Origin of the sequence: Halalkalibacter sp. AB-rgal2 (assembly GCF_041821005.1) — a bacterium.
Taxonomy (GTDB): Bacteria; Bacillota; Bacilli; order Bacillales; family Bacillaceae_D; genus Halalkalibacter.
The window spans coordinates 57,672-173,014 of the sequence record NZ_JBGUAV010000006.1 but is presented as its reverse complement, the minus strand read 5'-3'; the positions used below and the strand labels follow the sequence as shown (position 1 = coordinate 173,014).

Genomic DNA, 115,343 nt, shown 5'->3' with positions numbered 1-115,343 from the left:
TTATGAAAGATCCATTTAAAAGAAAAGAAAAATGGGAAAAAGCATTACTATATAGAGGCTGGTTAACGTTACAGGATGCTTTTGCCAACAGACATCTGGCAACGAAAGTGATTCTATTACTCGCTATTACATTCGGGTTTGGATTAGCGTTCTCACTTGTATTTATGGAGTCCTTCCTTATCATTCCATATGGGATCGGTTTTGTCATCATTGGACTCCCAGTGCTATTTCTTCTATTTAAACAAATTGGTTTCTTCAATCGAATTGTGAAGCATACTGAGGCGCTAGCAAATGGACGGCTTGAATCCAACCTTCCTGAAAAGGGAAAATCGATGCTTGCTAAGCATGCGCGGCACATTAATACTCTTAAGTCTGGTGTGAAAACTTCTCAACGAGAGCAAGCAAAAAGTGAACGTTTAAAAACAGAGCTTATCTCTAATGTCAGTCATGATTTGCGTACACCCTTAACTTCCATTATCACGTACGTTGAATTACTAAAATCAGCTGATCTTAATAAGGATGATCGTGAGGCATACACTGAAATTATTGATCGCAAATCGAAACGATTAAAGGTGTTAATCGACGATTTATTTGAAGCATCCAAAATGGCCAGTGGAAATATCGAATTAGAAAAGAAACAGGTAGACCTTGTTCAACTACTTCAACAGGCTCTTGCGGAATATAATGAGGCTATGAATGAATCTAGCCTACAGTTCCGTATTTCTACACCTGATACACCGATTTATGCAAATGTGGACGGCCAGAAAATATGGAGAATGTTCGATAATGTAATCGGGAATATTTTTAACTATTCACTCGAGCATACTAGAGTATATATTTCAATTGAACAAAAGAAGGAAACGGCTGTGATCATTTTTAAAAATGTCACAAAATACGAACTAGGCGGAAGTGTCGATGAATTGTTCGAACGCTTTAAACGAGGGGATACGTCCCGCCATACAGAAGGGTCTGGTCTTGGGCTAGCTATCGCTAAGTCTATTGTTGATTTGCACGGAGGTCAATTAGATATTGAGGTTGATGGAGATCTCTTTAAAGTTATTGTTGTCCTATAAGAAAAACGCGTTAGCGTCTTTTCTAATATGCGGAGCCGTTTCACGGGTTCAAGTGTTTATGAGCTGCCGAGCGCGCCCAACGAATCCTGCGAATATCTTCACAAAGAACAAAGGGAATCCTCATTCCGCTAAATCGGAGAAATCCCGCTTCCTGAGAAGAAAAAGGAATCCTCATTCCGCTATTTGAGCTAAATGAGGCCAAAATAAGCAATAGAAGCCGAAATAGAGGAATGAGGAACCACATACAGCACTTAACCTTTGCACCCGTCTCCACCCATCCCTCTGCCGTTTATCGGGAGCGACTAAAATGGAGAATTACTTATAGATTCTAATTCTATAAAAAACGGCTCAACAATCTTTCCTTAATCAGACACCCTTTTCCATCTAGTCACTTGGAATTTCCCAGTTAATCTCCTCTTCTCCACGTGCCAATAAAAATTGATTGACCTTTGAGAAAGGCTTACTTCCAAAGAAGCCTCTTCTAGCAGACAATGGACTAGGATGAGGAGCTATTAACACATCGTGATGTGGGGCAATAATCGCTTGCTTCGTCGCAGCTGATTTCCCCCATAGTACATAAATGACAGGCACTTCCCTATTATTAAAGGATTGAATCATCGCATCGGTAAACCTTTCCCATCCTTTCCCTTGATGAGATTGAGGCTCTCCCTCTCTAACGGTTAAGACGGTATTCAATAGTAGGACACCCTGCTGCGCCCAATGAGTCAGATCTCCTTTATTAGGCGCTGAACATCCAACATCCGCTTCTAATTCTTTGAAAATATTTCGCAGTGACGGAGGTAGCTTAACACCCTTTCGTACAGAAAAGCTCAAGCCATGTGCTTGACCTGGTTGATGATAGGGGTCCTGTCCTAAAATGACTACCTTCGTTTCATGATAAGCGGTTTGCTTCAACGCTTGAAATAAATCATTAGAGTTCGGATAGACGGTATGGTTTTCGTATTCTTGCTCTAGAAACATTTGCAATTCTTTCATATAAGGCTTTCTTAGCTCTTCAGCCAACACGTCACGCCAATCATTATGAACATCCATCCATTTATTCATATAACGTCCATCCCTTTTGATTTAAATGCTTTTCTAACGCCGAAACCGTCATGGCCTCCGTTGAACGAAAATGAGCATCTGCTTCCTTTAAATAATCATAATCACCGACTCCAACCGCATACATATCTGTTTGGAGGATCGCCTTTAACCCTGGTGCTCCGTCTTCAATTGCGACACATTCACCTGACTTCACCCCTGCTAAATCAGCCGCCTTCAAAAAAATTTCAGGATCAGGCTTCCCGCGCTTTAACGTTGTCACATCAACAATGTCCTTGAAATAGCCTTTTAGCTTCAGCTGCGTTAATACAAAAGGGGCATTCCGACTTGCTGAAGCAACAACCAGTGGAAGACCAAGCTCACTTAACTGCTCGATAAAGGGACGAATTCCAGGCTGGGCGTCACTCTCTGTTATCCCTCCCAATAAATTTCTGTAGTGTTTATTTTTTTGATCACATAGCTCTTCAAACTCTTCCTGCGTGACGTTCTTTCCTGATGCAGCGACGATTTCCTTCACCGTATCCGTACGACTTAAGCCTTGCATACTCATATTCCATTCGTGGCTATACTCTATCCCTAGCTGATCCGCTACACGTTTATTCACGATATAGTGAAGCGGAATCGTATTTGAAATCACTCCATCCATATCAAATATAACAGCCTTTATTTTCTTCATGTTCTACTCCTTTTTTCCAAGTCGTTATTATCGTTATTTTCTTATTATTTGTGTACAATAGTTTCAGCAATAGCGCCTCAATTAGAACGAGCACACCCTTTTACTATTGCGAAAAATAAAAAACCCACACTTTGACGGGGCGTTCACGAGAGGACGAATACATCATGACTCAATCTGATTACAAAACAGGGATACTCGCAGCAATCTTCGCCTATATTTTATGGGGGGTTCTCCCACTTTACTGGAAGCTACTTGAACCCGTTTCAGCAGCAGAAGTACTAGCACACCGAATCATTTGGTCCCTTCTCTTCATGCTCCTTATCTTAACATGGAAACGACAATTACGAGTAGGTTTAGCCGAATTAAAGCGTATATTCTCAAACTGGAAACCAGCAATCGGGATGATACTCGCTTCATGCTTCATTTCATTGAACTGGTTTGTGTTTATCTGGGCTGTTAGCCATGACCGTGTCATCGAAGCAAGTCTCGGTTATTATATTAATCCTTTATTAAATGTTATTCTTTCCTTTCTATTTCTGAAGGAGCGTTTTACACGTTATCAAATGTACGCCGTCGGGTTTGCTTTTATTGGCGTTACAATTATGACAAGCTATTATGGTGTCGTTCCATGGGTGGCCTTCGTGCTTGCTTTATCGTTTGGAATTTACGGTCTAATGAAGAAGCTCGTTCAAGTTGGAGCAATGGTCGGACTGACTATCGAGACGCTCTTAATGACGCCCTTTGCCCTAATATTCATCATCTGGCTTTATCGTCAACCGACATATAGCCAAGCTTTCACAATAGAAGATTTAACAATGAGTGGACTGTTAATCGGGGCAGGAGCCGTTACGGCCATACCGTTATTACTTTTCGCAATTAGCGCAAGGAGAATTTCATTATCTCTCATTGGTTTCTTACAATATATTGGACCAACGATAATGCTCTTACTCGGTATCTTTGTTTACAACGAACCGTTTAGCCTTGTTCAATTTATTTCTTTTATCTTCATATGGATTGGTTTGTTGATTTTCACAACATCAAAAACAGCTCTGTTTACACGTCTATTTCATAAACCAAAAATAAACTCACACAAGAAAAAAGCACAACACCTTTCTTAAATAGCCCTGTGCAATGACGTCTAACCGGAAAGCAAAAAAGAGAGTGACACAATGGCCACTCTCTTTCATTATCATTAAAACTTAGCTTGATAAGTTGCTACTTCCCAATCTGTTACGGCAAGACGATAGTCATCACACTCAGCACGCTTAAGTGCAACATACTCGCCAAACGCATGCTCACCTAATGTCTTAGGTCCGATTTCTCCGTTAGCAAAGCGCTCCACTGCAGCCTCTAAGCTTGTAGGAAGGTTCTCAATGCCACGAGCGTCGACTTCCTCTTGACTCATGCTGAAAATATCAGCATCTGTTGAAGAGGATACGTCTAACTTGCGCTCCACTCCATCTAACCCAGCAGAAGCGACAACTGCAAATGCGAAATACGGGTTCGCAGCTGGATCTGGACAACGGATCTCAACACGAGTTCCTGCTCCACGAGTAGCCGGGATACGAATTAACGCTGAACGGTTTGATGCAGACCAAGCAATATAGCAAGGTGCTTCATAACCAGGCACTAGACGCTTGTAAGAGTTAACTAGTGGATTTGTAACTGCAACAAAATCTTTAACATGCGTCATTAAACCAGCGATAAATTGGTAAGCTGTTTCAGATAATCCTAGCTTATCAGACTCATCATAAAAGGCATTCTCTTGCTTCTCGATATTAAATAGAGAAACGTTTGTGTGCATTCCACTTCCGTTTTCACCAGAAAGTGGCTTAGGCATGAACGTTGCATGGTAACCGAATTGTTGCGCAACTGTCTTAACAACCCATTTGTAAGTTGTTGCTGCATCAGCAGAACCTAGTGCATCCGAATACTTGAAGTTAATTTCATGCTGACCAATTGCAACTTCGTGGTGAGATGCTTCAATCGTGAAGCCCATCATTTTCAAAGCTTTATAGATTTCAAGACGAACCTTTTCACCGTAATCCTTCGGTGATGTTTCAAAGTAACCACCAACGTCTTGTGTACGCATAGTTGGTTGACCATACTCATCTGTTTCGAATAAGAAGAACTCAAGCTCAGGACCTACGCTAATGGAATAACCGTGATCTTTAGCACGCTCTACTGTTTTTTTTAGTACGTTACGCGGGTCCCCTTCAAAGTCAGAACCATCAGGCTTCTTTACACTACATAAGAAACGAGCTTCAGAATAACCATCTTGCTCTGTCCAAGGTAGTACTGCAAATGATGTTAAATCTGGATCTAAATATAAGTCTGATTGGTTAATAGGTGTGAAACCAGTTATAGAAGAACCATCAAACATTGTTTTCCCTTCAACTACTTGGTCAATCTGTTCAGAAGTAACCGTAACATTCTTTAACGTTCCTTCGATATCCACGAATTGTACGTGTAAAAGCTCAACATGCTTCTCTTTAATTGTCTCCTTAATAGACTCAATTAAACTCTCTCTTGTCGGTGTAGATACTGCCATCCTCTAACACTTCCTTTTCATGTAATGTTTTGTGACATCGTTTTGTTACGTCTACTTTATGATTTTCTCGACTTCCGCGCAACGGGTATGTCAGATAATCTGACAAACAAATATTATTCAACTGTCTATACAATGAAAATATTCTGAATTCATTAAATGAGGGTTTTTTTGAAAACAGCAAGGATGTAAGAGCTTACAAAGGAAGGAAATTAATTGTGAACGAAATGTGAACGGAGAGGGAGGCTTTTTATAAGAAAACAGCGCAATATCAACACTTACATGTTAAATGATGGCTAAATCTGACATCATTTCTCAGCATAAAATAAAGCATCGTTTCGTTTCTGTTAAAAAAAAGAGCTATTCGACCCGCCTTTAAACGGATCGGATAGCTAACTCACAATAGAATGAACTACTGTGTGGTCTGCTGGTTATTGCAGCATTCCAATAAAAGGGTAAGGGGATAACACTTGCACTTATAATGTAGCAAGATCCCTCATTGCTGACAAGCCAATCAACCATTTCTTTATAATCATTAAACAATTCCTTAACAATTGTCATGTATGTTCATACATTGTTATGCATTTTTAGAATAGGTACGCTTTTTATTTGGTCGGCTTCCACTTTGTCTTCTATTCCCGCGATCATCCTTGCGTGAATTAGAACGACGACGATCATCTCGACGACCACGATACGGTTTACCACCGCCACCACCACCGTCACGACGCTTCTTCACTCGTAATGGCGCTTCAGCTGTTAAATTCACCGGAGTGGCATCCGGCTCTTTCGTTAATAGCTTTAGTGCAGCAGCTAGAGCGGTTGTTGCGTCGGTTTCTTGCAATAAGCTTTTTGCGACTGCACGATACGCATCACTGTCAACATCATTAATCGCTTTTCGTATTTCTGCTATCGCGATTTCCTGCTGACCCGCAACGGCTTCATCATGTGTCGGCTTATGAAGCTTTGTCATCTTCTTCTTCGACATCTTCTCTATCACTTTTACATGATCCATCTCACGTGGAGTAGCAAATGTAATAGCTACACCCGATTTCCCTGCACGTCCCGTTCTTCCGATACGATGAACATAGCTTTCAGGATCTTGTGGTAAATCAAAGTTATACACATGTGTGACACCGCTAATATCTAAGCCACGAGCAGCAACATCTGTAGCAACTAGTACATCAATGTATCCAAGCTTAAACTTGCGCAAAACACTATCACGCTTAGCTTGATTTAAATCACCATGAATGCCTTCTGCACGATAACCACGTTTCCCTAACGCTTCCGCTAATTCGTCGACACGTCTTTTCGTCCGACCAAACACAATTGCTAGTTCAGGATTATTGATATCAAGCATACGAGTAAACACATCGAACTTCTCTTTTTCATGAACTTCAACATAGCCTTGTTCAATGTTTTCCATCGTCACTTCTTTTGCCTTCACTGCAATGGTCTCAGGATTGCTCATAAATTGCTGTGCAAGCTTCTCAATTCGCTTTGGCATCGTAGCAGAGAAAAGCAACGTCTGTCTCTCTGTCGGGACTTCCTTCAAAATCGTTTCAATATCTTCAATGAAGCCCATATTTAACATTTCATCTGCTTCATCAAGAATAACCGTATCCACCTGCTGTAAACGGACCGTCTTTCTTCTCATATGGTCCATTAAACGACCTGGTGTTGCCACGACAATATGCGGCTTTCGCTTCAAATCGCGAATTTGCTTACGCATGTCCTGGCCACCATACACGACAACCGTACGAACGCCTTTATGCTTACCAAATGAAACGAGGGACTCTGCGACCTGATTCGCAAGCTCTCGTGTAGGGGCAAGGATAAGTGCTTGAACATGCTCTTCACCAACATCAATACGATGGATTAAAGGAATACCGAAGGCTCCTGTTTTACCTGTTCCTGTTTGGGCTTGCCCAATAATGTCTTTTCCCTCAAGTGCTTTAGGGATGGTTGCTGTTTGAATAGGAGTCGCTTCACTAAAACCCATATCTGTTAATGCACGAACGACTCTATGGTCTAACTCAAAATCATAAAAAGTTGCCAAATAAATAATCTCCTTTAAATTTGTATTAATAATAGCTATACACTACTATTTAGAAAACATCTCTAATCATACCACTTCCTAGAACAAGATACAATTTATTTTTTCTTCTTATTTATATTACCTCCCTCCCTTTACCCTTACATCATTATTTATTGTTCGACTAACACGTTTTTATACATGGAAATGTTGTAAGAGGGAACAGTAAAGATAGGAAAAAGAATTAGTTGGAGGTCACTATAATGAAGATATCTCATTCACTTGAACAACTTTCACCAGATCCTTATTGGCACGCATCAACTTCTATACCTTCCTTTCCATCCTTAAACGAAGACCTCGATGTCGACGTAGCCATTGTAGGCGGAGGAATGACAGGTTTGACGAGTGCTTACCTTTTAGCGAAAGAAGGAAAGAAAGTCGCTCTACTTGAAGCAAGTGAACTAGCTAATGGAACAACAGGTCATACAACAGCAAAGATTACCGCTCAGCACGGCCTTATCTATGATGAGTTACGCTCACATTTTGACGTTGATACCGCTCGTTTGTATTATGAAGCTGAAAGCGAAGCTCTACATTTTATCGAAGAGCTCATTACTAATGAAGCGATTAGCTGCCATTTCACAAAGGAAGATGCCATACTCTACACGACGATGAATCGTGGCGTCAGTAAGCTCGAAAGGGAATTTGAAGCCTATAAACAAATGGGCGTAAACAGCGAATGGCTCGATACATTACCATTAAACAACATACCCGTTAAAGCGGCACTTAAGATGGAACAGCAAGCGCAGTTTCATCCAATTGAATATATTAATCAACTCGTTGAAAAGTGCCAATCATTAGGTGTCCATATGTATGAACAGACCGTCGTGAACGATGTTAAAAAAGGAAAGAAGCAAACCGTTCACACGACTACAGATCATTTAGTCTCTGCTGACAATGTCATTATTGCTTCTCATTTCCCGTGTATCGATGGAAATGGATTATACTTTTCACGAATGTATGCTGATCGTTCATATGTCATCGCAGGATATGTTCCTGATGACGAATGTCCAAATGGAATGTATTACAGCATTGATTCTCCAACTCGTTCAATACGCTACACGATGGTCGACAACCGAAAGCTAGCGATCATTAGTGGAGAATCACACAAAACCGGGCAAGAAGTTGATACGGCTTTCCATTATGAAGCATTAGAGCAATTTGCGAATGAATTGTTTTCAGAGTTTGAGCTTTCGTACAAATGGTCAGCGCAAGATTTAACAACACTTGATAAGATTCCTTACATAGGGCGAATCTCTCGTGGATATCCGAACGTCTTTGTTGCAACAGGCTATCGAAAGTGGGGCATGACAAACGGTACTGCCGCCGCCCTGCTATTAACAGATTTGGTTATGAAGCGCGAAAATCGTTATGAAGCTCTATTCCGACCATCACGCTTCGCGTCACACCCTAGCTTGCGGCAATTTATAACACAAAATGCCGATGTAGCCAAACAGCTTTTAAAAGGCAAGCTCGATCAAGAGAATCGACAGCCTGAGGATGTGCATGTAGGAGAAGGAGCTGTCGTTTCTGTAGAGGGAAAACGAGCTGGTGCTTACCGAGATGAGCAAGGACAGCTCCATGTCATCGATACAACGTGCACACATATGGGCTGTGAGCTTCATTGGAATGACGGCGAGCATAGCTGGGACTGCCCATGTCACGGCTCAAGATTTTCCTACACTGGCGATGTGCTAGAAGGACCTGCAAAAAAGCCTTTAAAGAAATTGGAGTAAGTAAAGCTGAGTATTTACCTACTTTAATCGCGCACTCAAGTCAAAGAAAACGTCAAGAAACACAGAGTTGATAAGTCTCTGTGTTTCTTGTTTACCCTTCTACGGAAACGAATTCATTCTGTGCAGTTTAATAATTTTTATTCAGCTCTATGCCACTAGCAACCTCTATGCCATGATCATTCAATTCTCCAAAATAACAGATTTAAAAAAGGCGTTCCCTCTGTTCAACAGAGAGAACACCTCAACCTATTACTCATTCACTGATGCTTTTCGTCTGATCATAAATACAAGCATCCCCATGATTAGAAGCAACGCCCCGATTAGAAGCGCATTGAAAGCATTTGTAGCTGTTTCTGGTAATCGTTCACCATCACTACCATCTTTCCCTAACTGCTCTTCTTTTTCATCATCATTCGTTACCTTCTCATCGTTATCATCATCAGAAACACCGTCACCATTTCCAATCTTGTCCCCATTAGGATCCTTTCCATTATCCTCAGGTTTCGGTTCCTCCCCTTCTGGATCGCCACCATCTCCTTCAGGTTCTGTCCCCTCGCCATTAGGATCTTCTTCTATTGGTTCTTCGGGCTCTTCATCGCTTGGACGCAAGCTTCCTGGATTTTCAAAAAGCTCTTCAACCACTTCCGCCGTTAATGCAGAACCGTCGAAAATGATCAATTCATCCATTAATCCTTGGTAAGGAATATCCCAATAGTTCACACCGAGAGCAAATTCCGCATCTGTCGTAGTAAAGACATTCGGGAAGTCATCTCCAGTAAAGACCGGCTCTCCATTCAAGTATATCGTAATCGTACCATCCTCAACGGTGAACGTAACATGCGTCCATTCTCCAGTTTCAATCGTCGTTCCTGATGGAGCGTCATAGAAGGTGGAGCCGCCAGACCAAATCATCGTTTCACCACCAACTGGACCACGCGGAACAAGGCTCACCCAATTATTCTCTGTACGTGCTCCAAAGAAGGTTGTCGTAAAATCAGTTAACTCCTCAGGATTTAGCCAAAAGGAAACAGAATAAGCACTACTCGAAATTAACCCATTTGGCAATCGAATACCCGATTCTCCATCAAAGTAAGCGGCGTCTCCTACAACCCCTTCCTCATACGTAATCTGACCACCCTCATTATTCAATCGATTTCCCGTTACCGTACCGTCTTCAAAGTTGCCAGTCAAGTCACTTAATTGACCATCGAAATCATAGTAGGCCGCTAATCGTCCTTCTGTTTCAGCCAAAACCGTCACCGTCGAGCTCCATTCGGCTACCTCATCATTTAATGAAATCGTCGCAGTTAATTCAACTGACTCATCACCTATTTCTGGTCGATTCACATGACCCTCAGTTGAAATAACCTCTTCATTTGATGAAGCCCATTCGATTTGTGCACCACGAACCGCTTCAGTCGGCAACGTTAAATGACTGATTACCGTTTCCGGAATGAGTACGTTGAGTTCCTCTTTAATAGAAGATAGTACATCCTCATCAGAGCCACTCTCTGCTTTACTACCCCAAACAGTCACTCCGTCTGAAGATAACGCACTAAACGTCATAACCCAGCTTTCTGAAACTTCATCCCATTGTTCAAGGAAGACACCGTCGAAGCTAGAAGCTTCTCCTTCGATCGTTAACGAGACACGGTAGTCGTCATAAAGCTCCCATGTTCCTTCAACAGCACCCGTAATCGTACCATTCTCTTCAAGATTCACCCAAGTCGATTCAACTAACTCAGCAGAAATATCCTTTCCATGATTAATATATTTGTACGCTCCTGACACCTCATCAGATGTCACCGCATCAACCGATTCACCTGCATAGCGATGTGGCGTAATTACTGGCCATTGCTCACTATTTTTAACCATTTGATGAACGCGAATTTGATGCATTTCACCTGATTCAGGGAAGCGCGCATGAAACACATTGAACTCTTTCCCCGTCTCATCATCAATATAATAAGAGTTATGCCCAGGGGACATGTAGCCAACACCAATCCCTGTTCCTGGCTCACCTAAATCTCGTTTAAATATAAAGTTACCTGTTAGTTTATTTCCGTGACCTGCATGCTCAAATGATTCCCCTCTGTTAGCTGGTAATCCATCATCTAATTCATCTGGTAATACCGCCTCCACTCCAGCAGCGTCTACATACGGACCTTCGGGACTTTCTGCTCTGAACTGGCGCATATGATATCCACCATCCGCTCCGAGCCAGCCATATGTTACATATAGAAAGTAGTAACCTGTCTCTTCATCATACACAGCATAAGGCCCTTCTCCTGAACGGCCATACCCGCCAGAAATTTTCGTTCCAAAGTAACGATCAATCATCCGGCCATCTTCCGTCACACCATCTTCGCCGGGGTAAATTGGCTGCCCCGTCTGCTTGTCCACCTCTAAAATGAAGATACCTCCAGCCCAAGAGCCATATGTCATCCAAAGCTTACCGTCTTCATCAAAAAAGAGATTCGCATCAATGGCGTTTGTATACAAGTTATAATTATAACGTCCATCCTCGGTAAACCAGTCCTCATTTTTCTCATCGAATACACCTTGCTCAATCAATTCAGGTATATTCGTATTAGTCCATTCTTTATTTACTGAGCTATTATTATCATAAGCTTCATGATCAAAGAACCCTGAATACATGATCGTATCAACATACTCATAAGGTCCTTCAATATCCTTCGCTACTGCATAGCCAATCGCTGAGCGAATATAAGTAGAAGACGCACTATAATACATCATATAAGCGCCTGTTGAACCGTCTTCATGAACATAATGCTCATTCCAGATTACCTCTGGCGCCCATACCGCAAAGCCACCGGCACTATCCGCATCATCTTCTCCAGCCCATTCAAATGAACCGGCTAAGTTCTCTGACAAATCGCCAAATAACGTATTATTCGGTGTTGTATACCCATTTGTGAAGTTTTCCCACCTCATTAAATCAGGTGATTTAGCAGCATCAATATGAGTTCCAAACGCATAATACGTATCGCCTACCTTAATAATCGACGGGTCATGTGCAGATGCCTCATTAAATTGCGGGATCTCCCGCTCCCCACTTGAATCATTCGCAAATGAATAACTAGGTATGATTAATAAAAACATTAACAACAAAAGAACACTTTTTTTGACTATTTTTCGTTTCAATTTTTTAAACCCCTCTCCATAATATATTGATTCATCGGAGCTTCATCATGTTGTTTCTTACTTATTTGCTTTTAACTACAAAAGCAAACGCTTACAATTCCTCAGTTAATTCGCACCTCCATTAATAAGATGTACATTTATTAATATTAATAAATAAATGAAATATTCGCTTCAAAATTAACATTACTATAAAACTTTTAGAATCTCAAGAGTCTGTTCTCCGTTCTTAATCATACTTTTGTCCTAATTTTCATTCTTGCCCTTCACTCTTATGCTAAAATAGAGCAAATACTTTTTCTTTAAAAGAAGGCGAGCTTATGCACCCTACCATTTGGATTGAATTCATTATTGTCGGACTTATCATTGGAATCATCATAATTGCCTCCCTTTTTTTGAAGAAAAAAGGGCTAAAGATGGGCTTGCTCTTAATCACCATCATCCTTTGCCTGTATACACTCTTTTTTTTCGCACGCCCATATTGGATTGATTCACAAGTAAACAAACAAATAGTATTTCTAGAAAATTATTTGATCGAGCAACATCCACAACAAAAGTGGACAATCACAACTGTGCCACATCGAGAGGAAGGTTATAAACATTTAAACCCATACTACATCAGAGTGACGTTTGAAGACGAACCTGAAGTAACCTATTATTATTTGGTGAAAAACGAGGATACAGTTAAACAAGTGGGGTGGTTCTCAACGAAAGAATGATAAAAAAGAAGCGCTCGGATGCCATTGTGTGGTCATCAAGCGCTAACAATTATAACGATTTACGAAGCTCCTCTTGTGGTACATGTAGTTCAATCAAGTAACCATCTGGATCTTGACAGAAAATTTGTGCGAAGCCACTTTTACTATGAGGCTTCTCTATCATCTCAATTTCATTCTCTTTCAGCCACTTTACCGTTTCATTGTAATCCTCTACACGAATAGCAAAGTGGGGATTTCGTGAATGCGGTTCTAACGGATTGTTCGGAATACGTGCCTCATCAACAATGAGATGAAGCTGCCCTGCCCCTAGTGCAAACCAAGCCCCCTCAAAGTCAAAATCAGGACGTTCTATTTGTTCCAAACCAATCATATCACGGTAGAATACGACTGATCGCTGTAAATCGCGACATACAAGGCTAACGTGATGAAGCTGTTTAATTCGGATCAACTTCTTCATCCTTTCTATTTGATTTTCATATCTTTAATTATACATTTAATTTCGAGCACAAAAAAAGGCCAAAAATCGATTAGCAATCCTTAGCCCTAGCAACTTCTATTCCTCAAGTAACCATAAAATACTCGTTACCCCACGTGGATAATAACGACTTGCCGCTATCTCCCCCGCAATAATTTGATCACTCCAGCTCCAGTAAGATAATTCAGGATGCTTCAGCCACTTCACATGTGCTCGATCCGCTGTACGACCTGCTTCATCCCACTCTTGACCGAGAATGTGACGATAGATAAATTGGCATAGATAAATTTTACTTAACCATGAATTGTCACTTGTCGATGATAGCTTCCAACCCCCATCCTCGAACAAACAAACTCCCGGCTTTAGCACCGTATGAATATGTTTGATAAGTGCTTTGATGTAATAAGCGTATGGCCCTTCTTGACTAAGAGCCTGTTCACAACCTGTAAAATATGGGAAAATCAATCCTTCAATGGCAGGAATAATCCTCGATTCATTTCCTTCTAAAATAACCCCAGGAATATAGCCTTCATTAGTCATTTGATTGGTTAGCATGGTTGCACACTTTTTCGCTTGAATTTGCGCTTGTTCAGATAAGTCACCTTCACCGAGTTGCTTAAATAACTTCTCAAGCGTAACATACATCCCCCAGCATTTAGAGGCGATATAGCTGTTATTTCGAGCTTGCCCTAGCGAAACATCTAGACTATCATATGTCGTAATTTCCGCACCCTCTGCTGTTCTTAAGCTATCCAAACCCATAATTCCATTTCGCTTATGCGGATCCGGATGATCACGGTGAAGCATGCTCGTAAAAGCTTCCTTCATTAAGCCCTTATGCTTCTCAAGAAATGTCTCATCCCCTGTCTGCTCTACATACACCGTCACACAGCAGAGAAAATTAATCAATTGTTCATGCGTCATATATGAAAAGCAACCATCAATGCCCGCTACCTCATAAGATGAATGTCCCGGCCTTGAAAACGAGTTGGCCACCCCCATATCATGGGTGAAGCTAACTCCACCAGAATAACGTTCTCCCCCATTTGGAAATTTTACTTCATCATAATAACTATAACGATCGATAAACAGCTCTAGCTCATTTCTCACGGTCCACGGGTTCATTTTCAATTCAAAGAACAATTGATCGACGGTTAAATCAAATGTATTCATCATACGATACTCGCCTTCATTCACAACCCAAATTGGATTCCCTTGACGATCATCTAAAAGCTGGGTGTTCCCATAATAGCTTTTTATCGCATGAGCAAGCATAAATTGTTGTTCTTCAGAAAGATGTTCCTTTTCAATCAATTGATTCCTTTTTTCACATATTAATGTGAGTCTATCAAAATGTGAAAGGGCATATGCTGACACATCTTCAATTGAGGAGAAAAAGCGAGTATACGTATAGCGTGTGTCAATTCCTGTTGTCACCCAACCTCCTTTATAAAAGCACACGGCAAACGTGTATTCCTTCTTCGTTCGTGGAGGTACTTTCATTAACAATCCACCAACACGCCCTAAACCAAAGCCATAATTCACATCGTGGTCAACCGTTAAAAGCTTTTCAATCGAAAAGGCTTGTCCAGCCCCTACGCCTTCCTCTTTCGACACGATCGCCGTCTGTCTCCCTTGACCAACACCAACAAATTCACCTTCATTCGTATCCTCTAATCGGCGCATTGCCGTATATGGATCATTACCTTGATAACCAAAGAAAGCTCTTCTTTCCTTATCACTACTCGTATTATCAATCGTCATCTTGACGAAAACCGCTGGCAAAATGGCGTCTTTCAACTCACCTGCTGATGCTTCTGCTGGATCAGGCACCGATCGAACTGGATTATAGATTGTAAACTCTAAATCTCCAGCTTTCCACGTATCCGTACCCAGCTTGAGCTCTCTATTAATCTCATCATCAACAAAGTGACGAATCAATTGTTCTCCTCCGCTTGCTTCACCGTTCCCCACCGCAAATCTTGCTAAGTCCTCTGCATTATCCCCAAAGAACGGCAACGCTTCATAATAACCCGTTTCTCTACTTTCTAATCCAATGTACACATTTTCATTTGCCGGCTTATCAAGCTCCAGCCCTAATCCACCTTTCGCCCCTTTAAAACCAAGAGTAAAACTAGCAAATGCTCCAATTGGTGAGTGGTGCGCATTGTAAAATAGATTTTCTCTCATTCGTATTCACTCCATCCGCTCCAAAATTACCAAGGATATGGCGTACCCTCGTAATCGATAAAGGTTGACTTATCGACATTTTCTTTATTTTTCTTAATCGTTTCATAGATTGCCTGTGCTGATTCCCTCGGACTTAAAGGAGCCCTCTCTCCTCCCATATCCGTTTTCATCCATCCTGGATGAATTGCCAAAACCTTCACTTGATCTTCCTTCCACTCATTTTGTAAAAGAGCACTTTGCATATTAAGAGCAGCCTTTGACATGCAATAATCAAACTCACTGTTTCGTTGACAATTCGCTATACTCCCCGCTTCTGAAGAGATATTAACCCAAACTTTCATTTCGCCCTTTTTGATTAAATCAGCCAAATTCTTAGCCACTCTTAAAGGACCTAGTGTATTGATATTAAAAGCTTTCAACGACGTATCAATATCAATGGCATCTAAAGATAAAAGCGTTTCTTTAAAGCGAGCAGCCGCATTATTAATTACAACGTCTAATTGATCGGCATGCTTTTTGATCTTAACTGTAGCTTCAGTAACGGATTGATCATCGGAAACATCGACTTGAATTACTATATATTGTTTAGGATAAAGATTTTCTAATTGATCGGTCACTCGATTAGACTGACGAATTCCAGCAAAGACACGAAATCCTTCCCCTAAATACTTCTTTGATAGCTCCAACCCCAGCCCTCTCGCTCCACCTGTGATAAAAATCGACTGATTGTAGCTTGTCATCTACACATTCTCCTCATTCGGATAAATCATAATTTTAATACTTGTATCCTTCGCTGTTCTAGCCATTTCAACCGCTTTCTTAATATCTTTAAGCGCATATTTATGAGTAATGATTTTTTCAATGGATAGGTCAGAGTTTGATAACGACTGAATCGCAGCAGGGTACGTATTCACATAGCGAAATACTCCATGAACATTTAATTCAGCATCAATTAGCTGATTGACATTCAATGGGATCTCATCTTGAACCGGCATACCGACTAACACAATCCGCCCACCTCGTTTCACGACATGAACCGTGTCACCGACTGCACTAGCATTACCTGATGTTTCAATCACGACATCAATCCCATTTTCGCTTGTCAAGTCGTCTGTAAGCTGCTGATTCACATCTCCTTCTAACGGATTTAGAACGGCTGTTACGCCAAGCTCTTCAGCCAACTGCCTCCGAAATGGGACAACGTCGCTTGCATATATTTCAGTCACCCCAAATAATTTTGCTGCTTGTACAGCTAGTAAGCCTATTGGTCCTAAGCCGCTTATGAACAGGCGATCAGATGGCTTAACCTCACCTCGAATCATTGAATGAAAACCAACTGATAACGGTTCTAATAACGCTCCCTCTTCAAAGCTCATTGAATCAGGTAATTTGAAGGCGAAATCTGCACGAATTTTGACATAATCAGCCCAAGCCCCATCTACAGGAGGTGTTGCCATGAAGACGACATCAGGACATAGATTATAGCGACCAGATTTGCAATATTGACACGTTCCACACGTCACACCAGGTTCAATTGCGACACGGTCACCTACCTTAAGATGAGAGACCGACGCTCCAATTATTACAACATCACCTGCCAACTCGTGCCCTAAAATAATCGGCTCCTTTACAACGTAACGTCCAATTTTCCCGTGCTCATAATAATGAACATCAGAGCCACAAACACCAATACAATGGACCTTTACTAACACTTCATTTTCATTGATCGTTGGAACGTCTCTCTCTTTCACTTCAATATCTAGTGGCTTATTTAAAACAGCTGCTTTCATTTTTCCACTCATATGCTAAACTCCCCTCTAACGCTCACGGTATTGAAAATAATTAAAATCAGCATGCTTCTTGCGCCCACTTAAATCTTGAGCACACAGTCCTACGAATGCTCCCGTAAATCCTTGATCAAGAGCAACTCCATCCTTCACAAGTTCAGCATTTTCATCGGAAATAATACTCGCATCTAGCGTTGGAGCTACTTCATCCCATTGCTGACCATCTGTTGAAATAGAAAATCGCATCTCTTCATGATGAATATCCGCTTTTAAATAGATGCTCTTATGTTCTTCTAGCGATACCCAATCTTGTATAGGTTCTTCATAGACTCCACGATTACTCGACATAATCCCTAAATACTTGCCAAACTCTTCATCATAACTAACGAATAAATAATGATAGTTTTTCGTGTTGTAATAATAAATTAATCCCGCCATTTGTTGAAAACATTCCGGTTCATATTCCATGACTGTCTCCACCTCTACCGAAAATGCTTGTTGTCTTCTCGCAATTAAGCTTTGGCGCTGTGTTGAATATAATGACTCTCTCCCTTTCAAACGGAGAAATCCCGGTCTGTCTTTTAATGATAGCCAACCTTCATACTGTGGCTCTCGCAACGATTGAAATTCAATAGGTAGTTGATCAACAGAAAAGTCCACACGCCCCGCTGTTGAATGAATTCGATATTCAGGTGATGGAGGAGCAGCAATTGTAACTTGAGGATCATTGCCACCTTTAGCTAGTCGAAGCCAACCTTCTTCTGTCCACTCGCACAATTGAATTGCCGTTTCCCGACCGAGAATACAGTTCCCTGATGGCTTTACAGGTCGTCCGCATAAGTGAACAAGATAGAGCTCATTATTAGGAGTTGTTATGAGGCTACCGTGTCCAGCCTTTTGCAGCTCTAGCTCAGGCTTATAAGCAGATGTTAGCATTGGACTTTGAGGATCTACTTCATAAGGGCCAGTTAATTGAGTCGAACGAGCAACGGTTATCGCATGATCCCATCTAGTTCCCCCTTCTGCAGTCATTAAATAATAATAGCCATTATGCTTATAAATGTGTGGACCTTCCGTCAAACCAAGCTCGGTACCTTTAAAGATGTTATAGATCGGACCTACTAAGCTCTTTTCTCTTTCTGAGTATTCTTGCATAACAATCCCTGCAAACGAATTCTTATTTTTACGATGATCCCATATCATGTTTAAAATCCATTTCTTTCCGTCATCATCATGGAACAACGAAGGATCAAATCCGCTGCTATTTAAATAAACTGGATCTGACCATGGCCCCATAATATCGGTTGCTGAAATTAAATAATTATGAGTATCTTTGTAAGGCCCCATATGACTAATGACATCTGTATACACTAAATAATAGACACCATTATCATAGCTCAAGCACGGTGCCCACACCCCACCAGAATCTGGATCCCCTATCATATCTATCTGCTTCTCACCAACAGGGTGAGTGATTACGTTCCAATTTATTAAATCTTGTGAATGGTGGATCTGCACACCAGGAAACCATTCAAAGGTTGACGTCGCAATATAATAGTCCTCTTCCACTCTAATAATAGACGGATCAGGATTAAATCCTGTTAAAATTGGATTTATAATTTTTTTCATTTTTTCACCTTCTTTTATAGAGAATAAACCAAAATATACATATAATGTTAATAAATTGTATAACTAAAGGGTAAAAAGAAGACCTGACCAAATGAAATCACTGACCAGATCTTTGATTGTTCAACAGACGGTTTATTGACGCTCTGCGTATAACTCTTCTAATTCAGCACGAATCGTATCTCCACCACGACTTCTCCATGTATCTACTTCAGCCCACCAGCCATCTTCATCAATCGAACCTGTTACGAAGCGGTACTTCGCATCATTAATTAATTGATCTAAATCAGCACCTAACTCATTTCTCGTATCAGAAATTAAGTTAATGGCTGGATCCATAACAGCAAATTCATCATTCTCTACTTCAATTTCTCGAACACGCTCTTCAAGCTCTGACAATTGACCTTGCGTCATAACATCATCAATTGGAGCAGTTACTAACGGGAAGCGGTAAGGGAAGCCTACATCATTCATATAAACGTCATAATCAATATATTGCGGCTGACCATCAACCATCTCATAATGAGTACCTTCAATACCCCAACCAAGTAAATCGACCATTTCTTGATCATTTAATGTCTCAAAGAAACCTAGCAATTGCAGTAAGTGCTCTTCGGTTTCAACAGAGCTTTTCGGGAACATAAGAATCCCGTTTGAACCCATTGCACCCTCTAGCCTTCTCTCACCATCAACCCCTTCAAGTGCACTGTAAACACCAAGCTCCGCATCAGGAAAATTGTTTAACAGGCGACTTTCAATCGACACAACATTGTTAGTAGCTGCACCGTAGAAGCCTGTTATTCCATTTTCAAAATCTGCCTCTCTCGTCGAACGATCTGGAGCCACAATATCACTATTTACAACTCCGTCTTCATACATTTGACGTGAAAACTTTAACCCTTCTAAATACTCTTCGGTTTCATGTTCAGCAATAAAATTGCCCGCTTCATCAACATCCCAATTATTAGGCGCACCAAATGCTAAACCAAAATCTAAACCAAAGTCACCTGGCAAAGCAACACTCGTGTACCCTCTCGTATCATCTGATCCTGAGTTATTCGGATCATTATTCGAAACAGCTTCAAGCGCCGCATAAAATTCATCCATATTTGTCGGTTCATCAATTCCTAGGTTATCTAACCAGTCCTTACGGTAAACCGTTACAAATCGAGATAATGGACGATATCTTGGAATCCCATATAATTCCCCATTTACTTCTACATTGTTATATACAATATCAGTCATCGACGCTAAATTCGGAAACTGATCAAGGTATTGTCCAATCTCCCAAAACACCCCGTCTTGCATCGCACTAAGCAGATATGGCTGATTCGGTGGTCCACAACTCGGAATGACATCTGGCAAATCACCAGAGGCAATTAATACAGGTAATCGTTCACAGAAATTTGCACTAACCATATGCGTAATATCCAATTGTGTATTTGTATATTCTTCAATTAAACGTTCTACTTCATTTCCACTCTCTGGAGCCTCTGTTCCATCAAAGTTCAAGCCCATCGAAATTTCTAAAGGCTCACCTGATTCAGCTGCTCCTTCATCTGATGGTTCCCTCGGTTCATCTGATCCATTCTCATCCTCGCCATTACTACAAGCGACAAAGACTAGCACAGTGAACATAAGCAACAACAATAGAAACGGTTTAAAAAAGACCTTACTTTTCATGACTACCCCTCCATGTATGTTTGTATTTATAAAATGATAAGCCATTCAAGAAATGGATTATCCTTTTATCGAGCCTAGGAGCATTCCTTTCGCGAAATGCTTTTGAATGAATGGATACACTAACAAGATTGGTACAATCGAAACGACAACTACAGCCATTTTCAATGATTGACCAATAAAGGAAGAATCGGCATCCATTGCACTTTCAGTTCCAATATTTCCGCTTGCGAGTATGACGACTTGCCTTAAGACGACTTGAACCGGCCATTTCTCTGGTGAGTTCATATACATAACCGCCCCGAAATATTGATTCCAAATACCAACTGCATAGAATAATGAAATGGCTGCAATAACTGGCATCGAAAGTGGCAACACAATTCTAATTAAAATGGACAAGTCGTTGGCTCCATCAATTTTAGCTGACTCAATAATTTCGCCAGGGATATTTTGAAAGAAGCCTCTCATAATAATTAAATAGAATGCCATAATCAAATTCGGAAGCATTAATGCCCAATACGTATCAATTAATCCAAGACTTCTCACAACGATATATGTTGGGATCATTCCCCCATTAAATAGCATCGTAAAAATGACTGCGAGCATAATCCATTTTCGTCCTGGCAATCCTCTAAATGAGAGGGCATAAGCCATCAACGTTGTCACCAAAATACTTAAGAATGTTCCGAGCAACGTAATGTACGCCGATACTCCTAAACTTCTAACAAACGTGGCTGTTGAAAAGATATACTTATATGCATCAAGTGTAAAACCAGATGGAATGACACTGTTGCTCGAGGAAAAGGAAGCGATCACAACATATATAAATGGCCCAATACAAACCATTGAAAATACAGCAAGAAACACATAATTTAGACCATCAAATATTCGCACTGACACTTTTGGTTTTTGCTCCATGAGCGACACCTCCTAATAAATACCTTCTTCACCAAATTTCTTCGCAATCCAGTTCGCCCCCATGACTAAAACAAGACCTACAGCCGCTTTAAACAATCCAACCGCAGCACTGTAACTAAATTGCCCTTGCACGAGTCCGACTCGATAGACATACGTATCAAAGACTTCCCCTACTTCCCGGTTTAACGAGTTAACCATTAAGAAAATTTGCTCAAAGCCTAGATCAAGGAAATTCCCTAATCGTAAAATTAATAGAATGATAATAATATTTCGAATCGATGGTAACGTAATATGCCAAATCAATCGAAGTCGATTCGCTCCATCTAACCTAGCTGCCTCGTACAGTGCTGGATTCACACCTGTAAGCGCTGCCAAAAAGATGATCGTCCCCCACCCTGCATCCTTCCAAATCATTTGCATCACAATAAGTGGCCGGAACCAATCGGTACTCGTTAAGAAATCTATACTAACTCCAAACGAGCTGAATAAGAAATGTTGAATAATACCGCCTTCTGTTGAAAGTAAAATGTGCGTAATCCCAACGATAACGACCCATGAGAGGAAATACGGAATATAGACAATCGTTTGTACACTCTTTTTAAACCACTCCCTCGTTATTTCATTTAGCATAAGCGCTAAAATGATCGTCAGAGGAAAGAAAATAATTAAATCGTACAACGCAAGCAATAATGTGTTTCGAAATAACATCCAAAAGTCAGGTAATGTAAAAAATCGCTCAAAGTGCTTTAACCAAACCCACTCACTTCCAAATATACCTAAGTGAGGGCGATAATCTTGAAAGGCCATTACAAGTCCCCACATCGGGGCATATCTGAACGTTAGAAAAAACAAAACCCCCGGTAGCATAAAAGCATAAAGCCAGCGATACTTCCAAATATTTTTAAATCGGCCGTTTGTTAATTTAACGTTAATTTTGTCGTATTTTGTTTTGATAGCGTTTACATTCATATCAATTAACACCCCCAAATTCTATAACTTACTAACTACTGAGGTTTTTATTTCTTAGTAGTAAGGACTATTCAACTTGTTGATTTCATTGTAACAAGACGGTGAACCAATCGTCTATGTACCTTTCTGCAAAACGATTTACCCAAATCAACACAAAAGCATGACAGCATTTATATGCGCTAACCGAATGGGAAAGAGGGCTGTAGTCTGTCCGAGTGGCTACGAGGAGCTTACGTCCGCCTTTGAACGTTGCGCTCTTAACTAAGACCTGCTTAATAACTAAAACAATACGTTAAACAGAGACCGGAACCCATCGTCCTACCCGTAAAGAATATAACTGTTCTTAAACAAAGGGAGCTGCCTCAAGTCAATTAAGACTTATAGGACAGCCCCCTTATTTTACCCATTACTGAACTTGTTCTTGAGAAACAATTAAATTCTTTCTAAATTGACTCGGTGTTAAACCTGTCCACCTTTTGAATTGGCGACTAAAATGAGCCACATCATAATAACCCATCTTTTCTGCTACTGCCTCAATTGAATCCTCCCTTTTGAGAAGGCTCTTTTTTGATTCATTTAGTTTTTTAAACGATAAATATTGTCGTGGTGACATATTATAAACCGATTTAAATATTCGATGACAATAGGAACAACTGATATTAAGCTCTGAGGCAATTTGATCAATTCCCATTCTAGCATGATCCTCATCGGAAAAAGGCTGTTCAACTAATTTTTCAATTTCATGTGCAATTCGATAGGCTAATTGCGCCGCTCGTTCTGATACTTTTTCTTTTTTGACCTGTTTATGTTGCAATCCACCGACAAGCGCAGCTAAAAGCTCAAACATTACCGAGTGCATATGCATCGTTTCTGCCAAACCAAAGTCAGCTTTATTTGATAAGTTGATTAACCGTTCTAGAAAAGGGTAAATTCTACGAGCCAATAATGAATTAGCAGGATAAAATAGTTCACAGGAATCTTTTAAATACGGAAGAAAGAGCTTATCATCAATTGTAAAGTGCAAACAGAAATACGTAAATGTTTCACTGCTTCCACCTTTACTAGAATGAGGCTCACCCGGACGACAAAGAACAATATCTCCAGCGTATTGATCATGCGTTTTACCATTTACAATAAACGTTTGGTGCCCTTCTGTTACTAAATTAATTTCATACATGGCATGCTCGTGCGTAGGGTAGCTCCAAGATTGATTCACTTCTCTTACATGCATTCCGTAGAGCTCAAATCCTGTTTTAATATCAGGATAAATATACTCTTTAATCGAGTATGGCTCTGTAATCTTATGGTTTTCTGAAATGCCTTTATCTTCAAATGTAAAATTCATAGCTTACCCCCTTCTAATCAATTCCAACAACAATTTCTTATCAAGACGGCAACACAACATTTGAACTGTTTAACCTTGCTCGTTTCAGTTGGATGATCATTAACGGTATGCAATTTCATTTTATACATTCATTATAGCATGTTCGTCAATTAACCCTTTTGCATGAAACGATTAATAAATCGTCCGTTTCTTCTCATCTTGAATGCCTGACTTCCGATAGAAATACGTATTAACCATATCACGCCATTCCTTGGCATTTGAAAGCTGCATATCAAGTCTTTCACGAACGTTATGATAGCGCTCTTCATCTATCCTTCCTTTCACCTTTTCCCAAGTCGAGATCAACTCCTCCACTTGCTCGACTCCTTTAAAATGAGTGTTATAAATGTGCTGTATGACCGTCTCACCAGATTTCAGCCGATGTGTGTATGGGACATGGTGGAAAAAGAGAATCAATTCATCTGGACAAGACTCAATCGACTCATACATTTTGGCGTTTGGTGAAAAATATTGTCCAGCGTAGCCTGTTCCACTCTTCACTGTGCGGTCGACACCGATACCTTGCCAATCAGCAAAATGGTACGTTCCCCAAACGGAATATTCATAGCCATCAATGTTTGGTCCGTAATGATGATTGGGATTTACCATCCAACCAATTCCGAGCGGTGCTGTATAATTTTCATAGATCGGCCACGAGTTTAACAGCATTGGGTACACTGAATCACTCACTTGACGATCTTCTCCAAACGTGAGCCTGATCCATTCGTCGGCAATTTGTTCTGAAGAGAGCTCTGGATCCCAAATTAACCGGCCATATCCATAGAAATTCGCTTGTGCTAACGTATGCCCCGTCCAATTTTCATCATCACCGATGTTGGAAACAGCGGCAATTCCGCTATACTTACTGTCATACAGCGAGCCGTCCACTATCGATTTAATTGGCGCATCTTCCCCTTTAGCAAATGTGTTAAAGTCGAGAACTTCTTTCCATAACGGTACAAGATAACATAAATCCTTTTGCTGTCCTGTATACTCTTGTGTCACTTGAAACTCCAACACTTGATTTGTTTCCTGCATTGCACCGAATAAAGGAGATACAGGCTCTCTCACTTGGAAATCCATCGGACCATTTTTAATTTGCAAGACGACATTCTCATGGAACTGTCCATCTAGCTTCTTGAAGTGATCATACGCTGCTCGTGCTCGATCTGTCTTTCGATCTCTCCAATCTTGCAAGCAATTGTAAACGAAGCAGCGCCAAATAACGACCCCATTAAATGGCTCTAACGCCTCCGCTAACATATTGGAGCCATCTGCATGATCACGTCCATAGGAGAACGGCCCTGGACGATGCTCTGAATCAGCTTTTACGACAAATCCACCGAAGTCCGGAATGAAATCATAAATTTCCTGCGCTTTAGCCTTCCACCAAGCTTTCACTTCTTCATCTAACGGATCCGCGGTTGAGAGATTGCCAATTTGAATCGGACTCGCATAATTGATACTTAAAAATGTCTTTATACCATATGCACGAAACACATCGGCTACCTCGGCAACATCTGGCAGGAATCGCTTCGTAATTAAATGAGTTTCCACTTCAAACACATTCACATTATTGATGGAAATCGCATTAATCCCTACAGAAGCAAGTAATCTTGCATAGTCTTTCACTCGCTCTAAATCTTTTCGAAATTCGTTATCTTTATAGAAAATCGACTGCCCTGCGTAGCCTCGTTCAATACTACCGTCCATATTATCCCATTGATTGATCATCCGAATTTGATTTCGTGGACGGTCGATGATATTGAAAGAATCGATTGCCTGATCACGTTGAATATCTCTTAAAAAACGAAATGCAGCATAGAGCACACCAGTTGGACTGTTCCCAACTAAATAAACAGATTTTGTTTGTTCATCACTTTCAATCATAAAACCTTCATCATTAACATCCTCTAACGGTTGCGCTTTAATGTGATCGGCCTCCTTTGGAAGCGTCTCACGGGTTGCTAACACGATAGCCTGATTCACGGAATTAGATATTTGCGGTTTAACACCGACCATTGATGCTAAGCCTCGTACTAGCTCTTCTTTCGCTGTCTGCACTTGTATCGACTGATCATATATAGCAATATTCTGACACCATTCAGCCAACTGATCACGCTTTTGTACGTCTTTGATTGCATCATATTGTAACCAGCTTTTATAACTTTCTGCGTTCATCTTTGAACACTCCTTTATTTTAAAGTGACTTATTGAACTTGAACCATCCAAAGTCAAAATTACACCCTGGTAAGAAAACAAAAGTAACTTTCTGAATGCCCGTAACCTTTTCTAAGTCAAACGTTTTTTCTTCATAGTCTGCTGACTGATCGAACTCAATCATTTGACTTGATTCACCTTCATCATTTTCAAAACGGATTTGGATCGTATTTTTATCAACAGGAGCACGACCATAAACCGTAATGGTTGACGTTCCTTCTGTCGTAAAGTCGATTGATTCATACGTTAACGAAACATTATTCCCGATTCTTTCTACCGTTTGGTCCTTCAATTCAAAGGAATCTCCATAAATATGATCAGCATCTAATGCCAAATTCGTTTCAAATGCACGATTTTGCTTTTCAAAGGAAAAGCCTTTAATGTGCACCTTCTGATTTAACACAAAACAAAGCGACGTAATTCCTTTCAACTTCTTGTTCAGCTTATACGTTGCTTCTTGATATACATTCCACTTCGATGGCTTCTGATAGACGACATCAGCTACTAATGAACTTCCTTCTTCTTCAGGCATTCCTTCCCAAATTTGAATCGGATATTCCTCACTCGACAAGGCGAATATCGGAATCGTTATCGTATTAGAGCCACTTTCACCAAAGTCGATCTCCCGAAAACCGACTTGCGTTTGACCATCCCGACTTGTTGCAACACCACGTTCGTTGCCATTCGTCACTTCACCTTTGCTGTAATCATAAAGCCCTGCCGAAATAAATCCGTACGCATCCTTATAGGCTGTCCCTAGCCCTACTGCTTTCATCTCTAATTGCGAGATAAGCTTCGTTTTTCCTGTTCCATTTTTGCTCGTACAGCGCAAGCGAAACTCTCCATCTCCTAACGCAGTAACGTTCGCACGATGGCCATCAGACTCTACCTTAGCTATGTTCGATTCACTACCGTTGTCTGCTACCGCACTCCATTCCACCTCTTGATACGACGTATGTTCTGGATGCAGTATAGCCGTTACAGTCAGCTCTTTTTTATTCGGATCTAACTGTTGACCCGCATCACTGACGATCTCTATTTTACGTAGTGGAACTTCGTCAGCATCACCCATCACAACAGGTATACGTTCATTTTCCATAAATGCTGAAACACCTACCAGATCTTCGTCTGTCGCGATCGACTTTATCGTTATCTGTTCGCTTTTGAATTCTTTTGAAGATACTTTTATATGAACATCCCCCGGCTCTAGCTTTGCAGCAATGATTGCCATCAGCTTGCCACTAAATAACCGGCGACTTGTTCCTTTATATTGATCATAATCCGTGCTATCACCATTATCGAGTCCGACTAACCGTCCAGCACCAGATACCCTCACATCCACACGATTATTGGCATTTTCGACTCGATTGCCATCTTTATCAACCATTGATATTTCCATAAAGACCAAATCTGTCCCATTCGCTCTAAGCTGCTTCTTATCTAGCTCTAACCGAATTTCCTTCGCTTCTCCAAATGACCTTCTTATATCTGTTGCAATCACCTGATCGTGCTCATCATAGGCAATTGCTTTTAACTCACCTTCTTCAAACGGAATCTTCCACCAACCGACAAGGTCCGTTCCATTTTCATGATCAATATGATGCGTTCCAACCGTTTCGCCATTGAATTGCAGCTCAATTTTTGGAGCATTCGAGCAAACACGAATATCGATGATTTGACCTTTATTAAAATCCCAGTATGGGAAAATATGCACCATCGGACTCGTCTTATAATCCGTCCACTCAGCTTGATACACATAGTACGCATCCTTCTTAAACGTAGCCGTATCTATTTGCCCAAAGTACGAATTCTTCGTATGATATGGCGTTGGCTCACCAATATAATCAAAACCCGTCCATAAAAATTGGCCTAATGAAAAAGGCGTGTCTCTTTCTGCAATGATGCACGCTTCAGCTGATTTCGCCCCCCAGCTCGTCGAACTATTCCCAAGAGAAGAGCATTGTTCATTGTCATCAGCTAAAATCGATTGCTCAAACGGAAAATGATAAATCCCCCGACTTTGCACAAGCGAAGACGTTTCACTTCCATAAATAATCCAATCAGGATGCTCCTCATGGTGCTTCTCATAATACTTCTCAGCATAATTATAGCCAGCAACTTTGACGATATCAGCACATTTCTGGGCATTTTCCCACGGCATATAGTTTGAGCCAATTGTCACATAACCATTTTGCTTCGGATCAAATTGTTCTACATATTCCATGAGCTTCCTTGTAATTTCCTGACCTCTTTCATCTGCATGAGTGTCATAAATTTCATTCCCAATGCTCCACATGATTAAGCTTGGATGATTGCGATCTCGTCTTACCCAGCTTCGTACATCCTTGTATGCCCAGTCTTTAAAGAAACGCGCGTAATCGTATTTCGTCTTCGGCCTTTCCCACATATCAAATGCTTCAGAAACGACTAAAAACCCCATTTCGTCCGCTAAGTCCATTAATTCTACAGCTGGCATATTATGAGCCGTACGTATCCCATTTACACCCATTTCCTTCAATATGACGAGTCTTCTTTTTAATGCCGTCTTATTAAAAGCCGCACCTAATGCCCCTAAATCATGGTGCTCACACACACCATTTATTTTCACCTTTTCCCCGTTAACAAAAAGCCCCTTTTGTGAATCTAATTGAACAGTTCTAAATCCGACCGATAGAGAAACCGCTTCCAATAAATTCGAATGCTGCTCCACCTCAGCTAAAGAGAGAGTTGTTTCTAGTTCGTACAAATTCGGTTCATTCACACTCCAAAGCTTTGGACTTGCCACAAATAAGCTCTGTTTATTTATTTCGGTAGCTGACAACACTTGTTCGCAGGTCGTTGTGATCACCTTCCCCTTATACAACAATTGATGGGAAACAATGGCGTCATTTGCCACATTAAGCTCTGTTTCAACCTCAACTTTCCAACCGTCTTCCATTTCAGTAGTAGAAACATAGATTCCATCTGACTCAATGTAATGATCACTTCTTGATTTCAACCAGACATTACGATAAATCCCAGCACCTGAATACCATCTACTATTAGGCGCTTGAAAGACTACTTTGACAACGATTTCATTTTCACCATCTACAAGCGCATCTGTTATTTCATATTCGAAAGAGGAGTAACCATTTTTCCACTCTCCGACAAATTGACCATTTACATAGATAGAGGAATCCATATAAACTCCTTCAAAATATAAGAACATTCGTCGATTCTTCGGACAATGGAATGTTTTCCGATACCAACCTATACTCGTTTCATATAAGTTTGACGTATCGTAAATTAACCAATCATGAGGGAGGTCAACAGGCTCATATGAAAGGTTTTCATCATCCGTCACATCTAAACGACTCTTGGCAAACTCCCAACCATCGTTAAATAGAATTTGATTATTCAACATAACAATCAGCTCACTTTCTACAGCTTCAGTTACTGTACCTTTTCGCTTCGATTATTGTCCTTGTCTCTTTACCATTTAAACCTTTCCCTTATGAACCCTCCTATCACCATACTAGTATGGTAGTTAAGATCGTCTTTTCATTATAAGGAACTTAATCTCTTATTTCAATAAAATATTCATAAAATACAGTTATTATGTACTATAAAGATTAAGAGAAGTCCACGATAGCGGACTTCTCTTAGATGTGTCATCGATAAAAAAATGGCTCTTATTTATCTAGCTTCAGCTTCGACAGAGCATCTGCTAAAGCTGAATTCGTAAATTCACTATCCTTTTGCTTCTTCATATATTGATTCACTTCTCGCTTAGACACTTTTTTATGTTGATTTTTCTTTCTTTTTTCTTGGAATGTCGACATCTTTTCCCGATGTCCACAAACACAAGCAAACATTTGGCCGTCTCCCTCACCCCATAGCTCCATCTTCTTTTTACAGTTAGGACAACGGGCATTGGTCGTTTTGGAAATGTTTTTCTTATATCCACAGGCTGGATCCTGACATACACGTCGTTTCCCATGCTTGTTTTCTAACTCAAGTAATAGTTTTCCACATTGTGGACAAGGGGTTCCGGTGACGTTATCATGCTTAAAGGTTTGTGTACTCTGTTTAATTTCTGACACAATCGTTGTCGCATATTGCTTCATTTCAGCAATAAAAGCTGCTTTATTTAGCTTCCCTTTTGCAATTTGGTCAAGTTTTTGCTCCCACTCTGCCGTCAATGCCGGTGATTGTAGCTCACTTGGAACAAGCTCAAGTAGCTGCTTCCCTTTCTTCGTTATAACTAAATCCTTACCACGCTTTTCCATTAATTGCGTATTTAACAGCTTTTCAATAATATCTGCGCGCGTTGCTACTGTCCCAATTCCACCTGTTTCGCCTAAAGTCTTAACAAGCTCTGCACTTTCTTCCTCTAAAAAGGCTGCAGGCTTTTCCATCGCACTTAATAACGTTGCTTCCGTAAGCCGTGCAGGTGGTTTGGTTTGCCCTTTTTCTAGAGAAGCCCTTTTAATAGCTAACGTTTCACCTTTAGTCACCTGCGGCAGTGTTGCCTTTTGCTCTTGATCGTCCTGTTCATTGACAACCTTCCAGCCTGCTGCTAATGGGCGTTGGCCTTTAGCAGTAAAACGTTCTTTAGCCGCTTCAGCTAAGATGGTCGTTTGTTCATATTCATAGGCAGGTAGTAAATTTGCTAAAAAACGCCTGACAATTAAGCGATACAGCTTCGCTTCTTTATCTGGTAACGAAGCTGAGACAGCTTGCTCTGTTGGGATAATCGCATGGTGGTCGCTTACCTTCTTATCATTGAAGCACGCTAGGCGTGATGAAAGCTTCTGCTGTTTCACTTGTAATACCGCTTTTCGAAATGGCTGAATATCACACGCTTTAATACGTTCTACGAGTGTATCGACAAGATCTGACGACAAAAAGCGTGAATCCGTTCGTGGATACGTAATGACCTTATGCTGCTCATATAAACGCTGTAGACTCGAAAGCGTTTCTTTCGCAGAGTAGCCATAACGTTGATTAGCCTCTCTCTGTAGCTCAGTTAAATCATACAGTGCAGGAGCATAGGTCTTCTTCTTTTTCACATCAACATTCGTGATCACTAACGAGCTCTTCTCAACCTTCTGCTTAATAAGCTGAGACTTCTCTCTGTCAAACATTCGTTTTTCATTTGATGATGCATGCTGCCATTGTAATGAAAAACCGTTACGGACCTCAACAAATAACTCGTCATACGTCGTCGGTTTAAAGCTTTGAATGTCACGCTCTCGTTTTGCGACCATCGCTAATGTTGGCGTTTGAACACGACCACATGATAATTGTGCATGATATTTCGTTGTTAACGCCCGTGTCCCGTTTATTCCAACATACCAATCGGCTTCAGATCTAGCGACAGCAGAGTCATATAAACCTTGATATTCTCGACCATCCTTTAATCGTTGGAACCCTTCTTTAATCGCTCGATCGGTCACAGATGAAATCCATAAACGCTTAATCGGCTTTTTCACATGTGCTTTCTCTAAAATCCAGCGAGCGACAAGCTCACCTTCACGCCCAGCATCAGTCGCAATAATAATCTGTTTGACATCCTGTCGATTCAGCTGGGCTTGCACAGCACGAAATTGCTTGCTCGTTTGCTTAATGACTTCAAGCTTCAGCTTTGGCAGCATTGGCAATGTCTCAAGCTTCCATGTCTTATATTGCTCTCCATATTTCTCTGGCTCGGCTAATGTTACTAAATGGCCAAGCGCCCACGTCACAATATAGCGATCTCCTTCGATGTAGCCATTTCCTTTCTTATGACACTTCAGCACACTTGCTATATCTCGTGCCACAGAAGGTTTTTCCGCTAAAACGACCATTTTACTCATGTAAACAACTCCAACTATTATTTATGTGATTATATAATAACCTTATTATACTAACCGATTCCGCTATCCACCTCAAAATATTCTCCATAATGCAACGAACATCGTTCATTGAATTCATGTTTACAATAAGGACATTGGAAACTTGATTCCAAATACTCGTTTATCGACAATTCTGTTTGACACGCCCCGCATCGTACAGCCTTCTCATCGAATTGTTCTTTTTTCCAGACAGCTGGTTTGTGATTCGCTAATTCAAGATGACATTTGATACATGCATAATACGTATGACAGCAGCGATGTTTGATTGCGATGACATCTTTTTCGGTATGATAATGCGCACACCTCGTCTTTTGATCAACCATTACACCTAGCACATCTATTGAATCGCCCAACACAATTCCCTTCTTTCTTCATTGTACGACTAATCCAGATTCCTATGTCTTCTTAAAATACTCATTTCTCTACTTAATTCATCTTCTATTCTCACTCGTATTTCTTCCATAATTTCTTCAGAATCAATATCCCATGCTACGCCTTGTCCTAAATAATCATGCCATATTCGCTCTGCTTGTTCGTCAATAGGTGTTAAACGTGGCATCTCAATGTTTTCCATAATATCTTGGTAGAGGCGCTGAATCTGTTGCCCACCAAGAATCTCACTTTGCTGCTCTAACGTTTCAGGAATCGCTTGAGCTGGCATATAACTTGGAACGACACCGTATGTCCCATGCATCGAATGCTCGAAGGCTACATATTCCATAAAGGCCCACGCCGCTTGCTTATGCTCACTTGCTGACGGAATCGCTAAAATCGTACTACTATCTAATGCGTATAAATCAAGGGGAAGCCTAGTTGCCTTCCATTTCCCTTTCTGCTCAGGAGCAATATCTCCTATTTGGTATTCGCCCCAGCTTCCTTGATAGAACATTGCAAATCGATCGTCTCGAAATGCATCCTGTCCATTTGATTCATACAAATTATATCCCGGACTTAATCCTTCTTGATTAATCACTTTCGCTAATTCAATCATCTCTTGCATGTCTTGATCCATTCTAAGAAAATTCATCTCTTGATCAAACAGACCGACATCTTTCGCTGCCAAATTGACGATTTCTGTTACCCACTGCATCATCCATCTTCCGTCCTGTTTGAGCGTCCTCGCCATTTCCAACCATTGTTCTGGACTAGACATATACTCTGCTAAGTCCTCCGGTTCAGTTGGATAGCCATATTCCTCTAATAAATCCGGCCTATAAAAGGTAACAATTGGAGATGCCGAGATCGGTAAGCCGTACATCTTCTGCTGATTAAAGGATTGTCCTATTGACCAAAAGGACTCATCTATATCTTGCTCATATTCCGTTAATGTATAGGGAGGCTCTGCTAGGTTTTCTAATCCCTCTAGATCGATAAACTTGGCAAAATGAGTACTATCAAAAACCATAATATCAGGAACACTTCTAGACAATAAGGCATGTAAGTAGGTGTCCGTATAACTATCATATGGGAAGGCCTCCACTTCAATTGAAACATTCGTGTACACTTCAGTAAAGTCCGAAATCGAATACTCCCAACCACTATCATAAAATGACCATAATGTTAATTGAACATCCTCCTCTCTCCACGACTGAGAACTCTCATGTTCTAATTCTTGCCCTATTTCATCATCAACTTGACTTCCACCTACACAGCCGATACACAGGAATAACGCTATTAGCGCAACCATACATTTCCTCATCATAATCCCTCTCATTTATTACAAAGTTCAATGAAGAAAAAAACACGATAGCGCCTTTTCTTCATTGTATCGTGCGCATCCACGAATCCGCCTACATCCACCTTAATTAAGTGTCTAGAATTTTATAGGTGCTTATCTTTTAAGAAATCAATGATTTCTTGCTCAGGCAATGGTCTACAGAAATAGTAGCCTTGGAGTTCATGACAGCCTAATTCGTTTAGAACCTGGCTTTCCTCTTTTGTTTCAATTCCTTCTGCTACAACATTTAATTGTAGTGTCTTAGCCAAATCCACGATCATTTTGACGACGGAAGCCTTTTTGCTATCATGATGAATGTTTGTTATAAACTGTCGATCTAGCTTCACTTCATTAATTGGTAAATGTAACAGTTGATTCAAGGAGGAATATCCAATTCCAAAATCATCAATCGAAACACTCACACCTAATTGTTGAATTTGGTCCATGACTGAAATAACTCCTTTAAGATCTTTATTAAACACACTCTCTGTTATTTCAATTTTTAAACGTGAAGGATCAAGCTTTGATTCTGCTAATGCTTGTTTTAAAATTACTAGAATATGTTCTTGATGAAAATGTTTAGCTGAAATATTAACAGAAACAGAGATAGGTTCATTTAATTCTCGTTCCATCTCCTTCGCTCTCTGGCATGCTTTAAATAATCCCCAACGGTCAATATCATAAATAATACCTACTTCTTCCGCCACTCTAATAAACTTATTTGGAGGAACTACCCCTAATACAGGGTGCTTCCACCTCATCAATACTTCTAAACTCGTTATGCAACCCGTGTCAGCTGCTACTTTCGGTTGATAATACAATTCTAACTGATCATGACGCAACGCATCTCTTAACCCATTTTCAATCAGCATCTTCTCTTCAAATTGTGACTGCATACTCTCATCAAAGAAGCGCATTGTCGTGCCTCCTTGGTCCTTAGAGCTGTACATAGCCATATCTGCAAACTTAACAAGCGTATCAACATTCTTTCCGTTATCAGGGTACATACTCACCCCCATACTCGCACTAACATAAAGGGTCATATCCATCACATCAATTGGATCGATAAAGAGATCCTCCAGATTTCTTGCTAATTTGCTTAAATCTTCATCTAAGACGGGATGAACAACAGCTGTAAATTCATCACCGCCTAACCGAAACACTTTCACATTATCAGATATCGTTTTCTCAAGACGGTAAGCCACCTTTTTCAATAGCTCGTCCCCAGCTACATGACCTAACGTATCATTAATTTGTTTGAATTGATTTAAATCGATAAATATAACCGCAAACCGATCTTCACCATATGTTTCTATCAATTCCTGTAAATACTGTTGAAAGTTCAAGCGATTAGGTAGACTTGTTAGCATATCAAAATAGGCAAATTGATGTAATGACTTCTCCGATTCTCTCAGCTGTGCTGCCTGTTCCATTAATCGCTCATTCATTTCCTCCTTCTCATTAAACATTGATACAAGCTTCGTTGACATATGCTTGAAATTCCGAACTAGCGAGTGAAGTTCATACACCCTAGTATCCGGCCAATGTATCACGCTCTTCTGCTGTAATTTCCGTGGAAGCCCCGTCGTCGTTGCTGCTAAATTGTTAAAACCGAGAATTAACAGGCGGTTTAACAAATAAACAATCCCCATAGCAAGAACGACAAACAGAATGAACGTTTGAAATTGATCGATATATGCATCGAACATCCTTTGCTGAAAATAAGACAAGGGGAATACGACAACAGCCGATAAATTGCCCACGTTTAAATCACGCCAATAAAAATAATAGCCTTCCCCCCATCTCATTAATTCATTTTCTGATTCATACGGAATATAACGATAAAAGTACGGTGAAATTTCCTTTTCTTCATACATCTCTTCATATTCTTTTGAGGAACGTATATCTCCATTTGATAGACCGCTCGCAATAATCACTTCATTATCATTATCAAGAACGACAACGTTATACCATTCATCCCCTGCATACTTTTGAATGATATCTTCTATGTAGCCTCTTTGTACGGTCCCAAGTAATTGCAATCGCCTTAAATCATCTTGACGCCAATTTAATAGCTCCAGTTCAAAGCTATTAATCGTATTTACTGCAAGTTGTCTCGCTTGCCCCTTCTCCAATTGATGAGAATGTAAGTTCGTAATACCAACAATAAGTAAAAAGGGAACAATAATCATCGCGATAGAAAAGTGAAAGAGAATCTGATGAATATACATTTCCCCACTTCGCTGATCACGACGATTTGTCATCCATTTATGAAAAGGAATATAGGCTAATAAAATATCTGCTAGCAATGCATTTAATAACCCGTTCGTAACATTAATCATCGCCTGAAAATAAAAAACATTTTCAATATGTTGAACATACATCAAATGATAGATTAGAATTGAAAGTGGTCCGCCGACAAAAATCCAAAATATTAAATCCCAAAAAACGAGATTCCCACGTTTCATAAATGTTGCTAAAGCACTTACACAAATAATCTCCAAAATAAAAACGATATCGAATACTGGCGTTTGAAAGAGTAAAACGAATAGTAAATGGATTATTACCGCGGAAATAATCGCTTTTTGTACACCATATAATCTTAAAATCAAAAACAACCCTACACTCGCTAAACTAATCGAAACACCTAACATAAAGGGAAGGTTGTACAATTTCAATATGAAAGTAATAATAAACAACAGCACAAAATTCACGTAATGCCCTACCGAATGGGGAAGGAATTGCTTTATATTCATAGTTGTACCTCCATTCCCTATATCCATCTAGATTAATAGTACCTAATAACTAGTTAATATTCAATCTAACTAGTTAATATTGTTATATAGGTTTAGAAAAATTAATAAAGACCTATCAACAAAGCACCCTTTGATCACACAGGTCTTCATTAACAGGTCAGACACGTCACTTATCTATTTAATTCTCCATCAGAGCTTGTTAGTACTTTATACAACTCTGGCCGCCTATCACGAAACAGTCCCCATTCTGCCCGTAATAGGTCAAGCTGATCCAAATCAAACTCTTCTACTAATATAGACTCATCCGTTCGATTCGCCTCTTTTAACTTTTCCCCTTGCGGACCAGCGATAAAGGATGACCCGTAAAAGGTAATGGAGGAATCCTCCTCTTGCTCCACTCCGATACGATTGGATGCAATAATAGGGACAAGATTACATGCAGCATGTCCACGCATACACATTTGCCAATGCTCTTTTGAGTCAATGGACGAATCATACGGTTCTGATCCGATAGCCGTTGGATAAAATAGTAATTCTGCCCCCATTAGCACCATACTTCTAGCTGCCTCTGGGAACCATTGATCCCAGCAAATTCCTACACCTATTTTCCCATAAGCCGTTTCCCACACTTTAAACCCTGTATCACCTGGGTTAAAATAAAATTTCTCTTCATAACCGGGACCATCAGGGATATGACTTTTCCGATAAATACCTAATAAACTCCCATCAGCATCAATAACGGCTAATGAATTGTAGCGAGCGTTGTTCTTTCGTTCGAAGAAGCTTATAGGCAAAACAACCTTTAGTTCCTTCGCCACCTTTTGAAAATGGCGAATCGCCAAATTTTGTTCAACCGTCGTAGCTAGCTGGTAATAGTTGACCTTTTCCTTTTGACAGAAATACAGTGTTTCAAATAATTCTTGAAGAAGAATGATTTGTGCACCTTGGCTAGCTGCTTCCCTGACTAGACGTTCCGCTTTCTTAATGTTTTCTTGAATATGCTGTGTGCAACTCATCTGTGTCGCTGCTACAATCACTTTTCTCACCTTAACTTCATCCCTTTATCATTTGTTGGGTTGTACAATGTACATTTCCACCTTCCTTTATAATGGAACGTCCATCCACGAGTCGCACACTTCTAGTCGGAAATGTCTTTTGCACGATCGCTTGCGCTTGACGATCGGCATCTGCCGCTTCTCCCCCAAACACGGGTAAAATGATTCCATTGTTAACAAAGTAAAAATTAATATAGCTTAATGTTAACCGTTGATCATTAACATAAGCTGCAGGTGGTTGTTCTATTTCAATAATCTCAAGCTTTCGACCCTGCGCATCATGTTCGTCATGTAAAATTGCCCTATTCTCCTGTGTAATAGCGTAATTCTCATCTTGTGGGTCGTTACAAGCTTGCATCATCACCTTCCCAGGTGCAGCAAAGCAAGCTATGTTATCAACATGACCATCTGTTTCATCACCACTTAGGCCACGCTTTAACCAAATAATCTTTTCAACTCCTAATACTCGCTTTAACGTGCCTTCAATTTCCGATTTCGTAAGATGTGGATTACGATTTTGGTTTAACAGGCACTCCTCTGTTGTAATCAATGTTCCTTCACCGTCAACGTGGATCGATCCACCCTCCATGACAAGAGGAACATCAAGCTGATCTACACCAAAGTGAGTCAAAATTTTCCCAGCAACCTCATTATCTAAATCATACGGGGTATATTTCTCCCCCCAAGCATTAAATCTCCAATTGATCCCAAATGCATGACCGTGTTCATCCCTTACAAGCGTCGGCCCATTGTCTCGAAGCCATGCATCATCATGCTCCAACGCAATGATATCAATTTGATCATTGCAGAAATGTTCACGGACTTTCTCAAGCTCCATAGGGTGAGCTAATACAGTAACCGGCTCAAATTCCGCAATTGCTTCAATGATTTCAATATAGCCATCCATAACCTTCTCATAATCACTCGGATACACCATTGATTCTCGAACTGGCCATGAAATGAGTGTACGCGCATGCGTCTCCCACTCTGGTGGCATGAAATATTGTTTACTCATCTTATCCACTCTTTCTTAGCCAAAATACTTGCAAGCAACATCTTACCTCATAATATTAAACGACACAATAAGGAATACATGCCAATCTTGCTCTCTTCGGACCCTTCTTTAAAACTCATCTTCTAACTTTACCGCTGTACCACTATTTGCTGAACGCAAAGCGGCTTCTGTCACTTTAAACGTCTTATAAGCATCCTCATAGCTTGATAGAATACGTGATCGATCTCCTGTCTGAACCGCATGAATAAACGCTTCACTTTCCCTTTTATAAGGATTGCACTTATTATCATGCTCGCTAACCTGATCACCTATACACTCCTTTAAACGTTCAGGTGTCCACTCTAAAACCCCTTCACTCGTATATATCGAAAGACCGACCTCAGACAAGTTCCCTGGAACGATACACGTATTTGTGATCGTGGCGACACTGCCATTTTCAAGTGTTAATATGACAGCACCTACATCGGCAACAGAGACACCGTCATATTTTTTGTCCATCGCTCGTGTTGCATAGGAAGCATAGACCTCCTTCACTTCCCCAACAACGTACCTTAAAAGATCTACAATATGAGTCGTTTGTTCAATAAATTGTCCTCCAGAACGCTTTTGGTCTCGCCACCAAGCAACCTCTGGCATACTTCCGATCCATCTTCCTGTCGCCATTCCTACGGTATTCGCTTGCAAGTATTTCTTCATCTGTATAACGGTCTCCTGGTAACGAAAGTGATAGCCCACTGATGTAATCAGATTGTACCGTTTGACTTGCTCTTCAATTTGCCGAGGCTCTTCATCTTTTACTCCTAACGGCTTTTCAACAAAAAAGGGGATCTTGCGGTCAATCGCCTTCTGCTCAATATCGCCATGGGCAAATGGTGGCACACATATATAAAGAGCGTCAATCTCCTCTTCAACGAGCATCTTATCTATGTGTTCATAAGGCTTGGCATTAAATTCCTGAGCAATAGCAGCTGCTTTTTCCATACTAGTCCCACAAAACGCCTTAACACAAACGTCCTTCATTTCTGCCAATACTTCCGCATGCATTCGACTAAATCCACCTGTGCCTACAATTGCTACATTTACATTCATGATCATTTCCACCCTTCATCGTATCATTTAACTATAAAGATTATCTTAACAGATCTTAACAGTAAATAGATTGATATCGTTTACAAACATCGCTCATATGTATGGTCACTCATCGATCATTCCTATATTAGGATTGCTACGTATAGGAATGATAACGAGCAAACCTTTCCATGCCGTATCGACCCGTTATAATTCAACCTCCATAATCGTTGAAATTTCTTCAAAGCCTAAACGTTTGTATAGTTCCTTAGCTCGATTGTTGGCAAACACGTTAAGATGCGCTGTTTGGTACCCTCTTTGTCGAAATTCTCCCAGTGCCGCTCTCATTAACATCGCTCCATAGCCCTTCTTTCGATACCGTGGTAAGACGTATAACTCAAAGACCATAGCACTTACAACATTTTTAAATGGTGCCATCGTCTCCCCAATGACGATCCAGCCACAAACCCCGTCATGATCGAGTACCCAATATTCACAAGGTCCATATTCATTCATCGGTGTACTCGTTTGCAAATAGCCTAAGGTCGCCTCCTTTTGAACGGTCTCACCAAATTCTTTAATACGCATTCGCTCGTAATCTGTTGCCCTACGTATAACCATGACAAATCCCCCTCTCCTCTTGTTGATTTACCTTATTCAATCAAGATCAGAGATGTTAGCGTCTTTTTTTAATCTTGCTCAAGAACATGTTATGATAGTATTAAAGATTTCAATAGGGTGGGGTTCTATGAATTGGGTATCTGCTTCAGAGAAAAGAAGTTTCCTAAGATGGTTTCTAGATCAGCACCAGTTAAAGCATAAGGACGCACGAATGCTACTGGATCACATCATAAAAAAGCATCATATTCTTGAAAATGTCACATTTACAGAAAACATTCAACAGCGAGAGCGTACGATTGTTATTTCGAGTACTAGCTCAGATGAGGTCGGCTTTGTGTATTATTACCACAACCAAAAAACAGAGGATGTCTCAAAAGCACTCGGAGACTTATTAGCCAATCCCGCCGACAAAGTGTATTTAATTCTTCATTTTTACGGAAAACAGTCGAATCAGCGTTATGTACAGCTAGTCGAAACACCGAGGAAAGACTCCTTTAAGCGATACAAGCAATTTAAACAAGATAGCAATGAAATTGACGCACTCATTGAACTAACCATGTTAAAGAACCAAATTAATGAAGCACTCGACAACCGAGATGAAGCTCGTTTTCGTGCACTCGTAAAAAAGCTAGAAACGTTGCAAAAGCAAACGGAATTCCAACGTTAAGATCTAAGGCACTGAAGCATTTGATTTGTTCACAAATTTCAATACCCTTAAGCCAGCTTTAAAGCCGCCTTCTCGTATCAGGCGCGAAACATGTGCAGCCAGCTTATTTACATGTTAACTCATCCATATAGGCTGCTATTGCGTCCATTGCACCTACTTCATCTGGGTTCAAGATAAAGGCCAATCGTAGTCTTGAGGCTCGCTCACCAAATAACACGCCAGGGATGGCTGTTACATGTCCACGCTCCAATAAATCATAGCAAAGCTCATTATTTAACTTAATCTGATGCTTACGCTGTAAAAGATCGCGAACCGACTCAAAATCTACATAAATCGCTGTTCCTGCTTGAAATACAATGTAATCAAGCTCATATACAGAAGCAATCCGCCGCTCAAACTCTCCAACAGCTTGCTCATATCGACGACTTAACTGATCAATGAATTGTTTCCCCTTCTGAGAAAGCTCTTTCCTTTTATACAGAGCTTCCGAGCTAAAGCGGTTATGATGTACAGCTATGGCCTCATACAAATGCTGGAGTTTTTCCGGGAAGGTCGCTTTCACTGATCTTTGTCCAGTGAATTCGTCTACATGTAAAACAATCGTTCCTTCTGAATAGTAGGACTGTATTGTTACCCCAACAGATGAATCGTTCACCTCTATGACGCATATTCCATATTTTCTACACGCCTGAACAAATATTTGCCGTTGCTTTTCATCCCACCTTACGAAAAAAGAATGAAAGCCTTGTTTTACAACAAGCTTTGCTGGTTGCATCCCTTTTTGACGTGCTTGTTGAATATGACGTTCAAACTCAAGCACATCTATTTGTTGAAAGGGCGATGTATACCACTCAACCGTTTCATCCTGTAAAATACTCGTTACATGCATCCATTCAATCGGAGCAGGTATCGGTAATAGAACATCCCCCTCAACCATGGATAAAATATACTGCAATGCTTCTCTTTCATTCATAAAATCAATTGAATGTTTTTCTCTCTCGTCCGTTACTTGGGCTTCGAATAAATCATCCTTCCATTCACGATAGTGAGCACGATCTAGCTCATATATGGGTTGTCCATTTGTTTTCTTTTTCAGGAGCAGCTTCTTATATAATTGTCCACTTGCTCCATCCGAGTAAAACGCCTTTTTTACATGAATATTAGAAGATAAATCACTATATACTCGTTCCCTTATTTTAGGGTCCTTCACAAAGCTTTCAATATCATATTTCACGACAACATGCTGAGCAATATCCGTTTCAAAGGTATGGACTAACGATTCAATTAATGACTCATCTTTTGTTAAAAAGGCCAGCTTAGGCATATCATCAATAAGAAAGTGCTCATTATGAACATAGATAATCCCATACTTACTACCTAACTTCTCACCAGCGAAAAAAGTCAAGTTGGGAATTTCTTTGCGGATAAAATAAATATCTATTTTCGCTTCAGCAAGATTCGGAATACGCTCATACAGCTTACTCATAAATTTCAAGCAATTTTCTAGTCGTTTTTCAACTTTGTTACGATCCTGTTCACTTTCTATATCTCCTATAAAAAATAGGTAGTTTGTCTTTTTTAACCGTTTATTCTCATAACGCTGCACATGCTTATCGACTAATTGCTCAATATTGGTTTCCCGCTCTAATTGAAATGGAGCATTGTATGCATAATAGGTCCCTTCGAAGTTCTCCCATATTTGTGGATTTTCCGCAGGATCAATCATTTCCATGACCCGGCTATCGTTATTCCACTGATGTACAGGTAGGGTATTCGTACTTTCGGTAATTGCATCACCCTCGGAAAGAGTTCTTCTCATTGGAAACGGGCGCGTTGCTGTCGTCAGCATCTCCTCATAAATAGCTTGTGGCTGTTTAGGTTCATAAAGGGAATTATTTGGGTAAGCACTATAGCCTACGTGCTGCTCAATCATTTCACCTAAGAAATGGAGATTACGATTATTCTCTTGCCGATCGAACACATAAATGACCATTGGATGAAGCGACAACGTTGGAACAAAGATCAACTGATCATTCTCTACTCTTTGTTCACATAAATAAACTTGGTCAGGGTCAATAATTTCTGAATCAATAAATGTATAGCGCTCAAAATCAATACTTCGCCCTTGACTAACATACATATCATGTTGTATATGACCCTTCTTATACTTTGCTTGCTCGACAAAAGCGAGTGTTGACGTTTGTAGCAGTTGAATATGTCGAATCATTTCCGTTACAAGTCCGATTAACACATCATTATGATGTTGGTACTCAAATGCATTAGCCACATCGCCATGGCCGAAAAAGGCATTTCGATACGTTACTAGCATTTCAATGACGTCAATCAATGCAATCGATGTACTTCCTGGCTTTCGTATTTGATACCGTGGCTTTCGTTGTTTAATAAGCTCAAATAATTCTTTTCGAAAAGAAACGAGCTCATTTAAACCTTTTCGTTCCACAAATAGATCCTCAACTAGTTGTGGTGTGTAACGCATCTTTTCACATGCCTGTTCATCGTCCTTCTTTAATTCGACGTAATGAGACAGTAACCGTTTCACCAGCTCCTTCCAGTCGCCAAATGACGGTGCCTTCATTAAGTTCATGCAAGACTTAATAAATTCCTGTCTTTCCATTTCATCTTCCTGACAGTTTTCTTTATACTCTGCGAGTAGAATATACGTTAGATATTTCGGAATGAATTCCATCAACTTATTAAGTCGCGTATGTGTATTCTCCTCCTCCGTACGGATTAAATATAAATATTTTGCAATTGGAAATATCGTGTTCTGTTCTATTTCCTTCAATTGTCGGTAACGGTCTTCTACAATCATTGATGTCACACCCTCTTAACGAATAAATACATCTGCCTCATAACGATCAAAGCCTAAATAGTTTGTCATGACTAATGAGCCAACCTTTGTAAAACCAAGCTTTTCATGGTAACGAATCGATGGTGTATTGTTTAATGGCTTCGTTGCAATACAAGCTGAAATTCTCTGATGCGGATACATCGAAAAAACAGCCTCATAAAGCTTTGTTGCTACTCCTCTCCGAGCAAACAAAGGATCTACTGCTACTTGTTTCACATATATGGTAGAACTAAGAGCAACCTCTTCTATCATTTTGGTATAAGTTAAACGGTCAGCTGGATAGTGTTTATTCAGCCACAAATAACCAGCTATTTCACCATTTGCCCTCGCAACATAAAATTCATCGATATGCTTATGAACGACTTCTTGCTTAAGCTCTCTAATTAAAAAGCCCTTTTCTTGATTAGAAGCTCCGTGTAACAGCCTCTTTGATATCGATACAATTTGATCTACATCCTGCTTAATCGCCTTTTCTATCTTCATGATTGCTTCCTCCTAATCATCATATTTTTTCGTTTATTTACGAACAGCTTTAAGCTCATGATCATCAAAAACGTTACACAAATAAATAAAACGATTCCTATAAAATGAATCGAACCTGAACGAAAATAATCATCAAATATAAACTGAAACAGCCCTGTAAACAACAAAACCGGAAACCCATAAATTGTAATTCCGTTAATTAACCGATTCGTACCGGCTTCACTATAACGACTAATCGTTGATTCAATCTCTGCAACAGTCGTATATAACTGATCAAGCTCAGATTCCAACCCCCACATTTTCTCCGTCGCTATCCGAAACTGTTGTACGTAGTAATCCTTTGAACTCGGCATCGTCTCCAAAATCGTTTGACGTAGTTTCACCTTATAATACGTTAGACGGTCGTTCAATCTATTTAGCCCCTTAGGGTGTAAGCCTTTCCTATGATTCAGACTTTCCCAAATGACACTTACTTCCTTCTCAATCTCTACTTGCAAATGCGACAGAGCAAAAAATCGCTTTACCATATGATCAAATTCTGTTTGATATACCTCTACATGAGATTCATCATAGCTCCAATCATCAAAGAAAAGCACACCATAGCGATTAATAACCGCAAAGCCACCTGGAAATGTTAAAAACGTAAAGCTATTTGATGAAGGCAACTGAAGTAATGTCGGTTCATGTCCTTTTGGTAGCAATAATGAAGCTAAGTAACGCTTCATCGTTGGCGACAAAACGAGCGGTTGCTGTTCAGTTGATGCGGTCCATTTCATCGCAATCAATTGCTTATCTTTTCTTTGCATAAGCGGAGGACATTCACTCAATAGGCAGTGCTTCTTTAACGCTCCACCATTTTTAAAAGGGCGAGCATATTGTTGCTTCGCTGGATGATACACCTGCCAAATCGCATCCGTCACATCACTCCAAGAAAGCTTTGAGCCTAGCTGCTGTGAATGAATTTGTTTAGGTGCCGCAATAATCGTATACTTCCCCAATTCATGATACCAAGGCTCATTTGCTGAAGAAACCTCTGGGAAACGAGGTTGATCAGAAGGGCGCTCCCCCTGCCATTTCTTCTCCTCCAAGCGTTCAAGCTCCATCCATAAATCACGTAAATCAACACCTATACTAGGGTCAACAGAAATGACCATATCATTTCCTGTACCGACAGCTTGAGGCCGATACAACGCCATTAAGCCGAAGCCAGATTTAAAATATGTACGCTCCTGATCATTACGCAAAAACGCTTTTAATGCCCCAATTGGCTTTCGCTCCGTAGCAATAAAGGCATCTACCATTACCATTCGATTGGAATGCTGTAAAGGTAACGGAATCTGAAGGCATTCTGCCGTTGAAAGGAGCTGCTTATATTCTTGGTATTCATGATGTATAAGAGCCTTTGCACGGTGATATTCACTTGAATGTTGAACAACTCCAACATCAGCAGGGTTTATATTTGCTTTTAACAAATCAATTGTAAAGAACACACACGCCTTAAGCCCATCATGAAAGGATATTTGGTCCACTTCTCCATCATGAAAGCGAATATAATGATGACCAAGTGCATTGATCAAGCAGCCCCATGATTGAAACGGTGTACCTGTTGTCTTGACATCACCAGACTCCCAACGATTCACATAGTCAATCCATTTAACCGGAACCTTATTGATGTCCCCACCTAATTTTCGATAACATAATAGTATAAAGGCAAGGCAGCTATCCGGAGAAAGGTCTTCCATTACGAAGCGTGTATACTCAAGGCCAATCATGGGCCCATCATCATTAATAGTACGTTCGTCTACAACGAGCTCCGTTACAGAAGCATACTTTGTTCCTTTATGATTCAACACCTTCCCGTCATTCTCATTACTCACTCCGAATCCAATGAGTACTTCATTCTCGCTTGCTTGCTTCTTCGAAGGGTCAAAGCTCGCACGAAGCTCATCCTTCATCAACAATCGACCTATTTGTTCCAACACGTCCCTCAATGAGTTCATCCTTTCCTACAATCTAGCTTTCTAACAACACACATGCCTTTATAACTATTTTAACATATATACTACTTTCATTTTAGGCTATCCTTCATATGTCATTTTTCACAATGATCCATCATTAACACTCAAAACAGGCAAAACACACCTAGTGCTATTTAGGTGTGTTTGCTCTCAATCTATTCACTCGCAACCAAACGTTTTCTAATGAAAATTGCTAATACTCCCGCAACTATCAGCAGTAAGCCTGCTAGTAAAAAGCTATAGACATTTGTTGCTGTATTCGGCAGTTCATCTTCTGAATCACCTTTAACTATTTCAAGCTCCTTGTCATCTATCGTCTTTTCACCTGGATCTCCTTCTGACGGCTTAGGAGTTTCACCATTCTCTCCGTTCGGTCCGCCATTACCATCTTCAACCGAACCTTCCTTCTTACCTGGGTCTGGATCTGGATCTGGGTCTGGGTCTGGGTCTACTCCAGGGTCTGTCCCCTCTCCTCCATTCCCATTGTCAGCTTCTTCTGGGAGTTCATCTAGACTTGTTACGATGGCCACATAATCAATGTAAGCATTCGTTGTTCCTTCAGATCCAGCAGGACCGATAAATTCAATACCAATCTCTTGGATAGACTCTCTCGAATTTAGTTCACTTATATCATAAATAATTTGAGAATAGCCACCTCTATTAATCTCTTGCTCACCAGAATCAGACCAGCTCCAGTCACCGCCAGATTTCACAAATAGCTTCCCTAACAATGCATCCTCAGCAATCGTGCCTGACTCATCATGTGTTACATTTGCCACAATATAACGATAGTCAGTTAAATTGTAGCCAGATGTCTTCTGAACCTCCGATGTAACACCGTCACCTAGCTGCACAATAGCCTTCATATGATCATCTACAATTTGAGCCTGTGAACCACTCCATCCTTCTAGGCCAGTTTCAAACTGATAAATAATAGGCTCTACTTCCTTACCCTCAGAATCCGGCGCCTCAGGTACTTCTGCTGCACCTTCATCATGCACCGCTCTTAAATCATCAAAATAAAGTACTCCTTCACCTTGACCTCCACCTACATAAAGAGCAAACTGGCTCACTCTCTCCAAACGACTTTGATCAATAATGGCTGTTTGATTGGACTCCCAACCAGCAGGTGCAAAGTCAACAAAAGGTATACGAATCATCCCTTCATAAGGCTCATCCAATTCCACATTATGCTCAAAGCTCACGCCACCTATTTGAATTTGTACCGTTAAATGATGCCCCGGACCATCATGCTTCAACCAAAACTCAAACGCATTCGCACCCCTCCAATCAACTGGGCCAAGAGACGTTTGTCTACCTGCGTAACCCATGCTACCAATCGTATAATCGTACTCCATTGAGTATTCACCATTGTTCTTATACTCAGAAGAGAGTCTTAATGTAATCGGGTCACCATTGCTTGAATAATTACGATGTAACAGCGCGTCGTCGCCCAAATACCCTTCGAAATTATCAACTAGCCATGGATCTAGCGGAGCCTGAACATACGTATTTAAAAGCTCAACATTGTCAATATAGAACGCATCTGACATATTTAATTGAATACCAATCAACGAAAATGCAATGGACTCAGCTTGATCAGCACCAGCTACATCAATCGCAACTGGAAAATGCTTATAGTGAGCACCATCAATTTCTACATTTTCTAGCTCATCTAACGATTGACGATCTGATGCAAACTTCGTCTCCCAATCAGGCGGCAATTGCACAGAAGCCTCTATATCACCTTCACCCGCAGTAGCCGGAATATACGCATCAAACTTCAGCCTCGTTACGTGAGCAAGTTCATCACCAAGCCCTTCTAGCTCAAACTTTAATTCCTGCCACGTCTCATCAACCGGCATACCATCGACTTCAACCTTTAATATACCGTTCCCATCCACAACCGCATGGGACAAATAGCTATTTAATTCTTCCGGCCAAGTGCCATTGCTTTTCACTCCATCAAGGCCTTCATCAAACGTTAGCTTCTTAATCGATATTTCTGGCACTTGAAGATAAAGTCTTACTTCCTCGGAAACGATTAACTCCTCTCCAGAATGGTAGTTGATAACGATATCTACAGAGCCTCCATTCTTAGAAGCAGTAGGAATGTAATCAGCAGAATAATACCCATTTTCATCTATAGTCATCTGATAAACTTCTTTTGAACCTGCCACTTGATACGTAACGGACGGATCCTCATCGTTCACTACTTTCGCTCGTAATACAACAGACGAGTCTGTTACATATGTACCTGTCGTCGGGGAAACAACATACATAAATGGCTCGTGATCGGCAACAACATAACTCTCATCACGATTGTAAGCACTTTCATTTATATCTTCACGAAATGCCGAGTATTCATCTTCGTAAAACTGTACAAAGTCAGGTAATAACTCATGATCTCCACCTAAATCCCCATTCACATCACGATACGGAACAAACATATTATTCGGCCACCCAAAGTTAGCCCACGTTAGCATGTAGGATATGTTTCGTGCATCATCATCTGCTTTTATCGCATTTAACACACGCGTATGCCAATCTAACGTATTACCCGTTTGATTCATCCCTTCAGCGCTGTATCCATATTCAGTAAAGGCTGATACCTTCCCTCTTTCCTCAGCCAATTTCGAGATCATCGCTAAATCTTTTACCATTCCGGATAACCAAGCGTCTGACCCCGCATTTGACTTACTATCATAATTATCAATTCCTAAAATATCGACATACTGATCTCCTGGGTACGTTTCTAAATATCGATCTAAATCGCCAGCAGGACCTGCACCAGGGGAGAACCCATATAAAAAGTTATGAACACCTTTTGCATCCCTTAAATATTCGACTGTATATCGAAAAATCGCTTTGTATTGCTCAGGTGTTGTCGTGCTTGCCCCCCACCAAAACCACGAACCCGTTTGCTCATGGAACGGACGGAAGATGACCGGAATAGGCTCTCCATTATCATCAACTAATTCATGTGCTAAGGCAGCAATATTATCTAGCCAAGCGTTAAATTCATTATGCTTGGAGCCACCTGGCAATATTTCTTGAACGACGTTCCCATCCGTATCACCATAGTATTGACCCGTAACAAAGTTATCCGGATGCATACTTAACGTGATGATGCCTCCTAATTCATGTGCCACTTTCATCGATTCTGCTGTATTTAAAATTCGTTGCTCTTGACTTTCCACATCTGTCCCTGGCTTTTCACGACCATCCAAGCTGTTCGTATCCCACCCAAAAACGGCTGGATAATCACCAACTGCATTCTTCACCTCCGACTCAGTTGAACCAATTCGATTCCCTTCACCTATCAGAGTCAACCCTTCATCTGTTGCATGCTGTTGCCCGAATAACACTTGCTCTCCACTCACATCTTGAAGAAACGCAAACAACTCCTTCGTATAGCGAGTAGCATTCGGATCAGATAAATTTAGCACTCTCTCATCAGATAAAACGCTTTCAGAAAATGCCGTTGATGTCGTAGGTAACAACAATAATAAGGCCAATAGTACAAGTACGCACTTTTTTAATCGATCCATAACAAAACCTCCTCCATCATTTATATATTGTACAAACACCTTCTAAATGTAAGCGCTTGATAAAACTATTATACTTAATTTAATTTATAATTCAATATATTTTTACTTAATTATTTTTAATTTATTAAGTATACTGTAAATAAATCAACAAAAAACGTGATAAAACCTCCATTATAGCCGTTCGTTTTCATAGTTGTCCTTTATTTAAGAAAAAGGAGAAGCTAATTAATTGATTTATCGTTTAAGTTCCAAAATATAATCAAAGAGGCTGGGACAAAAGTGGTTTAACTAAAAGAAAAGCCGAACAATGATAGATGGCTGACGTAAACCGCTCCTGAAATATACTTCGCTACGTTCATCTTTTGTTCGGGTTTCCAGATAGACACTTTAGTTATGTCCCAGCCTCTTGCTCTGCGGCTAGAAGCCTCGACACCAGAACTTTCGATTTCCGTATCGATACTTTAAATGGGCATGTCGATCAAATATCATGAGACTACTCTTCCCTTTTAAGTACCTCATAAATTGAGAGACACTTAGTTTTGGTGGGATGCTCACTAACATATGAATGTGGTCAGGACATGCATTTGCTTCATGTATGACGATCCCTTTTCTTTCACATAAATCCCTTATGATTTGACCAATACTTTTTTTATATTTCCCATAGATAATTTGCCTTCTGTATTTTGGTGCAAAGACGATGTGATACTTACAATTCCATGTTGTGTGTGCTAAACTATTCATGTCCTTCACAGGGCATACCTCCTTCTTTGGTGAGATAAAGTGGTCGGGAAACCAACTTTATCCTACCACGAAGTGAGGTTTTTTTAATACCACGCTAGAAGCTCTTTTGAACCCCCTGCATAGCCAGGGGTTTTCCAAACCATTAAAAAAGTGCTTCAAAGTATATATCCTTGAAGCACCTTACACTTATTATACTAGCCTCTTCCTCATATACAAATAAGCGAATCCTCCCAACAAAAACAAAGCCGAACCAAGCAACAGCAGCACATACAGATTAGTAGATGTGTTAGGTAAAGCTTCACCTGAGCTCTCATTAAACGATTCTTCAGTCGCTTGTTTCTCACCATTGTCTGGAGACTTTTCTTGAAGACGATCCCTATCTCCGGTCACTTCTTCCTCATTTTCTATTTGAACTTCTCCATGATCATTTGGTTCTTCTTCGTTTCCTGGTTGGTCTTCTTCATTTCCGGGAGGCTCTTCCTCGTTCCCTGGCTGGTCTTCCTCATTTCCGGGAGGCTCTTCCTCGTTCCCTGGCTGGTCTTCCTCATTTCCGGGAGACTCTTCCTCGTTCCCTGGCTGGTCTTCCTCATTTCCGGGAGGCTCTTCCTCGTTCCCTGGCTGGTCTTCCTCATTTCCGGGAGGCTCTTCCTCGTTCCCTGGCTGGTCTTCCTCATTTCCAGGAGACTCTTCCTCGTTCCCTGGCTGGTCTTCCTCATTTCCGGGAGGCTCTTCTTCGTTCCCTGGGGGAGCCTCTTCAACAACCTGACTAGAAATCATACCAAAATAAGTAACAAACACCTGCTCCTGACCACCTTGATGTTGTACAATCAATTGGTAAGCATGTGTTAAATCAACATTTGAAAACAAATAGGTGCGACCCCCTTCATTTCGGGAAGCAACCGCCTCTCCATGCTTTTGACTGACTAGCTCAACTTGAGTTGTTTCTTCGCGTCGTGTCACTTCAAGATCAATCGTTCCATCCAAGTCGACATTCATATAAATAGAATCAACGGAATCTGCTAACTCCTCACTTATATCCGCTAATTGCAGCTCATATTGACCAGCTTCTAATTGTTTTATACTCAAAAACTCTGTCAATGCCTCATCCAAACGTTCGTAAGCTTCCGCAATTTCCGGTCTAGTCGCTGCTAAGTTGCTCGACACTTGCTCTGCTTTTTCCAATGCGCTTTGTAAGCTTTCTTGCACATCATGATCCGCATCAAATTGACCATTTGCTGTTCCAATTTCTGCTGTTTCATTAAAGGCTTCAGCTAATAAGAATAACTCCTCTAATTCATTTAGCTGACTCACATTAAAGCTCAAATAAACCTCTTTTTCCACACCTTCATCTATGTATCTTAAGAAGCTTAATCCTTGCCAAACACTGTCGTCTGCATTCGCATGCCTAGCACTCGCTTGATACCAGCTAATTTCTTCTGTTTCTTTACGTACAAATTGTATTGGGGCAACAAACGTTTCTCTAACCTCACCATTAGCAGGAGCCATTGATGAACGAATATCTAAATTATCAGACATTCCTACTACAGGAATATTCACCCGAGCTTGGTGAGTTCCAAATTGTTCTAATATAACGGCCTTATCACCAAAGTCTCCAGTGTGTTCAGACAATGCTGCACCTTCCTCAATTGAATCTAATACAATAAAACGTAAAGTGCCTGTCTCAAAGTACTGATCTCTTTTCACAGAATCCATAGCTAATTGCAAATTATTAGACACAGCTTCAACTTCAGCTTGTGACGCACTTGGATCATTAACGACATTTTTAGCATTCGTTAATCGATTATTGATTTGAGACGTACTATACGTATGCTCGCCATTAGAGATCACATTAGGAATGAATGTGCCACTCGATGGGATCGCTTCAAATAGCGCCTCTGCTTCTGCGATCAAATCGATTAATGATGTTTTGTCAGCTTCAACTTCAATCGGAAGTGTGCTCGTATCAATTTCTAGTTGCACATTATACCAATAATCATACACTCCGCCAGGAAATCCATGGACACCTTCCATATACACATGAATTAAGATATCTGGTGCCTTTGTTACCTCTTCCAACTCATACCGAACGACATAATTCCCATTCTCGTCAGCTTGATCAACTAAACTCGGCTCCACTTCCTGATAACCATCCATACCGGTTATATCAGCACCAGAAATCGTTGCCTTCGGATAGCCTGGTAGCCTGAAGCCAATATAAGGAATATACCCTTCATTTTCAGCCGTTATCTCATGCTCGAAGAAAATTTGCTCCGCTTCCACAATAAATCTGCCTGTATTCTCGACATATAAATACCCATGCGCAGCAGATGTTTCTGATGATCCATCCTTTAAATATCGGTAGTCTGCTTCATATACTCCATCTGGTAAGTCGCCTTCCTCAGCATATGTAGTCGCCACTCCAGGAAATAGTTGTGAAATGAGCAGCATCACAATTATAAAACTAGCAAATGACTTTTGCTTTCTCTTACTCAATGTGTTCCCTCTCCTTTTAAAATTGAAAAATGAGCAATATGATAGAGGGTGTTTCGCAAGCGCTTTATGACTTTTGAAACACCCTCTCAAATAATGAACAAAGTATCTATATCTTGAGAGAAGTAGCTCCTCTCAAGATACATAGTAGTTCATGACTTCTCATAAAATTATAGCCATTCAATAAAGAGTGTCATATAACCACTATGTGGCCCTGCATTTACAAATAATTGAATTTCTAAGTTGTCTAAATTGGCGATATCAAATGTAAATTGAACATTTCCATCTCCATCAACAGCACGATCAGCTTCAACAAAGCTACTTCCGTCCCAAAATAATAAATCACCTAAAATCGTAGCATCTTCTAACGTAATCGTTACCGTTGAACCACCATTAAATATGGCATCTCCAACAATAAATGAACTAGCATGAGCTGAATAATTCTCATCCTCATCTAAAAATTGATAATTGTATGATGCTGCAGAACTAGGAGTCACTAGAGCTAAAGTCAATAAAAGCATCACAAAAAACAAGGCAACAGCATTCTTCATAGATACGGTAGATTTAATCATTTACAAACATCCCTTTCGATTTTAAGATTAATTTTTCATACGTCTTAAATAACTAGAGCGTGGACATTGATTAATCACAACGGACCTAACAACAAACCTTGTTCATACAGGTGGGCTTCTCAAATGACTAATCTCCTTTCATTTATGTGACAATAGCAGACAAAACTACAGATGATAATGAAAATTATTATCAATTAATGTTGATTAAAAAGGCGAGCCAGACGCACGCTTTAAACAGTAATGAAAATCATTATCATTATAACTTTTAAAAAATAGCCTTTCTGCATTGGAAAGGTGTCTTGCTGTTGAAATCTATAATCCTTTCAAACAAAAAGTACCATTAATACCCATCCGTGTCAATAGAAAGTTCACTTTTCATCTACACCTCATAGCTTCATTAACTGCTCATACACCTCTAACAAACTTTGAAACGTATACGTTGCTTCATCCGGCAGCTCTGTATTTTGATAGGAACTTACACCAGATTGAAGGAGTATCGTATCGATTTCCATCCGATTCCCCATACGTATATCTGTGTAAGGTGAATCGCCAATCATCACTGTGTCTTCTAAATCATGTTGATTCTTTCTCTTTAATGCAGAGATCATCCAATCAGTCGGTTTCCCCATTGTTAAAGCTTTCTTTCCAGTAGGCAGCTCTAGCACGGATAATAATGCCCCCGTATCAGGAGCTCTTCCGCCTTTAATCAGGCAATATAAGTCCGCATTTAAACCAATTAATGAGGCTCCACTATCAAGTGCTTGTAATCCTTTAGCAAAGTGGACGTATGTCAGTTCGTTACTCATTGCAACTAACACATGACTAACGTGTTCATCTCCTTTCATTTGCTGAAGCGTTTTTACACGCCAGCCAATTGATGCTATTTCATCCTTTATCCGTTCATTTGCCAACACAAGAATCGTCGCAACCATCGATTCAGCTCGTAAGAAATCATCGATTGCATCAATCGGCGTGGCTATCTCCTCCTCAACAGGAAATCCTAACTTCATTAAACGTACTTGAATTTGTTTTCGTGTATCAGCAGGATTATTCGTCGCTAAAATAAGCTGCTTTTGCTGTTGGCGAATATATTGGAGAAGCTCCTTTGCTCCGGGTAATAATTGATCTCCCCTAATTAATGTCCCATCAATATCAATCATAAACGTTTGATACGATTTCATCTATGCTTCTCCTATCCTTGTATAGATTTTAATAAAATGACATATAGTAACTGGTGATTTCATCCGTAAAAAGGAGTGTTTCGATGAAAAATAACATTTCAAGTACACAAACTCAAAACTCAATTTCACAAGCACAGCAATCGATCGAGCATGCTCATCACGCCATTAGACAGGCTCAATCGCACCCTAGCCCCGAAACGATTGAACACGCTCAAAACTCATTAGAGAAAGCTGAGCATTCTGTTCAGCAGGCTGCCAATATTGATAACGAAGCCGCTTACCAGCTTCTTCGAGAAGACTTAGCTCAGGAAATCGAAGCGTTACAGCAGCTACAGTCTCATTAAGAAAAAGCTGCTACGAAGGAAGCGATTGAAAAAGTACAAATCGACTTTTTCAGTTCCTTTCTTTTGAATAACAATGGCTTCACTCGTTGATTTGACTTCTTTATTCAAAACGAAATGGAAAAGGTATGAGTGCTTTACGATCTCATACCTTTTACCCTTCCTTATGTAGTTAACACTTCAATTGGGAAGCCAATAAATAATCCTGTTTCTATAACGCCTGGAATCGCTTTGATATCACGCTCATATGTAGCAGGTATCTCATCAAAATGCACATCTAAAATCAAGTTTCCAGCTTCTGTAATAACAGGCCCATCTTTACCAACAGCCATCCGTAACGTAATCTCAGTCGCATTTAACTCTTCAAGCTCTGTTTCAACTAAGTGTAGAGCACGTGGATCAACCTCAACCGGGACTGGGAAGTTCTCTCCTAACCTCGATACAAACTTAGATTGATCAACTAATATGTAGTTTTCCTTACAAGCCTTCATCACAATTTTCTCAGCAAACATCGCTCCACCGCGGCCTTTAATCAGGCTTTTCTGTGGATCAACCTCATCCGCGCCATCAAAAGACCAATCTGGACGAGCATTCAGAAGTGTCGTCGTTGGCAAGCCTAATGTCGAACACGCCATCGACACTTCTTGTGAGGTTGGAATTCCAACAACATTCAGCTTTTCCTCGCGAACCTTTTTACTTATCGCTTGTAGTGCTAGAAAAGAAGTTGAACCTGAACCAATTCCAATGACGTCGCCTTCTTTTACACGTTCTGCGACTTTATCTGCAACCTTTTGCTTCGCCTCTATGTTCGAAATCTTGGCTGACCATTGAAGGTGAGTCGCTAATTTATTTTCCCAAATCACTATAATCCCTCATTTCACGTCTTGTTATACGTACAACTTACCAATAGTATAACACAATTAACATAGAGGAAAGCGTTCACTCGTTAAATTCTTCTTTTAGAAAAGGATAAGGAAAAACGACAGCGTCTTTTCGCCTACACCCTCTAGTAAGAAACATAATTCGTTCTGTTTGAATATGCATGACAATCACTAATATACTAAGAAAAAGAAGAATTAAGGGGGCATACCATGAAAACCCGAATGGAAAAGGATACAATTGGTGAAATCTCCGTACAAGCAGATAAATATTGGAAGTCCCAAACACAAAGAAGCTTAGAAAACTTCAATATCGGCAGTGAAATGATGCCACTTGAGCTCATTTATGCTTACTCGATTATTAAGGAAAGTGCAGCACAAGTAAACCATTCACTAGGATTGCTAACAACAGAAAAAATGAAAGCAATCTGTAAAGTAACGACTAAAATACGAGCAGGAGAGCTTGATGAGCATTTCCCACTAAAGGTGTGGCAAACAGGTAGTGGGACTCAAACGAACATGAACGTCAATGAAGTCATCTCCTACTGTGGAAATGAATGGTTAAAGCAGGAAGGATACAACGACTCCATTCATGCCAATGATGATGTAAACCAATCACAAAGTTCAAACGACACGTTTCCAACAGCGATGCACATTGCAATCTATACGAAAATTCAACAACAGTTACTCCCAGAATTAGAAAGGTTCAAGCAAACACTTTCCAAGCAAGTAAAAGCCTTTCAATCACTGATTAAAATTGGTCGTACGCATTTGCAAGATGCTACACCGTTAACACTCGGACAGGAAATTAGCGGTTGGCACCGGATGGTGGAAAAAGACACGCGTATGATCCAAACAAGTTCGGAAAGCTTACTAGAGCTTGCTATTGGCGGAACCGCTGTCGGAACAGGAATCAATGCACACCCTTCCTTTGGAGAAAAAGTGGCTGAACGCATTGCGACCATTACAGGATTCCCTTTCCAAACAGCCGTGAATAAATTCCAAGCCTTAACGAGCCACGATGAGCTTGTATACACTCATGGTGCACTAAAGGCACTAGCAACAGACTTAATGAAAATAGCCAATGATGTTAGATGGCTTGCGAGTGGACCACGCTCAGGAATTGGCGAAATTACGATACCAGCAAATGAACCAGGGAGCTCCATTATGCCTGGAAAAGTCAACCCTACGCAAAGCGAGGCACTCACTATGATCGTTTGCCAAGTAATGGGGAATGATACCTCGATTAGCTTTGCTGCAAGTCAAGGGAACTTTGAGCTTAATGTGTTTAAACCCGTCATCGCTTACAACATGCTACAATCTATACAGCTATTGAGCGACGGCCTACGCTCCTTTCATGACAAGTGTCTCATTGGAATAAAACCGAATGAGGAAAGAATAAAGGAATTGGTCGAACAGTCTCTCATGCTCGTAACAGCTCTCAATCCACATATCGGTTATGAGAACGCAGCTAAGATTGCGAAACTAGCCCATACCGAAGGACTATCATTAAAAGAAGCCGCTATTAAAAGCGGCCACCTTACAGCTAAGCAATATGATCAATACGTCAATCCTGAAAAGATGGTCTGAGAAAAACTGCGTAGCAGTCTTCTCTTAATAGCATTGCGCGGAGCGTTATAACGTTTTTAAGTTTTTATGAAAGTGGGTTCTTTCATAAATGCGTGTAAAGAGAGAGGCCAGCGCCACCTGCGAATCTGCTTGCATCCACCTTGAATTAAACTCCAAATATTTATTTTAAGTGTAAACAATCGAGAAGAGGGGAAAGCCAAAACAGAGGAGTATACAGCGCAGCCACGACTACTCCTACCGTCGCCGCTGTCTTTCTGTGATACGAAGAACAAAGGGAATCCTCATTCCACTAAATCGGGGAAATCTCGCTTCCTGAAATGAAAAAGGAATCCTCGTTCCGCTATTTGAGCTAAATGAAGCCAAAAGGATCCATAAAAGCCATAATAGAGGAATGAGGAACCGTAATGAAATGAAAAAGGATAATAGAGACAAAATAGAGGAATGAGGAAGCTCATAAAACACGCGACCTATACACCATAGCCTTTCTTAATTACGTCGTGTAGTACAAGTCTACGACTTCGCCTCCACCACACTCGTATCTCGCTCAAACGCATTCTCCTCAATCTCAAATCCTAGATCACGTACCATTTCATAATCTGTTAGGTTTGGCTGCCCTTGCGTTGTTAAATAATCACCAACAAAGATTGAATTAGCAATAAACAGACCCATCGACTGCAATGAACGCAGATTGACCTCACGTCCACCTGAGATTCGTATTTCCTTCGTAGGATTTATAAAGCGAAACAGTGCTAATATTTTCAAACACTTCATCGGTGAAAGCTCATCTTTATTAGCAAACTTTGTCCCTTCAATCGCATGCAGGAAATTGACCGGTATGCTATCAGCATCAATCTCTCTTAATGCAAAAGCCATATCAACAATATCCTCATCTGTCTCACCCATCCCACAAATCACACCAGAGCACGGGGAGATTCCGTGTTTTTTCATCGTTTCCAACGTTTCAACACGTTGATCGTATGTATGTGTTGTGACAACTTCACTATGATAACGCTCACTCGTATTAATATTATGATTGTAACGATCGACACCGCTTTCCTTAAGCTTGGCTGTCTGATCTTCGGTAGCAAGCCCTAAACAGGCACAAATTTTCAAATGAGGATGCTCTCTCTTAATTTCCTCAACTGCCCCTGAGATCCGATCGACCTCTCGATTCGTCGGTCTTCTCCCGCTCATCACAATGCAATAGGTCCCTATTTGTCCATTGGCAGCTGTCTTTGCCCCTTCTATAATCGTCTCTTCATCGACGAGGGCATAGGTATCACAGTCACTCGTTGCTTTAAACGACTGCGAACAGTACCCACAATCCTCAGGACAAAGACCACTTTTTGCATTTAAAATCATATTCAGCTTTACTTTTTTTCCGTAGTAATGATGACGAATACGATACGCCTCATGAACAAGCGCAACGACTTCTGTATCTGGTGCTCTTAAAACAGCTAACGCTTCTTCCTTTGTTAACAAATATCCCTTAATAATTTTTTCAGAAATTTGACTCCAATGCATAAAAAACCTCCTATTGTTAACTTCAATTTCATTATAAGTTAACAATAGGAGAAGTGGAAGAGACTTTGTTAAATAAAAATAGTCATGTTCTCCAAACCCAATTATTTATTTAATATTTTTACGAAATGATTCAATTGATCTAATGTCGTTAGGTTTTCATTACATTTGAAGCTGTCTGCGCAAATATAATTACCTCTATTTGTATATGTTTCTTTTCCAGACTTCACTTTAGCCATAAACAAACCAACATCTTCATTTGCATGACATAGTGCACAAATTCCTTTTACGCTCTTCTTAAAAGATCCTTGAATCCCGATTAATATTCCATCGTTCTCTATAATAAGGAATTTCTTTTCTGAGCGAATATCATACCAACCTAAGTACGATAAACTCCTAAAGTCGATCTCTTTAAGAGAAGGCATTTTCAATTTCTTTGCTTTAGGAAAGAGATTCGTTATAGTCTTTTCATTGATCTCTTTAAATGGAACGACAACATTCTTCAGTTCCAGCAAAAAGCGCTCTACTTGCTTATCCTCTTCCAGATGCATCATTTTATTTAATACGGCCTTTTGTCCTTCATTCATATTTGGTATTTGAGAAAATACTTTATCACGAGTACTATATTTCAAAGCGTTGAGAACTTCTTTATCCTTCGTTATTGAATAAGCATAGACGAGATGTTTCAATTGAAATTTAATATAATTGTATTGGTCATTTTTTAGAAAAGGTACATTCTCTTCTACTGAATTTATCATTTCTGGTCAGCTCCTTATTATTTTTTTAAAAGGAATGGTAAAAAATAAGGCAAAGCTGTTTATCAGAAATATAATTAGGCGATTAGATTCATCACTTCATACAAATAATCGCCCCTCTTAATAAACAACTTTGCATGAGGCACTACAAAATTTGGCGGAAGATGAAACAGTTGCGCCATTTGATATCACCACCTTCGGGAATTCCCACATCTAATATGGGTCAAGACTATCCTTTATACAGCAACCCCTTCACGAGCGAACGTAAGTGAGGTTCGTTCTCATCATGCCTTTTCACTTGATTACGAAAGATGAAATCCTCAGGCGCTACCGCCAGCTTTGCAACAGGAGACACTGGATTCTCTGACACCCATTCTGCCTTTGCTCCACCTTGAACAAAGGCATCACTCGGCAACATATAAATCGTCCCTTCTCTCCATAGCGTTCCCGACCAATCACGATTAAGAGAAAAGTAGTAGTAACGTTTGTTTTTTGTTATAATACAAAGATTTTTCAACGCCCCTTCATATTCCAACCGATTGACAACCGCAAAGAACAACGACCAAAGGCCATCTGCTGAAGCAAATACAGCAGTAACTGGCTTACCGTCATACAATGTTTGCGGTCTCGGTTCAAATATCGAAATGTTCGGGTGATTCGATCCATGAACGAGGCAACCTTTCTCGACAATGAGATAATGTAGAAGGAGGTACAACGGATAGGGACCGTTGTATCTCTCCATCTGATTCGTTCGTAATTGATCGTAAGCATGTTCAAAGTTATGCCGCATATCGTTTGTAAATGAAGGGTACACCATTGTAGAAAAAGAAAGACGATCTAGCAGCAATTGTTGAAGCTTTTCTTTCATTATCCTCTCACCCTCTATGAAATAATCTTCTGCTCCGTCCTATGCTGCATTTGATACATTTGGTAATACTTTCCCTTCCGTTCTAATAGCTCTTCATGCCGCCCTCGTTCAACGATTTCTCCTTGGTCTAATACGAGAATTTGATCGGCCTGTCGAATCGTTGATAGGCGGTGAGCGATGATAAATGTCGTACGCCCTTCTTTTACGACATTTAAGGCCTGCTGGATAAGCGCTTCTGTTTCAGTATCAATATTAGCGGTAGCCTCATCTAAGATAAGAATCGCTGGATTATACGCAAGAGCCCGCGCAAAGGATATAAGCTGCCGTTCACCCGCGGATAAGGTGCTCCCTTTTTCTAATACAGGCTCATCATAGCTGTTCGGTAACTGCTCAATGAATCGATCTGCCCCAACATCCTTTAAGGCTTGGAGAACGTGATCCCTTGAAACACCTGGGTTATCTAAGCTCACATTAGAGGCGATCGTACCCGAGAATAAAAATGGATCCTGCAAAACAATCCCCATATGCTTACGCAACTGCTGTTTAGACATCATTTGAATCGGTGTATCATCAATTGAAATGATACCTCGTTCTACATCATAATAACGGAACAATACATTCATAATCGAGCTTTTTCCAGATCCAGTGTGACCGACTAAAGCAACCGTTTCACCCTTCTTCGCTTCAAAGCTAATATCTTTTAGTACATCCTGCTTTCCGTCATATGAAAAGCTAACGTGGTCAAATTTAACATACCCTTCGTAACGAGGAACTGAATCATCAACGACATCCTCACCCTTTTCATCAAGTAGCTCGAACACGCGAGCGGATGCAACACGCGCTTGCTCTAACTGAGCAAGCTGATTAACAATATCGGTTACTGGTTGGAAAAGTCGATTTAAATAATCAACGAATGCATATAACAATCCAATCGAAATGATTCCAGCGGCTGTCATTGATTGACCTCCAAAATACCAAATCAGCGCAACAAATGTAACATTTCGCAGCACATTAACTAAGTTATGTGATGTAACAGCGTTTAAGCTTAAGAGCTTATTCTCATATGTGAAATGTTCTTTGTTCAATTGTTCGAATTCTGCGGTCATTTGCTTCTGCCGACGAAAAGCACGAATAATTGGCATACCTTGAATCGTTTCATTAATCATTCCATTAATCTCACTAATCTTTGTCCTAATAAGATAATTATACTTTGCAGCAAGCTTACGATAGACGATGATCCAAATCACTATAATAGGCACAACCGCTAACGTAATCAAAGCGAGGTACACATCTAAAATGAATAAAGCGACAAAGATTCCGAGCATATAAATACCACTCGTTACAAAAGAAGCTAACACTTTCACATACAACTCACGAATCGCTTCTGTATCGTTCGTCACCCTTGAAACGATGCGTCCTGCCGGCTGATTATCAAAATACGTAATCGGCAGTCTTTGAATATGTTCAAAGACATCTGTACGCATTTTTTGAATGATTCGATTCGCTGCTTTTTGTAATAACAAGGACTTTCCATATTGAAAGAAAGCCGCAAAGATAAGTAAAGCGATATAGACAGCTAATAACACGATAATCGGCCTTATTTCAGGCTGGTAAAATTGAATTAATGCTGCCGTTGCTAGCTGCTCTGCTTCATAACTGACTTGCTCATTGCCACTACGTATCGTGACGACACTCTCCTCAGCCACCCTCTCCCCATCAAACAAGAGGTGCTCTTTTATGGCATAGAAGGAGCGTCCTACTTGTAAAAGCTGTAGCTTACCTTCACCTACTACATCCTCTGCTGATACGTAAGAGCTACGCTTATATAGATTCCCCTCATACATAACCGTTTGCTCAGTTTCATCTGCTACCTCAACCCACGGCTCCTCAATCCCCATAATGTGATCATCTATTACTTTCATAGCAATAAAGGGACCGACTAGCTCAGCTGTAACAGCGACCGTAAGCAGGACTAGCGCTACTAGTATCGTTTTTTTAAACGCAAGAGCGTACGCGACGAGGCGCTTCCCTACATTTTGTTGTGATTTCATTAGCTCACCTCCCCGTAAGAATCATTGGCCTGTTGCCGATCATATTGCTCTTTATACCAGCCACCAAGCGCCAATAATTGCTCATGTGTCCCTTCTTCAATCACTTCACCTTCATCTAATACGATAATCCAATCGGCATGCTCTATTGCTGACAGTCGATGTGTCGTAATAAAGGTCGTTTTCCCTTCTCGAACGGAGCGGATGTTCTCGATCATTTTCGCTTCTGTCTTACCGTCTACTGCTGACATCGCATCGTCTAAGAGAAGAATTTCAGGATCTTGAATGAGAGCACGCGCAATCGATAACCGTTGCTTTTGCCCACCGGAAAGAGCCACACCTTTCTCACCAACCAATGTCTCAAGCCCCATTGGCAACTGATGCACCTGGTCAAATACAGCTAGCCGTAACGCTTCTTCGATCTCATCTTCAGAAACATGCTCTTTTCCAAACATTAAGTTCTCACGAATCGAACGAGAGAAGAGAATTTGCTCTTGCGGAACATAACCAATCCATGAGAGCAAACGATCTAATGGGATTTGATCAATAGCCACACCCGAAATCGTAATCGCTCCTTCACCAAGTGGGTATTCGCGAATAAGCTGCTTGATTAATGTCGACTTTCCACTTCCTGTCTTTCCAACAATACCGATCGTCTCTCCTCTTTCAACTGTAAAGTTCACATCCTTCAGTTGCTTCCGTTCTGTTGAAGGATAACAAAAATAGACATGTGAAAATTCAATTGTATGAGGTAGTGGAACATCCACAGTTTGATGATCATCCTTCACATCAGGCTCATAGGCTAACGTCTCATTCACACGATCTAGTGATGCACTCCCCCGCTGCAATATGTTAATCAATTCACCAATGGCAAACATCGGCCAAATGAGCATTCCTAAATAAATATTAAAGCTCACAAGCTGTCCGAGCGTAATTGCTTGTTGAAACACAAGGTAAGCACCGTACCCTAAGCCAATCACATAACTGAAGCCAACTAATATTTTGATCGTTGGCTCAAAAAGCGAGTCCACGCGAGCAACGTCAATATTTTTAGAGTAAACATACTCGGTTTGCTGCTGGAATCGTTTTTCATCCGCCCGCTCCTGTACGTAGGCACGAATGACACGAACTCCTCCAATCGATTCTAATACTTGATCATTTAAATCACCAAATGCACCTTGTGCAGCTGTAAATCGTTGGTGAATCATCTTACCATAATAACGAATCGCCAGAGCCATAAGCGGCAACGGTATAAGTGCTGCTAATGTAAGCTGCCAGCTAATCGTAAAGCCCATGACAGCAATAATGATCATCATAAACACGGTCGAATCAATTAACGTTAAAATCCCGAATCCTGCTGTTAACGAAATCGCCTTCAAGTCATTTGTCGCACGAGCCATTAAATCACCTGTTCGATTTCTTTCAAAGAAACGAGGCGTCATGAAGAGGAAGTGACGCATTAAACGAAAACGAAGCAAGCGCTCCAGTACAAATGCCCCACCAAACAGCTGATACATCCAGACATACGTGATTAAATAACTGGCCACAATGAGCCCCCCATAGAAGAGTATCAGCTCACGCAGGCGTTCTGGAGTTAACTGGCGAAACTGAATATCATCAATCGCCATCTCAATGATTTTTGGTGGAATAACATCGAGCACACTGACAATAAGTAAAAGAATAATCGCGATCGTATAGCGCTTCCAATACTTCTTGAAAAACCAACCTAGTTTAAATAAAATTGTAAACATAACCTATCCCACCCTTCTCAACCACATTACCCATTTTTTTCCACAAAAAAAATACCGCACACGAATGCACGGTATCTAATCATACTACCTATAGATAAGGTGCAGTTACATATGTAACCACACCGATTCTACTCCTAAAAAAGTAGCTCGTATCCGACCGGTCGGGTTACATTTCTATTTCGTTTTCTTTTACGACGATTAACCTTATCCATTTTTGTAACCCTCCCTTCTATTTTGTATAATGTATTGTAGTATTTTCCAGTTGCAATTGTCAATGGTTTTATTCAAATTCCCATTCATCTTTTAAATGTAAATAGAGAGTAAACAGCATTCGCTCACGCTCTAGCGTCGTTTTTCCGCTTGTATCGATGCCAACCTTTTCAATGAGAATACTAGAAACCTTTTTTGTTAGCTGCTCACGCTCCTCTAACGGTACTTGTAAATAACGCTCCACATACGTTTTTAACAAATTCCAATCCTTTTCCTTGAAGCTTTTGATCGTCCATTCTTCTAGCTTCCAATCGTCCCTTGTAATGCCTCTTCGTTCAATCTCTTTCTCGATTGCTGTTTTTTTCTTTCTCTTTCTTACCCGTCTTTCATGAACGACTAGCGTCCCAGCAGCTAGATCCCCTAAACGCTTATGCTTCGAATGAAAGAATATCATTAATATTCCCAGTAAATAGCCTGCAGGCAGTTGATCAACAATGCGTAATAAGTTTCGGATAAAGCTTGATAATAGTGTAATACTATGGCCATTTTCCTGCATCACTCGAATACCGAGCATCTTTTTCCCTATCGTTCTCCCACCCGTGAAGTACTCTAAGAAAAAGAAATAACCCCAATTTATGAGAAAAGCAAGAATCGTTACAATAGCGATTGGCACCCATGATGTCCCCATGAATAGCCCCATAAAATCCATTAAGTAAATTGCACCAATTAAAATCGTAAAATTAGCAATCATAATAATCACTTGGTCGATAATAAAGGCAGATGCTCGACTTCCTAAACCTGCCGATTGAAATTGTAAGGATACATATTCTGGTGTTTTGACTTGTACTTGTTCCTGATTCATAACGTCCTCCATCTTTACTTACTACAATCATTTTACTTCGAGACATTCAATCGCTTCTTTAAAGAAAATATTCATATAACCTGTTTCTATTTTACCATTATTACTATAAAATAGTAGTTATGAGTTTTTTAATAAGAAGGTGTGGCTCAAAATGAATATAAAACAATTTACACAACAGCATCGAGAAGAATGGAACAACCTAGAACAACTCATTTCGACTCTACAAAAGAACAATAGAAGCAGAACAGGAAGTCAGCACATTCATGAATTCCACCGTACCTATCAGAAAGTGGCTCAGCATCTTTCTTATAGCCAAACAAATTTCCCTTCCGCTGATGTGACTTTTTATTTAAATGGCCTTGTCGCAAAAGCTCACAATCTACTATACCGTGACCAACTATCGAGCTGGAAGCAAATCAAATATTTTTTTAGTACAAAATTTGTTCATTTGTTATTTGATCAATGGAAGTTTGTGCTCGTTGCGATGCTGCTGTTCACCCTCGGTGCAATTGGAAGCTTCTTTGCTGTTATGCAGGATGAATTAAGCCTTTATACTGTATTGCCGGCAGAGTTAGCAAAAGCATTTGATCCAACCCAAGTCGGTGCAGCAGAAGGCACCGTAAATGCACCGGTTATGTCTGCTGAAATTATGGTGAACAACATTCAAGTGGCTATTCTTGCCTTTGCTGGTGGAATAACATTTGGCTTATTAACCGTCTATATTTTGATTTATAACGGAATTATTATCGGTGCCATTGCCGCTCTCTTTTGGCACTATGGCAACAGCTACGAATTTTGGGCATATATCGTCCCTCACGGAATCGTCGAACTAACTGCCATTTTCATTGCAGGCGGAGCTGGTCTATTAATGGGCTATCGATTGTTTGCTCCTGGTGACTATTCAAGAGCTTATCAACTAAAGGAAAACGCCAAACGGTCCGTCCAGCTGCTACTTGGAACGATTCCATTATTCGTCATTGCTGGTGTGATCGAAGGCTATATAACACCTGCAGGCATTTCGTTAGAAGCGAAATACGCTATCGCTCTTATCACTACCGTCGGTTTAATCCTATATGCTCTCATTGGTAAGGCGTTAATTCTCAAGCGAGAGCAGTCCAACCAATCTTAGCGGAAGCCATTGAAAGTAGCTTGACTTATCAGTTACGGAAAACGTGTGTCTTTTAAAAAGCGATGTTCGCATTCGTTATCGACTATAAGGACGATCCTTTTGATCGATTCGTAATGATGAACATCGCTTATTACATGTTTACATAGATTCAAACACGATGCATCCAAAAGGGAAAACCGCCCTTTTCGGCGCTGGCTTCGTTCGCTACGCGTCAAGGGGAGAGAAGACCACTATCCACTTGACTTTTACTTCTGTAGCGACTTCGCCATGCCACGATGCATCCAAAAGGGAAGACCGCCCTTTTGGGCACTGGTTTCGTTCGCTACGCGTCAAGTGGAGAGAAGACCACTATCCACTTTGACTTTTACTTCATGTAGCGACTTCACCATGCCACGATGCATCCAAAAGGGAAAACCGCCCTTTCGGCACTGGTTTCGTTCGCTACGCGTCAAGTGGAGAGAAGACCACTATCCACTTTGACTTTTACTTCATGTAGCGACTTCACCATGCCACGATGCATCCAAAAGGGAAAACCGCCCTTTTGGATGCATCTATAACAGTCCGCGGTTCATGACGTCAAAGTAAGTCGAGACAGCGGCAACGGCTAATCGTTCTTCCTCCGCTTCAATCATATGAAGTCCTTGCCTCTCCCATTTTGCCTTTTCCCGTTTTTTCACAAGTATTTGCTTCATCGCCATCGCTTTGACAACAGCTGTCCTCACTTCTTCGGGATCATCCCCTACTTTCGACTTTAGCATTTCATCCTCGACACCAATCATGAAGAATAAATGCCGCTGACGTAAACGTTGTAAATACACGAGGGCGCTTTCCTCATGTAAAAAAGTGCGAACATCACTAAATAGAAGTAGTAAACTCCTCTTTTTCTGAACCGTTTCTAAATAACGAAGGACATCGGCATAGTTTGATTCAACCCCATCCACCTCTACATCATAAATCGCCTGTAAGATCGTCTGTAAATGAGCCATTCCTTTCGCCGGTGGAACAAAGACTTTAACTTGATTAGAAAAAGCTAATACAGCTACTTGATCCCCTTTTTGTAAAGAAGCGGCAGCAACCGTTATCGCAGCCTCTAGAGAACGCTCTAAACGGTTTCCCTTCTTCAACTCCGCTCCCATCATTCGCCCACAATCAATTAAGAGTGTGACGTGCTTTCCGTGTTCAGGCTCGTATTCATTTGTCATTAACTCCTGCAATTTTGCCGTTTGACGCCAATTAATCTTCCTTGGATCATCACCAACAACATAATTTCGAATTTGAGCAAATTCTCCAACGTCACTCCGACGTTTACGAATATCCTTTCCTTCATGCAGTAAAAACTTCTGCGCATTTTCAAGAAAATGTCTCGTATCCGTTAAATCAGGAATCACTTTCACTTCATCCTCAGCTTCTTGAGACATTTGCTTCTCCCATAAGCCGTAAGCACTTTTATAACGTATGTACAGCTTTTTAACGAGATATTTTCCACGAACGGGTGCTAAGGTTTCATAACCGATAGAAGATTCGCTTTCTGAACCTGCTTGTAGCACAATCGGAAAGGGGCGCACGAAGGATTGAGGTAAATCATCAATGATACGAATCGCTACCGGATAGCGTGATCGATTCGTTACGACTACCTTCCCTTGATACGCAATGCCTCTCTCTAATTCGCCATCTAATTGTCGAGAGACATTCAATTCGTCTCTGCTTGGCGAAAAAAGCAGATCGAGCAAACTAATGAGCAACACAACTCCGTTTCCGATGATGATCCATAGCCATGAAACACCGAAGAAACCTAAGATGACAAAGAAACTTGAAATCGCGATAAAAAGTAAAAGCAATCGTTTCGTAGGCAGTATCCCTTTATCGCGGAACAGGAATCGACCCAACAAGCTCGTTAATAATTTGATCAACAGTCGTTCCCTCCAATTCTATATGTGGAGATAGTTGAATTCGATGTCTTAATGCTGGTTTGGCTACAAACTTAATATCATCTGGCGAAACGTAATCGCGCTCTGCTAAATATGCCCATGCTTGCGCAGCCTTCCCGATTGAAATCGCTGCACGTGTACTAGCCCCAAAGCGAAGAGCTTCAGATTCTCTAGTTTTGCGTACGATCTCAACCATATATGCATACACATCATCACTTATTGTCACTTGCTCGATTTCCTTACGTATGGAAACAAATGCTTCAAGATCTAACTCTGAAGCAACGGCCGCTGCATTCATTCTTTTCTCAATGACTTGTTTGAGCACTTTCTGTTCTTCCTCAACTGATGGAAAATCAATGATTAGCTTAAATAGAAAACGATCCTGTTGCGCTTCAGGAAGTGGATATGTCCCTTCATATTCAATCGGATTTTGTGTCGCGACAACAAAGAAAACCTCAGATAAAGAGTAGGTTACACCTTGAATCGTTACCTGCTTTTCTTCCATCGCCTCAAGCAATGCGGCTTGTGTCTTCGCAGGAGTTCGGTTAATCTCATCCGCTAGTAAAATATTCGTAAAAATCGGTCCTTTTAATGTTTGAAATTGACCATCTTTCATATTGTAAATCGTACTACCTGTAATGTCGCTCGGAAGTAAATCAGGAGTAAATTGAATACGGTGGAAATCGCCACCAATAAGTCTAGCAAGCGTGCGAACCATTTGTGTCTTTCCTGTTCCTGGTACACCTTCTAAAAGAACATGTCCTCCTGAAAGGACAGAAGCCAGTAACAATTTAATATTCTGACTTTGTCCAAGTATCGTTTGCTCATAAGATTCTAGTAAAACCTTTAATTCTGCTCTCACCTTTTCTCCACGCCTTTCTGTAATTCATTTAACTTTTTAGCCCAAAGTAGGTATTCTTGCTTGCTAACCTCTTCTTTTCTTAATACTTCCTCTAGCTCATATACGAATTCCCGTGTTTCCTTTTCTGTTTTCGCATCCCACTTTTGTACGAGATTATCTGCAATATCGGGCCACTCTTTTGTTAGAGGAATCCCCCATTTTTCTTGCATTCGTGTGCGTACATAGTCACTTTGAATTTGCAAAGATCCCGAGTAATGCTTCCCTTTTATAAACCATGCACTTAGAGCATGAAGGGCCTCATCACTAAATCGAACGGTCTCCTCTCTTTCTACCAAAACCGGTCCAAACCTTTTGCCCTGGTAGAGCAACCATAATAATGTAAATATACCAAGTTGCAGCATCAGGATAATAAACCATTGAGGATAGACTTCGAGCATGCTTGTTGAGTTATCATCACCATGAACATATTCATCAAACCACAGTTCATCAGCATTAGCTTCCTCTATTAATGTCAGGATAAGCGGAATGTGATCCTCTTCTAATATAAATTGGTTCATAAGCCAGTATGGTTCATTGACAACCATTAAAGCTCCGTCACCAAATTCACGTTTAAAAGCGACAACTCCTAGTTCATCTTCTAATAAAATCTCATCTTCATCTGCCGGCACCAACCGTAAAGGAGATCGCTGTTCTGCATAATACGTCTCTTCTCCCCAATAAATAGGCTCATCTTCTAAGAAATGAAGGATCGGGTCATATTTTAGCCCAAACATCCCCGCTGGATTCTCACTAAAAAGGACAATCGTATTTCCTGCTTCCATAAAAGCCTCATACTGAACCATTTCATTACTCGTTGGTACGAACGCTGGTTCAATCATAAGCAGAGCACGATTTTGTTCATGTACTGGTAACTGATCTGGAGTTCGTTCCCAACGTCGCACCTTATCTCGTTCCTCATCCAAATATGTATACAAAGCCTTAATCCCCGTTGGAGAAGGAGAATGAGAGACATAAGGCGGATATTCACGTGGTGGCTGTCCAATAGCAATGAAACTACTAGCAAGAAAGATTACAAATAGAATTGGAATCCAAAACCACGCTTTAAACCTAAATTTATTTCTATCCAAAACGACCTCATTCCTCCTTCCCATTACGTGCATCTTGATTAGATTGTATCCAAGCCATCACAACCTCTTTGTAATGGAGATACTCTTCATTCCTTACATGAACATTCCCATATGTGACACGGTCAAACAATAGCGCGACATCTTGGAAGAGCGCGGATGTCTCCTTATCAACCTTCTCTAATTCATATACATATTCCCAGTTCGTCTTCCAAATCCGGGCCTCGAGCCATTCATGTTCATGAAAATACAGCAAAAATCCTAAAAATAAATGACGTAACGCTTGCGTATGGTTCCCTCTCTCCTCTTGCACCTTCAGCTGTTGAAAATGCATCTGAGATGACCACTTCATCTCATTTTCAGACTGAATCGGGGGTAATTCTCGAAAACGACGCTTTCTCTGTAAATACCTTGCTACAAAGATTAATGCTATAATTAGCGCGATCGTCCCGACTATCACAAGTCCAATAACAACTAAATTAGCTGCTTCATGTGAGGCTCGCATTACCGGAAGCAATTCAATAATAAACTCTATTATCCATTGCCAAACAATACTAATACCACGTTCTAGCAAAGTTCTTGTCTCTTCATAATATACCGTATACTCTCGTCCATCTAATATTTCAGCAATACGCTCCCTTGCCTGTGCCATAACCTCACCTAACCTTTATTCCGAACTAGGTTTTTCTGACTCATATTCATCAATGAGTCCTTTTAAATCATCTGCCTCATTACGAACTTTTAAATCAAAGTAAATAACAGCATACCCAACCGAGAAGATTAATGTCGTAACGAGCGACACTGTATTTATAATTAACGAATAAAGAACACTATTGCCAAGAAACAGCATGGCGACAACCTCAATAGCACCGGTCACAATTCCAATAATGAGAAAAAGAACAAGATACAACCCTATTAACGCCCACACTCTTTTCTTCGTTAATCCCCAGCTTTTTCTAAAACCAGGTTTACTTTTATCAATAATAATTGCTCCGAAATAAAAGCTCCATCGAATCGTAAAGTAAAGAATTGTCACAAAGAGAGCGATCATGAAAATAGCTGATATAATCACTCCAACTCCGCCTATCAATTCAGTGATAATTCCTGAGAAAAATGCCACGATTATAATCGGAATAACCGTCATACCAATTAAAATTAATATATAAAGCAACGTTCCTCCGAGCGCTGGCCAAAACTTTGAAAATGCTTGCTTTATCACTTCTTTAACCGTATACTCCTGCTGCAAGCGAATCCGGTTTACTATCAGCATAATGGCCGCTTGAGAGACAATTAACAGGACAAAACTCGCCATCGATATAACTGTTAACCAGTTGTCAAGCAGCGTTGCAGGCGCCAACAAATCCTCTTCAAAACCAGCTATAAAACGATCAATCCAGGAGCCACTACTTCCTATTTCCTGAAAGAAATTAACTCCAAATATAAGCTGAATCACTGCTTGTAATACATATAAAGGGCCTAATAATATTAGCGCCACCTTAAACAAATCAGGGAATTTTGACTTTGTTATTGTAAAAATATGATCTAAAATTTGCCCGAATCCTTTAGGCTTTGAAAATGTCACCTTCACTACCAATCATCCTCCAAACATAAAAATTGTACGATATCCACATAAGCTCTATTTTAACATTTTTTCCTAAACACATGTTAGTAATATATGAAAATCATTTCTAAGAAAGCGCAATTAGAACAGGATGTTCATATACATGTTTAATTGTTGGGCGTTAGGGAGGAACGACTTTACCTTTATTCTCCCCTCTTACCCTTTTCAAAAAAAAAGCAATGGATAAAAGACTGTTCCCTTTTTACCCACTGCTTAAGAAATTATTTCGCTTTTTTTATCTGTTTACTTCTTAGCTGTCCACAGGCTGCATCAATGTCCGTTCCATGCTCTAGCCTTACACCACAGTTAATCCCCTTTTTCTTTAATGTATCAAAAAAGGTGCGAATTGCTTCATCTGTACTACGCTGATACTGTCCATGTTCATCGACTGGATTATACGGGATTAAATTCACGTATGAGAGCTTACGCTTATCAGCGATTAATTCTGCAAGTTCAAGCGCGTGCTCTTTCTTATCATTAACATCCTTTAATAAAATGTACTCAAACGTAATCCTGCGATTCGTCTTCTCCAAATAATAGTCAATCGCATCCATGAGCTTCTCAATTGGGATCGCACGATTAAGCTTCATGATTTGTGACCGAAGCTCATTATTAGGCGCATGTAAGGAGATCGCTAAATTCACTTGCGAATGGACATCGGCGAACTTTCGGACTTTATCTGCAAGTCCACTCGTCGAGACGGTAATATGTCTTGCTCCAATAGCTAGTCCTTTTTGGTCCTTCACCACATCTAAGAAATCAATTAAATTTTCAAAATTATCAAATGGTTCACCAATCCCCATGACAACAATGTGACTCACTCTCTGTTCTTGACCAAGACCATCGAGGTAGTGCTGAACATTCATAATTTGCTCAACAATTTCCCCACTCGATAAATCCCGACTCTTCTTCAAAAGTCCACTTGCACAGAAGCTACAGCCGATATTACAGCCGACCTGGGTCGTCACACAAACCGAATACCCATACTTATGCTTCATAAGAACCGTCTCAATTAAATTTCCATCCTGAAGACGAAATAGGAATTTAACTGTACCATCCTTAGACTCCTGCTTCACATGCTCCTCAAGCGTTTGAATGTCGTAATGCTCTTCGAGTAGCTGCAAGCAATCCTTATTAACATTTGTCATCTCAGCAAAATCTTTCACACGCTTTTGATACAGCCAGCCCCATACTTGCTGTGCGCGAAATTTTTTATGTCCGTATTCAATTAACCAATCCGTCAATTGCTCGAACGTTAACCCATATATAGATGGTTTACTCATTCTTTTACCCTCTTTTCACTTCGTAAGAATATATTCCCCATTCTACTGAAAGTCAGCAAAAGTAGCAAGAAGAGCCACCTTCCAACTTTAGTTAAGAAAAACGTGGTAACGTAAGGGCACGGATAAAAGGCTCTGTACTTATTCATTGTCCTCGCTCAGTGAAGTTGTTAAAAGGGCTTGAGATGAACTGAAAAGGCTCTCCTTTCAAATCAACATGTAACGTATAGAGCGGCACCCTTCGCTGAATTCACATATAGTCTGCTTGATGGAACTTCATTCCGCTATTTCCTTCATAAAGTCTTTTTTGACGGCTCTTCCGGATCCTCGTTCCGCTATTTGACCGTTTTTACTTTGCTTTGCTCTTCTTTTTGTGTATTAGCGGAATGAGGTTCCACTTCGTACGCTCAAACAACGTGTTTCCCCCATTTAACGGAATGAGGTTCCGTTTAGTATAAAAAAACCTACGTCTTCTTTCATCCTAGCTGATAACGTACGGAGCAGACACTCTCACGTATCCTCCTACGCCCCATTGATTAAACTTTTATGACCTTTATAATTCTAAATCTCCTAATCATTCATTAATAAGCTTCCGAATTTGATTCAAAACGGAATCATTGCCAGCAAGAATGAAATATCCTTTATTCAGCTTCTTTTTCTCTATAACGCCGCCAGCCTCCTTTACAATAAGCACCCCTGCTTCAAAATCCCATGGGTTAATCTTATATTCCCAATACCCTTCGAAGCGTCCAGCCGCTACTTGACATAAATCCAAAGCAGCACTACCAGTCCGCCGAATTCCACCAATATGTAAAATAACCGCATTAAACTGTTCAACATTATTAAGAGGATCCGTCGCACGATCATACGGGAAGCCTGTAGCAATTACCGAATCTGTCAACCGTGTACGTGTCGATACCGTTACCTTCCTCCCATTTAGAAAAGCCCCTTCGCCCTTAACCGCCGAATAGCTTTCGCCTATCTTAGGGGCATGCACAACCCCAATGACCGTTTCACCTTCATATTTCACAGCTACCGATATCGCAAACATCGGAAAACGGTGAGCATAATTTGTTGTCCCATCAATTGGATCAATCACCCATTCATAGCCTGATCTCCCTTCAGAAACGCCCGTCTCTTCAGAAAGAATAGCATCACTAGGGAAAAATGTACGGATTCTCTCTTGAAAAAATTCATCTGTCCACACATCCATCTCTGTTACTAAATCAATATTAGCAGACTTCTGCTCAATTTTTAGCTCATCATCCATTCTTTTCACTTGCTCTTGGCCTGCTACTTGTACCCATTCTTGAATCTTTTCAAATCTTTCACTCCACTGTTTGTTCATCGTATTAACCTCCATATGAATTCATTTAGCCCACAATATACCCCATTCATAACTATCTTTATCATAATAATACGCTAGCCTCAAATCGAATTTTGTCAAATGACTAATAAAATCGTGTGCTGAAACCGATATATATAAAGTAGAATAAAGATGAATCATGTCGAATTATAGTGAACGTATTACAAAAGGAGGTCAAACGTATGAAATCAATGATGAGTCGCATACCTACTATTTCAACGACTAAATTACGAACCCAGCTTTTATCTTACTTCATCATCATTACAGCAATCCCATTACTTATTATCGGCTCTCTCTCCCTTTATCAAATGAATCAGACTCAACAATTTTTAATCGAACAAGAACTAACTGAATTAAATGAGATCGGGGAATATAACGCTGAATTTATTACCGAATGGATCAATGTTCGTATGAATGAAATGCGTTATTTAGCTAGCTTAGACGCCGCGGGACAAGTGAACGTTGGTGAATTAGACCATCTCCTTGATCGGATCGCCGAAAGCAATGGCTTTTACGATACCATTTACGCTGTATCTCCAGAAGGGATAGGATTAAGTGGTATTGCATATGAAAATGAATCGTCAATCATCCTTTCTCAAGCAGAAGTAAACGACTTCAATGTTGCTGATCGCGACTGGTTTCAATCAGCGATTTCAGGAGAGGATACATTTTCTCAACCCCTTTTGTCTAGGTCAACTGGAAATCATGTCATTACTCTCGCTACCCCTATTTATGATGAGACAAATGCCATTGTAGGTGTTATGCGTGGTGCTGTATTATTAGATACGATTTTCGAACGCATTCAGTCTCTTGACGTTGGTGAGTACGCAGATGCATATCTCGTTGATTCCGAGCAAGTTCTCGTTACTCCCGCTCTATCAATTGAAGATTCCGAGTCACCTGTTGACACAGTCGCATCTCAAGCTATTGCTAATACTGAGAGTGGATCAGCCGCATACGAAGACCCAGCCGGAAATGCCGTATTAGGCTCCTATCAATATATCCCATTACTCGATTGGGGGCTCGTACTAGAAGTCGAAGAGCAGGCAGCCCTTCAAGAAGCAAACCAATTGCAAACGCAAATGATAACGTTATTTTCTATCGTTATCGCCGTTTCCATTGCATTCATTGCATTTATTGCATTTGCTATCGCTCGCTCCTTAACGAAGCCAATCATCCAAATGGTAAATGGCGTTCAAAGAGTGGCCAATGGCGATCTACGTGAAACGATTGATATTCAAGCTCATCAGCTCAAATCGAAAAACGAAATACACCAGTTAGCTCAATTTTTCAACAAAATGACTGAAAGCTTACAGCAGCTCGTCTCTCAAGTAGTGGATAAATCACAAAATGTCGCTTCTACCTCTGAAGAACTAACTGCAAGTACAGAACAAATTAGTAAAGCAACAGAAGAAATTACAGAATCGATCCAAAACGTAGCGACTGGAGCCGAACAACAAATGAAGACGTCTGAACAAACAACAGCGTTATCCAACAATACGGCGAAAGAAGCTCAACAAGTTGCTACGCACATGGAGGAGATCGATCAATCGACTTCGAGGACAGCTAGTTTATCATCTGATGGGGATAAGCTCGTTCAAAAAGCAGTACAACAAATTGAAATCATTAATGAACGAACCATTTCAAGTGAAAAGGTAGTTAAAATGCTTAATGATAAAACGAAGGAAATTGGTCAAATTGTAACAGTTATCACGGAAATTGCCGAACAAACAAATTTACTATCGTTAAACGCATCAATCGAAGCAGCTAGAGCTGGAGAACAAGGAAAAGGCTTCGCAGTCGTTGCGAGTGAGGTTCGTAAGCTCGCTGAAAATACAGCTACTTCCTCACAGCAAATCGCTACATTAATTAACCAGACACAGCAAGAAACCGTAGCAGCTGTTGAAGCGATGATTGAAACAAGAAAAGTGGTTCATGAAGGGACCGAATATGTATCAAGTGCTGGCAATGCCTTCAAGGATATTACAGAGGCTGTAACTGGGGTTTCCTCCCAAGTAAAAAACATTATGACTTCCATACAATCTATGAATCAAACGATTCACGAAGTAGTGGAGGCCAACGAAGCCGTTACAGAACTATCGCGGGAATCAGCTACTTATAGCGAAAATGTCGCTTCCGCTTCTGAAGAACAAAATGCCACAATGGAAGAAATCGCCTCAGCCGCTAATGAGCTTGCTTATATGGCGGAGGAATTAAACAAAACGGTTGAGCATTTTAAATACTAAGGTTTTCTCTTAACGATAAGAAAACGCGACAGCGTCTTTTCTAATAGGTGTGCTCATAGGGATCAAACCCTTTGAGCACAACCTTATATTAAACACCACCAGAAGTCACAGCTATTTGGGGCTCTTCCTCACCTTGATCATGATCTTCATCTTTCCCTTTTATTAAAATCGTATCACGGTCGCGGTAAAGCAAGTAGACTGCAAGAATCGTTGATAGAAAATCTGAAACAGGAAACGCCAACCATACACCCGTCAAACCAAAAAACTTCGGCAAGATAATGACAAGCGGTATAAGGAAAATAATTTGCCGTGATAAGGACAAAATCATCGCTGGCTTTGCCTTTCCAAGAGCTTGATACAATCCACCACTCACGACTTGAATTCCCACAACCGAAAAGACAATAAACATAATACGCATCGCATACGCACCTTCTTCTAGAACAACTGGATCATTCGTAAAGATACGTAAGAACCATGTTGGTACGAGCAGAAGGAGGGCACTAATGACAACAGACGCAATCGTGACGACCTTTAATGTAAGCCAAATCGCCTCCCTCATCCGTTCGAATTTCCTCGCTCCAAAATTATAGCCAACGATCGGCATCATCCCTTGCATAACCCCAATAAGCGGCATGACCGTAAACATAATAATTCGTTGAATCAATCCGAATATACCGAGGTACAGGTCGCCTCCATGCTGCACAAGCATCGTATTAATCGCAATCATCATAATACTTCCTGATGCTTGCTGGACAAAGGCCGGCATCCCAACAGCTGTTACTTCCTTTAATATGTTCCAACGAACAAGGAGATCTCTCCATGTTATGGATAGAGAGCTCTTACCTGTCAAATAATAATGTAATAAAACGACCGAAACCGCCGCTTGCGAGATGACCGTCGCCCATGCTGCTCCAGCTACACCCATGTTCAAACCGAAAATGAAGATCGGATCTAAAATAATATTTAAGACAGCAGGAATAATCATCGTCATCATAGCAAATTGGGCATTTCCTTCTGAACGAACGATATTATTTGTCGCAAACGAAAAGGAAAAGAAGATCGTTCCAATCAAAATCGGGAACATATAATCGATCGCATAAGGCAAAATGTCAGGAGTAGCTCCAAATAATAGCAATAGAGGCTCTAGAAACGTAAACGCTCCGATCGCTCCAATGACACTCACAATTAAAACGACGCTAATGACCGTTCCAAACACTTGATTGGCTTCACCTTCACGTCGTTCTCCAAGCCGCCTTGAAATCACCGACGCTCCACCAATTCCTAGAGCTCCAGCAACAGCCATTATAATCATCATAAGCGGGAACGCAATCGTTACACCGGCAACGGCATCAATCCCAACTCCATATGAAATAAAGATCGTATCAACGACATTGTAGAAAGCCATCACAAACATCCCAATAATCGCTGGGATCGATAAATTTTTAAGTAAGGTTGGAATACTCTCTGTACCCAGCCGCTCACTTTGCATTTTTTGATCCATTACTCTCCACCCTCTCCCGATGCCTTGCTTTCTTTCACACATAGGTTCTCTTTTAACCGTTTTAACCAAACAATAAGAAGCGCCTTCTCCTCTTCCATAAAGCCCTCTAGCAGCTCATCTTCAAGTAACGTAAGCTTCTTCCAAAAGATTTGATCAATCTCATACCCTTTATCTGTTAAGTGAATCACCTTCGAGCGTTTATCGCTTGAGCTAGCACGCCTTTCAATAAACCCCTTCTTCTCCATCGTTTCAATTAAGCCATTCATCGTCGAACCTTTTATATACAGGCGATTTTGTAGTTCTACCTGAATTTGAGGGCCATGCTCGACAAGCAAATAAAGAGCCCTTGCTTGCGCGACCGTTAAATCAACTTCAGCCAATTTCTCATTGTAACGATTTTGAATAAAATGGGCAGCGATTCCAATATGGTATCCAACATGCCTTTCAATATCACGCTTCTCCATTCGTTACCCCCCTAACTAAATTACCACTTAATTATCTTATCAAATTCGTAAAAATTGTTCAATTGATATTTATTGTAAAAATATTTAATTAGCTAACTAATAAACTGACAGCTCAACCGATATCGTTAGAAATCATATTTGAATCCAATTTTTACACCGTTGAGTCTAGCGTATGAAATGAAATAAACTGAGTTTAATTCATTTAGGAGGCTTTATAAATTATTGGTAGATTCAATAAAGGTCTATTTAAACGGTGAAAAAACGAATGACTAATGGTCAAGAATAAAAAACGAGGATGGGAATTTCCTGGGGAACATAGCCCCTTACAATTTACTTTGAGGTCATTCAAACGGATAAACCGCCCTTTTTGAACAACCTTTAAAAAAATCATGCCATTGAATATGCTCAAATTTATAGCCAATGGCACTTTTTTTCATTAAAATAAGGGGCAAACCTAACGACGAATGAGGAATGCTGTATGTTCAAACTATTACTAATTGAAGATGACCAATCATTGTTTACCGAAATAAGGGAACGTTTAAACCAATGGTCTTATCATGTCTATGGTGTGGATGATTTTGACCAAGTGATGAGTACATTCACGAATGTTAAACCTGACCTTGTCATCATAGACATTCAACTTCCGAAATACGATGGCTTTCATTGGTGCCGATTGATTCGAGAGCACTCCAATGTACCGATCATCTTCCTATCTTCACGTGATCATCCGACAGATATGGTTATGTCGATGCAGCTTGGAGCCGATGATTTTATTCAAAAGCCCTTTCATTTTGAAGTCCTAATCGCGAAAATCCAAGCGATTCTTCGGCGCGTCTACCATTACACGTCAGACCAAGCTGTATTAAAGACTTGGTGCAACGCGACGATTGATATGGAAAGAAGCACCATTTCGAATGAGCATGGAACCGTTGACCTATCAAAGAATGAGTTATTTATTTTAAAACAGCTTATTGAGCATAAAAACAAAATCGTTTCCCGCGAACAATTAATTTCAAGTCTTTGGGAGGATGAACGCTTTATTAGTGATAACACGTTAACCGTCAACATAAACAGACTTCGTAAACGACTTGATTCCATCGATCTAGGAGAAGCGATTGAAACAAAGGTCGGACAAGGCTATATCGCAAAGGATGAGATACAATGATGTTTCTTCAATATGTATTAGAACGACGCAGCTGGGTTGTCCTTATTGTAAGCTTACAGCTCATTCATCTGTTTATTGCCTATGTTGATACGGCACTCCCTTTCTCATCAAGCCTTTACATCGTCTTTCTCTCCACAATGGTTTTCTTGCTCTTTCTCATCATTCGCTACAGAAAGGAGGCAGCTTTTTTCAAGCAGATCGTCACATTGAGTGATGAGTTAGATTTATCACAACTAAAGAAACCAAGCAGTCCTTTCGAATCTATCATCGATGATGCGCTCAAGGAGCAAGAGAGAATGTATAAGCAGCAGCTTCATGAACACCAAAAGATGCTTGATGATGAAAAGGATCATCTCTTATCGTGGATTCACGAAATGAAAACACCGTTAACGGCTATGCATTTAATTATCGATCGAGTGGGAGAGCAAACGTTGAAGCGACAACTCTCGTATGAGTGGCTACGAATTCACCTTCTACTTGATCAACAGCTGCACCATAAACGATTCATTTCAATTGAAAATGACTTATATATCGAAGAAATCCAGCTAGAAGAGCTGATTCATCAAGAAATCAAAGCACTTAAATCATGGTGCTTCCAAAAAGGGATTGGCTTCGATTTAAATCTAGAAGTCGCGACTTTACTTAGTGACAGTAAGTGGTTATCCTTTATGATTCGCCAACTACTTTCCAATGCCATTAAATATAGTGAACGCACAGATATTTCGATTAAGAGCTATATGGAAAACGGGCATTGCCAGCTTGAAATCGCTGATGATGGTTGTGGAATTTCTGCAAAGGATTTACCGAGGGTTTTTGACAAAGGCTTCACATCAACAACAACTCATCATGAGCATGCAGCAACTGGAATGGGCCTTTATTTAACAAAGAAGGTGAGCGATTCATTACATATTCAATTGTCGATTCACTCGAAGCTCGGAGCCGGTACGACTTGCCACCTTCTGTTCCCAAAAAAGAATCAACTCGTTCATCTTATGGGCATGTGACAACATTGTCACATGCCTTGCTCATTTGTTCGGTGAATGAAAGGAAAAAACCTCTCCATTACATTAAGATGATGATAGATCAGAAAGAGGAGTGATTCATATGGCAATCTTACACGCGACAAACATCCGCAAAAGCTATGGAAATAAATTCAATCGACAAGAAGTACTGAAAGGAATTGACGTACATGTTGAAAAAGGCGAATTCGTTAGCATTATGGGGGCATCTGGTTCTGGAAAAACGACCTTATTAAATGTATTATCCTCCATTGATACAGCTAGTAATGGCTCCATTATGATAAATGGACAAGAAATGGTCGGATTGAAGGAAAAGAAGCTTGCCGAATTTCGCAAACAGCATTTAGGTTTTATTTTTCAAGAGTACAACTTACTCGATACGTTAACCGTACAAGAAAATATTATGCTACCGCTTTCGATTACAAAAATGCCTAAACGAACGGCACAGCAACGCTTTAAAGAAATCGCAAATGATTTAGGCATTTTTGAATGCAAAAACAAATACCCAAGCCAAATTTCCGGTGGTCAAAAGCAACGATCCTCAGCGGCTAGAGCCTTTATTCATCAGCCAAGTATTATTTTTGCTGACGAGCCGACAGGAGCATTAGATTCGAAATCTGCTTCTGATTTGTTAAACAAGCTACGCCAGCTTAACGAAAAGCGTCATGCTACAATTATGATGGTTACACATGATCCCGTCGCCGCAAGCTATAGTAGTCGTGTGATTTTCATTAAGGACGGCCAAATCTATACGCAATTAACAAAGGGAGAGGAGACTCGACAGCAATTCTTCCAAGATATTATGAAAACACAAGGTGTTTTAGGTGGTGTGCACAATGAGCATTAATCATCTGATCACTCAAAATATTAAAAAAAATCTTGGTCATTACTTCCTATATATTTTTGCTCTTGTTTTTAGTGTGGCCCTTTACTTTTCCTTTGTTACGTTACAATATGACCCGGCTATGGATCCCGCTAAAGGATCGATTCGAGGTGGGGCTGCGATTCAAGCCGCGTCCGTTCTGTTAGTTGCAATTGTCCTTGTCTTTCTCGTTTATGCTAACACGATTTTCTTAAAACGGCGTAGCTCTGAAATAGCCCTTTACCGCTTAATCGGAATGAATAAGGGCGAGGTTTTCCGAATTATTACATTCGAAAATGCTGTTCTTTATATCGGATCGCTATTGATCGGGGCATTTCTTGGCTTTGCTTCTTCCAAATTAATCGCCATGATTCTTTTCCAAGTAACGGGCGTCGATGATATCGCTAGCTTAACATTTTCACCTGAAGCCTTCATCCAGACGATCATCGTATTTAGTTGTATTTTTCTATTATTAATGGTGATGAATAACCTTTTTATTAAAAAACAAAGCATTTTAGCTTTGTTCCAAGTACGCTCTACTTCTGAGCATAAAATAAAAAAATACTCGATCATTGAAATCATCATTGGCGTTTTAGGGATTGGACTGATTATAGCTGGTTATTACGTTTCGTCTATCTTATTTGATGGTAGCTTAACGGACATGATCGAATTAGTAATGACAATGCTGTTTATTTTAGCATCCGTCATCATCGGGACCTATTTGTTTTACAAAGGGTCAGTTAGCTTCATTTTTCAATGCATTCGCAAAGGAAAAAATGGCTATTTATCGATTCACCATGTCCTTTCCTTATCATCCATCATGTTTCGAATGAAATCAAATGCATTGTTGTTGACAATTATCACGACTGTATCCGCACTCGCTATCGGCTTACTATCCCTGAGCTATATTTCCTATTACTCAGCTGAGAAAACGGCGGAGCAATATGTTGCTGCTGACTTTTCCTTTACAGATCAAGAGGCAGCTTTAAGCTTTCAAGAGGCTTTAGAAGAAAACGAAGTCAGTTATGAGCGAATAGATCGGAAAACGTATCAAGCTGATTTTAATATTGAAGATATTCTTGATGCGAACTTAGAAGGGTTAAATTTCGATCCGAATACGATGCGACTTTCTATCATTAGTGATACGAGCTTACATGGTTATGATCTTGAACCTGACGAAGTGGTCTTCTCTGGCTATAGTAGTATTCTGCAAAGCTTCTTAAGCTTAAAAGATTCAGGTAGCGTTTCACTGCAGCTTAACGGTGAAGAGCAACCTTTAACTTACTTAGGACTTGATGATGGTCACCACCTTTCTCTTCCGTTTACGAATGGTGGACTCCCGATCGCTATCGTCGATGAAGCTCGGTTCTCGGACATTGAAATGAATCATGATGAAGACATTCAGCTGGACTATAGCGAGTTCGTTGGTTTCCTTATAAATAATAATCGTGATTTAGAAGCGGCAAATGAATGGTTTCACAAGCTTGAGTTAAGCGAAAGTTCCGGTTCACTATCGAAAACAGATACAGCTTCTACACAAAAGCAAAACATGGGACTTATCATGTTTATGGTCGGTTTTCTAGGCCTTACCTTTCTTGTGACGTCAGGCTGCATCCTCTATTTTAAACAAGTCGATGAATGTGAAGGCGAGAAGGGAACCTATACGATTTTGCGTAAGCTTGGCTTTACAGAGTCAAATTTATTACGGGGTATTCAACTGAAACAGCTTCTTAACTTTGGTATTCCTTTAACTGTTGGACTTAGTCATAGTTACTTTGCTGTTCAATCAGGTTGGTTCATTTTCGGTACGGAGCTTTGGACACCCATGCTGCTAGTGATGACTCTGTATACGATTCTCTATTCATTATTCGGCATTCTGTCCGTACTGCATTACAAAAAAGTGATTAGAGCCGCGCTTTAATATCTATCTTGAACACAACAAGAGACTGGGACATAACTTGCTTGCAATAGTGAAAAAGGTGGATTCTTCGATTTGCCTAGGTGTTGGCAGTGAGCTTTCTTAAGTTCACTGCCATTAACGCAACCCCCATCTCGTTTTCTGTTTGCCAGGATATCATTAATGTTTTGTTCACTACCATAACCTGCATCTGCGACAATGTGTTTCGGTAACTGGTAGTCTTTTTATTCCATTTCATCTAGAGATGGAAAAGCGTACGTGTATCAGTTGGAGTTGAGAATACACGATTTTGTGTGGTGACTTTCTTTTATCAGAAGTTGCCCTTTTTGAGGAGAATCCAATTTGCTTTTTGACACTAGACAAAGCGGACGGGCTGGGAGGGCCGACTCCTGCAGGAGAAAAGGGCAGGTTGAAATCCACCGGCGCAGTCGGTTAGTTCAACGCCCTCCTGCGGAAAGCGTGCCCCCCATCCCGGTAGCGTGGTCGGAGGACGATTTCTTGGCAATAAAAAAGCTTGTCGACTGTCTCGCTTTTGCGAGACTTTGTCGACAGGCTGAGTCGGTAAAATTTTACCGACTTTTTCATTTCAGAGGAGGGTTTTGTCCAAGCCTCTTCATCTCAACGATTATGCATTTTTACGAGTAGGACCTTCTGATTTCTTTGCTTGTGTTTTACGTGATCGTGTCTTTTTCTTTTTCGTTCGGTCGAGAGATGCTTCAAGCGCCGACATGAGGTCGGTCACATTGGATGCTTTTGCAGGCTCCTGTTCAGTTGCACTTACAGTATGCTCACCAGATTTTTTCTCTTCAATTAAATCAAGTAAGGCAGTGCGATAATCATCGGTATACTTCTCTGGGTCAAAGGTGGTTGTTAGCTGTTCCACAAGAAGTAACGCCGTATCAAGCTCCTTCTTAGCAACCTTCTGTTCTTCTGGAATATTTGGAACATCTTCTGCTTTACGTACTTCATCAGGGAAATGAATCGTCTCCATAAGGAGCATATGTTCATATACACGGACAACCGCAAGCTGTTCTTTTGAACGTATAATGATTTTCGCTAGCCCTATTTTTCCTGATTCCTCTAATGCTGTACGCAAAAGGGCGTAGGCTTTCGCCCCTCCACTATCAGGAGCCATAAAATAACTTCTCTCAAAATAAATCGGATCAATCTCCTCAAGCTTCACAAAATCAATAATTTCAACCGACTTATCTTCATTTTCCTTTTTTAGCTTTTCGAGCTCTTCATCATCTAAAATGACAAATTTATTCTTCGCATATTCATAAGCCTTCACAATGTCATCTTGTCCTAATTCCTTTTCGCATCCAGGACATACCTTCTCATATTTAATCGGAGTATGACATTTCTTATGAATTTGTCTTAACTTAATATCTTTATTTTCGGTTGCTGTATGCAATTTAACCGGAATATTCACAAGTCCAAAGCTAATGCTTCCTTTCCAAACGGTATGCATCGTTTCACCTTCTTTTTTTCTTACTATGTTGCGAAACGTTATAAATTATGTATCCAATCAATGTACATACTAACTATTAGAAGGATCATTTAGGGTTATCAAACAAACGAAGCCTTACACTTTCTTATATAACTACTCGGAGATGATCATGCTATGAAGCCAATGCGACTAACAACACGTGCATCGATTCCTACAGGGGACAATTGGATATACGAAGCAAAATATGATGGCTTTCGCTGCATGCTACAATGGAAACAAAACAGACCTACTTTACTAAGCAGAACGGGACGCTTATTAAATAAACAATTTCCTGAAATTATTGACTTTTGCCTACAGCATGAGGAGTTGATTTCTCCATATCTCCCCCTTCTTCTAGACGGAGAAATCGTCTATTTAACCCATTCACTTGTGAGCGACTTTACGATTGTGCAAAACCGAGGAAGGCTTCGCAATCAAACAGCCATCGACAAGCAGCAATCGCATCACCCTTGCCATTTTCTAGCGTTTGATTTATTGATAGAAAAAGGAGAAATATACAAAAAACAGCCCCTTTTCAAACGAAAAGAGAGATTATACTCATTATTCCAAAAGGCGACATGGCCTTTAACACCATCGAAGCAAAATGACAAACGGATTCAGCTAATCACCTACACAAACAATCATCAAAGATTATGGTCACAGGTGACTGCTCAAAACGGCGAAGGAATGATTGCCAAGCACCGTAATAGCCAATATGAAGAAGGGATTCGTACAACTCAATGGCTAAAGATCAAGCATTGGCGAATTGTGACAGTCGTGCTCTCCCATTATGACCGTCAAAATGGCTACTTCCGTGGCAACATATTAAAAGGTGAGCAATGGATTGAAGTCGTTCATTTTAAACATGGTTTATTAAAAAAAGAAGAAACGATACTTGCATCCTTTTTTCAGAAGCAAGGTCAAAAAGTTTCTACTGAGCAATGGAAATTAGAGCCTGCGATTTGTGTTGATGTCGCCTGTATTGATTTTGACGGAAAGCATTTACGTGAACCGACGTTTCACCAATTCCAGTTTGATTCCGATCCGTTAGCATGTACATGGAAACAGATGCAACGTCAACTACATCCGATACCAGAGTCCATTTCTATAACTCATGCAGACAAACCTATTTTCCCTAAGCTCTCCATCGATAAAGATGAGTATATACTTTATCTACAAAAAGTAGCTCCAGCTCTACTTCCTTTTTTAAAAAATCGTTGTTTAACACTCATACGTTACCCTCACGGTGTCGAGGGTGAATCCTTTTACCAAAAGCAATGCCCGAACTATGCACCTGATTTCATTGAAACAAGGAACGAAGAAGGTATTGATTACATCGTGTGTAACGATGTTCATACACTGCTTTGGCTTGGTAACCAACTAGCTATAGAATTTCATATACCCTTCCAAACAATCGACACGAATCAGCCAACTGAAATCGTCTTTGATTTAGACCCACCTACTGTACGTCAGTTCCATCTAGCTATTACAGCTGCCAAGCAAATGAAAGAGGTCTTTGACCAATTTGGCCTCTATAGTTATGTCAAAACGTCAGGAGGAAAAGGGCTGCAGCTTTATTTACCTATTGCGAATAATCAATTCACTTATGAAGAAACGCGACTCTTTACTAAGTTTATCGCGACATATTTATGTGAACAAAACCCTGCTCTATTTACAACTGAACGATTAAAAAAGAAACGAGGCAAACGACTGTACCTTGATTACATTCAGCATGACGTAGGTAAAACAATCATTTCTCCTTTCTCGCCAAGAGGAAATGCAGATGGACTTGTTGCCACCCCACTTTGGTGGCATGAGGTTAACGAAAATCTCACTCCACACAACTTTGACCTCTTTACAGTCATTGAGCGTATAAAAGAAGGAAACCCGTTTGAAAGCTTTTTTGCTCATAAGGACAAGCAACCATTGCGTGATGTCATCTCAGAATTAAAGAAGCGCATAAACTAAAGCCCACTAACCATCCGTTTAGTGGGCTCTCTTTTAGTCTTTTCTTTTAAATCGACTTCCGTTACTTTTTTGTCGTAATCTTTTTAATGTGGCTCCTACCTTAGCTTCCATCCTATTTGTCATTTTTGTATCAATGGTCATCTCAACGATTTGCTCATCTTCAACCGTTAATAACAGCCACGTGCCTTCTTCCGCTGCAGTTGGCAGCTGTTCTTGCCGGACAGTAAACTCCTTCTTCTGCTCCTCCACTAACAAAACAACTCTATCGCCATCAACTATTCGATCAATAACAGCTCGTATCGTCATATTCATCACCTCACACAAGCGATTCCCTCATTGATAATATCGGTTAATCGTCCATCACCAATACCGTTAATACGTCTTAAATCTTCCATTGATTCAAACGGCCTAAGCTCCATTAACGCTTCAGCACGTTCCTCGCCAATATGATTAATCTCTTGTAGTAAGTCAATCGTAGCTTCGTTAATATTTATACAATCACTTTCTACTACTTGTTCTTCTAGTGGCTCCCCTTCAATCTCAGCTTGTTGCTGATTGCTAGGATTTACATCCCCATCTTTTTCAGTTCTTATTTGTAACGTTTCCCCATCCGATTCAACCACAATCGTTCCATGCACAAACGTTGCATACATCTCAACTTCGGCATCAGATACTCGTTCTACCACTTCTCTATGTGGATGACCATATTGATTATCCTTCCCTGCTGATATAATGGCAACTGAGGGATTCACTGCTTGGAGGAAAGCGGGAATGGTTGATGTACTCGAGCCATGATGACCTAACTGCAACACATCAGCATCTAATTCATAGCCTCGTTTGATCATGGCTTCCTCTGTCTGCTTTTCTGCATCTCCTGTTAACACAAATCGTGTATCGCCATACGTGAACATAGCCGAAATCGAGCCTTCATGTACATCACCCGTCAACTGATCTGGATTCAGGATTTCTATTTCTAACGGACCGACATCATACACTTCACCTGCTCGCGGCTCATGGTAATCAGCACCACTAGCCTCAATCGCTTCCATCACACGTAAAAACGTTTGTGAGGTTGCTATGTCACCTGACATCCACACCTCAGACACGTCCATTGCCTCTAAGATTAAATCCATCTGTCCAATATGGTCGGCATGAGGATGAGAGCCCACCATAATATCAATATATTCAATATCATTTACTTGTAAATAATGAACAAGATCCTCCTCCATCCAATGACCCGCATCGAACAGAATTCGGTAGTCCTCTCCTTCAGCTGAATACTCAAATAACGTCGCATCGGCCTGACCCACATCGATGAAATGCACCTTTAATCGCTCTAAGCTTTCCTCTACACCCTCAGAACGTACCTCTTCCTCATTTTCATGATCTACGTTAGTCTCTTCATTCATTTCTACATCACTTGGTAGATTCTGTTCTAGCTGTCCACACCCAACCAAGACGATAATCGAAAACGCTGTTAACCATTTCAGCACATATGTATACACTAAGCTGTCACCTCTACTCTTACATTGTTCACTAATCAAACTCTCTAAACATTGCACCAATGGGTTCATGACTTTTATCCGAAACAGAAAAAGGCTTAGGAACTCCCCCTAGCCTTTTTCAAGGGTCTCTTTTTTCTATATTCAGAGTCATAGCTTAACCGATACAATCGCAATATCATCTGCTTGTTCGCCTGCAAATATCCCCTTACTTAGTTCTTCTAACTTAGATGGATGTAATTGATCAGCAATACTTAGCATATAATGTTCACTTTCTCGAATAGTCATCCTCAATGTACCTGCCACACCATCAGTAAATATAGCTAATTGATCTTCCTTTTCATATTGAACTTGATCTGTTACTGGTTCCATATCTTCACTTAAGCCAATAGGAGTTGTCGTTTGCTTCAACAAATGATTTCTTCCATCACCAACAAGAATACCTGCTGGATGTCCCGCATTAAAATACTTAATCGACTGTTGCTCGACATCAATATATAAATAGATTCCTGTACAAAAATAATGCTTAGAATGAATGACCGAACGAAATAATGAGTGAAAGTGCTTATTTAACTCAGCATATACTCGTTCTGGATCACTCACTCGACGAATAATTCCAGGGAGCAAGGCACGTAAGGACATGCTAATTAAGCTTGAAGCTACTCCTTGCCCCATTATATCTAGCAAAATCACACCATAGTGACGTTCATTTATTTGGTACCAGGAATAAAGATCCCCCGATAAATGTTCGGATGGGCGCAGAAGTGCGTTAATCATGACATTTTCATTTTCAATCGGCGGAACTAATACACTTTTTTGAATCGCTTGCGCTAATGCAAAATCCTTGCTCTGTTGCATTTCTAACCGTTTGCGATCAGTTATGTTGGTATGAGTAATAACCGCACCTTCCATATGTAACTGGTCAGGCGCCTGTTTCAAAGGAGTGACAACCATCGCAAACCATCGCATTTCATTTGGAGAGTGACAAGGATACTCATATCGAAATACTTTCTTTCTACCTTGCAATACGGACATAACCCCTAACTGAACATCTTTTCCTGAAACCTCTAAATACTGGCTACCAACTCCACAATCATCCATACGTCCGCCATTAATGAGGCAGAAACGATCCCATTCTTCATTTGTCGCAACAATCCAACCATCCTGATCAATGATCGCAACTTGATGGGCCATTGAATTAATGACATGCTGATAAAAGGGCTTATTTAATTGTATAGTTTTAATCGCCTCCCTATTTTAATGTCTGTTTACGAATAAACACAACCTTCAAATAGTTACCTTCTTTAAATGATTTCGTCGTCTTAAAGTCTTGTGGCAATGAGAATTCTTCGACAATTTGATACGCAGCTCCCATCTCTTTAAAAGCCTGATCAATAAATACCTTAAAACGTTTCATTTGAAATTGGGCACAATTAGTCGAAGCAATAATGAGTCCATTATCCGCAGTAATCGCAATCGCTTGCTTTAAAAGATCTGGATAATCCTTTCCTGCCTTAAACGTATGTTTCTTTGAACGTGCAAAGCTAGGGGGATCTAAAATAACAACATCAAAGGTTAGCTGCTTCTTTACCGCATATTTAAAATAATGAAAGACATCCTCTACAATAATGTCATGAGCTTCATAATCCAACCCATTTACACTAAACTGCTCAATCGTCTTTCGTAAGCTTCGATTAGCTAAATCAACACTTGTCGTTTTCGTCGCTCCACCAAGAGCAGCGGCTACTGAAAAGGCACCTGTATAGGAAAATGTATTTAACACCGTCTTACCGTTTGCATAGTGATCACGTAACGTTCGTCTCACATCACGCTGATCAAGAAAGACCCCGACCATTGCCCCTTCGTTTAAATAAACCGCAAATTGAATACCACTTTCCTTCACGATAAGAGGAAACGAGCCTCTTTCTCCGACTACATAATCATCCTCTTCTACATACTTCCCACCTTGATCAAATCGCTTCTTCTGATAAATCCCACGGTATTCCATCGTTTTCTCTAAAGCTTTGAGTATTGGCTTCTTAAAAGAATAGATCCCTTGACTGTACCAGTTAATCAAAAGGAAACCTGCAAAGTAGTCAATCGTTAGGCCACCAATCCCGTCTCCTTCTGCATGAAATAAGCGAAATGAAGTCGTTTCTGGGTCACGAAATAGAGAATTTCGCTGTTGAAAGGCAGCTTGAAATTTACGAATAAAATAAGCTTCGTCTATCACTTCCTGCTCATCATACGTTAACACCCAACCGATTCCTTTATTTTGCTTACCATAATAGGCTCGCGCAATAAAGTCATTCGAATCATCAACTAGGCGAAATACGACTCCTTCTTCTTTTAATAAGTTAGCATGAATCGCTTCATCTGTAATGAGCGGATAGCCCGCTTTATATTTTTTTATAAAAGAAGAAGCCACTAAACAGCTGTATTCTTTGTTCATCTTCTCATCCTAACGTATGAATTTATTAGCTACAGTATATCACATTGTTTGCGATCATCGCCTTTTTCAAGCTAGGATCGAATCTTATTATGACGATAACATTTGATCGCATAATTTTGTGATCAACCTCTCCATTTCTTTAATTTTACATTTTTATTCGCTAAAATCAATTGCGTAGTCGTTACAATGGTTTTAAAGTTGGATGACGTGCTCTAACCGTGTAACGAGCGAAGCCGACGCCACCCGTGAATCCTCTTCTCTCCATGATTAACACTCAGAGCTCTATAAATAAAATGGAAAAGCCTTCACAATCTAGTAACGGACTGTGAAGACTTCTACTACAGGTCAACTCGATTATCTTTATGACTAACTCGTAAAATTTGACCTATATACCAAACAGCAACAAGAGCTGTTAATAGTAAGCCAATGACCATTGAAATCTGATAATCCATACTTAAGCCTTCAGGCGCATAGAATATATACGTACATACGACACCCGTCATAAAGACTGCTGGAATTCCACAAATCCAATGGAATTTAAATTGCTTTAATAAATACATTGTCGCTGTCCATAGCATGACCGTAGCAACAACCTGATTCGTCCAGCCGACGTAACGCCATAAAAATGTATAATCAATCGTCGCTAAGAAAAACGCTGGGATCGCAACAGGAATCGTCACTATTATGACCTTCACTTTGCCATCCATATTGTAAAATTTCGCAATGATTTCCGACAAAATCATTCGAGATGAGCGTAGCGCCGTATCACCAGTCGTAATTGGTAAAATAATAACACCAAAAACAGCTAAGATAAGTCCTGCCGTCCCTAATAATTCCGTTGAAATCTCATTCACAACACCTGAAGGTCCACCCACAGCAAGCGCCTCTTGTAATCCAACTGTTCCGTTGAAAAAGGCCATTCCCGCCGCTGCCCAAATGAGTGTAATAATACCCTCTATGACCATCGCCCCATAAAAGATTCGCCGGCCATCTGATTCCTTCTTCATCGTTCGTGCGATGATTGGGCTTTGTGTACTATGAAAACCCGATATCGCTCCACACGAGATCGTCACCATGAGGAGTGGCCAAATAGGTAACTCTTCAGGATGAAGGTTACTCAACGTTAAGTTCGGAATCGTACGATCTGAGAACATAAGCGCAACGGCAACCGCTCCAGCCATAATGAGCAAAACTGCGCCTAGAAAAGGATAAATTCGCCCAATAATTCGGTTAACTGGCAAAACGGTCGCTAATAGAAAATATGAAAAAATCAACATAAGCGCCACTAAAAAGCTTAATGGCGTTAATTGAGAAATTAATTGAGCGGGGCCTGCTGTAAATGCAGCCGCCACTAAAATCATTAACACGAGTGAAACGATATTAATAAATGACTTCACATGATTGCCTAAATACCGACCGACTAAATAAGGAAATTGAGCACCACCATGACGCATAGACATCATACCAGAAAAATAATCATGAACCGCTCCGGCAAAGATACAACCGACCACAATCCAAATAAATGCAACTGGTCCATATAGTGCACCAGCTACTGCACCATAAATCGGACCTAACCCAGCAATATTAAGTAGCTGAATCAAATTCCCCTTCCACCAACTCATCGGAACATAATCTAAATTATCCCGTTGTGTATAAGCTGGAGTTTCCCTTGAATCATTTATGACAAAAATACGCTCTACCCATTTTGAGTAAAAAACATATCCTAACATTAATAATGCCATTGCCCCTATTAGTGTTACCATCTAACTTGCCCCCTACTTGAAAAAACTCCTTCATATCTTATCACGTTTTTTCAAAATAAAGAACAAATTTTCTGAACAAATTGATTATTTTTTCTTTTCTAATATAATATTTTTTCGTTTAATCAAAAAAAAAAGATGCCGCACTAGGTTACCCCTATGACACATCTTCTCTCTATATTACTTCCCTACCATTTCCTTCACTAACTCGCGATTTCTTTCCTTAAACACATCATTATGAGAGGATACCATCGCCGCCTTCTTCGCTTCAGGATCAATAAATTGCTTCGCCTGATTGACTGCATTAGCAGCATCCTGGAATGCACCTGCAATCAAATGTAGCTTCCCATCATGCTTTAAAATATCTCCAGCCGCATACATCCCCGGTATGGAGGATTCACTATTCGTATTTCCTTTTATATAAAAGTCTTCTTCCATTTCAATATTTAATGTACTATTTTTCAATAAGGATGAGTCACGTTCATAACCGTGATTAATAATAATGTCGTCCACTTCAATAAGACGTGTCCCTTCTTCTTCATGATTCGTCACTTCTACTTTCTCAACGAGATCTGCACTTGAATTGGCAATAAGCTTAGTAATCGACGTATGAAGCAGGCAGGAAACGGAACTACTTAGTAATTGATTGACTTGGGCCTCATGACCCTTTAGCTCTTCTTTTCGATACGTTAAGTATACCTTTTTCGCAATAGGTTCTAATTCATTGGCCCAATCAACCGCTGAATTACCTCCACCTGAAATGATCACAGTACGATCCTTAAATTGCTTAAGAGACTTCACTGTATAATGTAGGTTTGTGACTTCGAACCGTTCAGCCCCTTCAATCTCTAGCTTCTGTGGCTTTAATATTCCCGATCCGACTGCTACAATAACCGTCTTCGATACATGCTGTTCTCCTCCTTTTAATACAAAGAATCCATCCTCACCCTTAGAAACCGATTCAACCTTTTCATTTAACACGACAGTAGGATCAAACGTCATTCCCTGCTTAACGAGCTGATCAATAAGCGCTTGCCCAGTAATAGGAGTTAATCCACCAATATCCCAGATCATTTTCTCTGGATACACATGTACTTTCCCACCTAAAAACGGCTGAAATTCGATGATTTTCGTTTTCATCCCACGAAGCCCACTATAAAAAGCAGAGTAAAGTCCCGCAGGTCCGCCTCCAATAATCGTCACATCGTATACGTTTTGGTGTTCCACTATGACCACTCCTATTTTCATTAAATGATTATCATTCTCATTAAACTATACGCCACATATCATTAAAATACAAGTAAGAAATGACAGAACTTTTATTTTCTTCACACAAGATTATCAAGCTCTCAGACTCTCAAAAAATACTATTGACATAAGGACTGTTTTAACTTTATAGTATTCTCATAATCGAAATCGAGAATCATTATCACTAATTTGTCGATGAGGAGGCAAATCATGACTCGTCTTTTTACAGATAACATTCAGGTTGGTTACGGGGAACAGCCCATTGTGAAAGGGATCAGTATTAGCATTCCTGATCAACAAATCACGACTATTATTGGACCAAATGGATGTGGAAAATCAACGTTTCTTAAAGCCATTACGAGAATTATTGCTCACCAAGGTGGTGATGCCATTCTTGATGGGAAACCCATCGCTCAAGTACCAACCAAGACGCTTGCAAAGAAGATGGCAATTTTACCACAAACACCGGAAAGTGCTAGTGGTTTAACTGTAGGTGAACTTGTTTCTTATGGACGATTCCCTCATCAAAAAGGGTTTGGTCGCTTAACAAAACGGGATTATAAGGTAATAGATTGGGCACTAGAGGTAACCGGTACGAGTGAATTCAAGTATCGGTCAGTCGATGCTCTATCGGGTGGTCAGCGGCAGCGCGTATGGATTGCCATGGCACTTGCCCAAGAAACGGACATTATTTTCTTAGATGAACCAACGACTTACCTTGATATGGCTCATCAGCTCGAAGTTCTTGAGCTGTTACAACGTTTAAATAAAGAAGAAGGACGAACGATTATTATGGTTCTCCATGACCTTAATCAAGCAGCACGTTTTGCAGATTATATGATTGCTTTAAAGGAAGGCGTTGTCGTAAAAGCCGGTGATTGTGAAGATGTCATTCAACCGAATGTCCTTCGCGAAGTCTTTCAAATTGATGCTGAAATAGGCCGAGATCCACGGACAAATAAACCGATGTGCATAACGTATAACTTAATTAAAGGAGAATCACCTAATGAAAAAGCACCTAATCTTATTTACTCTGCTGTTAGTGGCGATTATTAGTAGCGCCTGCAACAGCGAAGCGTCTAAGCCGATTGATTCAGATGAAGCTAACGAACAAACAGAAACAACTCACGACGACACGATTACATATGAGTCGGAAAATGGACCTATTGAGGTACCCGCTAACCCTGAAAGAGTTGTTGTTCTCGCTTCCTTTAACGTTGGTAGTGTCATGGCACTTGATGTTAACTTAGTAGGTGTCGATACTTGGGCAATGAACAATCCTCGCTATGCTCCTTATTTAGAAGGCGTAGAGGAAGTAACGGATGAAAGTATTGAGAAGATTTTAGAGTTGGAGCCTGATTTGATCATTGCTGACCCGACCAATAATAACCTCGATCGACTAGAAGGTATCGCCCCAACCGTGACTTATACGTATGGACAAGTCGATTATTTAACACAGCATTTAGAAATTGGTAAGCTTTTAAATAAAGAAGCAGAGGCACAAGCATGGATTGATGACTTTAAGCAAAGAGCCGAAGCAGCAGGAGAAGAAGTGAAAGATGTACACGGTAAGGATGTAACTGTATCCGTCATTGAAAGCTTTGATAAGCAACTCTATGTGTTTGGTGACAACTTTGGACGAGGGACAGAAATCCTTTACCAAGAAATGAATCTTGACATGCCAGAAGCGGTTAGCGAAGTGGCTCTAAATGATGGCTTTTACGCACTATCACCTGAGGTGTTACCTGAATATGCCGGCGACTTTATTATTTTAAGTAACGACGGTGAGGATAGCTCCTTCCAGGAAACAGAAACGTACCAAACGATTCCAGCCGTACAAAACGATCGTGTCTTTGAAGCAAACGCAGCCGAATTCTATTTTAATGATCCTATTACGCTAGAATTCCAGCTTGACTTTTTTATCGAAAGCTTTTTAGATCAGTAAGATAAAGGTATTAGAACTATCGTGAAGGAGTTACTTAACCGTCGTTTAGGTAACTCCTTCTCATCATATATCAATCCTATCATCGATACTTAAGAGAAAAGAAGCGAGGACTATGACAAATAGAAAGACAGGCATCTTCTCATTTACAACTAAATTCTTATTCAGTCTCCTAATATTTGGTATCACCTTCATATGTGCAATGGTATTAGGAGCGGCCGAAACAACCATTCGCGATGTATGGTTCGCCGTAACGACAAATGAAAAGGATTCGACCTTAATTATGCTTCGTGAAATGCGCTTTCCTCGTGCCACCGCTGCTATGATCGTCGGAGCTGCATTAGCTGTTTCTGGTGCGATTATGCAAGGAATTACCCGAAATCCATTGGCTGATCCTGGTTTGCTCGGTTTATCAGCTGGAGCGAATGTTGCTTTAGCTGTTACGATTGCGTTTATTCCTGCTGCTAACTACTTCGGTGTGATGATTGCCTGCTTTATCGGTGCTGCTATTGGAACGATTATGGTGTTAGGAATTGGTGCGATGAAGCGCGGAGGCTTCTCTCCATTCAGAATTGTTTTAGCTGGCGCTGCCGTTTCTGCATTTTTAACAGCAATCGCTGAAGGAATTGGCCTCTATTTTAAGATAACAAAGGAAGTATCAATGTGGACATCAGGTGGACTTGTAGGGACAACGTGGAGCCAGCTTGAGGCGATCACCCCTTTTGTTTTAATTGGGGTCATCATATCTCTTCTTCTATCGAAGCAGCTGACCATTTTAAGCTTAAATGAAGAGGTTGCTGTCGGTCTCGGTCAACGTACAACTCAAATTAAGGTCGTTCTCTTTATCGTTATCGTCATTCTGGCAGGTGCTGCTGTAGCGCTTGCTGGAAACATGGCCTTTATCGGTTTAATGATCCCTCACATTGTGCGAGCCATCGTAGGAACGGATTATCGCTTCATTTTGCCGATGTCTGTCATTTTTGGGGCTTCATTTATGCTCCTTGCTGACATGGCAGCACGAACAATTAGTGCACCGTATGAAACACCGGTTGCTGCTATTGTATCGATATTAGGTTTACCTTTCTTCCTCTTCATCGTTCGGAAAGGAGGGAAAGCATTCTCATGATTCATCCAGCAGTTATAAAAAGACAACGTCTTCTCATCGGCCTTCTACTATTACTTATTTTCTTAACAGCCTTTGTTGGAATTGGTTTAGGCTATTCCTCTGTCTCATTTAATCGTATTGTTCCAACCATTCTAGGGCACGGAACGTTTAAAGAAGAGTTTGTCTTTTTTTCAATTCGTTTACCGCGAATTATTGTAACGATTTTAGCAGGAATGGCACTCGCATTATCGGGAGCCATCTTACAAGGAATTACTCGTAATGATTTAGCCGACCCTGGAATTATTGGTATTAATTCAGGCGCTGGTGTAGGCGTCGCTGTTTTCTATTTATTCTTTCCGATTGATGCAGCAACCTTCACATATTTATTACCATTAATCGCCTTTATGAGCGCGCTCTTAACAGCCGTCGCCATTTATGCATTTTCCTATAGCCGTCAAACAGGGCTTCGGCCTGTCCGCCTCGTTCTAATTGGAGTTGGATTTTCAATGGCGCTCTCGGGCGTTATGATTGTTTTATTCTCATCGGTTGACCCTTTTAAGGTGGATTTCATTGCTCGCTGGCTTGCAGGAAACATATGGGGAGATGATTGGCCTTTTATTTGGGCGATTCTACCTTGGCTCATTCTATTGATTCCTTTTACATTATATAAAGCGAGTCGTCTCAACATTCTCAGCCTCGGTGAACAGGTAGCCAAAGGCGTCGGTATCTCGCTTGAAAAGGAACGTATCCTATTATTATTAACGGCTGTTGCTCTTGCTGCTTCTGCCGTATCTGTAACTGGTGGTATTGCCTTTATTGGACTTATGGCTCCACATATGGCTAAAGCATTAGTTGGACCACGTAATCAGCTCTTTCTACCAGTTGCTTTATTATTAGGAGGATGGCTTCTCCTTCTAGCCGATACAATAGGTCGGAATCTCATTGACCCTGATGGTCTGCCTGCCGGTATTATCGTAGCCTTAATCGGTGCACCGTATTTTGTTTATTTGCTAGTTAGGAAATCATAGATTAAGAAAAACGAGATTGTGCGAAGCCGTTAATTGGATTTAGCTCATAAATGCGTGTATCAAGCGTGAACGACAGCTTTTGCGAAGCAGCTTGACAGTGCCAACCAACAAAGGCAATCCTCATTCCGCTATTTAAGCTAAATGAGTCCAATAGGGGCCATAAAAGCCAAAATAGAAGAATGAGGAACCGTATAACGACATGAAACAGGGAATGATGGAGGAAATAGAGGAATAAGGAACCGCATTGAGTGCGGAGCCGTTACAACGGATTTAAGTTTTTATGAAAGCAGGATTCTTTCATAAAAACTGTGTAACGCGTGAAGCCAACCACATCTGAGAATTCGCCTACATCTTCATCGATTCTTCCCTAACTGACATCACACGTAAAGAAACGCTCAAAGCCTTTAGTTATAAGACTTTGAGCGTTCCCTTTTTCACGAAATCCGTACTCGACGATAGACCATTAAACCACACACTCCCGTCATAACAAACATCAAGCCTAGTATGAACCAGCTATACATATTTGTTGCTGTATTTGGTAACGACCCTTCTTTCACAGCTTCTAATTGATTATCTTCACTGTACTCTGAAGGACCTTCCCCGCCATCACCAGCAACTGGTATTACTTTTTTCTTTTGATCATCTTTGCTTGTTGAATCTGAGTCCTCTATTGGCTCTTTAGGATCTGGTAGTGGTTTACGATCAAAATCAAAATCCTCCTCTGCCCCTTCTACGATACGCCCTTCTACTGTATCGTAAGGAGCCTGTACCGTACCGATTTGATCTAAATAATCCGTAAAGACATCGTAATCCGGTATGAAGAGCTCCGTCATTCTCCCCTCATCTTGCGCTTGCTTAAACATCGTATAACCATCCCCGCCGTCTGCCGCAAATGCATTAGTCGCAACCGTATAAGTATGATCAAGCTTTATTGGTTCATAGCCCTTTTCCGTTTCGACTTCTACGCGAAATACACGCTGAAACGCTGGTTCATTTCGATCAAAGTAAAAACGTAGCCCTGCCACTTGCAAAAAGCGCCCATGCCCATCCTCAATTGAACTTACACTTAACTCCAACGCTTCCATAATTTCTTCTCCTGTTAATTCAAGTGTGACTAATGTATTGGCATAAGGTAGCACTGTTAGCACATCACCCAAAGTAATACCACCTTCTGCTATGGATGCCCGTATTCCACCGGAATTTTGTAGGGCTATTTGTGCATCAACACTTTCTTTGGCCTTCACTAGCATCCCATCAGCAATCAAATTTCCTAAATTCGTTTCTTGCGTCCGAATATGCTCACGCTCACCATCAAGAAATACAGCGGTTTGTCCAACGACCTTCTGCTTCAATTCCTCAATTGGCTGCTGTAGCTCGGCTAAGCGCTCACGTGCAATTGAATCCTCCTCATACTTAAACTGACCTTCCGCATTTTGCTCATCGACTTTAATCAATGTCCCATTCCATGACTGAAGGACACCTTCCTCATCAAACTCAACGTCTAAACGTCCAAGATATTCTCCGTATTCCTTTGCTTGGACTACAAGCGTCGGTTCAGTATGCTCAAGAAATACGACAGGCTCCTCAAGCAACGTATGACTATGCCCTCCAACGACAATATCAATTCCTTCTACTTGCTTAGCTAATATCTCATCATATCGATAGCCAAGATGCGTCAATGCAATAATTTTATTTACACCTTCATCTTGAAGTCGTTGTACCGTTTCCTCTGCTTTTTTCAAATAATCCTCGAATTTAATATGAGCACCAGGGTTGGCAATGAAAGCTGTATCCTCTGTCGTCAATCCAAAAATCCCCACACGTTCACCATTAAACTCTTTAACTATCGCTGGATAAACTCGGCCTTCTTTTCCTGGGCTTCCTATTTGATCAATAAACAAATCATTAAAGACCGGCTCTCGGCTATAATTAATATTCGCACTTACAAATGGAAATGATGCATTCTTTATAAAATCAGCTAACACTTGTGGTCCCTTGTCAAACTCATGGTTACCAGGAACCATTGCATCATAGCTAGCCATATTCATAAATTCAAGGTCCGCCTGCCCTAGATATTGATTAAAAAATAGCGTCCCCGAAAATACGTCTCCTGCATCAAGCAGCAAGGAATGTTGCACTTCCTCACGAATCGAACGAATCGCTGTAATTCGACGCGGAACTTGATCTAAGTGGGCATGGGTATCATTTGTATGCATAATCGTCAGCTCAAATAGACCATGTTCCTCATCATTGATCGTTGACACTTCATAGATCGACATCGTTCCCGACACTTCATTAGCTGCTAATAATAGCGGTTTGCCTGTTGGGCTATCAGCTTCTTCAACGAACATCAGCCCTTCTGTTCCGAGGTCACCTGCTTGTCCACTCGCTGGGTCCTTCGTGAAATCACGACTATTATAATAGGTCACAAGCTTTGGATCGTGTGGATCGGTCACATTATATACGATAATTCCTCCAACTCTTTCTAAGCCAATAAACGCATAATACTGCTCGTTAATGACCCCAATCTTCACATCCTCAGGCTCTGGCCCCTTATCATCACTACGAGTTTCCCCAGTATTCTCAGTGTGATTCGCATTAAAATGGCTCTCCCTAAGATAATGCAAAACCACACGTTCAAACTCACTTCCACTGTCAAAGACAAGCTCCATTGTACTAGCATCCCAAATGGAAAATGAACGTGCACCAAAGCTGTAAAGCGCTTCGTATTCACCATGCTCATTTTTCCCCATTTCAGAAGTTATACGGAGTCGCCCTAGCTGCTCATCATTAAATACCCCATTTGCCACCATCTCGTCAAGCTCAGCTTGAGAAAAGCCTTGATAATAATCCGCATTTAAAGCAACCTGATGACGAACATTCTTCGCTCTTAATTCTTCAGAAAAACCATCATAGTCACGTGCGTCCCCTTCATTTGCCGTTACAATATAACGTGTCCCATTTCGTTCTAGTAAATCAATACCGTCTGGCTGATACATTCCGAGCACCGGCCAAGACTTAATCGCTACCTCTCCATCTCGATCAGAAGCATCTAACGCATTTTCAAGCAATGAGTGATCTTTAAATCCTAGCCCATGAACATAATCAAATTGCTTCGTTTCTAGGTTCAGTGTCGCAATCGCATTATTTTCTTGTAAGGACACATAGGCGACCTTACTATCAGGTGATACAACGATATATTCAGGTTCAAAATCCTTTGCTGCATCTGCCCCCGGACCAAAGATACGCACCTGTTCATCTATTTGCTCTGCCTTCAACTGACTAAACCCAACTGTCACGACGTGTTCTTCCATTACATGAGGGCCATCTGAAACATCAATAATCGTCACTGAGCCCTCAGGATCAATCGTATATGCATCATTCGGCTCACCTTCATTCGCTACTAAAATCATTTCACCGTTAGGGCTAAATGTCACCATATCGGGTAGCGCTCCTACTTCAACGTGAGTTATCACTTTACCATCAGGATAAGCAAGAACGACTCGTCCATAATCGGTTCTTGGTTCAGCAGGTACACTAAATGCTATGAAATCGCCACTAGGATGAATCGCAACACTCGTAATATCACCAACTTGAAATCCAGCACCCAAATCTAGCTCACTCACTTGAATACGACCTTTCCTTTCCAATAGAAGATTCACATCACCAATAGTAGAAAGATCCACAATATCAATTGCATAATGCGCCCCATTAACAATAAACGCTTGTTTCGTGTAACGATCAAAGGTTACAATCTCTGCTCCACCTTGGTTAAAGCCTGCCCCACTATCATAACGCCCAATAAGCTCCAGCTGTATTTCCTTTGTCGGTGACAGACCTTCATCTAGAGCGACCACTTGAGATGATAATGGATACAGCAACAGCTGTACAACGAGCATACTTGCAAGAAATAAACGTAAATTAGCCACGTTTCTCGTCCTCCTTTTCTCTATTCATCAAGAATTTTAATGGACAAACAATAAGCACATTTAAAATACGTAAAATTCATGTAAAGAATGAACATAGATTCTATATTTTCGTACGACATTTCTTGCATTAGTATGTACAGCTTTGTCACAAAATGTGACCACTCATCGTCATAGAGGGTAAAAGGAACAAAGGAGAGGGTATGTATGGAGAAAAAGCAATGGGATATTATTATTATCGGTGGTGGGTTAGCAGGGTATGTTGCGGCAAACTATTTAGCAAAAGCAAATTTATCAACATTAATTCTGGAAAAGTCAAAGGAAATCGGCGGAAGAGCACGAACCATTAATAAAAAAGGATACCTTTTTAACTTAGGGCCACATGCTCTTTATCGTAAAGGTAAAGCTGCAACTATTCTTGGGGATCTTTCGATTGAGTTAAAGGGGCGTTCACCAGCAGGAGGCGGAACAATCCTATATAACCAAGTCGACTATTTAGCACCTTTTTCGTTTTTAAATGTATTAAGAGGCTCTTTCCTTTCAATAAAAGAACGATTTGACTGGATCAAAGTGGTCACTAGCTTTAACCAAATCAACCAATCAAAAGTCGAAAATCAAACATTTCAGCAATGGGTCGAACAAACCACTGCCTCCCATCGTGTTCAAGCACTTATTTATGCATTGGCAAGGCTTGCTACTTACTGCCATGCTCCAGAGCTAGTCAATGCAAGAGTCGTTCTTTCACATTTATCATTAACATCGGGCGGAACACTTTATTTAGATGGCGGATGGCAGCAAATAATGAATCAACTTCACGACAAGGCTCTTCTCTCCAACAGTATGGTTCAAACAGACACTACTGTTACGAAACTTGAGTTGAATGATCAGCAACAATGGCAGGTCGAAACGAACAATAACGAAACGCATGTCAGTAACTTTGTCCTATACACTGGAGCTCCCGAGCACTTACAGCAAGTGACCAATCAGCAGCTTAACAGCTCCATCCCTCCTATCATTCCGATTAAAGGAGCAGCATATGACATTGCCTTATCTACATTGCCCGATCGACACCAGCTTTTTGCATTAGATTTAACAGATTCGTTATATTATTCCGTCCACTCAACATATGCCAAGCTGGGACATCATAACCATATCGTCCTGCACCTCTTTAAATATCTTCACCCTACAGAAGATAAGAATACACAGAATGTGAAAGAGGAGCTAGAGCAATTTCTAGAAAGGCTCCAGCCTAATTGGAAGCAACACGTTAAGGCGAGCCGGTTTATGCCGAATATCACTGTAAATCAACGTTTACCGCAGTTAGGTGAAGATCACTATTTCAATAATCAGGAAACCGAGCTGCCCCGATTGTATGTAGCGGGAGATTGGGCGGATCCACAGCTCATCTTAGCAGAAGGAGCTATTAATAGCGGAAAAAATGCCGCACTGGAAATTATTGCGAAAAATCAAGGGGGAATGCAACAATGAACATCAGTCAAGAGGAATTTATAAAATATAAACCACTTCTTTTTTCGTTAGGCTACCGTATGCTTGGCTCTGTTACCGATGCTGAGGATCTCGTTCAAGAAACGTTCTTACGGTGCTATCAAATCGACACCGTTCAATCAAATCTAAAGGCTTACCTCTGCAAGGTGATGACAAATTTATGTATCGATCTATTAAAATCATCCCGTTATAACCGTGAGCAATACACCGGTGAATGGAACCCAGAACCTTTACTAGTTAGTCAAGACGAACCTTCCTTTCATGCCATCCAAAAGGAAGGACTGTCCATCGCTTACTTACGAATGATGGAGCATTTAAGTCCTTATGAACGTGCTGTTCTTATATTAAGAGAGGCGTTTCACTTACCTTATCAAGACATTGCAAAAATGATTCATAAACAAGAAGCAAACTGCCGAAAGCTATTTAGTCGAGCGAAAACGAAAATCTCTTCTGTTGAAGCCGAAAGCCTCAGCTACGACCAAAATCGCATCCTTATTGAACGTTTTATTAAAGCCTTTCAAACACAAAACATTGCTGAACTCCTTCAACTGCTCTCAGAAGACGTAACGCTTTATTCAGATGGTGGTGGCATTGTAAAAGCAGCTATACGGCCAATTAAAACCCATTCACATGTGCTCGCCTTTTTTAATGGGATTACCCGAAAGGCAAAGAAAGATTTCCGTGTGTCTATTCACAATCTAAACGAGCAACCGACCATCGTTATTTATATAGATGATACGATCTATAGCGTTATAAGCTTTTATATAAGAGATCAATGCATTAATGAAATGTATATGACAAACAACCCTAACAAGCTCAATCATCTTCAACCCGTTTTAACGATACCAAAAGGAGACTAACCTTATGGAGCAAGCGTGGCATACATTATACAAACAGCTTCAATCCATCTATTGCCTCTCTAAAAAAATTATGTTAAGATACATTTAACAATTACAAAAGACGAATCACATGTGACTGATTCGATCAGGCATGGTGGTAGTTAAAGAAAGATTTTTATGCTCTTTCTTAACATACCCCCATGCCTTTTTTGTATACAAATATCCGCTATCTTTACAGCAAGGAAAGGAGTTTCTATTATGTTAAAAAATTTTTTCAAAAAAATAAAAAAGGTTGAAATACTTTCCCCTATGACTGGAGAACTAGTACCACTAGAAACTGTGCCAGATCCTGTCTTTAGTCAAAAAATGATGGGCGAAGGTGTAGCTATTATTCCACATACCGGTGAGGTTCGATCACCAATTGATGCGGAAGTCCTCCAAGTAGCCCCGACCAAACATGCGATTGGCCTTAAAACCATTGACGGAACAGAAATCCTTATTCATATCGGTCTGGATACCGTACATTTAAAAGGGGAAGGCTTTACTATACATGTAGAGAAAGGGAGGTTTGTGAAAAGAGGCGAGCTTTTAGCAGACGTTGACGTTACCTTATTAAAAGAGCGTGGCAATCATATTATGACACCCGTGATCATCACAAATAACGCAAGTACCAAACATGTATATAAGTTCCACGAAAATAAAAACGTAACAGCAAACGAATCTCTTATCATTTCATATGAATGTACATGAATACAGTGAGAGGAGGTGACTAGCTTGAAAATTAAAAAGATATTAAACAATAACGCAGTTGTTGTTTCAGACCACGGGCAAGAAAAAATCGCAATAGGAGGAGGTATTGCTTACCATAAAAAAAGAAATGACATTATTAAGCCGAATGATGTTGAAAAACTCTTCGTATTAAAGGAAAATGAGAAGCTCCAACAGCTTCTATTGCGTATTCCCGAACAACACTTTATCCTCTCTGAAGATATTATCGATTATGCAGAAAAAGAGCTCGATACAAAGCTAAATGAACATATTTTTCTTGCTTTAACTGATCATTTGTCATTTGCGATTGAGCGAGAGGCACAAGGAATTCATTTAAAAAATAAACTTCTTCAAGAAATAAAAATACTTTACAAAGATGAATTTGCCATTGGAATGTGGGCCATTAAACATATTAAAACGACTATCAACGTAGAAATGCCTGTTGATGAGGCGGCGTTCATCGCACTCCATATTCATACAATGAAAATCCAAGGAGGTGATATGAAACAAACCGTCAGACAAACGGCTATTTTACGCCATATGGTTGATACAATAACACAATTCCTTGAAATCACCATTAATGAGGATGACCTGTCGTATGAGCGATTAATTACCCATCTTCGCTTTGCACTAACTCGCATGAATCAGTATAACACCCATTCAATGGATAACGAGATGCTCACAATCATTAAGAAAAAATTTGCCCATTCTTATCAATGCGCTATTCACGTTCAACAAGAGCTTATTTCCTTACATGGAATCGAATTGCCTGATGAAGAACTCGGTTATATTACACTTCATATTGAAAGATTACAAAAAAAATAACCGATACATGATCTAAAAATAGAACAAATATCGCTTTGTAAGAAAACGCTTTCATTTATATAATTATATGATTTAAGGGGGAATTCTCATGATGAAATATTTACAAAGACTTGGCCGTTCTTTAATGCTTCCTGTTGCCGTTCTACCAGCAGCAGCGATCTTAATGGGTATTGGTTATTGGATTGATCCATCAGGATGGGGAGAAGGAAATGTGATAGCGGCCTTCCTTATTACAGCCGGAAGCTCCATTATTGACAACATTCCAATATTATTCGCTCTCGGTGTCGCTCTAGGGATGGCAAAGGAACGCGACGGCTCAGCTGCGTTAAGTGGTCTCGTTGCCTATCTTGTTATTACCACTTTGCTTTCTCCAAATTCTGTAGGGATGTTAACTGGAGTAGAGCTAGAAAATGTCAACGCTGCTTTTGACAATATTGGCAATGCGTTTATTGGAATATTATCTGGCTTAGTAGCAGCGAACATGTACAATCGCTTCAGCAACGTTCAGCTCCCAGATGCACTTGCCTTTTTCAGCGGAAAACGACTTGTACCTATTATGACATCTGTCTCTATGCTTATCGCTTCTGCGATTTTATTCTTTGTTTGGCCTTTTGTTTATTCTGGACTTGTATCATTCGCTGAAGCCATTAGTACGTTAGGAGCGATCGGTGCTGGATTGTATGGCTTTTTCAATCGCTTATTAATCCCAACCGGCTTACATCATGCCTTAAATTCCGTGTTCTGGTTTGATGTTGCAGGTATAAACGATATCGGAAACTTCTGGGCAGGTACAGGCGAAAGAGGCATAACCGGTATGTATCAAGCGGGTTTCTTTCCAATTATGATGTTTGGATTGCCAGCTGCTGCACTAGCGATGTACCATACTGCTAAATCAAAAAGAAAGAAGCAAGCAGCTTCATTATTACTTGCCGCTGCATTTGCCGCTTTCTTAACAGGAGTAACAGAGCCAATTGAATTTGCCTTTATGTTCTTAGCTCCAGCTCTATATGTCGTTCACGCTGCACTCACAGGATTATCTCTATTTATTGCAGCAACATTCCAATGGACTGCTGGGTTTGGCTTTAGTGCTGGGTTAATTGACTTTGCTTTAAGCTCAAGACTACCACTAGCTAATCAGCCCTATATGTTACTTTTACAAGGTCTCGCATTTTTCATTGTTTATTATGTTTTGTTCCGTTTCTTAATTGTGAAATTTAACTTGAAAACACCAGGACGTGAAGATGAGGACGTTTTAGAAGCTTCGAAAAGTGAATCTACAACTGAAGCCGGACAAACAACCGCCATAATGGCAAAGGAAATCTACGAAGCATTAGGTGGAGACAAAAATGTCTTGTCCGTCGATAACTGTATTACACGTCTCCGACTAGAAGTACGTGAAATGGACAATGTCGATCAAGAACGAATCAAATCAACCGGAGTCCCCGGCATTTATGTCATCGATAAGCACAATATCCAAGTCGTGGTTGGAACAAACGTGCAATTTGTAGCAGATGAAATGATGAACCTGAGAAAGTAAACAGTCAGCAAAGAGGCTTTGTCCGGTGTTAAACCGCCGGGACAAAGTCTTTACTCTTCATTAGCTCAAGAGCATGATAATTCAATTTCATACTCCATTCGTCTCGCTGTTTCAATAGCAGCTTCTTTTCCGTGTAATCGAGAAATAAGATGAAAAGACATATTGATCCCTGCTGAAATCCCTCCGGAAGTGATAAGTGCTCCCTCATCAACAAACTTAACTCCACGTTGGACTGATACAGAAGGGAATTCTTGTTCTAATCGATCGAGATCCATCCAATGGGTTGTTGCTTTCCTTCCATCAAGAATACCGGCTTTAGCAAGTAGGAGCGCACCTGTACAGACGGACGTCATAAACTCTACTTTCGGTTGTTGGTGTTGAATCCATTCAATGACGTTCGGATTATTTATTTCAATCTCTTCAGCGCCATACCCTCCAGGAATAATCACAATATCCAATGCAGGGTGATTAGCAAAACTATAATCTGGTTTCACCTTTAATCCATTTCTCACCGTTACTAATTCACCACTTTCCGAAATGGTTTTTACAACAAACGGCTTTTCATTAGAATGCGGTATAGACGTAATAGAAAAGACTTCAAATGGCCCTGCAAAATCTAATACTTCTACCTCATTAAACAATAATATACCTACTGTACGTTGTGGTATTCTCCTCATCTCTCGCATGCTTTAGCTCATGCTCCTCTCACTCTCAAATATATTCCAACAACATCACCGTTTATTTAAATTAAAAAAACCTACTGAAAAGTAATGAACTCGGTAGGTTGAATCAAAAATATGATCAAGAAATTATCGTCTCACAAAAGCAGGTAATCGAATCGTCCAGTGCAACTTATGTAAGACCCACGCAATGAGCAAAATTGGGATTTGAACCATTGTAAAGCTTGCAGCAATTCGTATCCAAGGATCAGCAAAAAGCTCCTCATAGCTAATTGGGTAAAATTGAATAAAAGAAAAGGTTAAGGTTAATTCAAAAATAACTAAGAATAAATAAGACGTTAATGTAATCATTACACTAATTAATGGGTGGTACCGGAAGATAAGCCATATGAGCAAATAAAAGCTTAATAAACTCAAAAAAGGCTTCAAGGAGTTTTGCATGTATAAACTAAATATAAATACAAAAGCTCCTTGAATCACGGCAAATAGCAAAATTGACTTTAACTTCTCTTTAATCGGTAATCCAAATAAAACAAATGCTACTACTAATAAAACGAACGTTTCAGGTAGTGACATAAATAAATAGCTGTACCATGACATAAAACCGCTCCTTAGAAGACCTTCACATTGGTGCTAAAAAGTATTACTGTTCTTTTTCAGGTGGTTCAGGCTGATAAAGGAGAAAAGCAGAGGCCGAGCTAATCTCTGTCTTAGACACAAACACAATAACACCGACTAGTGACGCAAGTACTACTTTAGCTAACCTTTTCATTTTGAGTCCTCCATTCTATTATATTCTCCACCTTCCTAACAATTTTATAGGAAAGTGGAAGAGTACTACTAAGTTGAAAGAGTAACCCTAACACAGAAGCCCAAACGATTTCAGCATTAATATTAACTAGATTATACATAAGTATAACCCAAATAAACAAGAGAATGAAAGCAAATTGTTGTAATTTTTTTCTCTGTTTTTTAGTACTTTTTTTATAGAAATGATTAGAGGGAGCATATAAATAAATGCAAAGCAATCCAACTATGAACACAATTGAAATGGAAATGAATAAAAATTGTTCATTATATTGAACCATTACTTTAGAAGCAATCAATGAAATCGCTGTCATACTTAGCAAGCCTGCTATAAAGCATCGGAAATACGTCGAGTAATGATACCCACCTGTTGCCATTCGAAAGATAGAGAAGGTAAACAATGTTGCTACCATAGCAGGAACCACCCCTAGGATAAATGCAACCCCCATAAGGCAAATCCACTTCAGCATACCACCTAAAATAATCTCCAATCCATAACGCACGTATTCTATCTCTTGTTGTCGATTCGTATACATGCATAACCTTTTTGCTACATATCTACTTATTTTGGTTATCATCATTTTTCTCCTTTTGGAAAAACTAAATGAAACACAACAATAGATTGTTCACTTTTCATATGGAGCGTTCCCCCATATTTCTTAGTCACCTCCTGAATAATTGATAACCCAAACCCTCGAGGTTGGCTAGAGCCCTTCGTCGAAAACCCTGATTTCAAGAAATCCCCATCTAATTGATGAGCACAAGAATTTCTTACGATAATATCGTAATGATCCATTCCCTCGGCCATTTCAAATGCAATCATTTGTTTATCCTTTATCAATTCAATCGTTGCTTCATATGCATTATCTAGCAAATTACTAACGAGTCGAAGTAAATCCGTCGATGTAAGACGCTTTGTAATCCCCTCACTTGAAATATCGATAGAGAAAGGAACCTTATGCTTTTGATATAATTCCATTTTTGAAAATAAGATGGATGCTAGAACCGCATTTTTAATCGATAATGCTTTATTATTAATCTTCACTTCACCTATGACCTCATTAATATACTTGACAGCGCTTGTATAATTTTCAATTTTTAATAAGCCTGCTACAACCGTTAAGTGATTGTTAAGGTCATGACGATCAGATCGAACAGAAGCCACTAACGCCCGGAACTGCTCTTCGTGAGTGGATTCCGTATATTTGATTTGTTTTGTTTCTTCATTTTTTAATAGTGTTACAACTAGAACAAGAGAACCGATATTTAATACACACATTAATATAAAGTGTATAGGAATTCCATATATCTCCATGAGCTCACCAAAAGCAACCCATGAACCGATTAAAAAAAAGTTCAAAATAACTTGCGCTAAAATAAATACGATTAATATGAATATATGCATAGCCATTTTGTTGATCAAATGTGTTTGGTCTATTGTGGTCATGCACAATATCCAATCCAATCGATACTCCTCCTATTATAGTTAACTTAATTATAACATTTATTTGTAGTTCCTTTTACATTTCAAATGAAAAAGATTTAATTTATCTATTACTTTCCATTGAAAGATAATAGAACCTGTCATAAAATTATTACATATGAGACAAATACATAATGGCGATGAATTACTAAACGTTCTAGAGGCCCTTTCTAATCCTTACCGACTTAAAATCATTTCGATCTTATTCAACAAAAGACCATACGTCAGTCAATTGGCACGAGAGCTAGCCATAAGTAGGCCGTTGCTCTATCTTCATTTGAAAAAATTAGAGGAGGCTGGACTTGTTACAGGGCAACATGAAATAGCAGCAGATGGGAAGACGATGAAATATTATGAATTGAACACTTTTCATATCCCTTTAGATGAACAGTTCATTACACAAATGTCTTGGAGCCTTACAGTAAAGCCGAAAAAAGAAAGAGGTGATTAAATCAGTGGATTCTTCCATTCATTTAGGATCAATTCTTTATCAATTAGTCGCGTTTCTAACCATATTACTACCCCTTGCTCTGTTCATCTTCTTAATCATCTATGTGATACGTATTGTGCGACGCACGGAACGACGTGCTGAAGAACGGTTGAGAATCGACCAAGAAATAACAACATTACAGCAACAGCAAATGAATGCCATTCAAGATATGAACAAGAGACTTGAAGCGATCGAGGACACTCTTAAGCAAGTGGATTAAGAAGGGTTTTAGGTACATGGAGTTTATTTCAGTATTAGTCGTATATCCTATTAGTCTTATTCTAGCTTCTATAATAGGCTACATTCTATCTCATAAGTGGATGCTAATGCCTATACTAACATTTATCGTATTTAACATTTACCATCTTTAATCCTTCATTCTTCGTTTGGGTATTGATTTATACGCTTCTTTCCTTGTTAGTAAGTTTAATGATGAAAAAGGTGAATACATAAACAGGGTTCAACAAACCGTACGCTAACTCAATGAGCAAATACGAAAATAATGTACATGTACACTATGAATACTGTCTTGGCAATTTCGCACCTCCAAGTGTGAACCAACATTCAAATGGAGGTGCTTTTTTGATCAAATTTGTATAGCTCAACACTAATCTGCTCACTACTTTTTCCGGCGTAGGTACACAATTTCTCCTATGAGAAGAGGCGCAATAAAGAATACAGCAAAGACCGCCCCAAATGCAACCCAAGCAAACATTATAACACCTGAATCGTTTACTTGAATCAGTCGTTGATAGACCCAAAATAACGAGACAAGGAAACTTATCATTGCCATACAAAATGGCCATATACGAGAATGGCCATTTGCCACACTAGTATATAAAATTAACATGACCGGGAGAAACAAGCCCAATTCGTAATCACTCAAAATGTATGCACAATAAGACAACGTCGTGATAATTAAAGCAAGAGTAGGTCGTATGTTTTGCCAAAAAAGCGAAACGCATCCTACAAACACCAATACAAACGCCATCCAATCCGTCTCTCTTGTCACTATCCAATGATCAACCGGATTCAAGGGTTCACCCGTTACACTGGCGTAAGTTGCCAACAATTCAATAGCGAGCACGACAAGAATTAATAGCCTATTGAAAGTGTTTGATCGAACAGACTTTGAAACAGTTATACTCACACCATTTTCACTTTTCATCTTTTTCACTCCAGAAATTTTATTTTTGAGTGAGCGCACACTCATTTTTTAGGTTGACATCGAGTGAGTACTCACTCATAATAAAAAGTGTACTCGCGATTTTATTTATTGTCAAGAAATTGAAAGGCAGGGATCCCAAATTGGAGTTACGAGAAAAAATCATTCAAGCAGCCAAAGAGGTTATTCAAACAAAAGGACTTTCACGAACGACCACTAAAGAAATTGCTCGCTTAGCAAATTGCTCTGAAGGCTCAATTTATAACAATTTTGAGAATAAAGAAGATTTATTTTTGTATGTTTTAAGAGGAGAGCTAAGAAACTTAATGAGTGCTTTAACGATTCTTCCAGATCGAATAGGAACAAGAACTGTAAGAGAAAACTTGGAGGAAGTCGCCATTATCACCCTTGAAGACTACTATCGTTCAATGCCTTTAATGGCATCTATTTTTTCCGATCCTTCATTATTGACTCGTCAGAGAGAAGGATTTAAACAGCGTAATGAAGGCCCTCATCGAGCAAATGAAGCCATTGAATCTTACCTTCACGAAGAACAACTAATCGGCAGATTGTCATTAAGTATTAATCCGAGAGCTGCTGCTGATATGATACTTGGTAGTTGCTTTCAATATGCATTTCAAATGAATTTTCTAGGAAATGAACATTCAGATTCAGAAGCAATTATAGTAGTTTATCGTACGTTGGACACTTTATTTCGACAGATAGATGTAGACTATGATTGTAGCTAGATTTATTTTTCTGGAGATCATCGTAGACGTCTAGAGAGGTTTAAATACAGCCTCTTTTATATTATTTGAGTGAGCACCCACTCAAATAATATATTGTGATGATGTAAGACTCTTATATTATGAGGAAAGGAGACAACACAATTGAAACCACAATCATTTAATAACCATACTAGATCGGTACCCGTATTTCACTATTTCTTAGTTCCGCTTTGCTTCATTACTTTTATTTTTGCTATTAGCAACGCCTTTTTTGAGGCACTAAGAGGAGAATTCCTTTTCACCTCCATGCTATTAATTTCAATTGCATTGATCGTAACAATTACAGTATTTTTTCTTCGGTCTTTCACCTGCAAGGTACAGGATCGGGCTATAAGAGCCGAGGAGCGTATCCGTTATTTTACTTTAACAGGAACATTACCAGACTCTCGTTTATCAATTAAGCAAATTGTTGCCTTACGCTTTGCATCAGATGAAGAATTTCCAAGCTTATGTAATAAAGCTATTCAAAAAAACTTGTCACCTAATGAGATTAAACAATCCATTCAAAGTTGGAAAGCTGATCATGATCGTGTATAAAAAATCAAACATGATTTATAAATGGGAGAAGCATTCCCTAATAAGGAGGAAAAATAAATGACTAAACAGAAACTTGTACCCATTTTCCGAGCTTGCCTTGGTATCATTTCTTGGACCTTTACTCTTTGTATCATCATTCAGGTCCTACTAACAGGATTTGCATTATTCATAAACCCAATAAATTGGAGTTACCATGTGATTTTTGCTAGATTCTTCTTTTTCCTTCCACTTATCATGGCATTATTGACCTATTTTGCCCAATTACCAAAGAAAATCATTTGGAAAAGTATTGGTTTATTCGTTATGATTATTGCGTTGTTTTTTACAGCTGTAATATCAGCAAGATTTAGTATTTTTGGGGCCTTGCACCCTATTATTGCACTGTTTGTCTTTTGGAATTGTGTAAAGCTGCTCCCTCCTTATAAAGAGTACTAGATACAGTTTCTTTTGGGTATACGTACTATGTAGTTCGAACACATAGGAGTGACGAAAATGAGTTTATTATGTTTAACGAGTGTATTCATGCTATGCTTCATAGCTGTATCACTTTTAATATCGCCCATATTTGCTAAGAAATAAAGGAGTATGAGTTCAATATCTTACCACACTCATACCACAAATTTAATAATTGAACTTTTTCATTTTCGAGACGCCTCTACTTATCATGGAAAAACACTTTATTCCTCTCCTTCTAAAAAAAGCCTTATTTACTTATACCTGTATCAACAGCTATAAGTAAATAAGAGCTTATAAAATACTTATTTTTCCTCTTCCTCTCCAGGTTGAGGAGTTTCTTCAATCGGAGAGATCTCTTCTTGTATGTCCTCTTCATCGTCCCAAGAGCCAGAAGAAGCATTTGCGTTATTGCTTATTCGAATTTCAACCGTATAAGACATTGAAACAAATTCATTAAACTTACTCATTCCAACGACTGTTCCTTTTACTTCTGGTGCATCGACATATTTGACCGTATAGCGAATATCAGCACCCTTTGATTGGTAGTCCTCGTAAAATGCCTGCGGTAAATCCCCTTCAAGCATACCACGATAGTCCCTTAAGTACGGACGTCCTTGCGAATAAACAACCTGTATTTCTTTATTATCGCGATCGGTCAACTCAGTACCAGCACTAACCGATTGTGAGATTAATCCGCCAAATGGAACTTCAGAATGATACCTCTGTTGAACCA

The 115,343-nt window shown here is 40.1% G+C and carries 91 protein-coding genes and 1 pseudogene (2 of these 92 cut by a window edge); 29 read left to right on the top strand and 63 right to left on the bottom strand.

All coding sequences use genetic code 11. The features are described from left to right. Positions 1–1,073: the end of a sensor histidine kinase gene (locus tag ACERJO_RS07365; protein ID WP_373647085.1), read on the top strand. It extends 1,138 nt beyond the left edge of the window; the window shows 1,073 of its 2,211 coding nt (coding positions 1,139–2,211); its start codon lies beyond the left edge, outside the window; the stop codon is at positions 1,071–1,073. A gap of 384 nt (positions 1,074–1,457) precedes the next feature. Here the strand turns inward: ACERJO_RS07365 and ACERJO_RS07360 are convergent, their stop codons facing one another. Next, positions 1,458–2,138: a uracil-DNA glycosylase gene (locus ACERJO_RS07360; protein ID WP_373647084.1), complete on the bottom strand. Its 681-nt coding sequence runs from the start codon at positions 2,136–2,138 to the stop codon at positions 1,458–1,460. Further along, a complete protein-coding gene (gene pgmB / locus ACERJO_RS07355; RefSeq protein WP_373647083.1) occupies positions 2,131–2,811 on the bottom strand; it encodes a beta-phosphoglucomutase in 681 nt (226 codons plus the stop codon). Before pgmB ends, ACERJO_RS07360 begins: the two co-directional genes overlap by 8 nt. A gap of 164 nt (positions 2,812–2,975) precedes the next feature. Between pgmB and rarD the strand changes: the two genes are divergently transcribed. Continuing rightward, a complete protein-coding gene (gene rarD / locus ACERJO_RS07350) occupies positions 2,976–3,929 on the top strand; it encodes an EamA family transporter RarD (RefSeq protein WP_373647082.1) in 954 nt (317 codons plus the stop codon). A gap of 74 nt (positions 3,930–4,003) precedes the next feature. Here rarD and glnA read toward each other — a convergent pair whose 3' ends face one another. Together glnA and cshA are read right to left on the bottom strand one after the other, a co-directional pair. Continuing rightward, a complete protein-coding gene (glnA, locus tag ACERJO_RS07345) occupies positions 4,004–5,362 on the bottom strand; it encodes a type I glutamate--ammonia ligase (RefSeq protein WP_373647081.1) in 1,359 nt (452 codons plus the stop codon). A 574-nt stretch (positions 5,363–5,936) separates the two neighbouring features. Further along, positions 5,937–7,415, bottom strand: a complete 1,479-nt coding sequence (cshA, locus tag ACERJO_RS07340; RefSeq protein ID WP_247101893.1) for a degradosome RNA helicase CshA — start codon at positions 7,413–7,415, stop codon at positions 5,937–5,939. A 239-nt stretch (positions 7,416–7,654) separates the two neighbouring features. Between cshA and ACERJO_RS07335 the strand changes: the two genes are divergently transcribed. Continuing rightward, entirely contained in the window at positions 7,655–9,187 is a 1,533-nt protein-coding gene (locus ACERJO_RS07335; RefSeq protein WP_247101890.1) for an FAD-dependent oxidoreductase, read from the top strand. 249 nt (positions 9,188–9,436) lie between these two features. On the opposite strand, the gene ACERJO_RS07330 is transcribed toward ACERJO_RS07335, so the two are convergent. Next, entirely contained in the window at positions 9,437–12,352 is a 2,916-nt protein-coding gene (locus tag ACERJO_RS07330) for a LamG-like jellyroll fold domain-containing protein (RefSeq protein ID WP_373647080.1), read from the bottom strand. 317 nt (positions 12,353–12,669) lie between these two features. Here ACERJO_RS07330 and ACERJO_RS07325 point away from each other — a divergent pair, with 317 nt between their 5' ends. Next, complete coding sequence (locus tag ACERJO_RS07325; RefSeq protein ID WP_373647079.1) at positions 12,670–13,068, top strand: hypothetical protein; 399 nt, start codon at positions 12,670–12,672, stop codon at positions 13,066–13,068. A gap of 49 nt (positions 13,069–13,117) precedes the next feature. Here ACERJO_RS07325 and ACERJO_RS07320 read toward each other — a convergent pair whose 3' ends face one another. The 19 genes from ACERJO_RS07320 to ACERJO_RS07230 form a co-directional block, all read right to left on the bottom strand. Beyond that, a complete protein-coding gene (locus ACERJO_RS07320) occupies positions 13,118–13,516 on the bottom strand; it encodes a VOC family protein (protein ID WP_247103057.1) in 399 nt (132 codons plus the stop codon). A 105-nt stretch (positions 13,517–13,621) separates the two neighbouring features. Next, a complete protein-coding gene (locus ACERJO_RS07315) occupies positions 13,622–15,733 on the bottom strand; it encodes a glycoside hydrolase family 52 protein (RefSeq protein WP_247101884.1) in 2,112 nt (703 codons plus the stop codon). 26 nt (positions 15,734–15,759) lie between these two features. Continuing rightward, positions 15,760–16,473 (bottom strand): SDR family oxidoreductase, encoded by a 714-nt coding sequence (locus ACERJO_RS07310; RefSeq protein WP_373647078.1) that lies wholly within the window; start codon positions 16,471–16,473, stop codon positions 15,760–15,762. Continuing rightward, positions 16,474–17,535, bottom strand: coding sequence for an NAD(P)-dependent alcohol dehydrogenase (locus ACERJO_RS07305; RefSeq protein WP_373647077.1), 1,062 nt, complete (start codon positions 17,533–17,535; stop codon positions 16,474–16,476). It abuts the gene before it with no gap. 15 nt (positions 17,536–17,550) lie between these two features. Continuing rightward, entirely contained in the window at positions 17,551–19,149 is a 1,599-nt protein-coding gene (locus ACERJO_RS07300) for a glycoside hydrolase family 43 protein (RefSeq protein WP_373647076.1), read from the bottom strand. 132 nt (positions 19,150–19,281) lie between these two features. Next, positions 19,282–20,829: an extracellular solute-binding protein gene (locus ACERJO_RS07295; RefSeq protein ID WP_247101876.1), complete on the bottom strand. Its 1,548-nt coding sequence runs from the start codon at positions 20,827–20,829 to the stop codon at positions 19,282–19,284. A 57-nt stretch (positions 20,830–20,886) separates the two neighbouring features. Next, entirely contained in the window at positions 20,887–21,744 is an 858-nt protein-coding gene (locus ACERJO_RS07290) for a carbohydrate ABC transporter permease (protein WP_247101867.1), read from the bottom strand. A gap of 12 nt (positions 21,745–21,756) precedes the next feature. Beyond that, entirely contained in the window at positions 21,757–22,713 is a 957-nt protein-coding gene (locus ACERJO_RS07285; RefSeq protein ID WP_373647075.1) for an ABC transporter permease, read from the bottom strand. A 406-nt stretch (positions 22,714–23,119) separates the two neighbouring features. Continuing rightward, positions 23,120–24,058: a helix-turn-helix domain-containing protein gene (locus tag ACERJO_RS07280; protein ID WP_247101857.1), complete on the bottom strand. Its 939-nt coding sequence runs from the start codon at positions 24,056–24,058 to the stop codon at positions 23,120–23,122. A gap of 171 nt (positions 24,059–24,229) precedes the next feature. Beyond that, the gene (locus tag ACERJO_RS07275) at positions 24,230–26,278 is read right to left on the bottom strand and encodes an alpha-glucuronidase family glycosyl hydrolase (RefSeq protein ID WP_373647074.1); all 2,049 of its coding nucleotides are present in this window, start codon (positions 26,276–26,278) and stop codon (positions 24,230–24,232) included. A 19-nt stretch (positions 26,279–26,297) separates the two neighbouring features. After that, the gene (locus ACERJO_RS07270; RefSeq protein WP_373647099.1) at positions 26,298–29,717 is read right to left on the bottom strand and encodes a glycoside hydrolase family 2 TIM barrel-domain containing protein; all 3,420 of its coding nucleotides are present in this window, start codon (positions 29,715–29,717) and stop codon (positions 26,298–26,300) included. Between the two features lie 271 nt (positions 29,718–29,988). Then, positions 29,989–32,154: a DNA topoisomerase III gene (locus ACERJO_RS07265; RefSeq protein ID WP_247101849.1), complete on the bottom strand. Its 2,166-nt coding sequence runs from the start codon at positions 32,152–32,154 to the stop codon at positions 29,989–29,991. 50 nt (positions 32,155–32,204) lie between these two features. Continuing rightward, positions 32,205–32,516: a CHY zinc finger protein gene (locus ACERJO_RS07260; protein WP_247103050.1), complete on the bottom strand. Its 312-nt coding sequence runs from the start codon at positions 32,514–32,516 to the stop codon at positions 32,205–32,207. 59 nt (positions 32,517–32,575) lie between these two features. Beyond that, positions 32,576–33,880, bottom strand: a complete 1,305-nt coding sequence (locus ACERJO_RS07255) for an ABC transporter substrate-binding protein (protein ID WP_373647073.1) — start codon at positions 33,878–33,880, stop codon at positions 32,576–32,578. A gap of 134 nt (positions 33,881–34,014) precedes the next feature. Continuing rightward, a complete protein-coding gene (locus ACERJO_RS07250; protein WP_373647072.1) occupies positions 34,015–36,666 on the bottom strand; it encodes a putative bifunctional diguanylate cyclase/phosphodiesterase in 2,652 nt (883 codons plus the stop codon). A 170-nt stretch (positions 36,667–36,836) separates the two neighbouring features. Then, positions 36,837–37,712 (bottom strand): N-carbamoylputrescine amidase, encoded by an 876-nt coding sequence (gene aguB / locus ACERJO_RS07245; RefSeq protein WP_373647071.1) that lies wholly within the window; start codon positions 37,710–37,712, stop codon positions 36,837–36,839. Between the two features lie 7 nt (positions 37,713–37,719). Continuing rightward, positions 37,720–38,745, bottom strand: coding sequence for an agmatine deiminase family protein (locus ACERJO_RS07240; RefSeq protein WP_373647070.1), 1,026 nt, complete (start codon positions 38,743–38,745; stop codon positions 37,720–37,722). A gap of 99 nt (positions 38,746–38,844) precedes the next feature. After that, complete coding sequence (locus ACERJO_RS07235; protein WP_373647069.1) at positions 38,845–39,825, bottom strand: Gfo/Idh/MocA family protein; 981 nt, start codon at positions 39,823–39,825, stop codon at positions 38,845–38,847. 186 nt (positions 39,826–40,011) lie between these two features. After that, positions 40,012–40,425, bottom strand: coding sequence for a GNAT family N-acetyltransferase (locus ACERJO_RS07230; protein WP_247101833.1), 414 nt, complete (start codon positions 40,423–40,425; stop codon positions 40,012–40,014). Between the two features lie 127 nt (positions 40,426–40,552). On the opposite strand from ACERJO_RS07230, the gene ACERJO_RS07225 reads away from it, so the two are divergent. Continuing rightward, positions 40,553–41,092 (top strand): YpiB family protein, encoded by a 540-nt coding sequence (locus ACERJO_RS07225; protein WP_247101831.1) that lies wholly within the window; start codon positions 40,553–40,555, stop codon positions 41,090–41,092. Between the two features lie 103 nt (positions 41,093–41,195). On the opposite strand, the gene ACERJO_RS07220 is transcribed toward ACERJO_RS07225, so the two are convergent. The 8 genes and pseudogenes from ACERJO_RS07220 to ACERJO_RS07185 all read right to left on the bottom strand — a co-directional run bounded on the left by ACERJO_RS07220 (position 41,196) and on the right by ACERJO_RS07185 (position 55,000). Then, positions 41,196–43,925 (bottom strand): hypothetical protein, encoded by a 2,730-nt coding sequence (locus ACERJO_RS07220; protein ID WP_373647068.1) that lies wholly within the window; start codon positions 43,923–43,925, stop codon positions 41,196–41,198. A gap of 15 nt (positions 43,926–43,940) precedes the next feature. Beyond that, complete coding sequence (locus ACERJO_RS07215) at positions 43,941–44,447, bottom strand: GNAT family N-acetyltransferase (RefSeq protein ID WP_247101826.1); 507 nt, start codon at positions 44,445–44,447, stop codon at positions 43,941–43,943. Next, positions 44,444–46,438 (bottom strand): hypothetical protein, encoded by a 1,995-nt coding sequence (locus ACERJO_RS07210; RefSeq protein ID WP_247101824.1) that lies wholly within the window; start codon positions 46,436–46,438, stop codon positions 44,444–44,446. The genes ACERJO_RS07215 and ACERJO_RS07210 overlap by 4 nt, the downstream gene beginning before the upstream one ends. Positions 46,439–46,620: 182 nt before the next feature. Beyond that, positions 46,621–50,016, bottom strand: coding sequence for a glycosyl hydrolase (locus tag ACERJO_RS07205; RefSeq protein WP_373647067.1), 3,396 nt, complete (start codon positions 50,014–50,016; stop codon positions 46,621–46,623). A 420-nt stretch (positions 50,017–50,436) separates the two neighbouring features. Beyond that, a pseudogene (tnpA, locus tag ACERJO_RS07200) lies at positions 50,437–50,757 on the bottom strand (IS200/IS605 family transposase); the annotation flags it as partial. Positions 50,758–50,946: 189 nt separating this feature from the next. Then, complete coding sequence (locus tag ACERJO_RS07195) at positions 50,947–53,250, bottom strand: NEAT domain-containing protein (protein WP_373647066.1); 2,304 nt, start codon at positions 53,248–53,250, stop codon at positions 50,947–50,949. 167 nt (positions 53,251–53,417) lie between these two features. Further along, positions 53,418–53,819 carry a hypothetical protein gene (locus tag ACERJO_RS07190; protein ID WP_373647065.1) on the bottom strand — a complete coding sequence of 134 codons (402 nt, stop codon included), beginning with the start codon at positions 53,817–53,819 and terminating at the stop codon, positions 53,418–53,420. A gap of 386 nt (positions 53,820–54,205) precedes the next feature. Beyond that, complete coding sequence (locus ACERJO_RS07185; RefSeq protein ID WP_373647064.1) at positions 54,206–55,000, bottom strand: HAD-IIA family hydrolase; 795 nt, start codon at positions 54,998–55,000, stop codon at positions 54,206–54,208. A gap of 83 nt (positions 55,001–55,083) precedes the next feature. Here ACERJO_RS07185 and ACERJO_RS07180 point away from each other — a divergent pair, with 83 nt between their 5' ends. Then, on the top strand, positions 55,084–55,344 hold the full coding sequence (locus tag ACERJO_RS07180; protein ID WP_247101811.1) for a hypothetical protein: 261 nt from the start codon (positions 55,084–55,086) through the stop codon (positions 55,342–55,344). A 161-nt stretch (positions 55,345–55,505) separates the two neighbouring features. On the opposite strand, the gene rpiA is transcribed toward ACERJO_RS07180, so the two are convergent. Beyond that, entirely contained in the window at positions 55,506–56,204 is a 699-nt protein-coding gene (gene rpiA, locus ACERJO_RS07175; RefSeq protein WP_247101809.1) for a ribose 5-phosphate isomerase A, read from the bottom strand. Between the two features lie 228 nt (positions 56,205–56,432). Between rpiA and fumC the strand changes: the two genes are divergently transcribed. Then, positions 56,433–57,809, top strand: a complete 1,377-nt coding sequence (fumC, locus tag ACERJO_RS07170) for a class II fumarate hydratase (RefSeq protein ID WP_373647063.1) — start codon at positions 56,433–56,435, stop codon at positions 57,807–57,809. 510 nt (positions 57,810–58,319) lie between these two features. Here the strand turns inward: fumC and bioB are convergent. From bioB to ACERJO_RS07140, 6 genes are all read right to left on the bottom strand, one after another. After that, on the bottom strand, positions 58,320–59,333 hold the full coding sequence (bioB, locus tag ACERJO_RS07165) for a biotin synthase BioB (RefSeq protein ID WP_373647062.1): 1,014 nt from the start codon (positions 59,331–59,333) through the stop codon (positions 58,320–58,322). A gap of 101 nt (positions 59,334–59,434) precedes the next feature. Further along, positions 59,435–60,088 carry a FusB/FusC family EF-G-binding protein gene (locus tag ACERJO_RS07160; protein ID WP_247101791.1) on the bottom strand — a complete coding sequence of 218 codons (654 nt, stop codon included), beginning with the start codon at positions 60,086–60,088 and terminating at the stop codon, positions 59,435–59,437. A 226-nt stretch (positions 60,089–60,314) separates the two neighbouring features. Then, on the bottom strand, positions 60,315–60,953 hold the full coding sequence (locus ACERJO_RS07155; RefSeq protein WP_373647061.1) for a hypothetical protein: 639 nt from the start codon (positions 60,951–60,953) through the stop codon (positions 60,315–60,317). A 14-nt stretch (positions 60,954–60,967) separates the two neighbouring features. After that, the gene (locus ACERJO_RS07150) at positions 60,968–63,004 is read right to left on the bottom strand and encodes an ABC transporter ATP-binding protein (RefSeq protein ID WP_373647060.1); all 2,037 of its coding nucleotides are present in this window, start codon (positions 63,002–63,004) and stop codon (positions 60,968–60,970) included. Continuing rightward, the gene (locus tag ACERJO_RS07145; RefSeq protein ID WP_247101783.1) at positions 63,004–64,752 is read right to left on the bottom strand and encodes an ABC transporter ATP-binding protein; all 1,749 of its coding nucleotides are present in this window, start codon (positions 64,750–64,752) and stop codon (positions 63,004–63,006) included. Before ACERJO_RS07145 ends, ACERJO_RS07150 begins: the two co-directional genes overlap by 1 nt. 280 nt (positions 64,753–65,032) lie before the next feature. After that, a complete protein-coding gene (locus ACERJO_RS07140) occupies positions 65,033–65,824 on the bottom strand; it encodes an RDD family protein (protein ID WP_247101781.1) in 792 nt (263 codons plus the stop codon). A 151-nt stretch (positions 65,825–65,975) separates the two neighbouring features. Here ACERJO_RS07140 and ACERJO_RS07135 point away from each other — a divergent pair, with 151 nt between their 5' ends. Beyond that, positions 65,976–66,953: a stage II sporulation protein M gene (locus tag ACERJO_RS07135; protein WP_373647059.1), complete on the top strand. Its 978-nt coding sequence runs from the start codon at positions 65,976–65,978 to the stop codon at positions 66,951–66,953. 551 nt (positions 66,954–67,504) lie between these two features. Here the strand turns inward: ACERJO_RS07135 and ACERJO_RS07130 are convergent. The 7 genes from ACERJO_RS07130 to ACERJO_RS07100 all read right to left on the bottom strand — a co-directional run bounded on the left by ACERJO_RS07130 (position 67,505) and on the right by ACERJO_RS07100 (position 75,116). Further along, the gene (locus ACERJO_RS07130; RefSeq protein ID WP_373647058.1) at positions 67,505–68,863 is read right to left on the bottom strand and encodes a DUF58 domain-containing protein; all 1,359 of its coding nucleotides are present in this window, start codon (positions 68,861–68,863) and stop codon (positions 67,505–67,507) included. Then, a complete protein-coding gene (locus ACERJO_RS07125; RefSeq protein WP_373647057.1) occupies positions 68,814–69,743 on the bottom strand; it encodes an AAA family ATPase in 930 nt (309 codons plus the stop codon). Before ACERJO_RS07125 ends, ACERJO_RS07130 begins: the two co-directional genes overlap by 50 nt. Next, complete coding sequence (locus ACERJO_RS07120) at positions 69,740–70,870, bottom strand: DUF4350 domain-containing protein (RefSeq protein WP_373647056.1); 1,131 nt, start codon at positions 70,868–70,870, stop codon at positions 69,740–69,742. Before ACERJO_RS07120 ends, ACERJO_RS07125 begins: the two co-directional genes overlap by 4 nt. 7 nt (positions 70,871–70,877) lie before the next feature. Then, a complete protein-coding gene (locus tag ACERJO_RS07115) occupies positions 70,878–71,519 on the bottom strand; it encodes a DUF4129 domain-containing protein (protein ID WP_247101766.1) in 642 nt (213 codons plus the stop codon). 15 nt (positions 71,520–71,534) lie between these two features. Beyond that, positions 71,535–72,455: a DUF7847 domain-containing protein gene (locus ACERJO_RS07110; RefSeq protein ID WP_373647055.1), complete on the bottom strand. Its 921-nt coding sequence runs from the start codon at positions 72,453–72,455 to the stop codon at positions 71,535–71,537. 254 nt (positions 72,456–72,709) lie between these two features. Continuing rightward, positions 72,710–73,771 (bottom strand): dual-specificity RNA methyltransferase RlmN, encoded by a 1,062-nt coding sequence (gene rlmN, locus ACERJO_RS07105; protein ID WP_373647054.1) that lies wholly within the window; start codon positions 73,769–73,771, stop codon positions 72,710–72,712. 571 nt (positions 73,772–74,342) lie between these two features. Then, the gene (locus ACERJO_RS07100) at positions 74,343–75,116 is read right to left on the bottom strand and encodes an inositol monophosphatase family protein (RefSeq protein ID WP_247101758.1); all 774 of its coding nucleotides are present in this window, start codon (positions 75,114–75,116) and stop codon (positions 74,343–74,345) included. 200 nt (positions 75,117–75,316) lie between these two features. Here ACERJO_RS07100 and ACERJO_RS07095 point away from each other — a divergent pair, with 200 nt between their 5' ends. After that, on the top strand, positions 75,317–77,380 hold the full coding sequence (locus ACERJO_RS07095; protein ID WP_247101755.1) for a methyl-accepting chemotaxis protein: 2,064 nt from the start codon (positions 75,317–75,319) through the stop codon (positions 77,378–77,380). An 88-nt stretch (positions 77,381–77,468) separates the two neighbouring features. Here ACERJO_RS07095 and ACERJO_RS07090 read toward each other — a convergent pair whose 3' ends face one another. Both ACERJO_RS07090 and ACERJO_RS07085 read right to left on the bottom strand, forming a co-directional pair. After that, positions 77,469–78,881 carry an MATE family efflux transporter gene (locus ACERJO_RS07090; RefSeq protein WP_373647053.1) on the bottom strand — a complete coding sequence of 471 codons (1,413 nt, stop codon included), beginning with the start codon at positions 78,879–78,881 and terminating at the stop codon, positions 77,469–77,471. Next, a complete protein-coding gene (locus ACERJO_RS07085; RefSeq protein ID WP_373647052.1) occupies positions 78,881–79,345 on the bottom strand; it encodes a MarR family winged helix-turn-helix transcriptional regulator in 465 nt (154 codons plus the stop codon). Before ACERJO_RS07085 ends, ACERJO_RS07090 begins: the two co-directional genes overlap by 1 nt. Before the next feature lie 478 nt (positions 79,346–79,823). Here ACERJO_RS07085 and ACERJO_RS07080 point away from each other — a divergent pair, with 478 nt between their 5' ends. The 4 genes from ACERJO_RS07080 (at position 79,824) to ACERJO_RS07065 (ending at position 84,312) form a co-directional block, all read left to right on the top strand. Continuing rightward, positions 79,824–80,510 (top strand): response regulator transcription factor, encoded by a 687-nt coding sequence (locus ACERJO_RS07080; RefSeq protein WP_373647051.1) that lies wholly within the window; start codon positions 79,824–79,826, stop codon positions 80,508–80,510. Then, complete coding sequence (locus ACERJO_RS07075; RefSeq protein ID WP_373647098.1) at positions 80,510–81,514, top strand: sensor histidine kinase; 1,005 nt, start codon at positions 80,510–80,512, stop codon at positions 81,512–81,514. Before ACERJO_RS07080 ends, ACERJO_RS07075 begins: the two co-directional genes overlap by 1 nt. Before the next feature lie 100 nt (positions 81,515–81,614). After that, entirely contained in the window at positions 81,615–82,376 is a 762-nt protein-coding gene (locus tag ACERJO_RS07070; RefSeq protein WP_247101745.1) for an ABC transporter ATP-binding protein, read from the top strand. Next, complete coding sequence (locus tag ACERJO_RS07065) at positions 82,366–84,312, top strand: FtsX-like permease family protein (RefSeq protein WP_373647050.1); 1,947 nt, start codon at positions 82,366–82,368, stop codon at positions 84,310–84,312. The genes ACERJO_RS07070 and ACERJO_RS07065 overlap by 11 nt, the downstream gene beginning before the upstream one ends. A 622-nt stretch (positions 84,313–84,934) precedes the next feature. Here the strand turns inward: ACERJO_RS07065 and ku are convergent. Next, positions 84,935–85,780, bottom strand: a complete 846-nt coding sequence (ku, locus tag ACERJO_RS07060; protein ID WP_373647049.1) for a non-homologous end joining protein Ku — start codon at positions 85,778–85,780, stop codon at positions 84,935–84,937. A 153-nt stretch (positions 85,781–85,933) separates the two neighbouring features. On the opposite strand from ku, the gene ACERJO_RS07055 reads away from it, so the two are divergent. After that, positions 85,934–87,766: a DNA ligase D gene (locus ACERJO_RS07055; RefSeq protein WP_373647048.1), complete on the top strand. Its 1,833-nt coding sequence runs from the start codon at positions 85,934–85,936 to the stop codon at positions 87,764–87,766. Positions 87,767–87,799: 33 nt separating this feature from the next. On the opposite strand, the gene ACERJO_RS07050 is transcribed toward ACERJO_RS07055, so the two are convergent. The 6 genes from ACERJO_RS07050 to ACERJO_RS07025 all read right to left on the bottom strand — a co-directional run bounded on the left by ACERJO_RS07050 (position 87,800) and on the right by ACERJO_RS07025 (position 94,707). Next, complete coding sequence (locus ACERJO_RS07050) at positions 87,800–88,072, bottom strand: DUF3006 family protein (RefSeq protein WP_373647047.1); 273 nt, start codon at positions 88,070–88,072, stop codon at positions 87,800–87,802. 5 nt (positions 88,073–88,077) lie between these two features. After that, positions 88,078–89,271 carry an MBL fold metallo-hydrolase gene (locus ACERJO_RS07045; protein ID WP_373647046.1) on the bottom strand — a complete coding sequence of 398 codons (1,194 nt, stop codon included), beginning with the start codon at positions 89,269–89,271 and terminating at the stop codon, positions 88,078–88,080. A 147-nt stretch (positions 89,272–89,418) separates the two neighbouring features. Continuing rightward, a complete protein-coding gene (locus ACERJO_RS07040; protein WP_247101725.1) occupies positions 89,419–90,462 on the bottom strand; it encodes a PP2C family protein-serine/threonine phosphatase in 1,044 nt (347 codons plus the stop codon). A gap of 58 nt (positions 90,463–90,520) precedes the next feature. Next, complete coding sequence (locus ACERJO_RS07035) at positions 90,521–91,720, bottom strand: class I SAM-dependent rRNA methyltransferase (RefSeq protein ID WP_373647045.1); 1,200 nt, start codon at positions 91,718–91,720, stop codon at positions 90,521–90,523. Between the two features lie 338 nt (positions 91,721–92,058). Beyond that, a complete protein-coding gene (locus ACERJO_RS07030; RefSeq protein ID WP_373647044.1) occupies positions 92,059–93,483 on the bottom strand; it encodes a carbon starvation CstA family protein in 1,425 nt (474 codons plus the stop codon). A 177-nt stretch (positions 93,484–93,660) separates the two neighbouring features. Further along, positions 93,661–94,707: an NAD(P)/FAD-dependent oxidoreductase gene (locus ACERJO_RS07025; RefSeq protein WP_373647043.1), complete on the bottom strand. Its 1,047-nt coding sequence runs from the start codon at positions 94,705–94,707 to the stop codon at positions 93,661–93,663. Between the two features lie 231 nt (positions 94,708–94,938). Here ACERJO_RS07025 and ACERJO_RS07020 point away from each other — a divergent pair, with 231 nt between their 5' ends. The 4 genes from ACERJO_RS07020 (at position 94,939) to ACERJO_RS07005 (ending at position 98,803) form a co-directional block, all read left to right on the top strand. Further along, a complete protein-coding gene (locus ACERJO_RS07020) occupies positions 94,939–95,784 on the top strand; it encodes an ABC transporter ATP-binding protein (RefSeq protein ID WP_373647042.1) in 846 nt (281 codons plus the stop codon). Further along, the gene (locus ACERJO_RS07015) at positions 95,735–96,673 is read left to right on the top strand and encodes an iron-hydroxamate ABC transporter substrate-binding protein (RefSeq protein ID WP_247101710.1); all 939 of its coding nucleotides are present in this window, start codon (positions 95,735–95,737) and stop codon (positions 96,671–96,673) included. Before ACERJO_RS07020 ends, ACERJO_RS07015 begins: the two co-directional genes overlap by 50 nt. A gap of 112 nt (positions 96,674–96,785) precedes the next feature. Then, positions 96,786–97,796: a FecCD family ABC transporter permease gene (locus ACERJO_RS07010; protein WP_247101706.1), complete on the top strand. Its 1,011-nt coding sequence runs from the start codon at positions 96,786–96,788 to the stop codon at positions 97,794–97,796. Continuing rightward, on the top strand, positions 97,793–98,803 hold the full coding sequence (locus ACERJO_RS07005) for a FecCD family ABC transporter permease (protein WP_373647041.1): 1,011 nt from the start codon (positions 97,793–97,795) through the stop codon (positions 98,801–98,803). Before ACERJO_RS07010 ends, ACERJO_RS07005 begins: the two co-directional genes overlap by 4 nt. 434 nt (positions 98,804–99,237) lie before the next feature. Here ACERJO_RS07005 and ACERJO_RS07000 read toward each other — a convergent pair whose 3' ends face one another. Further along, a complete protein-coding gene (locus ACERJO_RS07000) occupies positions 99,238–102,732 on the bottom strand; it encodes a choice-of-anchor I family protein (protein ID WP_373647040.1) in 3,495 nt (1,164 codons plus the stop codon). Between the two features lie 204 nt (positions 102,733–102,936). Between ACERJO_RS07000 and ACERJO_RS06995 the strand changes: the two genes are divergently transcribed. The 5 genes from ACERJO_RS06995 to nagE all read left to right on the top strand — a co-directional run bounded on the left by ACERJO_RS06995 (position 102,937) and on the right by nagE (position 108,204). Next, positions 102,937–104,217: a phytoene desaturase family protein gene (locus ACERJO_RS06995; RefSeq protein ID WP_373647039.1), complete on the top strand. Its 1,281-nt coding sequence runs from the start codon at positions 102,937–102,939 to the stop codon at positions 104,215–104,217. Continuing rightward, positions 104,214–105,095 (top strand): RNA polymerase sigma-70 factor, encoded by an 882-nt coding sequence (locus tag ACERJO_RS06990; RefSeq protein ID WP_373647038.1) that lies wholly within the window; start codon positions 104,214–104,216, stop codon positions 105,093–105,095. Before ACERJO_RS06995 ends, ACERJO_RS06990 begins: the two co-directional genes overlap by 4 nt. Positions 105,096–105,332: 237 nt before the next feature. Next, on the top strand, positions 105,333–105,824 hold the full coding sequence (locus tag ACERJO_RS06985) for a PTS sugar transporter subunit IIA (protein ID WP_373647037.1): 492 nt from the start codon (positions 105,333–105,335) through the stop codon (positions 105,822–105,824). A gap of 24 nt (positions 105,825–105,848) precedes the next feature. Then, on the top strand, positions 105,849–106,667 hold the full coding sequence (locus ACERJO_RS06980; RefSeq protein WP_373647036.1) for a PRD domain-containing protein: 819 nt from the start codon (positions 105,849–105,851) through the stop codon (positions 106,665–106,667). An 88-nt stretch (positions 106,668–106,755) separates the two neighbouring features. Further along, positions 106,756–108,204, top strand: a complete 1,449-nt coding sequence (gene nagE, locus ACERJO_RS06975; RefSeq protein ID WP_373647035.1) for an N-acetylglucosamine-specific PTS transporter subunit IIBC — start codon at positions 106,756–106,758, stop codon at positions 108,202–108,204. A 65-nt stretch (positions 108,205–108,269) separates the two neighbouring features. Here nagE and ACERJO_RS06970 read toward each other — a convergent pair whose 3' ends face one another. The 5 genes from ACERJO_RS06970 to ACERJO_RS06950 all read right to left on the bottom strand — a co-directional run bounded on the left by ACERJO_RS06970 (position 108,270) and on the right by ACERJO_RS06950 (position 111,156). Beyond that, complete coding sequence (locus ACERJO_RS06970) at positions 108,270–108,890, bottom strand: DJ-1/PfpI family protein (protein ID WP_373647034.1); 621 nt, start codon at positions 108,888–108,890, stop codon at positions 108,270–108,272. Positions 108,891–109,013: 123 nt separating this feature from the next. Beyond that, the gene (locus tag ACERJO_RS06965) at positions 109,014–109,484 is read right to left on the bottom strand and encodes a hypothetical protein (RefSeq protein ID WP_373647033.1); all 471 of its coding nucleotides are present in this window, start codon (positions 109,482–109,484) and stop codon (positions 109,014–109,016) included. Between the two features lie 43 nt (positions 109,485–109,527). Next, on the bottom strand, positions 109,528–109,656 hold the full coding sequence (locus ACERJO_RS06960) for a cyclic lactone autoinducer peptide (protein ID WP_247101667.1): 129 nt from the start codon (positions 109,654–109,656) through the stop codon (positions 109,528–109,530). Continuing rightward, positions 109,640–110,269, bottom strand: coding sequence for an accessory gene regulator ArgB-like protein (locus ACERJO_RS06955; protein ID WP_373647032.1), 630 nt, complete (start codon positions 110,267–110,269; stop codon positions 109,640–109,642). Before ACERJO_RS06955 ends, ACERJO_RS06960 begins: the two co-directional genes overlap by 17 nt. Next, entirely contained in the window at positions 110,269–111,156 is an 888-nt protein-coding gene (locus tag ACERJO_RS06950; protein WP_247101663.1) for a sensor histidine kinase, read from the bottom strand. Before ACERJO_RS06950 ends, ACERJO_RS06955 begins: the two co-directional genes overlap by 1 nt. A 136-nt stretch (positions 111,157–111,292) precedes the next feature. Between ACERJO_RS06950 and ACERJO_RS06945 the strand changes: the two genes are divergently transcribed. The 3 genes from ACERJO_RS06945 (at position 111,293) to ACERJO_RS06935 (ending at position 112,117) form a co-directional block, all read left to right on the top strand. Beyond that, positions 111,293–111,625 carry an ArsR/SmtB family transcription factor gene (locus tag ACERJO_RS06945; protein WP_247101661.1) on the top strand — a complete coding sequence of 111 codons (333 nt, stop codon included), beginning with the start codon at positions 111,293–111,295 and terminating at the stop codon, positions 111,623–111,625. A gap of 4 nt (positions 111,626–111,629) precedes the next feature. Further along, positions 111,630–111,884, top strand: coding sequence for a hypothetical protein (locus ACERJO_RS06940; RefSeq protein ID WP_247101659.1), 255 nt, complete (start codon positions 111,630–111,632; stop codon positions 111,882–111,884). A gap of 143 nt (positions 111,885–112,027) precedes the next feature. After that, positions 112,028–112,117 carry a DUF2651 family protein gene (locus ACERJO_RS06935; protein WP_247103045.1) on the top strand — a complete coding sequence of 30 codons (90 nt, stop codon included), beginning with the start codon at positions 112,028–112,030 and terminating at the stop codon, positions 112,115–112,117. 166 nt (positions 112,118–112,283) lie between these two features. Here the strand turns inward: ACERJO_RS06935 and ACERJO_RS06930 are convergent, their stop codons facing one another. Beyond that, positions 112,284–112,832, bottom strand: coding sequence for a hypothetical protein (locus ACERJO_RS06930; protein ID WP_373647031.1), 549 nt, complete (start codon positions 112,830–112,832; stop codon positions 112,284–112,286). 140 nt (positions 112,833–112,972) lie between these two features. On the opposite strand from ACERJO_RS06930, the gene ACERJO_RS06925 reads away from it, so the two are divergent. From ACERJO_RS06925 to ACERJO_RS06915, 3 genes are all read left to right on the top strand, one after another. After that, on the top strand, positions 112,973–113,578 hold the full coding sequence (locus ACERJO_RS06925; RefSeq protein WP_373647030.1) for a TetR/AcrR family transcriptional regulator: 606 nt from the start codon (positions 112,973–112,975) through the stop codon (positions 113,576–113,578). Positions 113,579–113,719: 141 nt separating this feature from the next. Further along, positions 113,720–114,154: a DUF6526 family protein gene (locus tag ACERJO_RS06920; RefSeq protein ID WP_247101653.1), complete on the top strand. Its 435-nt coding sequence runs from the start codon at positions 113,720–113,722 to the stop codon at positions 114,152–114,154. 57 nt (positions 114,155–114,211) lie between these two features. Beyond that, on the top strand, positions 114,212–114,589 hold the full coding sequence (locus ACERJO_RS06915) for a DUF6220 domain-containing protein (RefSeq protein ID WP_373647029.1): 378 nt from the start codon (positions 114,212–114,214) through the stop codon (positions 114,587–114,589). 323 nt (positions 114,590–114,912) lie between these two features. Here ACERJO_RS06915 and ACERJO_RS06910 read toward each other — a convergent pair whose 3' ends face one another. Continuing rightward, positions 114,913–115,343, bottom strand: the final stretch of a protein-coding gene (locus ACERJO_RS06910; RefSeq protein ID WP_373647028.1) for a PASTA domain-containing protein. It continues 1,015 nt past the right edge of the window; only the last 431 of its 1,446 coding nucleotides appear in the window; the start codon falls outside the window, past its right edge; its stop codon occupies positions 114,913–114,915.

Excerpts from the sequence above, each read along its gene's own strand:
- rlmN (WP_373647054.1), bottom strand. The coding sequence starts at position 73,771 with ATGAGTAAACCATCTATATATGGGTTAACGTTCGAGCAATTGACGGAT.
- ACERJO_RS07085 (WP_373647052.1), bottom strand. The coding sequence starts at position 79,345 with ATGGAGAAGCGTGATATTGAAAGGCATGTTGGATACCATATTGGAATC.
- ACERJO_RS07190 (WP_373647065.1), bottom strand. The coding sequence starts at position 53,819 with ATGATTAAATCTACCGTATCTATGAAGAATGCTGTTGCCTTGTTTTTT.
- ACERJO_RS07040 (WP_247101725.1), bottom strand. The coding sequence starts at position 90,462 with ATGGCCCATCAAGTTGCGATCATTGATCAGGATGGTTGGATTGTTGCG.
- ACERJO_RS07185 (WP_373647064.1), bottom strand. The coding sequence starts at position 55,000 with ATGAAATCGTATCAAACGTTTATGATTGATATTGATGGGACATTAATT.
- ku (WP_373647049.1), bottom strand. The coding sequence starts at position 85,780 with ATGCATACCGTTTGGAAAGGAAGCATTAGCTTTGGACTTGTGAATATT.
- ACERJO_RS07095 (WP_247101755.1), top strand. The coding sequence starts at position 75,317 with ATGAAATCAATGATGAGTCGCATACCTACTATTTCAACGACTAAATTA.
- ACERJO_RS07145 (WP_247101783.1), bottom strand. The coding sequence starts at position 64,752 with ATGTTTACAATTTTATTTAAACTAGGTTGGTTTTTCAAGAAGTATTGG.
- pgmB (WP_373647083.1), bottom strand. The coding sequence starts at position 2,811 with ATGAAGAAAATAAAGGCTGTTATATTTGATATGGATGGAGTGATTTCA.
- ACERJO_RS07255 (WP_373647073.1), bottom strand. The coding sequence starts at position 33,880 with ATGGTTGCGCTAATAGCGTTATTCCTGTGTATCGGCTGTGTAGGTGGA.
- ACERJO_RS07360 (WP_373647084.1), bottom strand. The coding sequence starts at position 2,138 with ATGAATAAATGGATGGATGTTCATAATGATTGGCGTGACGTGTTGGCT.
- ACERJO_RS07265 (WP_247101849.1), bottom strand. The coding sequence starts at position 32,154 with ATGAGTAAAATGGTCGTTTTAGCGGAAAAACCTTCTGTGGCACGAGAT.
- ACERJO_RS07070 (WP_247101745.1), top strand. The coding sequence starts at position 81,615 with ATGGCAATCTTACACGCGACAAACATCCGCAAAAGCTATGGAAATAAA.
- ACERJO_RS07065 (WP_373647050.1), top strand. The coding sequence starts at position 82,366 with ATGAGCATTAATCATCTGATCACTCAAAATATTAAAAAAAATCTTGGT.
- ACERJO_RS07005 (WP_373647041.1), top strand. The coding sequence starts at position 97,793 with ATGATTCATCCAGCAGTTATAAAAAGACAACGTCTTCTCATCGGCCTT.
- ACERJO_RS06915 (WP_373647029.1), top strand. The coding sequence starts at position 114,212 with ATGACTAAACAGAAACTTGTACCCATTTTCCGAGCTTGCCTTGGTATC.
- ACERJO_RS07160 (WP_247101791.1), bottom strand. The coding sequence starts at position 60,088 with ATGATAAATTCAGTAGAAGAGAATGTACCTTTTCTAAAAAATGACCAA.
- ACERJO_RS07285 (WP_373647075.1), bottom strand. The coding sequence starts at position 22,713 with ATGAATGTAAACGCTATCAAAACAAAATACGACAAAATTAACGTTAAA.
- ACERJO_RS07205 (WP_373647067.1), bottom strand. The coding sequence starts at position 50,016 with ATGGATCGATTAAAAAAGTGCGTACTTGTACTATTGGCCTTATTATTG.
- ACERJO_RS06955 (WP_373647032.1), bottom strand. The coding sequence starts at position 110,269 with ATGATAACCAAAATAAGTAGATATGTAGCAAAAAGGTTATGCATGTAT.
- ACERJO_RS07300 (WP_373647076.1), bottom strand. The coding sequence starts at position 19,149 with ATGAAAAAAATTATAAATCCAATTTTAACAGGATTTAATCCTGATCCG.
- ACERJO_RS06995 (WP_373647039.1), top strand. The coding sequence starts at position 102,937 with ATGGAGAAAAAGCAATGGGATATTATTATTATCGGTGGTGGGTTAGCA.
- bioB (WP_373647062.1), bottom strand. The coding sequence starts at position 59,333 with ATGCATTGGAGTCAAATTTCTGAAAAAATTATTAAGGGATATTTGTTA.
- ACERJO_RS07030 (WP_373647044.1), bottom strand. The coding sequence starts at position 93,483 with ATGGTAACACTAATAGGGGCAATGGCATTATTAATGTTAGGATATGTT.
- ACERJO_RS06960 (WP_247101667.1), bottom strand. The coding sequence starts at position 109,656 with ATGAAAAGGTTAGCTAAAGTAGTACTTGCGTCACTAGTCGGTGTTATT.
- ACERJO_RS06985 (WP_373647037.1), top strand. The coding sequence starts at position 105,333 with ATGTTAAAAAATTTTTTCAAAAAAATAAAAAAGGTTGAAATACTTTCC.
- ACERJO_RS07155 (WP_373647061.1), bottom strand. The coding sequence starts at position 60,953 with ATGAAAGAAAAGCTTCAACAATTGCTGCTAGATCGTCTTTCTTTTTCT.
- ACERJO_RS06930 (WP_373647031.1), bottom strand. The coding sequence starts at position 112,832 with ATGAAAAGTGAAAATGGTGTGAGTATAACTGTTTCAAAGTCTGTTCGA.
- ACERJO_RS07215 (WP_247101826.1), bottom strand. The coding sequence starts at position 44,447 with ATGAAGATAGAAAAGGCGATTAAGCAGGATGTAGATCAAATTGTATCG.
- ACERJO_RS07150 (WP_373647060.1), bottom strand. The coding sequence starts at position 63,004 with ATGAAATCACAACAAAATGTAGGGAAGCGCCTCGTCGCGTACGCTCTT.
- ACERJO_RS07295 (WP_247101876.1), bottom strand. The coding sequence starts at position 20,829 with ATGAAAAGTAAGGTCTTTTTTAAACCGTTTCTATTGTTGTTGCTTATG.
- ACERJO_RS07335 (WP_247101890.1), top strand. The coding sequence starts at position 7,655 with ATGAAGATATCTCATTCACTTGAACAACTTTCACCAGATCCTTATTGG.
- ACERJO_RS07275 (WP_373647074.1), bottom strand. The coding sequence starts at position 26,278 with ATGAACGCAGAAAGTTATAAAAGCTGGTTACAATATGATGCAATCAAA.
- ACERJO_RS07220 (WP_373647068.1), bottom strand. The coding sequence starts at position 43,925 with ATGATTGTAGAAGACCGTTACCGACAATTGAAGGAAATAGAACAGAAC.
- ACERJO_RS07075 (WP_373647098.1), top strand. The coding sequence starts at position 80,510 with ATGTTTCTTCAATATGTATTAGAACGACGCAGCTGGGTTGTCCTTATT.
- ACERJO_RS07325 (WP_373647079.1), top strand. The coding sequence starts at position 12,670 with ATGCACCCTACCATTTGGATTGAATTCATTATTGTCGGACTTATCATT.
- ACERJO_RS06965 (WP_373647033.1), bottom strand. The coding sequence starts at position 109,484 with ATGTCATGGTACAGCTATTTATTTATGTCACTACCTGAAACGTTCGTT.
- ACERJO_RS07115 (WP_247101766.1), bottom strand. The coding sequence starts at position 71,519 with ATGGCACAGGCAAGGGAGCGTATTGCTGAAATATTAGATGGACGAGAG.
- ACERJO_RS07010 (WP_247101706.1), top strand. The coding sequence starts at position 96,786 with ATGACAAATAGAAAGACAGGCATCTTCTCATTTACAACTAAATTCTTA.
- glnA (WP_373647081.1), bottom strand. The coding sequence starts at position 5,362 with ATGGCAGTATCTACACCGACAAGAGAGAGTTTAATTGAGTCTATTAAG.
- nagE (WP_373647035.1), top strand. The coding sequence starts at position 106,756 with ATGATGAAATATTTACAAAGACTTGGCCGTTCTTTAATGCTTCCTGTT.
- rarD (WP_373647082.1), top strand. The coding sequence starts at position 2,976 with ATGACTCAATCTGATTACAAAACAGGGATACTCGCAGCAATCTTCGCC.
- ACERJO_RS07260 (WP_247103050.1), bottom strand. The coding sequence starts at position 32,516 with ATGGTTGATCAAAAGACGAGGTGTGCGCATTATCATACCGAAAAAGAT.
- ACERJO_RS07315 (WP_247101884.1), bottom strand. The coding sequence starts at position 15,733 with ATGAGAGAAAATCTATTTTACAATGCGCACCACTCACCAATTGGAGCA.
- ACERJO_RS06945 (WP_247101661.1), top strand. The coding sequence starts at position 111,293 with ATGAGACAAATACATAATGGCGATGAATTACTAAACGTTCTAGAGGCC.
- ACERJO_RS07280 (WP_247101857.1), bottom strand. The coding sequence starts at position 24,058 with ATGAATTTTACATTTGAAGATAAAGGCATTTCAGAAAACCATAAGATT.
- ACERJO_RS06970 (WP_373647034.1), bottom strand. The coding sequence starts at position 108,890 with ATGCGAGAGATGAGGAGAATACCACAACGTACAGTAGGTATATTATTG.
- ACERJO_RS07050 (WP_373647047.1), bottom strand. The coding sequence starts at position 88,072 with ATGACGATACGAGCTGTTATTGATCGAATAGTTGATGGCGATAGAGTT.
- ACERJO_RS07080 (WP_373647051.1), top strand. The coding sequence starts at position 79,824 with ATGTTCAAACTATTACTAATTGAAGATGACCAATCATTGTTTACCGAA.
- ACERJO_RS07250 (WP_373647072.1), bottom strand. The coding sequence starts at position 36,666 with ATGAATATAAAGCAATTCCTTCCCCATTCGGTAGGGCATTACGTGAAT.
- ACERJO_RS06990 (WP_373647038.1), top strand. The coding sequence starts at position 104,214 with ATGAACATCAGTCAAGAGGAATTTATAAAATATAAACCACTTCTTTTT.
- ACERJO_RS07235 (WP_373647069.1), bottom strand. The coding sequence starts at position 39,825 with ATGAATGTAAATGTAGCAATTGTAGGCACAGGTGGATTTAGTCGAATG.
- ACERJO_RS07305 (WP_373647077.1), bottom strand. The coding sequence starts at position 17,535 with ATGAGTGGAAAAATGAAAGCAGCTGTTTTAAATAAGCCACTAGATATT.
- ACERJO_RS07225 (WP_247101831.1), top strand. The coding sequence starts at position 40,553 with ATGAATTGGGTATCTGCTTCAGAGAAAAGAAGTTTCCTAAGATGGTTT.
- ACERJO_RS07035 (WP_373647045.1), bottom strand. The coding sequence starts at position 91,720 with ATGAACAAAGAATACAGCTGTTTAGTGGCTTCTTCTTTTATAAAAAAA.
- ACERJO_RS07310 (WP_373647078.1), bottom strand. The coding sequence starts at position 16,473 with ATGACAAGCTACAATCAGTCGATTTTTATCACAGGTGGAGCGAGAGGG.
- ACERJO_RS07230 (WP_247101833.1), bottom strand. The coding sequence starts at position 40,425 with ATGGTTATACGTAGGGCAACAGATTACGAGCGAATGCGTATTAAAGAA.
- ACERJO_RS07180 (WP_247101811.1), top strand. The coding sequence starts at position 55,084 with ATGAAAAATAACATTTCAAGTACACAAACTCAAAACTCAATTTCACAA.
- ACERJO_RS07290 (WP_247101867.1), bottom strand. The coding sequence starts at position 21,744 with ATGGAGCAAAAACCAAAAGTGTCAGTGCGAATATTTGATGGTCTAAAT.
- ACERJO_RS07055 (WP_373647048.1), top strand. The coding sequence starts at position 85,934 with ATGAAGCCAATGCGACTAACAACACGTGCATCGATTCCTACAGGGGAC.
- ACERJO_RS07015 (WP_247101710.1), top strand. The coding sequence starts at position 95,735 with ATGAAAAAGCACCTAATCTTATTTACTCTGCTGTTAGTGGCGATTATT.
- ACERJO_RS07100 (WP_247101758.1), bottom strand. The coding sequence starts at position 75,116 with ATGAACAAACAGTGGAGTGAAAGATTTGAAAAGATTCAAGAATGGGTA.
- ACERJO_RS07020 (WP_373647042.1), top strand. The coding sequence starts at position 94,939 with ATGACTCGTCTTTTTACAGATAACATTCAGGTTGGTTACGGGGAACAG.
- ACERJO_RS07135 (WP_373647059.1), top strand. The coding sequence starts at position 65,976 with ATGAATATAAAACAATTTACACAACAGCATCGAGAAGAATGGAACAAC.
- ACERJO_RS07140 (WP_247101781.1), bottom strand. The coding sequence starts at position 65,824 with ATGAATCAGGAACAAGTACAAGTCAAAACACCAGAATATGTATCCTTA.
- ACERJO_RS07090 (WP_373647053.1), bottom strand. The coding sequence starts at position 78,881 with ATGGATCAAAAAATGCAAAGTGAGCGGCTGGGTACAGAGAGTATTCCA.
- fumC (WP_373647063.1), top strand. The coding sequence starts at position 56,433 with ATGAAAACCCGAATGGAAAAGGATACAATTGGTGAAATCTCCGTACAA.